Genomic DNA, 98,542 nt, shown 5'->3' with positions numbered 1-98,542 from the left:
GGCGGCCCCCCCCCCCGGGGGGGGGTTTCCCGCCCCGCCGGCGGGGGGGGGGGGGCGGCGCCCCCCCCCCCCCCCCGCGGGGCCCCCCCCCCCCCCCCGGCCCCCCCCCCCACGGGGCCACGTGTCGGCGGCCAATTCGGTCAGCGCACCGGTCTGCCCACGGGCGAAAACGTCGGCCACGGCCCGGTCCAGCAGCGCGGCGGACCAAGCCCAGATCGTGGTGGATTAGGGAGCACCACCTGATCATCGACGCCACCGGCATCCCGCTGGCCGTCAAGCTCACCGGTGGCTCCGGACTGGGCAAGCCCCGTCAGCCGGTCGAACGTACCTGCGCCTGGATCAAGGGCTGCCGACGAATCCGCGTCCGCACCCAACGCCGAGCCGATGCCCACCAGGCGATGCCCAGCCTGGCCTGCCCGATCATCTGCCTGCGGAAACTCATTCCGAACTGATCGCCAATACGGCAACGACAGTTTGTGATGTCCGCGTCTACTGTGATGACTGATCCGGGTGCGGGCTTGCTTTGTTCGCCGCCAGGTCGGCCAGTGCAGGACGTGGTCGGCGGTGTGGGTGACGCGGATGACGAGCCGGTTCCATAATAGGCGGATCTCGTTGACGGACAACGGGACCAGTGAGCGGCCGACACCGGCTGCAGTGTGCTGTCGGCCGAGCCGAAGCAGATGTAATAGGCGATGACGGACGGATCGGAAATGCTCCACCTGGCCAACAGCCGATGGCCCCACCCGGTTTGCGCAGCGGACGGATGTCGACCACGGCCCAGCCCGCCATCCGCGCCCCTTCGAACCCGCGCCGGACGCGAACCGCTCCCACGCCGTATCCGGCAGCTCGGCGATCAATCGACCCGCCCCGGCGACGGTCGTGAAGCTCGTCGAGAACTTCGCGGCCACTTCGGGGTCGAGTTCGTCCTCCGGGTCCTGGGCATCGCCTTCTCCACCTGCCACGGCTGGGTGGCCCACCAGGCCGACCCGTCCCGCCAAGAGCGCGAGGACCGGGCGGTCACCACGGAGATCGCCGACATCCACACCGCCTCGGACGGCACCTACGGCAGCCCGCAGGTGCACCAGCGTCAAAGCATCCGCGTGTCGCGCAAGGCCGCGCCACGACTGACCGGTGCCCGCCTGGGTACTCGACGGGGGTCACCGGGAGGAGTCGTCGTGCGGGTGGTCTGGTCGGGACGGGTGGATGTCGGGGCGCTGGTGCGCGCGCTGCGCGGGCGGGGGCTGAACTACGACCCTGCGGAGGTGCGGCGGCCTGCGTGGACGTTCGACGAGCACCGGCACGGGCTGGGACGGGAGGCCGTCGGGCCGCCGGTCGAGGGCGGGCTGTGGTGGCGGGCGAAGGTCCTGGTGGCCGGGTACGAGTTCAGCCCGCCGGAGATCGTCCGCGCGTTCCACGAGCCCGGCACGGACCTGCTGGGGCGGGACATGCTGCTACAGGCGCGATTGCCCGGATTGCGGTTCCTCATGGGCGTGCGGGTGACCGACGTGCGGGACGAGGCGTCCGACGAGCGGACCGCGTGGGGGTGGGGGTACGAGACGCTGGAGGGCCACCTGGAGCGGGGGCGGGTGGACTACGAGCTGGTCAAGTACCACTCCACCGGTGAGGTGGAGTTCGTCGCGCGCAGCTACTCGCAGTTGCACCCGCGTGCGCCGTGGTGGATGCGGTGGGGCTGGCGGTTGTTCGGGCGGCGCGTGCAGCTGCGGTTCTACCGGCGGGCGGGGCAACGGCTGCGGCGGCTGGCCGCCGACCCGGTCGTGGCGGTGCCGACCGTGGTGGAGCGACCCACCGGTTGGGGGATCAGCGTGCCCGATCCGCTGAGCTGAGGTTGCGGTGGTACGCCCCGGGTAGCCCATGCCGACCGGACCCGGTCGAGCGGATGGGGAGCATGTCGTGAAAGTCGTGATCACGGGGGCATCGGGCAACGTGGGTACGGGCGTGCTGCGCGCCCTGGCCGCCGACAGCCCGGACCACCGGGTCGTGGCCCTGTGCCGCCGCCCGCCGCGCGACGGGGCGTTCGACGGGGTGGTGTGGCAGGCGTGCGACCTGGCCGACGAGGGCGCGCACGAGGTGCTCGACCGGGCCGTGGCCGGCGCGGACGCCGTGGTGCACCTGGCGTGGATGTTCCAACCCACCCGACAGGGTGACCGCCTGCACCGCACCAACTACAAGGGCACCGCGGCCGTGCTGGAGGCGGCGCGGCGGGCGGGCGTGCCGCACGTCGTGCACACGTCGTCCATCGCCGCCTACCAGTCCGCCGACGACCAGCCGGTGCCCGAGACGTGGCCGACCACCGGCATCCCCGGCTCGGTCTACGGTATGGGGAAGGCGGAGGTCGAAGCCGCCGTGGACCGGTTCGCCCAGGAGAACCCGGACACCGCCGTCACCGTGGTGCGCCCGACGCTGGTGGCGCAGAAGTCCGCGTCTGCCAGTTTCCTGGCCCTGTTCTTCGACCCTCTGGTGCCAGAGTGGCTGATCAAGCTCCTCCGCGCCGGCAAGATTCCCCTCCTGCCACTGCCGGCCGCGCTGCGCGTGCAACTGGTGCACGCCGATGACGTGGGCGACGCCATCGTCCGAATCCTCCACCGCCGCGCGACCGGCGCTTTCAACCTGGCCGCAGACACCCTCACGGCCGACGACCTCGCCCGAGTAGTAGGCGCACGAGCCGTGCCGATCCCCGGACAGGTGATGCGAGCAGCCGTGGCCCTCCTCTGGCGCTTGCATGCGATCGGCATGTCCCCCGGCTGGTTCGACGTAGGCACCCGCTCCCCTCTGGTGGACACCACCCGCGCCCGGACCGAGCTGGACTGGACCCCAAGCACCCCCAGCGCCACGTGCGCCGAGGAACAACTCGCTGGCCTGGCCGAAGCCACCCCCGGCCCCACCCCAGCCCTCCACCGCGACCGCCTCCACGACGACAACCGCGCCGACGCCCTGACCTGACCCCGGCACCGGCACCGGCACCGGCACCGGCACCGGCAACATCAGCCCATTCCGCTGCATAACAACGCTTTCGAGTCGTCAACGCTGTCCGCCGCGTCCACGCGGCAGCCGAAACAGGTCGTGCCCGGGTCATCTAACGACCGGAGGTGGACGCGTACGTGAGCCGAATCGGCGAAGCCGCGCGGATAGCAGTCCAGCGCGGCCCTGTGCCGCTCGGAAAGTCATCGCCGCTGGTAGAGCGGTACCAACGCCGCTAGAGAGCATGTCCGGGTAATCGTGTCCCTGCTGTACAAGGCGACCAGGAAGCCGCTGTCCGTGCCGGCGGTGCTGCTGCGCAGCGAGACGGTGAAGAACGCCGAACTTCTCGTCCTTCGGCACGAGAACGCGGTCCTGCGCCGACAGCTCGCGGGTCCGGTCCGCTACGAGCCCACCGACCGGTTCCGGTTCGCCGCCCTGTCCGGGTTGGTGGATCGTCGCCGGTAGCGGGAGGTTTCCCGATCACACCGGGCACCCTGCTCGCCTGGCACCGCGCACTCGTGGCCCGCAAGTAGGACCACTCCGCGCGTCGACGCACCGAGCGTCCACCGACCCGAGCGCCGGTCAAGTCGCTCGTGCTGCGGTTTGCCAGGGAGAACCTGCGGTGGGGTCATCGGCGGATCCAGGGCGAACCGGCCCGCCTCGGCCACCGCATCGCCGCCTCGACGGTCCGGCAGATCCTGCACGACGCAAGCCTCGACCCGGCACCCCGCCATGATGGCCCGACCTGGCGAGAATTCCCCACCACCCAGGCCCACGGCATCATCGCGGCCGACTCCCTCCACCTCGACACCGTGCTCGGTACACGGCTCCACGCCCTGGGGTTCCCCTAACACGGCACCAGGCACCGGCTCGGTGCTGGCGGAAGCGCGGCTGGAAGATCCCGGCGCGCGGTTCCGTCGGGGCGTCGGCGATGCTGTTCGCGTGGAGTACGTGTCCAGAGTGCCGCGGCCCCCGCTGGACGAGCTGATCGACGACCTCTACTACCTGGAGGGTGCGCCGCCGTACGCCCGGTTGACGCTGCCGCCGATGCCGGCGGCGTTGCTCATCGTCAATCTCGGGGCACCGTTCCGCATCCGCGCCGGCACCGACATCGAGACGGCCGAGTACGCCGACGGCTGCGTGGTCACCGTGCCCACCCGCGCGTTGGAGTTCGGCTACCCACTCCGGACCCGGTCCGTCGGCGTGCACTTCAAGCCGTGGGGGCTGGCACCGTTCCTGCCGATGCCCGCTGCCGAGCTGCGTGACCGGCCAGTGACGGTGGAGCAGGTTTGGGGCCGGCCCGCCATTGCTGAGCTGCGAGACCGGCTGGCCACTGCGGACGGACCGCAGGAAATGCTGACGCTGCTTGAGGAGGAACTGATGCGACGGCTGTGCGAAACTGCCGGCCTGGGGCTGGTCCGCCATACGAGCAGCGTCATCGCGGCGACCAGCGGGGCGGTGGCGATCGGCGACCTGAGCGTGACGGCGGGTGTCAGCAGCACTCACCTGGCACAGCGGTTCAAGGAACTCATCGGCGTCACGCCGAAGCGGCTGGCCCGCACCTTCCGCTTCGCCGTCACCGTTTTCGCGATCAATCCCGCCGGACCGATCGACTGGGGCGACCTCGCCGGTGGCGCAGGCTACTTCGACCAGGCCCACTTCGGCCACGAGTTCCGGGCGTTCACCGGGCTCACGCCGACCCGGTACGTCGAAGTCCGGCGGCGGTTCCTGCGCGAACATCCCGGCCACGCGCTGGACGGCTGGCCGCTGCCGGCCGATTGATTTCTTACAAGAGCGACAGCTCACGACACGCTAATTTGGGACACCCGAAGCAGAGGAGAGCCCTGTGGGCAAGGTGGTCATGTACAGCTCGGTGTCGGTGGACGGCTTCGTCGCGGACGAGGACGACCAGCCCGGACCGCTGTTCGACTGGTTGTTCAGCGGTGACGTGCCGTTGGACGAGAGCGGCGAGGTGACGGTGTCGCAGACGTCCTACGACTACACCCGGCCGTACTGGGACCAGATCGGGGTGACAATCGTCGGCCGCCACGTCTTCGACATGACGGACGGCTGGGACGGGAAGCCTCCGGGCGGGATCGACCACGTGGTCGTCGTGACGCACCGGCCGGTGCCCGAGGGCTGGGACCCCGAGGCACCGTTTCACTTCGTCGACGGCATCGAGGCAGCCATGGCCAAGGCGCAGGAACTTGCGGGTGACCGCGTGGTCGAGGTGGCCGCCGGCGACGTCGGGGGCCAGGTGCTTGCCGCGGGCCTGATCGACGAGGTGCGCATGGACGTCGTACCCGTCGTGTTCGGGTCCGGCAAGCGCTACTTCGGCTCGGTTCACGCGCAGCACCTGCTGGAGGATCCTGACGTAGTGATTCAGGGCAACCGGGTGCTTCACCTGTGCTATCGGGTGCGCCGATGACCGATCTGAGTGGGCACACCAGGAAGTGATGTGCTCTGGGTTTTGCGGAGTCGGGTTGCTGGACTTCAGGCTGATCATCCCCCGGAGGGGTCAGCATGCCCAGGAGTTACCCGCCGGAGTTCCGCAGCAAGGTCCTCGACCTGTTCAAAGCCGGCCGTACCGTCGCCCAGGTCGCACTCGACCTACAGATCGGCGACCAGACGATCTGCGCCTGGCGTCGCCAGTCGCTCGTCGACGCCGGACAGGAACCGGGCCTGACCTCGGTGGAAAAGGCTGAACTGGCCTCGGCCCGACGTCGGATCGCCGAACTGGAGACCGAACTGGCGATCCACCAGCGTGCCACCGAACGGCTCAAGGAGGCGGTGCGCCCAAAGCCCGATTCGCCGCGATCGCGGCGATGGCCCAGGACAGGCTCTCGGTCCAGACCGCCTGCCGGATCCTGGGGTATCTGAATCCGGGCTGCACGCCTGGCGCGGTCGGGCCCCGTCGGCCCGTTCGGTGCGACACGCCTGGCTCACTGGCCCCGGCAGGCAGGTCCACACCGCCTCCAACGGGGTCTGCGGCTCCCGGCGGGTGCGCGCCGAACTGATGCTGGGCCGTGGCATCACGGTGAGCCACGGCGTGGTCGAGATGCTCATGAAACGTGCCGGGATCACAGGACTTCCGGGCCGCACACATCGACGGCCCGACCGGATACCGCCACCGCGACCGACCTGGTCGACCGTGGTTTCGTCCGCACCGCGCCGAACCGGCTGTGGATCACCGACATCACCGAGCACCGCACTCGTGAGGGCAAGGTCTACTGCGCGGTGGTGTTGGACGCCTTCTCCCGCAGGGTAATCGGCTGGTCGATCGACAGCCGCCAGGACGCCGCTTTGGTGACCAACGCGCTCGGCATGGCGCTGCACAACCGCGAGGCCGCGGCGGACACGGTGATCCACTCCGACCACGGTGTCCAGGGCGAGTTCAACTGGTCGTCGCAACACTTCGATGGCGGAGGTGTTAGATGGGATGGCCGAGGAAGCAGGTGCCGCGGGTGCCGAGCGGGGCTCGACGTCAGTGGGCTGCGGATAGGGCGACGAGGCCCCCGACGCGCTCGTGCGCAGCGTCGAGGACCGCCGCCCGGCGTTCGTCACGATCCAGGAAGCCTGCCGGGACTGGAACGACCGGCTGGAGAACCGGCTGCCCGGCTACAGCGTCGCGTTCCACCCCGTGCGCGGAGGGGACGGGACCACGGCGCGGTGCAAGCACCCGTCGGACTTCGGCAACGCCGTGCTCGTCCGCGACGACCTCGGTTTCGACGTGTCCCGAGCCGTGCCTCACGACCTGGGCTCGCCCGACGGCTACGAGAAGCGCGAGGTGCTGTGCGTCCGCTCGGAAAGCCGCAGGATCGTCGTGTGCAGCACGTACCTGACGGTCGGCAACGACGACGAGCCGCTTCGCGTGCGACGTCAGGAAGCCGCCAAGGTCAAGGGAATCCTGGCAGACTACGCCGGGGACACCCGCTTCCTCGGCGGCGACTTCAACGACGACCCGTTGTCGGCCGTGGCGGACAACTTCTACCACCCGAATTACGAGTACGGGGCGCACGGCGAGTTCAAAGAGGCCGACAGCCCTTGCGGCAACGAGGTGAAGCGCGGCTTCCGGGTCTGGGTCGCGTGGATCCCGTGCCGGTCCGGCGAGTCCACGCACGACCAGGGCAAGATCGACCTGCTGTTCGTGCCGCCTGCCGTGCACCTGGACCGGGCAGACGCCACTCACGCCACGCACTCCGACCACGATCCGCTGTGGGCAGGTGTCCAGTTCTGAGTCGTGACGAGCAGCACCGGCGCGGCCCGGCCTCGTGGCTTTCCGGTGCCTTGTCGTGGCGGGTGGCCGGGCACGCCATGCCTTGATCTTCCGGAAGCGGCGTTCGACGGTGTCGCGCCGCCTGTGGCGCGTGGAATCGAACGAGACCGGCCGACCAGCCTGCGGGGTTCCAGAACTCTGATCTGAGGCGCTGAGCTTCGGTGATCGCGCATTACGAGCTGTAGGAGCATGATCGTGAGGCGTGGTGCCACGACTGCCGTGCCTGGTCGTCGTCCGGGTCGTCGGCTGGTTGCGGGAACACCGGTTGGTGATACCAGGAACCCTCCTGAGATGGTACCGGCACCTGGTCGCGAAGAAGTGGACCCACCCCAACCACACCGGCCGACCGCCGGTCGACGACACCATCGCGGCGTTGATCGCGCGGATGGCCCGAAAGAACACCGAGTGGGGCCACCGCCGGATCCACGGCGAACTGCTCAAGCTCGGCCACCGGGCAGCCGCTGCAACGGTTCGCCGCGTGCCCAGGCACCTGCGGGTACCGCCCGTTCCGCAGCGCCACACCGACACCTCCTGGCGGCGGTTTCTCCGCGACCGGGCCGCGAGCATGTCGGCCTGCGACTTCTTCCACGTCGACTGCGCGGTCACCCTCAAACACGTCTACGTGTTCTTCGTGCTGGAGATCGCCACCCGCTACGTCCACATCCCCGGCACCACGAATCCGAACGGCCCGTGGACCACCCGACAAGCCCGCAACCCACTCATGGGCCTCGGCAACCGGGCAGACGACTTCCCACTCCTCATCCGCGACCGGACCGGCCAGTCCACCACCCCGTTCGACACCGTCCTCACCGACGCCGACATCCAGGTCGTCAAGATCCTCCACCGTGTCCACAAGCCAACGCCCACGCCGAACGGTCCGTCGGCACCATCAGACGCGAAACCACCAACCGACTGCCCATCCTCAACCAACACCACCTGCGGACAATGCTCGACCGCAAAGCCGGACTACACGTCGACACTCCGTCGACCAGTCCTCGGCGGCCTGATCAACGAATATGAACCCGCAATAACCCAACCGCAGGTCAAACCACGCGGCCGACTTTTGACACCCCACAGGGTATGGGTGGTCCAACACACCCGGGTGAACGTTGGCACCCCCGGCTGACCCGATGGTGGCGTGTGGAGCCCAAGTGTCCGGGTACCCGACGGTTCCACAGCACCGAACGTCAAGGGAGCGGACTCGTGGCCAGCTACACGCACCAAGTCGAGGTGGACCTACCCTCGGGCCGGCTGTTCGACTTCCTCGCAGACCCCCGCACCCTGCCCCAGTACATGCCGAAGTTGACCGAGGTCGAGCCGGTGGGCGGAGACCGGGTGCACGTCGAGGCGGACGTGGGCGGCAAGCACATCACGACCGAGGGGTGGCTGCGCGTGGACCGCGATCGGCACACCTTGTCCTGGGGCACCCCTGGTGAGGACGACTACCACGGCGAGCTGACCGTGTCCGACCACGGCGCAGGGCGGAGCGAGATCGCCATCACCCTGCACACCGAGCGCGCGGGCGGACCGGACGTCCAGCGCGGCCTGGAAGAGGCGGTGGCCGTGCTGACCCACCGTGCGACGGCCGAGACCGACACCCAGGCCGCCGAACGGGGCAACGATTGGTTCTGACACCGGCCCTGTGGGGTGCCAGAACTCTGCATTGAGGTGCCGAACTGCGGCGATCGCGCACCATGGGCTGTAAGAGCATGATCGTGAGGCGTGGCGCTACGACTGCCGTACCTGGTCTTCGTCCGGGTCGTCGGCTGGTTGCTGGAGCGGGTCCATCGAGCTGTGCTCGCCGCGTTGGTGCGCCGACTCCCCCGGATGCTGCGCGAGCACCGTTTAGTGACACCGGGCACCCTCCTGCGAGGACACCGGTGCCTGGTCGCGAAGAAGTGGACCCATCCCCACGCGGGTCGGGTCAGTCGCCCGACGGTTCACCGTGGTCGCAAAGGGAATCGATGGCGTCGAGGACCAGTCGCCCGTACGGAGTCGGTTCCAGCCGTTGGCCCGCAGCGCGTGGCCGGATGCAGAGTCGCTAGCCGAGTTCGCGTTCGATGCGGGAGATCTGGGGGTAGAGGTCCTGTCGGGCGAGGCCGAGTACAGTGGCTGCCTCGGCAATCGTGCGGTGCTTCATCGTCTCCCGGAAGCGGAGAAGTCGTCGCCGGCCGCCGTGGCTTCGAGCAGCGGGGCCGAGGATCGCCGGGTAGGTGTGCCGGTCGGTCGTGTCGCGGGCTTGGGGAGCACGCAGCGGTGTGCCGTACTGCTGCGCGCGACGGCCAACCTGGTAGGCGCGGATGCCGAGTTCCCGGGCGATGTCTTCGAGGCTGCGTTTCCGGGTCAGGTACTGGGTCCGGAGCCAGTGCTTGTCGACGTCGGGTGTGCGGTCGACCCGGAATTGGGTGAGTCCGTGTGTGCGTAGGGACGCGGTCACGGTGACCACGGAGTGGCCGGTCTCGGCGGCGATCCGGCGTATCGGTTTGCGCTGATCCACATGTCGCGTCGGGCGGTCCGGTGGTTCCGGCAGAGCCTCCAGGGGATGCCGGCAGAACGCGAAGCGCAGGTGTTCCAGCGAGATGCCCAGCGTCGAGGCGACGTTCACCGGTGGCGTGTGCCCGGATCATCGTGTGTGCTGCCGCGATGTCGACGCCCGCCAGGTCACGACCTGGCAGTTCCAGGCCGTCGGCGCAGTCGGCGGACGGCTCCCAGACCAGGGGTTCGTCGATTCCCTTGTCGTGGAGGTATCGGGTGGCGTAGTCGTCCAGGGCGTCGGCGAGTGGCCTGGTCAGTCTGAAGGAGACCGCTGCGATGTCGTGGGCCGTGGCCTGTTTCGTGGTCAGCGTCGGGGCCGATGCCTGCCTGGGGTCGTCGCCGGTGAGCCTGTGGTGGTGGTAGCGGCGCATGCGCCGCTCGGTGGCGTCGAGGTTCCCCGGACGGTAGGCAATCGACCGGCAGATGTCCTTCCATACCCGTGCGGGCAGCAGATCGCCGCCGACCAGGGTTCGTAGTCGATCGGTGCGTCGTGCCGGTCGAGGTGGTCCGCGATCGCGCAGAGCGCGGGACGGGCGGCGGCCACTGCCTGACTTGGGCGGCTGAGGTGGAGGGGAAGAACAAGACTGTTTTTCCCCGGCGCTGCCGTCCACGCTCGATGGCACTGATCGTCGACCTGGAGGATCGCGTGGCCGTGACCGGTAGTGGCATCGATCGTGAGATCGACATCGAGCAGGAGTATGCGGCGGCCCTGTACGCCCGTCTGGACGCCCTGCGCGAGGAGGCGGCCGAGCGGCTGGTGGCGGCGCGGCGGGACGGCGGGGATCGGGAAGCGGTGGCCGTCTGGCAGGCGGAGGTGGCACGACTGGACACGGTGGAGCAGGGGTTGTGCTTCGGGCGACTCGACATGCACGACGGCCGGCGCGTCTACATCGGCAGGCTCGGCCTGTTCCGGGACGCGGACGGTGAACCGTTGCTGGTGGACTGGCGCACCCCGGTGGCTCGGGCGTTCTACACCGCGACGGCGACCGCATCGCAGGGGGTGCGGCGACGGCGGCGCATCACCACGCGAGGCCGGACGGTCGTCACGCTGAACGACGAGTTGCTGGACCCTGACAGTGCCGGCGACGCCGGTCTGGTCGGCGAGGCGGCGTTGCTGGCGGCGGTGACCGCGGAGCGGACCGGGCGGATGCACGACGTCGTGACCACTTTGCAGGCAGAGCAGGATCGGATCATCCGGCACGAGTCCAGCGGGGTGCTGGTGGTGCAGGGCGGTCCCGGCACGGGGAAGACGGCCGTCGCGTTGCACCGGGTCGCCTACCTGCTCTACACCCGGCCGCACCTGCGCACCCGCGGTGTCCTGGTGGTGGGTCCCAGCCGGATCTTCCTCGACTACATCGGCCAGGTCCTGCCCGGTCTGGGCGAGAACAACGTGGTGACGGCGACCATCGCCGACCTGAAGCCGAGCATCGAGGTCAGCCGGGTGGACCCGCCCGGGATCGTCCAGCTCAAGGGCGAGGCGGTCATGGCCGAACGGCTGGCGGCGGCGGTGCGGTCACGGGTCCAGACACCGGAGCACCCGGTCGACGTCGAGTTCGAGCAGCAGGTGCTGCGGCTCGACCCGCGCACCTGGGACCGTGTCATGCGGAAGGCCAGGCGGACCGGACTTCCGCACAACCAGGCAAGGCTGGTCTTCCAGCGGGAGGCCGTGGATGTGCTCGCACGGCACCTGATCGAGGGCATGGAGGCGGTCGTGCTGACCGACACCGGCGAGGCGATCGACGGCGGCAGCCCGGACGGCCGGCTGGGTGAGGCCGATTTGCGTGCGCTGGCCGCCGCGGGTGTCGTGATCGACCAGGACGAGCACGACGACGGACCGAGGACCCTGCTGGACCAGACCGACCGGAGCGGTCTGCGGGACTCACTGCTGGCCGACATCGGCGTCCAGGCCGCACTCGACGCGCTATGGCCGCCGCTGACCCCGGAGCACGTGGTGTCGGACCTCCTCGACGAGCGGGCTGGCGGCTGGAGCGCCGCGGACGTCCCGTTGTTGGACGAGGCCGCCGCCCTGATCGGCCAAGGCGACGACAGCGCCACGTTCGGGCACGTGGTCGTCGACGAGGCACAGGAACTGTCCGAGATGGCCTGGCGGATGCTGATGCGCCGGTGCCCCACCAGATCGATGACCATCGTCGGGGACCTCGCCCAGACCGCGAACCCGGCCGGCACCTCCTCGTGGGACCGCGTGCTGCGCCCACACATGCGGGACCGCTGGCAACTCGCCCGGCTCACGGTCAACTACCGCACACCGACGGAGATCATGGACGCCACAGCGGACCTGCTCGCCGCCCACCACCCAGGAACGCCTTTGCCCCGGTCGGTCCGCTCGACCGGCGAACCACCATGGCGTATCGGCACCACCCGCGCCAACCTGATCACGACCGTCGCCGAGCTCGCCACGGCACACACCGACGGCCAACTCGCGATCATCGCCCCGAGTGCCCACATCGAGCCCCTGGCCGCCGCGCTGTCCCTCGCCACCCCACCGGATCTCACCGGCAAGGTGGTGCTGCTCACCCCCGACCAGGCCAAAGGCCTGGAGTTCGACTCGGTCGTGATCGCCGACCCGGCAGGAATCCTCCGCACCGCACCACTGGGCCACAATGACCTGTACGTCGCCATGACCAGGGCCACTCACCGACTGGGCATCGTGCACCTCGGCCGGGCACCGGCCGAACTGGCCGCCATACGGGAAATCCAACCGGACCCGATCACACCAGCCAACGGGCGGTGAACCCGCCTCGCTCCGACGCACAGGTGCAAATCAGCTAGACCCTGCGGTCGTCCACCACGAACGACCAGGCACCACATCTGCGTCCGCGCATGCCGTTGAGGGCGCTTCTCCGGCTCGCAGGCGGATCGGTCCCGGCGTGACTCAATCGCTGGGACCGGTCCGCCTGGCTCCGTTATCGGGCTGTGTCGACGACGGGCATCCCGAGGTCGACCTGGCGGGTGATCCGGATGAGTCGCAGCGCGTCGGCGCGCTTGTCGCGCAGGCGTTGGAGTGTGATCGTTCAAGAAGCCAAGGAGAATCTCCGGTCGGCACTGTGACGCGAACCCACCGGACACATCACCGAGTTGCGCGCCGACACTCCGGTCATGACCACAGCCCGTCACTGCCGCTGTGGCTCACAGAACCACGGCCACGGGCACCGCCACACCGCGGCCGACCGCCTGGACACCGCGCTGGAAACCAGCAGGCGCGGGATCCGCGCCCTCGTCCTGTCCTTCACCGCGCTCTTCGCGACCGCCGTCGTGCAGGCGGCGGTGGTCGTCGCGACCGGTCGGTGGCGCTGTTGGGCGACACGATCCACAACTTCGCCGACGCCCTGACCGCGATGCCGCTGGGTATCGCGCTGGCCGGTTACGAGTCCGTGAGCCGTCTGCTCGACCCGCGCTCCGTCCAGCACCTGTGGGTCGTCGCAGCGGCCGGGGTCGTCGGTTTCGCCGGCAACGAACTCGTGGCTCGCTACCGGATCCGGGTCGGCCGTGACATCGGGTCGGCCGCGCTCGTGGCCGACGGCCTGCACGCCCGCACCGACGGCTTCACCTCCCTCGCCGTCGTCGGCGGCGCACTCGGAGTGGCGCTGGGCTTCCCGCTCACCGACCCACTGGTGGGCCTCGGCTGACGATCGCGATCCTGTTCGTCCCGCGCAACGCCGCCCGCGAGGTGTTCGGCCGGCTCATGGACGCCCTCATGGACGCCGTCGACCCCGCGACCCTCGACACCGCCGAACACACCGCAGCGCTGGTGGAAGGTGTCCGCCGCACCGGATACCTGCGGATGCGCTGGACGGACACGCCCTGCGCGCCGAACTCGCCATCAGCGTGGACCCCGCGCTCAACGTCGGACAGGCCCACCGGATCGCCCATGACGTCGAACGCCGCCTGATCGACACCATCCCCCGACTGACCGCCGTCACCGTTCACACCGAGCCCGGATGGCGGATGAGCCGGCCGCAGCGCCCGTACGACACGACCATGGCCTCCAGCCGGACCTTGTGGGTCACGGACCCCGGTGGTGATGTCGAGAGGCATCACCGGCGACCGGACCGGTGATGCGGTGACGAGCCATCGGAGGGCGCGTGCCGGGCACACGGGCGGGAGAACGGCAGTGGGGCGGGTTGCTGCGACAGCCCGACTTCCGCTCGTTGTGGATCGGTGAGACCGCCGGCAGGCTGGGCAGCGCGGCGACCTCGGTGGTCCTGCCGCTGGTCGCCGTCGCCACGCTCGGCGCGGACTCGTTCGCGGTCGGGGCGCTCAGTGCCGCGTCGGCGCTGCCGTGGCTGCTGATCAGCCTGCCCGCCGGGGTGTGGGTCGACCGGGTGCGGCGGCGGCCCTTGATGGTGGGCTGCGACCTGGTCGCGGCGGGTGCCCTGGTCAGCGTGCCGCTGGCCGGTGCGTTCGGCGTGCTTTCGCTGGCGCACCTGTTCGTCGTCGCGTTCGTCGTCGGGGTCACCACGGTCGTGTTCGTCACCGCCTACCGGGCGTACGTCCCGTTTCTCGTGAGCCCGGCGCACCTGGTCGAGGCGAACGCGAAGTTGCAGGGCAGCGAGCAAGGCTCGCAGATCGCCGGGCGCGGGCTGGGAGGCGTGCTGGCGCAGGTGCTCGGCCCTCCGATCGCGATCGCCGTGGACGTGCTGGGCTACCTCGCCTCGGCGTTGTGCCTGACCCGCATACGCGCCAAAGAAGAAGTACGCGACAGCGGTGCCCGGCGCGCGGGCCTGGTCCGCGAGGTGACCGATGGCCTGCTCTTCATCGCGCGCGACCGGCACCTGCGATTCCTCTGCGCGTTCAGCGCGATCGCCAACCTGGCCTACTCCGCGCTCCAGGCGCTCCAGATCGTCTTCCTGGTCAGGGACGTCGGGCTCGCACCGGGCGTGGTCGGATTCGTCGTCGCGGCGAGCGGCACCGGCGGTGTGGTCGGCGCTCTCGCCGCCTCCCGCGCAGCGGCCCGGTGGGGCACCGCCGGCGCTATCCGACGATGGGCCTTCGTGACCGCCCCCTTCGCTGTCCTGGTGCCCCTGACGACCGGCGGGCCCGGTGTGGTGCTGTTCGCGGTGGGCGCGTTCACGGTCACGGCCGGACTGGTCGCGATCACGGTGGTCGTCGTGGCGTTCCGGCAGGCGTACTGCCCACCGGAGCTGCTGGGACGGGTCAGCGCGAGCGCACAGTTCCTGAACTACGGGGCCATCCCGTTGGGCACGTTGATCGCCGGCACGCTCGCGGATTCCCTCGGCAACCAGACCGCGCTGTGGCACGTCGCCGGGGTCTTCGTGATCTACGGGCTCATGCCGTTCTTCGGAGTCATCGCACGTTCCCGCGACCTGCCGAACACATAGGTCCACCAGCGCCAGGGCAACAGCGCCCGGTCGCCACGGCCGTCGAGAACGCACATGAGATGGCGCTGCTCCCCTACCCCAGCCGAGAACGTTGACCGGGTGGGCCGCCGTCGTCCGGGCGGCGACCCGTCCTCCATCGGAATGGCGATCACGTCGATGCCCCCGCGCCTGATCGGCGCATCCCCCTCACCGCGCTGTCCGGCTTCCTCGACGCGGGCAAAACGACCCTGCTCAACCACGTGCCGGCCAACCGCGAAGGACACCGGGCGGCGGTGGCGGTCAACGGCATGAGCGAGGCCGACATCGACGCCGCCCCGGTCTCCGGGCGCGGCGGTGGGCGGCCGGTGGAGCCGACCAACGGCTGCATCTGCCGCACCCTGCGCGACGACCTGCCGGAGAGCGTCGGCGCATTGGCCCGGGAAAGCCGCTTCGACACCATCCTGACCGAGTCCACCGGCATCTCCGAGCCGATGCCGGTCGCCGCGCCGTTCGAGTGCACCGTCGAGGACGGCACGAGCCTGTCCGACCACCCCCGCCTCGACACCACGGCCACCGTGGTCGACGCCACGAACTTCCTCCCCGAACTCGAACGCGGCGACCGGCTCGACGAACGCGACCTCGCCGCTGCCCAAGGCAGCGAATGGCCACCACCGAGGGCCTGCTGCGCAAGCTCGACCCGAGCGCCCGGCTGATCCGCTCCCGTCGCGGCGTGGTGGACCTGTCCGACGTGCTCGACACCGGCCGCTACGACCCGGTCACCGCAGCCAGGTCACCCGGCTGGGCCGAGGAGCTGACCGGGTCGCACACCCCCGAGACCGAGGAGTACGGCATCCGCTCGGTCACCTACCGCGCCGATCGCCCCTTCCACCCGGCCCGACTCGCCGCCGCGCTGGAGCACTGGCAGGGCGTCGTGCGCAGCAAGGGCTTCTGCCACATCGCCAGCCGCCCGCGCACCCTCGCCGTGTGGTCCCAGGGGGCGCAGGCTCGACCCTGCCCTGCCCTGCCCTGCCCTGCCCTGCCCTGCTCACCGACGCCGAGCTGGCAGCCGGCCCGGCCGCGTGGGGCAACGCTTCGACGACCCCCTGCCCGCGTGGGACGACCTGGAAGCACACGACCACGAGCACCTGGTCCCACTCCCGAGGCACCTGCTCGACCGCTGAATGCCGTGTCTACGCCGCCGATGCCGGTGGAGCCAGACCTTCGGTTTCTGAGCCCGTCACCAGGTGCCCACCGACCGCACAGAGACTCGAACGCCTCTGCGGCCTGTGGGTATCCGTCGACCTGCCCCGACTTCAGCGCCGCTACCACCCGGTATCGGCTCCGATGGCCGGGGCGAGCACGGGGAACGCGTAGAACAGGATTCCCCAGCTCGTGTTCTGGGTCAGGCACGGCACCACCAGTGCCCGGCGCGGCCCGGCACGCCCCTCGATCGTGCCGGGCCGCAGGACTTCAGGACCGCACACCCGGCGTCAGCAGCGTCAGCTCCGAGACCGCCGGGGCACAGCACCCGCCGCCCGAAGGTTCAGCGCCGAACACCTCAGAACCGCCGCGCACGCCCGTTTCCGACAGGGTCAGCTCCGAGACAGCGGGAGCGCAGCACCCGCCACCGGAGGGTTCGGCGTCGAACACGCCGGAACCGCCGCACACCCCGGTTTCCGGCAGGGTCAGCTCGACGCGGCGTGCGGCCTCGTGGTCACCGGCGATCTCGGCGACCACGCTGCGGGCCTGCTCGTAGCCGGTCAGTGCCAGGAACGTCGGCGCGCGCCCGTAGCTTTTCATCCCGACCAGGAAGACGCCCGGCTCGGGGTGGCGGAGTTCGTTCGCGCCGTGCGGGTAGACCGTGCCGCACGAGTGCGCGTTCGGGTCGATCAACGGCGCGAGCGCGGTCGGGGCCTGCAACACCGGGTCCAGGTCCAGCCGGACCTCCGACAGCCAGGACAGATCCGGCCGGAAACCGGTCAGCACCACCACCTCGTCCACCGGGTCCAGGCGGTGCCCGTCCTGCGACTCCAGCACCACCCGGTCACCGTCACGCTCCACCAGCGCGGTGCGGAACCCGGTCACCACCGAGACGTGACCGGCCCTGGCCGCCGCCTGTGCCTTGAGCCCCAACGCGCCACGGGCCGGAAGCTGGTCTGCCTCGCCACCACCGAACACGTTGCCCACCGCACCGCGCCGCAGCAACCAGACGATGTGCGTCCCGGGGTGCCGTTCCGCCAGATCGGCCAACGCCACCAGCGCGGTCAACGCCGAGTGCCCGCTGCCCGCCACCGCGATCCGCTTGCCCGCGTACCGGTCGGCGTCGGTGGCCAGGTTCGGCACCCGGTAGGAGATGCGGTCCGACGCCGCCCGCTCCCCGACCGCCGGCAGCCCGTCGCCGCCCAACGGGTTGGGCACGGCCCACGTCCCGGACGCGTCGACCACCGCACGGGCCGTGATCCGCTCCTCGCCTTCGGCGGTCTGCACGTGCACGGTCAACGGCTCGCTGTCCCGCCCGGCGTCGACCACCCGGTCCCGCCCCCGCCGCGCCACCCCGACCACCCGAGCCCCGAACCGCACCCGGTCACCCAACGCCTCCGCCAGCGGGACCAGGTACTCGGCCGCCCACTGCGCCCCGGTCGGGTAACCGTCGCCATCAGGCGCGACCCACCCGGTGGGCTCCAGCAAACGCCGGGCGGCCGGGGCCACGAGTTCGGACCACCGGGAGAACAGCCGCACGTGGTGCCACTGCGCCACCGCCGCCCCCGCCTGCCCACCGGCTTCCAACACCAACGGCTCCAACCCGCGCCCGACCAGCTCGGCCGCCGCCGCCAACCCGCTCGGCCCCGCACCCACCACGACCACCGGATACCCGCTCACAGCCACCTCTTTCATCGGCAAGCTTCTATCAAGTCCCTTCGCACTCTATAGAGGCTCATCTATGAACACAACCATTGACAGAGGTCTATAGAGTGAGGGTATGACGACGCTGCCCATGGTCGGCCTGCCGGTCCAGGACGCCACCACCTACGCCCAGTGGTTCGCCTGCCTCGCCGACCCCACGCGGATCCGGCTGCTGCACGTCGTCGCCACCCACCCCGGCGAGATCACCGTGGGCGCGCTGTCCGAGGCCATCGGGGTCACCCAGCCGACCTGCTCGCACCACCTGCGCAAACTCGCCGACACCGGCTTCGTCCGCCTCCGCAGGGAGGGCACCGCCACCCTCGTCTCGGTCAACCCCGCCTGCTGCACCGGCCTGCCGCACGCCGCCGACGCCGTCATGGGCACGATCGTGACCCGCCCGTGCTGCCCCACCGACCTGCCCGCAGACGTCATCGTCCGCGCCCTGACCGACCAGGACTGGCCCGACGTCCGCCGCATCCACACCGAGGGCATCGCGACCGGCAACGCCACCTTCGACACCGAGACCCCCACCCGCCGCGCCCTCGACGCCAAGTGGCTGCCCGACCACCGCTGGGTCGCCGAACTCGACGGCCGGGTGGTCGGCTGGACCGCCGCCACGCCCGCCTCCACCCGCGACTGCTACGCCGGGGTCGCCGAGACCTCCGTCTACGTCGCCGCCGACGCACGCGGACGCGGCGTCGGCAAAGCGTTGCTGCACAAGCAGGTCACCGCAGCCGACGCCGCCGGCCTCTGGACCCTCCAGACCGCGATCTTCCCCGAGAACCGCGCCAGCATCGCCCTGCACCACGCCGCCGGCTACCGCACCATCGGCGTCCGCGAACGCATCGCCCAACACCACGGCACCTGGCGCAACACCGTCCTGCTCGAACGCCGCACCGAACCCTCGGCAGCGGACCCGTGCGCCGAACAGTGCTGACAGCCGAGCGGGGCGCGTCCTGAACAACGCCGCCGATGGCACGGCGGCACCGGCTTCTCGCTTTCACCACCTGTTCCGCTGCCCGGCCACGCCATTTGGCCCGAAGTCTGCGGTCTCGCCCGTAACCACAGGGACTCGTGACCGCCAGCCTCTTCGAGTCGTAACTCACCCAGTGCCCGTGGACTGGTCCGTCCAGGTGTACCTGTACAGCGGCTCGTCATCGCAGATATCGGGCGACGTCACCTCGGCACACGATCCGATCGCGACGCCGGGAGCCGGCCACACCATGGCCGTATCCACACCGCCGCACCCCATGACGCTCGTCGGGTGGATCGCCGCCACCGTCGAGCCCGGCATCCCCGCCCTGAACCCAGCGCCGTCCGGGACGTTGCGATTCCTGTTCTACGCCAGGGCCTCCACCACCGAACACCAGGACCCGCAGACCTCGCGAGCCTGGCAATTCGACGTCGCCCGCAGACTCGTCGACGGGCACGGCACGATCGTGGCGGAATACGTCGAGCACGGTTGCTCCCGCCAGGTTCCCTGGCACAAAAGACCCCGGGGCACGGCGCTGCTGCGCTACATCGCGGCCAACGCCCACCAGGTCGACGCGATCGTGGTCGGCGAGTAAGTAATCAGTTCAGAATGAGTTTGCGTAGGCAGATGATCGAGCAGGCCAGGCTGAGCATTGCCTGGTGGATGTCGGCTCGGCGTTCGGTGCGGACGCGGAGTCGGCGGAAGCCCTTGAGCCAGGCGAAGGTCCGTTCGACGGGCCAGCGGACTCTGCCCAGGCCGGAGCCGTGTTCGACGCCTCGTCGGGCGATGACGGGGGCGATGACGGGGGTGATGACGGGGGTGATGACGGGGGTGATGACGGGGGTGATGACGGGGGTGATGCCGTGGGCGCGGACCAGGCGGCGGTACTTGTCGTGGTCGTAGCCGCGATCGGCGTAGAGCCGACGCGGGCGTCGTCTCGGTGTGCCGACCACACCCCGGATCGGCGGGACCGCGTCGATCAACGGGATCAGTTGGGTGACTTCGTTGCGGTGCCCGCCGGTGAGTGTGATCGCCAGGGGGACGCCGGTGGCGTCGGTGATCAGGTGGTGCTTGGAGCCGGGCTTGCGCCGGTCGACCGGGCCCGGCCCCGTGTGGTCCCCCTTGCGAGGGCGCGCAGACGGGTGGAGTCGACCAGCATCGCGGACAGGTCCAGCAGACCGGCGGCGCGCAGCCCGGCGAGCAGCCGCTCGTGCAACCGCCGCCACACCCCGGCCTCGTGCCACTCGGTCGACCGCCGCCAACACGTCGCACCCGAAGCGCCGAACAACGCGATGGGCAGCCGATTCCAGCCGATCCCGGTACGCACCACGTACAGAATCCCCTCCACGGCCGCCCGGTCGTCGGCATGCCTGCGGCCTGGGTGACGGAAGCGCCTCGGGCGCACCGGGATCAGCGGTTCCAGTCGAACCCACAGCTCGTCGGTCAGGACTTCCCCACGCACGCCCCAACCCTGGAAGATCGCGCGCCACAAGCAAAGCCGACACGCCGGGTCATTCTGAACTGATCACTTAAACGACGACCACTGGCCGTCCGAGATCGGCAGAACGAGCTGTCGGCGGCATGTAAGGATGTTGTGGGAGGTCAGATGGAGCCACAAGCGCGGCGCAGGTACGACGTCGTTCACTGCTCGGTGGTCGGCCATGCGCGGTACGGGCTTCTGGTCGAATCCGAGGACGGCGAGCACGGATTCGTGGACAGCTCGTACATCACGGACAAGTCGGGCGAGCCGTGGCCTGCGGTGGGTGGGCGGTTGCGGTGCGTGGTCTTGGGCTATACGAAGGAAGGCAGGCTCCGAGTCGCGGCGACGCCCCTGTACGTCGAGATGGTGGCCGCAGCAGACGACCCTGACACGGCAGTGGATGAGTGGAGTCTGCTGACGGGCAGAGGGCGACGGCACAAGTGAAGTGTCCGCCCCCCGCCCGGCATACCAGTGCGTGTGTGCCGTCAGCTCTGCGGTGATGTGGATGTTGTTCGACCGGCGAGTGAGGTGAAGGCGGGCATGCCGAGCGCGACCGCGCCGGTGGGGCGTTGGAGCGCGGTGTCGATCCGGGCGAGCTTGTCTTTGGCTCCCGTCAGGCTGACTTGTAGTCCTTCGACTTCCCCGAGCCATCCTTCGCGCTTGGCTTCGACAATTCGGGCCTCCAAATTGTCGCGAATCTCCACCAATCGTAGTCGTTGTGCCGGGTCGGGCCGCAGTAGTGAACACCTGATGCAAGCGTGCTCATGGATGCAAGGTGATCCGAATGCTCGTACGCAGGTCCCGACGGATACCTTCCTTTTCTCGAAGTGTGCGAGGAAGGAGTCCCATTCTTGATCGGTCGGGGTCCGGTGTTCTTCGCCGGGTTGGGTCGTCCGTCGGCTGGCGCTGAACGCCTGGTGCGCTTCGATCGCTTCGGCGGGATGAACGGCCTTGTAGCCCGTTGTCGTGTCGATGGATTTGTGTCCGCAGATGACTTGGGCGATGTGGAGCGGCAGGCCACGCATGATGGCATCCGTGACAAAGATTCCTCGAAAATCGTGGGGTGAGAACACGAGCGGGTCGCCGCCGGCGTCGGTGAGGTCGGTGATCGCGAGCGCGTTGATCAGCAGTTTGCGGATCGCGGTGGGGGTGAATGGCCGGTTCTCGCTGCCGATGGAGCGTTGGAACATCAGCGGCATCGGTGGGTTCCAGGCTCTCTCCCGGGTGTCGTAGGACGTCGCGAGCGGTATCGCGCCGTTGGGGGCACGCAGCCCGCTGACCATGGCGCTGAGGACGTCCGTGAGCTCGGGGCTGACGAGTAGAAGTCGCTCCGTGTCGGTCTTCGACAGGGCGATCTGCGGCAACGGCACGAGCTCGCCGGTGGAGGGCGGCCGGTATTCGGTGATGCTGTGGTGGCTCAGCTCCAGCATCTCCTCGCAGCAGATCCCGGTCAGCCGCAGAACTTCGATGGCGGGAAGGACCAGAACGCCTCCTCGTCCTCATAGGACAGATTGCGCCGCTTGCCGGTGGCCGTGTCCTCGGCCCAGACGTGCCGGCCGATGGACGTGGGGGCGATTGCCCTGCGCAGCGCGCCGTCGGTGCCGGGGATCGGTTCTCCGGGCCGGGTGTCCTGGGCCGCCCGCAGCCGTCGCTCGGAGATGAGGCGGCGTTCGTGGGCCGTTCGTACCAGGACGGGCAGGACGGGCAGGACGGGCAGCCGCTCGCGGGTGCGCTGGTCCATGCCGGCCTTGCGGTGCTTGAGCTCCTTGACGCGGCCGATCTCGGCGTCACGGACCGGGCAGGGCACGGCCCACGGTGCCCAGCGGCCTGGGTCGTCGACGGCCCAGTGGGCGATGTCCAGGTAGAAGGCCCGCACCCGGAGCAACTCGTCCTTGGCGTTGATGCGGGGGCTGGAGATCTCGATCTGCTCGCCGGCGGCGTTGGTGGTGATGCGTTTCTTCATGCTCAGGTCCTCCTTCCACGCCCGAATCGTCTCCAGTGGCAGGCGCAGCGTGTCGATGCCCGGCGAGAGGGCCTCGATCCGGGCCCAGAACAGGCCGGCCAGGGTCCGGGAGACCGTATTGATACTGGCGAAGTCCAGAGACGGCTGCCGTTCCCGCAGGTAGTCCACGACCAGGTCACGGACCGGTCGACACCGCAGCGGATAGCGGTCCACCGACTCCTCGATGCTCACCTGGCCCACCGCCAGCCCGAAGGCACGGATCGTGTGGGGTGCGTCCTCGGGAAAGATGCCCAGAGCGCGCAGCCGCAAGTAGAAGTCGACCTTCTTCTGGCCGCCGCGCACGTGCACGAGGCGTTGCGTGTCGGCCAACTCGACGCAGTCGCCGCCGGTGATGTCGGTGACCAGGCCGCCCTTGCAGGCCAGCAGTGTCGCAGCCCTGCTCGCGGCGATCCGCGCGTCCAGGGCGGAACCCGCCGGCCCGGCGTCGGCCAGCCTGCGCAGCCGGGCGAACCCGTCGGGGTCCCTGATCTGCTCCATCGCGGCCGCGAGGTGGCGGTGTCTGCGGGTGAGCATCCAGGGCAGACCGGGACGGATGACGTCGCCGCAGATCAGCATCAACAGCCCCGACGACAGGTCCTCCGGGTCGTAGGAGGCGGACTCGCCGCGCTTACGCAGCCACTCCAGTGGAAGTTCCGTCCAGGTGGCACCGGGACGGTCCTCGGCTTCGCCGGCCAGCCAGCGCTCCTGCCAGGTGTTGCCGGGATGGGCGGACAGCCAGCGCAGCAGCTTGGCGACCCCGCGGCGTCGCCCCGCCCGAGTCGCCTTGATCTCGGGGAGAAACGGCGGGGACGTCAGCCTCCGGAGCGTTTCCTCCGACGTCTGCGCGGTATGAGGCCACTGCTGTTGGGCTGGGCGAGGCGGGAACGTTCCCGTAGCTGCGTGTTCCGCGCCCGCGCCTGGTCCTCGGTGGCGTTGGCCACGGCCAGTGGCTCGCGCGCGGTCTGCTTGGCGGTAATCGTCACAAGGGCCTCCCGAACAGCACGCTCAACGACTGCGGGTCACAGCCCGGTGCCGGAGGCGGCGGAACCGGCTCGGCACGCCGCTCGGCCTGATGGGCGTGATGGGCGTGATGGGCCAACACTCCCGCCACGACTTCCTCCTTGGCGGGAGTCAGATACAGCTCCGTAGTGGTCAGATGCGCGTGGCCCGGGACCCACTGCACGTCGCTCAACGTCAGCAGCGGGTCGCGGGCCATCCGCGTCGCCGCGCTGTGGCGCAGGTCGTGCAGGGTCCAACCGGCACCGAGAACGGCGTTGGCCCGCGCGAACATGCGGTGGGCGGCGTGATAGGCCAGCGGCCGGTGAGGACGGCGCAGGGTCCACCACAGTGGTTGAGTCCGGCCACGCGGCACCCTGCCGCGCAGGTCCTCCGGATACAGCCGAAGCCACACGAACGCGTCCGTCGACGCCGGCACCTGCTGCGCCGCGCGGGATCCCCTGCGCAGCACCGTGATCAGCTGCTGACCTGTGGGGTGCCAGAACTCTGCCCTGGCATGCTGAGCTGCGACGATCATGCACGCTGGACCACCAGGGCATGATCGTGGGGTGTGGCGTGACGACTGTTGTACCTGATCTTCGTCCGACTCGGCGGTTGGCTGGTTCTGCTGGGCCGGTCATCGGCGGCCAAGGACGTGGAGCTGCTGGTGCTGCGGCACGGGTCGCCGTGCCGCGCCGGACCAACCCCCGCCTGCGGCGGGAGAGGGCCGATCGAGCTGTGCTCGCCGCGTTGGTTCGCCGACTCCCCCGACAGCTGCGCGAGCACCGGTTGGTGACACCGGGCACCGTCCTGTGCTGGCATCGGTGCCTGGTCACGAGGAAATGGACCCTGTGCCTGCCGAGAACGTCATCTGTGCAGGTCAGGCGGCATGATGGTATTCGTTGATGATGCCGCCGCGAAGGCCCCGGCACCAGTCAGGCGTGCGTGCCCACCACCGCACTTCGGCCTGACGATGAGCCACGCACCGGACCCCGACGGCCCACGGGAGCGGTCGGGGTCCGGCGGGTTACCGGCTCAGAAGCCCATCCGGCAACCGGACAGCACGATCTCCTGGCCCAGCAGGGTGACCACGCGCACGGCGTACTGCGCGAGCTGGCCGTTCGGCCCGACCACCGTCTGGTTCAGGTGGACCGTCGCCACGCCGGGCACGCCGATCGTCAGGGGCGTCGTGCCGATCGGCTGGCCGTTCAACGTGCCGACGCGCGACGAGCCGGACAGACCCTGTTCGTTCGCCACGCAGTTGGTCTCGATGTCGGACACGGTGATCGCGCCGCCCAGCAGGCTCGCGCTGGACACCTCGGCACCTGCGTCGGTGCGGCCCGACATGGTGTTCAGGTAGCAGTCCGCGTGCAGCGCCTGCACCGAGGCCAGCCCGAGCACGTTGACCGACGCCGTGGTCCTGTCCGACGACGGCGGGCAGGTCGCGTGCGGTGTCTTGGCGACGTTGATCAGGCCCGAGGCGCTGAGCGACCACGCCTCCGCTCGCACGTACGACACGATCGTCACCACGGCCGTGGCCGAACCACCGTCGTCGTCCGTGACCGTCACCAGCACGTTGTGCGAACCGACTCCGGTGTAGGAGTGCGCGGCGGTGCAGGTGCCCGAACCCGCGCCCTGAGCCACGCTGCCGTTCACCACAGGCGTGCCGTCGGCGAAGTCCACGGTGCACGTGTGCGTGTCGTGCGTGGCGATGTCGGTGAACGGCGCGGTGACCGTGACGGGGGTGTTGCGCAGCACCTGGGTGCCGTTCGCCGGCGACGAGATGCTCACCTGCGGTGCGACGTTGGACAGCGTCAGCGTGGTCGTGGCCACCACAGCCGGGTGCAGGCTGTCGTTCGCCGTCAGGACCAACGTCCACATACCGTCGTCGTTGCAGGTGACGGTGGTATTCAACGACGTGGGCGCGGAGAACGCGCACGTGGTGCCGGGGTCGACGCCGGACAGCGGGGTCGCGCTCCACTGCACGGCCAGGGACGGGCCGTCAGGGTCGACGACCGTGCCGGCCAGCGCGACGGGAGTGCCTTCCTGACCTGAGTAAGGTCCGCCGCCGTCGACCACCGGCGGGTCGTTGACGATGACGGTGGTGCACTCGATCACCGAGCCGACCCCACCGCCATCGGTGCCGTGAGCGGTCACGCACAGCTGGTGCGTGCCGGAGGCCAAGGGGGCGGTGGACGTCGTGTAGGTGACGGAGGCCGGGCCGGTCTCCGGCAGGGCGGGGGTGACGTTGGTGATCTGCGTGGGCGCGCCGTTGTTCACGCTCAGAGTCAGGTTGGTCAGCTGCGAGGCGATCACGCCGGGCACGACGTTCGGCAGGCTCGCCGGGTCGGGCACCGCGGTGCAGGTGCCACCGGTGAGGTCGGCGATGGCTTGGAGGCTGGCGTTGTAGTTGCCGCCGTTGCACGCCGAGCCGGGGCCGACGGCGAAGGTGAAGTAGTCGACGTTGGCGGGCACCGCGCCCGCGACGCCGGTGACGTCGCCCGAGGCGAAGCCGTCGGACAGGAACAGCACGACCTTGCGGGCTTGGGTCTGGGCGTTGGTGACCGTGGTCGCCGACTGCACGGCGGGTATGAAGGTGGTGCCGGTGCCGACACCCCTGGCGGTGAACAGGCTCACGCCGCCCTGGACGGCCGAGCCGACGGCCTCTTCCACGTCGCGCGTGCCGTTGCCGTTGGCGTCGCCCTCCGGCGTGGTCAGCAACTGGTCGCCGGCCGCCGGGCCCACGTCCACGGTCGCGGCGGAGGAGCCGAACACGACCGCGCCCACGCTGCCGACCACGGTGTTCGGTGCCGCTGCGACGGCGTTGAGGTTGGCCACCGCGGCGCGCTCGCAGGACAGGATGTCCCCACCGGCGCAAGCGCCCGCGGTACTGCCGGAGACGTCCACGACGTAGGTCAGCGCGGTGTCCTTGACCGCGACTCCGGTGCCGACGGAAGCCGTGCCGGTGACCGTGACCGGCCCCTGCGGCACGACGGTGTTCGGTGCCGGGCTGGTGATGTCAACGGAAATGCTGGTGCCGCCGGGCAGGTTGCCATCGGTGGCCTGGGCTTGGATCTGACTGGTGATCAGGATGGTGACGGCTAACGCCGCCGCCCCGGTCAGGTGCCTCGGTCTCATGTCCTCGTGCCCCTTCACTCGAATAATGGGGAATCGCGACTTCTCGCTGCTCGGTTACTGAGCCATTCCGGCGAGTGACTTTCCGTCACGATTTCGGCTGGACGGGCCCGCACATCACCGCACGCGGCTGGTCTGGGGAGGTGCCAACGCAACTGGCGGGCCAACCCAAGGTGGGTGTCGTCCCGCAAAGTGCCGTTATGGCCACTGCGGGACCCCTGTCGTGGCGGAGGCATCGTCGCGGCATGCGGTCACCGCGTAAGGGCCCTGTGACGTCCCAGAACTCTGCACCTGGACGCTGAGCCGGTGATCGCGCACCATGCGCAGTAGAGGCACGATCGCGCGGCACTGCGACTGCTGTGCCTGTACCTGTGCCTGCCGAGAACCTCATCCATGCAGGTCGCGAGGGGTCGAGGTGCTGAATACCTGCGGCTACCGACACGCGGTGACGTCGCCTGACGCGGCATGATGACCGGCCATGCCGCTCCGACTGGCCCACCTGGGCGTGACCAACGCGTTCGCGTTGCTACGCCTATCACCCATGAGCGATCGGGACAAGAACCTGGAAATCCTGGCGTTACGACACCAGATCACCGTCCTGCAACGCCAACTACAGGGATTGAATCGTCAGGGATTAGGTCGCGGCGTGTCGAGCTGACTGCGGCCGATGGGTGCGGTAGGTGCGCTATCCCGATGGTGGTGGGCTGACGGCCGAGGGGCCGGCCCGGCGTGCGACGAACCTTGCCCGCCAACGATCCACAGTGGACTCGTCGACACCCAGATCGGACGCGACCTGCTTGTTGGCAACGCCTTCCGCGCACCGCAACATGATCTTCGCGAAGCAGTCGTAGCGCCACACCTCACGATCAAGCCCTGTGGCTCACGACGTACGATCACGGCAGCTCAGCGATTCAGCGCAGAGTTCTGACACCCCACAGGTCGCACGCCCCGGATTACTTCGCCCGTCGTGCCGACAGGTCCGCGCTGGTGCTCGATGTCCGCGCGGCGGACCGGATCAAACCACGCGACCGAGTCGCTTCGACGCAACGCGGAAGGCCTGCGAGGCGCTGGGCTGGGACTATGACGTCGTCGGCAGCCCGCCGCGGACGCTGCTGGCGAACGTGCGCTGGTTGGCCGGCTACCGCCATCACCGCCACTGCCTCGATGACGTCGCCGCGGCGCTGCGCGCGGCCTTCACCGCCCCGGCCGGGCTGCTGGACGGGGTCGAGGAGATCGGCGATCCGATCGCGGTGCTGCCGGTGCTGTTCCACCTGCTCTGGCGGCGTGAGCTGCACACCGACCTGGACCAACCGCTGCACCCTGAGGCCGTCGCGACGGCCGAGGCGGTGGGCTGGTGATCTCCGCAGGGGCGGTTCTGAGGGTCGGCGACCGGATCGCGTACGACGGCGACGAGCACTTGGTGGTGGGGCTCGCAGGCTCGACGGTCCGGTTGCGCGCGGACGCAGGCAGGAGCAGGTGGTGCTGGCCGGGCATCTGATGGCGGCCACGGACTTCGCGGTCCTCGACGGTCCTGGGTTGCCCGCGGTCGAGCCGTTCGGGTTGCTGGACGCCCTGTCCGCCAAGATCGTCGCCGAGGCTGAACGTTGGCGTGACCACTTGATCGAAGTGCAGGCCGGTCGGCCGCCAGGAGCTGGGCCCGGTGCGGTCCCGCGACCCGGTTATGACCCTCACAGCACGACACTGGCCGAGCGTCAGCACGTTAAGGCGACCGAGTTGGGCGTCGGGTTCTCTACTGTCCCGGTGTCTCATGACAGCCGAGACGCATAGCCTGAAAGCATGACTGGAGAGTGCCTGATCTGCGCCAAGCATCGTGGGGAAGGCCCGCTGGTCGGTCACCGGGTCTGGGCTGACGAACACGTGATCGTGTCCCACCGACCCGTGGGAAACGACGGAACGACCGTCCTGGGGTATCTGTTCGTGGAAAGCCGTCGCCACGCCCCGTCGTTGGATGCGCTGACCGAAGTCGAGGCTGTGGCCATCGCCAGAGCAGCTTGGAGGGCTGCTCGTGGCCTGCGGGCCGAGCTTGGTCCCGAGTTCGTTTTCTCCGCGATCGTCGGCCGTAGTGTCGCTCACTTCCACCAGCACCTGTTTGCCCGCTACCAGAACACCCCAGAGCAGTGCTCGTGGATGGATAGTGCGGCGTGGCCGGGCTCGAAGCGCGGAGGCCTCGACGAGGTTGCCGATCTGTCCGCACGGCTGGCCCTCCACCTGGGGTGAACATGTTCCTCCGCCGAGTTCTGGGCCGGGCGTAGAGGTACTTGGTGAGACAGCTCTGAACTGCCCCGAGAGCGCCCGAAGAAGCGCCGACACCACCTCAAAGACCGGAACCAGGCCCACTCACGGAATCCGCCAACTAGGTCCGGACACCGCAACCCACCGTCGTCCGGACCCAGTTGGTGGACCGCAGGTCAACGATGCCCCAACCCGCCGACTTCGGCCGGACAGGACAGCCACCGTGTCCGGACCTCTCCGACTCTTCGGATTCCGGACCTGGTTTCGGGCCACGCTTCGGGTGTTCGGCCCTACCGTTCGGGTCGTTGGGGGCGGGTGGAGACCAGCCGGGAGAATGCGCCGTATGCCGGAGTTGGGTGTGCTGCCAGGGGCACCCGGCCGCCGGCCGACCCGACGACCAGCGCCGCACGAGCGCTTGGGCAAGCGCCGTGACCGCGACGTGGTCGAACTGTGCCCCGCCCTCGCCCGGCACGATTCCACCACCTACGGCCCTCGATCGGGTGACGGGCGTGGACGAGCCGCAACAGCCACCCGTCACGTCAGGTCCGAGCCCGCATGAGCTTGCGCTGGACCTGGTGAAGCGGATCGACCGCGCCGCCGAGTACAGCCGGGTGCGCGCGGCCCGGTTCAGGCGCCGGGCGATCATGCTCAAGGTGGGCCTGTTAATGATGTCCGCGACCGCCACGATCATCCTGGGCTGGCAGGACCTGGACTTCTGGACCGGCCTCGCGTTCTCCCTTGTGGCGCTGACCACGGTGTTCGCCGTGCTGGAGCCGTACTTCGCTTGGCGGTCCCTGTGGGTGCTGATGGAGGAGTCGCTGTCCCGGTTCCACCGACTGCGCGACGACGTCAGTCACTACCTCGCGGCCACGCCCGCCGACCGCGTCGACGTCGCCAAGATGAACGAGATGTTCGACCGGTACCAGGCGATCTGGGTCCAGCAGGACACCAGGTGGGGTGAGTTTCGGCGGATCAGCGACCGCTGAACCTCTCCTTCCCCGGCCCAGGCCCCGCCACCCAGACCGCCACTTCACGTGCGAGGCCGTCAGGTTCACCGGCGAACCGTCACCCACGATTCGAAGACTGGGTGTTGCGGGTCATGACGTTGGTGACGGCTGGTAGGGCCTGAGACGAGGGACGGGTCTTTCGGCGGCAGGATGAGAAGTGCGACCAACACATCCGCCGAGCAGAAAGACCCGGCCGTGCTCCACCGTAACGCCCCGCTGTCCGTCGAAGGCCGCCACCGCCTCGTCCAACGCTGCCAGACCCGCCCCGTCGCCCACGTCGCGGCGGAGATGGGCATCTCACGCCAGTGCGCCTCCAAGTGGATCAACCGCCATCGCCGCTTCGGCGAAGCAGGCCTGGCCGACCGCCCCAGCGCGCCGCACCGGCAGCCCACCGCCACCCCCGCCGAGGTCGTGGTCCGAATCGAACGGCTGCGCCGGGCAAACAAGTACTCGGCCCGCCGCATCGCCCTGGAACTCGCCGACGACGGCATCACCGTCTCGGTGCGCACGGTCGGGCGGCACCCGGCCCACCTCGGGCCCGGCCGCCGCCGGTTCCTCGACCCCACCGGGGAGAACAACCGCTTGCCGCAGCGGATCGTGGCCCGCTGGCCCGGCCACATGGTCCACCTGGACGTGAAGAAGGTCGGGGTGATCCCCGACGGCGGCGGCCGGCGCGTCCACGGCCGGGGCAGCGAGCAGGCCAAACAGGTCGAACGCACCAAAAACACCGCCACCGGCAGGCAGCGAAGCTACACCTACCTGCACTCCGCGGTCGACGGGTTCTCCCGCCTGGCCTACACCGAAGCCGAAGCCCTGCCCGACGAAAAAGCCGTCACCGCGATCGGCTTCACCCACCGCGCACGGGCGTTCTTCGCCGCCCACGGCATCACCCGCATCCACCGCGTGGTCACCGACAACGGCTCCTGCCACCGCGCCCACGACTTCGCCACCGTGCTGCGCGGAGCACGCCACCAGCGCATCACCCCCTACACCCCCACGCCACAACGGCAAAGTCGAACGCCACAACCGCATCCTGGGCAAGAAATTCCCCTACGCCCGCATCTGGACCAGCGAACAACACCGCACCGACGCCCTGGCGGTCTGGAACGTGCACTACAACCACCATCGCCCCTACACCACCGCCGGGAAACGCCGCCCTCCAGCGGATACTGCCGTGTTTCGCCGTCCCGCCGCGCAGGGTGTAGCCGATGTGGATCACGAAGTGCCAAGCTCCGGGCAGGATCAGACGCCGTGCTGGCGTTCTCGGCGTTGGGCAGCGACTCCTGGACCGGGTTGCGCACGCCGCCACAGCCCGGTGATCGATCTGGTCGCACCGCGATGCTGCTCTGTCGAATACGTCGCCCACTCGTCGCAGTATTCCGGATGACCACTCAATGTTTTCCGGCCTGGAATGCACCGACATTCTGCACTGCCGCCCGAACAGGACCGTATCTGCTGCGACAGGAGCCGCCCCTTGTTGGCGTACACCGCTGCGCCGGTCATCCGTCCGGCAGCCGAAGGCGTGCAATAACTGTCACGGAGTGTAGTGATCATTTTCCGGCGGCCATCCGCTGCGATTCGGCCGTTTAACCCTTACGGCTGTTTCCGGCATTGATGTCACGTACTACCGTCCGTTGTGTCCCGGTGTGGAACCGTACTGCACGAGACGGATGACCGCTCGAAGGCGGTACGTGCCCGCAATGGAGCCGAAGGGTTCTGCTTGTAATCGATGATGCGCTGATGCCAAGTCGGATGGAGGACGGTCAAGCCGGAAGGAAGATGACCGGATCGGCACGCTTCCGCCTGCTGCGTCGGGAACCCGCGACTGCGGCATCGCTGCAGGTCTGCGGAGGAGGCGATCGACGTTGTAGATCCGGTGGGCGAGCCATGGCACGAGTCGGACGCGGCGTGACCGGTTCCAGGACGGACCACCGGTTCACCGTCGTCGTGCTGTTCGCCCACATCAGTGCACCTGCCGGGTTTCCCGGCACGCCGTCGCCATCGCCGAGAATAACGCCGATCAGGAGCTCGTCGGCACGGAGAGCGGTAGTTCGTTTTGTTCCGGAGAGGAAGGATAACCGTGTCCTCACGGTTGGCGGTTCTGTTTCCAGGCCAGGGTGCCTACCTGCCCGGGGTGCTCGCTGAGCGGGTACGACACTTCCCCAAGGCGGTCGAGATACTCGAAACGATCGACGCGGTGGCTGCCGAGCGCGGCTTCGGGGCCGTGGCACCGTTGGTGCTGGATCGGGACGCGGTTCCGTTGGACGAGCTTCTCACCAAAAACAGCGATCAACTGGATTTGGCGATCTACGCGATCAATGCGGCCGCTTTCGAGGTGTTGTCCGGGCTCGGGTTGCGGGCCGATGTGCTGGTCGGCCACAGCTTCGGCGAGTTCGCCGCGCTGTCGGCCGCGCGAGCGGTCTCGGTCGCCGACGTCGCCCGCATGGCGTGCACCCGGACGGAGGCTTTCCGTCGGGCCGACCCGGCAGAGGGCGGGCTGCTGGCGCTGGACGTGCCCGCGTGGCGCGCCGAGCACTTGGTGGGCTTGCTCGACGATCCAGGGCTTCGCCTGGCGATCGACAACGGGCCGGGGCAGACGGTCGTGTCCGGCCCCTCGGCGTCTCTGCGGGCGGCAGAGGAGGTGGCGACCGGGCTGGGCTTGCGGGCTACCCGGCTGCGGGCCGGATACGCCTTCCACAACCCCGTGCTGCACCTCGCTGCGGACATCTTCCGCGACTCGACGGCGGATCTGCGACCGGCCGAGCCACGTGTGCCGGTGTTCTCCCCGGTCCTGGGCAGGCACGTGCGCACCGTCGCGGATGTGCGGGAGGTGATCGCCCGCAACATGGTGGCACCGGTGCGCTTCTACGACGCGTTGCTCTCGCTGTTCCGGTCGGGCACCACGGCGTTCATCGAGGCCGGTGCGCGACAGGCGCTGACCGGCATCGTCAGGTCCTCGCTGCCCCCGTCCGTGCGCGCGGTCCCACTGCTGCCCAGTCGCGGTGACGTGGCGAGCATCGTTGCCGCCCTCGACGACGCGGGCTTCCCGGTGAGTTGGAACCCCCTCCCCGACCGGCACGGCCCGGACGAGGCCGTTGTGCCCGAAGCGCGGGAGTCCCCCCACGCGGTGGCTCTTTCCGGGCAGGACTCACTGCCCGCCCGCGCCGACGTGCTCTCCGAGCTGGCCCGGATGTACGCGGAGGACTTGGACTTCCCGGTGGAGATGCTGGCCTCCGACATCGACCTCGAGGCGGACCTGGGTGTCGACTCCGCCAAACAACTCGCGCTGTTCCAGCGGGTGCGCGAGCAGTACGGGTTGGCCGAACCGCCGGCCGAGCGGCGGGTCCGCGCGACCACGCTGGAGAAGATCGCCGAACTGGTTGAGGAGCAGCGCCGATGACGGTGCCGGACGAGGCCGATGTGGTCGTCGTGGTGGGTATGGGCATCGCGGCACCGGGTGCGTGCAGCCCCGGCGAGCTGTGGCGGACGGTCAACGGCGGGCGCGACGTCTTCAGCGAACCGGGTGACCGCTTCGAGCTGAGCCGGTTCTGGTCCCAGGACCGGCAGGAGCCGGACCGGACCTACGCCCGCCGCGCCGGCTACCTGCACGACTTCCGTCCCCACCCCGCCCTGCGGGAAGCGGAGGAAGACTCCGGTCCCGGTCGTGACGACGCGGTCCGCTGGTTGCGGCACACGGTCTTGCAGGCGCGGTCCGGTGTGCGGGTCGGACCCGGCTACCGTTGTGGTGCCTACGTCGGCGCGTGGCCCGGAGGCAGCCAGAGCCTCGTGGAGTCGGTGCTGGTGGAACTCCTCGCCCGATCGGCACCGGGCGAGGAGCACGTGGGCAGGGTTCGAGCGGCTCTGCTCGACCACTACCGGCACGCGGTGGCGCTCGACCTGGCCGCCGGCCCCGACGCCGTGGTGCGTGCCGCCTTCGCGGGTCTGGAGGAGAGGGTGGCCGAGGCCCTCGTGGTCGACACCGCGTGCGCTTCCTCGCTCTACGCCGTCGACCTCGGCAGCAAGGCCCTGCTCGCGGGTGAGTGCGAGATCGCCTACTGCGGTGGCGTCAACGTGGTGGATCCGACCATGGCGGTGATGTTCGCCAAGCTGAGCGGGCTCTCCCCTCGCGGACGGGTCCGGGCGTTCACGGGGGCGTCGGACGGAACGCTGTTCAGCGACGGGGCCGGGCTTGTGGCGTTGAAGACGCTGCGGAGGGCGCGCGAGGACGGCGACACCGTCCTCGGTGTGCTCCTCGGTTTCGGCGGTGCTGCGGACGGCCGTGGCAAGTCCATCTCGGCTCCCAACCCCGCCGGTCAGCAACGCGCCATCCAGCGAGCGCGGACGGTCAACGGGGTGGAGGCGGACCGAATCGACTGGGTCGTCGCGCACGGGACCGGCACACCGGCAGGAGACGGCGTCGAGTCCGAGGTCCTGACTGCGCTCGGTGCCGATTCCGGGCAGTGGTGCAGCAGCAACAAACCCGTCTTCGGCCACACTGGGTGGAACGCCGGCGTCCTGTCCCTCGTGCACGCGTTATTGGCCCTGCGCAACGGCTGGATACCCGGGCAGTTCGGCGCGGAGGAGCCGGGGACCGGGACAGGTGCCGCGCAGGTCCGGGTCCCGCGCAGAGCCGTGCGTTTCCCACCCAGGCAGGACCGCTCCCGCACCGTCGGGGTGTCGGCTTTCGGCTTCGGCGGCACCAACGCCCACCTGCTGGTGGCCGACCGCCTCGACGCCGAGGGGCTGCGCTCCGGTCCGCCGGTCCGGCCGGACGACGGACCGCAGGTGTTGGTCGCCTGGTCGGCCCACCTGCCCGGCGAACCGTCCACCACGTCGGTCCGTGACTGGTTGCGCGGCGAGTCACCTCCACCGGAAGCCGTCTTCCCCCGGCCCTACCCGGCACCGGCGCAGACCGACGTCCGCATGGCGGGGCGCACGATCCCGGTCGTCGACCCGTGCCAGTTGATGGCGTTGCAGGTCGCGGCACGTTTCGCCGCAGAACACGGGGAACTCTGGGCCGACGTCCGGGAGACGACGGGAGTGATCGCCGCGCACACGGGGATGCCGCGCGGGCTGGTGGGGACGGCAGTGCGCTGCTACGCCCACGACGCGACCTGGCTGCTCGACCGGCACCACACCGATCCGGCGTTCTCCCACGTGGCGCGGAACTTGGAGGCGATCCGCCGGCGGTTCCCGGAGACAACCGAGGATTCGCAGGCGGGCGTGCTGCCGAACGTGATCGCCTCCCGCATCGCGGCCCGATACGACCTGCACGGTCCGTGCATGGCGGTCGACGCCGGGAGGGACGGCACGCTCGCGGCCCTGCGAGTGGCCCACCGCTACCTCAGGACCGGTGAACTGGACCTGGCCCTGGTGGTGGCTGTCAACGGCAACGGGACGCCCGAGAACGCCGTCCTGACGGGCCTCGGGCCGGTGCCCTCGGGCGAGGGCGCGTTCCTGCTGGCCGTGACGACGAGCCGTACCGCCGAAGCACGTGGACTGCCGGTTCTCGCCCGGTTGTCCTTCGACGCCGCTCCATCGGGACCGCCGACGACGCAGGACCGCAGTTACCTGGCGGCCGATCACGCCCTGGCCCTCCTGCGTGCGGTGGAGCGGAAAGCCCTGCCCGTGCGGTTGCCCGCTGAGCACCAGGACACGGCCCTGCTGGCCGAGCCGGCCGACACGGCGCACGCGGAGCGGGACGACGGAGGACTCGAACGTCTGACCTGTCGCTACCGCAAGCTGCTCGTGGCCGGCGCAGCGCCTCACCGCAGTGCAGCCGACGTCCCCTCGTCACCGTCGCTTCCCCGTCGAGGCGTCGTGCTCCTGGCCTCTCCGGAAGTCGGTGCCACGATGCAGGAAGACCTGTACGGCAGCGACTCACTCGTCGTGGACCTGCCGGACAGCGGCGGCACACCTCTGCCCTCGGCAGCGATGGACGAGGTGCTCGCCGCGGTCGACTCGGCAGCGCCTCACCTGACGGTGCTGGCAGACCTGGCGGCTCTCTCCGTTCCACAGGCCCTCGCCCTGCACGACGCGGTCTTCCTCATCACCCAACGCCTGTGGCCGCGTTGGCGGCCGGAGAGCTCGCTGGCCGTCCTGCTGGGCGGTGCCCCGGGTGACCGGACCGGGCACCCGACGGCCTCGCTGTTCGACGGGTTCGTCAAGAGCCTGCGCTGGGAACGCCCGGACACCATCGCCTTCACGCTCACGACTGACGAGCCCGTGACACCGGGCCTGCTCGGACGCGCGGCACGGGAACGCGCCATCCGCCCGCTCCCTCCCGCCGCCGTCTTCCACCTCCAGGGCAGGCGGTGGACCGAAGCGCTGCACCCGGTGCCCCTCGCGGATTCCGCTCCGACCTCGGGGCTGCCGCTGACCGACGCATCCGTCGGTCTGATCACGGGCGGGGCGGGTGACATCGTCCAAGCCCTGCTCGAAGCCCTCGCCCACCACGCCCGCCCCAGTCTGTGGCTGCTGGGCCGCACCGAGGAGTCCCCGTTCCCGGAGCTCGACGGCATCGGCGACGAACAGCTCGCAGGTACCCGCTCCGACCTCATCCGCCGTCTGCGCGAGATCCTGCCCGATCTGACGCCGAAGTCGGTGACCGCCCGTGCGGACGCCCTGCGCAAGCAGCGCAGGCTGCGCCTCACCCTCCGAGCGCTCAAGGACAGGTTCGGTGAGGAGCGGGTGCACTACCTCGCATGCGACATCCGGGACGAGGACTCGGTCCGGCAGGCGGTCGGGCAGGTGCTGCGGGCCGAGGGGCGGGTCGACTTCGTCGTCCACGCAGCCGGGCAGGTGGCCTCGACCCTGTTGGAGAGCAAACGGCTCGGCGTGTTCAGGGCGGTGCGGGACACCAAGGTGCTCGGCCACCTCAACCTCAGGGCGGCGCTGGGTCCGGGGCAACCATCCCTGTGGTGCAACACCGGGTCGTACTCGGGATCCGCCGGCGCGCCCGGCGACACGGACTACGCCTCGGGCAACGCCTACCTGGAAGCCGCCGCGGAGACGGCCACGGGTACCGAGGAGATCACCGTCGGCTTCACGATGTGGCGCCAGACAGGCATGGGAGCCGGTGATTTGTACCAGGAACACGTCTCCCGCCAGGCGCAGTTCACCCCCGTGTCGACCGCCGAGGGCACCGCGCAGTTCCTCGGTGAGCTCGCGGTCGCGGCACGGGAAGGGGGCACGTCGGTCTACCTGGGGAGCACGGAAAGAGACCGACTCCGGCACCACTTCCCCGGCCTGGTCCACGACGAGCCGCCCCCACTTCCCGCGAGCCGCCTGTGGCCGTCCTGGAGGTCGTTGCCGCGCGATCCGGAGCCTGCCGGGGAATGGACGCACCTCATGTCTCCGGACGGCGAACCCCACCTCCAAGACCACCTGGTCAACGGAAAACCGACGGTGCCCGCGACGTTCATCCTGGACCTCGCCGCGCAGGCTGCGGAAGCGCTGGTTCCCGGCACGTTCACCACAGGCTTCCGGGACGCCCGGTTCGACACCTTCATCCGCCCGTTCAGCCGGCGCAGACCCGCTCCCCTGCGCATCAGGGCGCGGTTGGCCGGGCACCGGTCCGGCGACGGGTCCAGGACAGCGGTGGCAGTCGGCATCCACTCCGACACCCTCGGCCCGGACGGCCGGATGCGCCCGGGAGGACTGCGCCACTTCAGAACAGAGGTGGTGCTGGCCCGGCACCCCCTGCCGGACGCCCCCCTGTGGCACCCGCCCGTCCTCGCCGCGCCTCGGCCCGCCCGCGACCCGTACGCCGTTGCGGATGCCTCGGTGTCGCTGCGCGGCCCGTTCCGCAACCTCTCGAACTGCGTCACGGACGGCTCCTCCGCGCGCGGCGAGTGGACCCCCGAACTGGCGGGGTATCCCGGATTGCGAACGATGACGACACCGGCGCTGCTGATGTGCGCCGCGTTGAGGACCTGCGCCCTGCGTCCCGCCGGTGCACCTGACCGCCCCCTGACCGTGCCCCGCTCGATCTCGCGCGTCGACCTGCACACCCAGGGTGCCAACGACCACGACCTGCTGCGTCGTCACGGGCACGGGCTCGTGGTGTCGGTCGGACCGGACGGCGTCTACCGAGCCGTCACTCCCACCGGCCGACTCCTGCTGGCGGTGTCCGGCGTCGAACTGGTGCGGACAGCGACCTGACGGAGGACCATGGAAGGCAAGTACTGCGTCGTCACCGGCGCGACCTCGGGCATCGGCAAGGAGATCGCCCGGGGACTCGTCACGGCGGGCGCGCACCTGCTGTTCATCTGCCGCGACCGCGCACGGGGCGAGGCGACGCTGGCCGGGCTGCGCCGGGAAAACCCATCCGCCGCGGTCCGGATGCTCGTGGCGGACCTGTCGGTGTTGCGGGACGTGCGCCGGGTGGCCGAGGAGGTGCACGGGCATCTGCCGCGCCTCGACGTCCTGGTCAACAACGCCGGTATCCACGATCTGCGGCCCGCGGTGAGCGCCGACGGGTTCGACAGGATGATCGCCACCAACCACCTGGGCCCGTTCCTGCTCACCAACCTCCTCGCGGACCTGCTGGAGCGGGCGGCACCCTCGCGGATCGTGGTGGTCGCCTCCGAATCGCACCGGAGCGTGCTGCGCCTCGATCCCCGGACCTTCGCCGAGCCGGGCTCGTACGGTCCGATCGGCTCCTTGGGCGTCTACGCCCGCTCGAAGCTGCTCAACGTGCTCGTCACACAGGAGATCGCGCGCAGGTGGACCTCGTGCGGCATCACCGCCAACGCCTTCTGCCCCGGCCTGGTGGCCACCGGGCTCGTCCGGAACATACCGATGGGCGCACGCCTGTTCTCCCTGGCGGAACGGACCCCGCTCGTGCGCAACGCCCGTGAAGGCGCCGAGCACGCCCTGCGGCTCGCCGGTGACCCCCGATTCGCCGGCCGCAGCGGCGGCTTCTACTCCACGACGCCCGGAGCGGCTCTCCTGCCGCCCGCACCGCACCGCTTCCGGACCGGCCTGCAACAGGTCGTGTGGGAGCGGTCCGAAGAACTGGTGGGCCTCCCATGACCAATCCGCCCCAGGAGCACTGCACAGGCGACACCCCCGCCGGAGGAGCGATCATGCACGGAACCCGGGCGGTGGCCGGGTGGTCCTCGCCGGGCCCGATGAACGGCACCGACACGTTCTTCTGGCGCCTGGGGGCCAATCCCATGACCCGTCCGCACGTCACCTGGCTCTGGTACCTCGACAGGACGCCGGACTGGAACACGTTCCTCGGCGGCTGCCAGTGGGTCGTGGCCAAGCTTCCCCGGCTCACCCACCGGGTGGTCGACACACCGGTGGCAGCCGGAACCCCGTCGTGGGTGCCCGATCCGCACTTCCGCCTCACCCGGCACGTCCACCGGATGCGGCTCGCGGAGCCGGCCGGCCCGCGCGATCTCCTCGAACTCGTCGAGTGGCGCAACGGCGCGGACTTCGACCCCCTGCACCCGCCCTGGGAGGCCACGCTCGTCGAGGACTACGAACAGGACCGGGCCGCGATCCTGCTCAAGTGGCATCACAGCATCGGTGACGCGGTCGCCATCGTCTCGGTCATGAGCAGGCTGCTCGCCGATACCGCGCGGACGGCCTTCCGCGGCCAACCGCAGCCTCCCGGCGGGCACGCCGTCCGGCCCACGGCTCCCAGCACACGCCTGCCGTTGTCCTCGGCGGCCCACGGCCTCGGCGGCGGTGCGAGAACGCTCCTGCGGGAAACCGCACGGTGGCTGACCACACCACACGCCGTCCGGGACCGCGTCCGCCTCGCCGGCCGGGTCGCCGCGCAACTGATCCAGCCCGTCACGCCGTCGCCGCTGCTGCACGGGCGCAGCGCCGCGATCCGCAACGGCCTGGTGACCGTTCCCCTGAGCGATCTCAAGGCCGCCGGCAAAGCCGCCGGTGTGTCCGTGACATCCGCCTACATCGCGACGGTGTTGGACGCGTTGCACCGCTACCACGAGTGCCACGGGATCAGTCACAGGAGTGTGCCGACTCTCGTGCCGGTGAACATCCGCAAGCCCTCCGAGACCGGCGCGGGCAACATCGTCGCCTCGGTGCGCATCGCGGGACCGATCGGCGACATGCCGGCCGCGGCGCGCATGGCAGCCGTGCACGACGCGATCACCGAGGCCCGCGACGCTCTGGTCCGCGACGTGCACACCATTGTGGCCGACCTCGGCTCCTGGATCCCGGCCCTGGTCCACCGGTTGGTCATCGCCCCTGTTCTGCGCGGCGCGGTCGACATCGTGGCCACCAGCGTTCCCGGGTTCTCCGGCACCACCTTCGCCGCAGGCGCCCACGTGGTGAACGCGGTGGCCTGGGCTCCCAGAGGCGGTGCCGCGGCCAACATGTCGATGGCCTCGCACGACGGGACGTGTGTGATCGGGACCAACCTCGACCCCGCCGCCGTCACGGACACCGACCTCCTGCACCACTGCTTGGAACAGAGCCTCCACGCACTGGTCACCTGCTGACCCGCCCCACTCGACGGCATCAGGAAACCGTGGCCGCGAACCGGCTGCGAGGCCCGAGACCCCCCAGACCGACGAGCCGACAGAAGGGCGAAGCGGTGGAACTGCCCCTGGAACAGGAATTGCGCGCGGAGCGGCGTCGTCTGATCGTCACGCTGGACCAACTGTCCGACGACGCGTTCGAGTCCGGTCGCACGTTGTGCGCCGAGTGGTCGCCCCGGGACGTCCTGGGACACCTCCTGTCCGTGGACAGGTTCGCGGGCACCTACCTCTCTTGCGGCCCGTTCTTCCACGCGGCCAACCGGAAACAGGTGGAGCGGGCCCGCCGGCTGACGCGGAACGGGTTGATGGCCCGCGCCCGGACGTGGGCGGACCGGCCGTCCCTGTCCAGCCGGATCGGTGCCGTGATCACCCTCGGAGACCTCGCCATCCACCATCAGGACATCGTGCGGGGGCTGGGCTTGCGCAGGGACCTCCCGGCCACCGTGCCCACCTTCATCCTCTGGGACGGAGCGTTGCTGAGCCTGAGCACCAATTTGCGAATCCTGCGCTACCGACTGGTCCCCACGGACGGATACCCCGAGATCGGAACCCGCTCACCGTGCGCACGGGAAGCCCACGGGACCAGAGAGGCCCTGGGGATGTGGCTCGCCGGGCGGGATTCGGTGACGGACGACCTGGCTTTCACCTGACCGCGCCACCGCACCTCGCCTCTGGTCCAGGAGTCCGCGTGGCGGGAGCTCCGAGCCCGTGGCCGTCTCGCACAGCACGAGGAGGAATCACATGAACGACCGGAAGCCGACCAAGCGACGGGTCCTGGTGAGAGGGCTCTCCACCCTCTTCTACGAAGCAGGAGAGGGCCCGGTGATCCTGCTGGTGCCCGGAGTCGGAACCGATCCCCGGGGCTGGTTCCCGGTCATGGACGAACTCGCCCTCACACACCGGGTCATCGCGCTGGCATTGCCCGGCCTGGGCGGTACCAGCCCGCAGCCGGACGTACGCCCCGCTGCGATGGCCTCTTTCGTCGGCGACTTCCTCGACACCGTGGAAGTGGATTCCGTCATCGCGGTGGGCCACTCCTTCGGCGGGCTCGTGGTGGCCGAACTGGCCCTGCAAGACCCACCCAAGGTCAGCAGACTGACGCTGGTCGACGCCTCCGGCCTCGGCCGGGCAGTCAACCCGGCGGCCATCGCACTGGCCCTGCTGCCCGAGCCCGTGGCCGACCTGGCATCCGCCTTCGTCTCCCTCCCCGGCGGTGCCCTCGCGTTCACCCTCTCCAGCAACCTGCTGCTGCGTCAGCCCTGGCGCATCCCCCTTGTGACCTGGGCGGCCCAGTTCCGGCTGGCCCGATCACGACAGGCTTTGCGGACCGCGCTCAAGGTTTTCAGGGAGAACGCCGACATCACCGGCCAACGCGAGAGCGTCAGCGTGGTCGACCGCCTGCATGAAATCGACGTGCCGACCCTCGTCATCTGGGGCGGCTTCGACCGGCTCTTCCCCCTGTGGCAGGGCTGGTCGGCGGCACGCCGACTCCCGGCCGGCCGCTTCACCCTCCTGGCAGGGGCCGGGCACGTCTCCTATCTGGACAGCCACGAAGAGTTCGTGGAAGCACTCGGTTCGTTCGTCCGCGACGACCTGGAACCCACATCGCCGATCGGTTGCGCGAACCCCGCCCAGGGAGGACAACCGTGAACGATGCCGGCCCAGCCACCGAAACGCGGGCGCACGGCACAGCGGACGCACCGGCCACCGGAGTGCGCGGCCGGACCGAAGCGGCGGAAACCGCCCAGAGCGCCGCACCGGCGTACGTCGGTCGTGGGCAGGCCGAAAACAAGGAGCGGCACGGGGTCGTGATCGTCGGGTCGGGTGTGGGCGGAAGCATCGCGGCCTTCCGCCTCGCGGAGGCCGGTGTGCCGAACGTGGTCCTCGAACGGGGCCGGCGCTGGCCGGTCACACCTGCCGGTGACACCTTCCCCGCGTTTCCTTCCCCGGACAGCCGACTGGTGTGGCTCGACGACGACCACACCCCGCTGCCGCCGGCACGCGGTCCGCTGTCGCACCTGCTCCGCCGTACGCTCTCGGCGGTGCTGCCGCGCTCGACCGGGCTGCTGGACGTGGACGCCCAGGACGGTGTCGTGATCGTCAGCGGCGCGGGGGTCGGCGGTGGGACCCTGGTCTACGGAGGTGTGCTCGCCCAGCCCCGTCCCGGCCCGTTCCGGCGGTTGTTCCCCCCCGAACTGGACTACGACGAGCTCGACCGCGTCTACTACCCCCGGGCACGCGAGCGCCTGGTGGCCGGCCCGTTCCCCGACGACCTGCTCGACCGGAAGCCGTATCGTTCGAACCGCCTGTGGGGCCTCGCGGCGCAACGCTCGGGGCTCTCGGCCGAGACCATCGTGGGCAATTTCGACTTCGACACCGTCCGAGGCGAACTCGACGGCACCGAGGTTCCCTCGGCGATCATCGGCCAGTACCACTTCACCGGCTGCGACAGTGGCGCGAAGATGAGCGTGGACCGCACATACCTCGCGCGGGCCGAGGCCACCGGCAAGACCACGGTGCGGGCGCTGCACCGGGTGATCCACGTGTCCCAGGACCGCAGCGGCCTCTACCGCGTGGTCGCGGAGCGCTTGGACGAGAGCGGAACAGCCGTCGAGCGCCCGGTGTTCGTCTGCGACAGGCTGATCCTCGCCGCCGGGGTCCACACACCGCGAATCCTGCTCACTGCCCGCGAGACCGGTGCCCTGCCGAAACTGCACGAATCCGTCGGGAAGGGCTGGGGCTCCAACGGCGATCACATGACCATGATCAGGACATCCTCGATGCCGGTCGGCGCGCCGCAGGGCGGCCCTGCGGCAGTCCTGGTGCGCAACTCCGGCGGCACGGCCGGCGTGATGCACTCACCCATGCCCTTCCCCGTCGGCCCGGGACTGCTCACCTGTCTGGGAATGGGGATCTCCGACCACTTCGGACAGTGGACGATGACAGCGGACGGCAAGACCAGGCTGAACTGGAAGGCCGAATACGACACAACCTCCCGACACGCCGTGAACGACCTCGTCCGCCACGTCGCGCGGTACATGCCCGGCGCACACCCGGTGATACCCGACCGACCAAGCCTTCCGATCGTCGTGCATCCCGTCGGTGGCGTCGTACTGGGCAAGAGCACCGACCCCTACGGCCGGTTGCGCGGCTACAGCGGCCTGTACTGCCTCGACGGTGCCCTCATGCCCGGTTCCACAGCCGCCGTCAACCCGGCGCTGACCATCGCCGCAGTAGTCGAACGATGCCTCGACGAGATCGTCGCCGACTTCACCCGCGCTTGACGACGACACGATCAACGGCTCCGGCGGATCGTCCCGGGCACCAGGCGACATCCCCGACCACCGCTTCGCCCAGTGCCCGGCTTGGCATCGCCGGATGCCGACTGGTCGGCGAAATGAATCTCCGCGGGATGTGGACGCGCTCACCGTCGTCTCGGTGAGACGACGACACCAAGCCAGTCCGTATCCCGATGTCGCGTTGGTCGGCGGCTTGCTGCTGGGTGACGCCCGGTTGCGGATCGGGCCGGCGGCCGGTGAACTGTCCCGCCGCGCCACAAGGCCGAAGAGCACGGTTCAGTCCTACGGCGACGCCGAGTTCGACTGGATCGAGTCGGCCGCCGCGCGAGTGGGAGCGGCGAGCCCCATCCTGGTCACTTGTCGTCGTGTTCCCCAGTGGGACGGCGGGTCCGACCATGAAGATGATCGGACCGTGTCCGCGCCTGGGAGATTTCTCTTGGACGGACCCGCACACCCGGTCAGGTGCACCTCTCGGTGAACTCGGCTATGAGCGCACTGGTGTTTGTGCCGTGCTGGTGAGGAAAGCCGTGCGCTCCGGGGACGTTCACGCACTGACCTCGTCGAGCGGTGTTGCTCAGCCTCGTGGCCCAGGGTTCCGGGCAGAACGGGTCCTGTTCTCCTCGCACGACCAGCACCGGGCACCTCACGTCGGCGATGGTCGCCTCCGGCTGGTCGTGCTGCGCCGACCGCAGTAACCGGAACAACGTCACCGCACCGATCCTCACACACCCCGGCAGGACGGCTCTCCACACGCCGAGCGACTCGTGCGCCACGTTGCGGAAGGTGGCGCGCAGCAGGGCCGGAACCTGCCGCAGGTGGGGCGGGAACGTCGGCGACATCAGGACCAGTGCCCGCACCGCTCCCGGCATCTGGACGGCGGCGTGCAAGGCGGCTTGTGCCCCTGTGGAGTGGCCTGCCAGCACGACGGGTGCGTCCGCCGTCACCTTCAACCACTCCGCCACAGCGGTCGCGAAGGTGGGCAGGTCGACACGACCAGCCGGGCCGAGCACGTCGAGCAGGACCGACCGCGTCCACTTCCCGCATTCGCTCGCGACGTTCATCAAATCCTCTGGGACACCGAGGGCCGGCACGAACACCACCGCCGGTCGTCCCGTCTGCCGGTCGCCTGCGCACAGGGCACGCCCGTGCGTCCCGGCGGATTCGTCACGGCGGAGGCGGCGATGCCCATCCGTTGCCGTCGGGGCGAGCTGCCCACAGCACGCGGACGCGGGACCACAGCGACGGCACTTCTCGCCACGCAGAGGGAGTCCTGCCGCACCTCGCGCACCACCGGAGTTCGTCACCGGAGGTCGACGTCGACCGTTGGACAGCACGTCGGAGCAGCTCTTTCGACCTTCCGGCCCACAGCGCCGAGGCATCGCCATATGCTACATTCTGTTACCACAGAACCACGAAGCGCAACTGTCGACGTGGAGACTCGTTCATGGGCGACTTGAACTCCGCTTCAGAGTCCGAGCAACTTGCCTGCTCCACCTCGCCCGCCTTCCAGCGGTGGCTGGACATCAACGGTTTGACCACGGGCGACGTGGTGCACGACTTGGAATTTCGGGCCGACCTGCACGGCTGGAGCCGGGAGGAACTCGCGTCGTGCCTGGGGTGGTTGCACTTCGGCCAGAATCGCGACCCCATGCCCCCTCGGTTCCTGCAGGCGGTGTCCAGCCACATGGAGGAGACGCTTCAGGAGACCCTCGCCAGGGTCCAATGGATGGCAGACCAGCACCGAGCCGGAGCGGAGTTGGCCGCCACCGCTGTGCGGGCCCGGAGGATCGGACTGGACGTTTCATCGGGAATCCCGGCGCAGCGGCACCCCTCCGGCCGGATCTGCGCGGCAGCGGAACCGGTGCCCAAGCCGGCCAGGAAGCGCGCCGACGACCTCACCCCGCGTGAGCGGCAGGTTCTGCAACTGCTGGGTCTGGGGCAGTCGAACCGCCGGATCTCCCGATGCCTCGGGTTGTCGGAGAAGACGGTGAAGAACTACCTGAGTTCGTTGTTCACCAAGCTGTCCGTCACCGACCGGACGACCGCGGTGCTGGTCGCCCTCCGGCGCGGCTACATCTCCGTGCCCACCACGGCCGGGGACGTCTCGGGCCCGGTTGCGCCATGAGCCGTCGGGTGGCCGTGGTGACCGGTGGTTCACGCGGTATCGGCCGTGCGGTGGTCACCGCTCTGACTCGTGACGGCTACGACGTCGCCTTCTGCTACGAGTCCGACGACGAGTCGGCGACGCGGACGGTCGCCGAGGCGGAACGCTTCGGCACAGCCGTGCTGAGCGCGCGATGCGACGTGACCGACACCGCTTCGGTGCGGCGGTTCGTCGAGCGGGCGCGCGACACCCTGGGGCCCGCCTCCGTTGTGGTCAACAACGCGGGGGTCATGCAGGACGCGTGGCTGACCCGGATGAGCGACGAAGCGTGGCACCGGGTGCTGGAGGTCAACCTCACCGGGGCGTTTCGGGTGACGCGCGAAGTGATGCCCGACCTGATGAGCCGGCGCGGTGGCGCGGTGGTGACGCTGTCGTCGGTGGTGGGCTTGGACGGCAACGCCGGACAGGTCAACTACGCCTCGTCCAAGGCCGCGCTCACCGGCTTCACCCTGTCGTTGGCCAAGGAACTGCGGCGGTTCGGAATCAGGGTGAACGCCGTAGCCCCCGGCTTCATCAGCACCAGCGCCACCCGGCACTACGAGGACAGGTGGAAGCCGCTCATCCCGATGGGTCGGTTCGGCACCCCCGAAGAGGTCGCTGCCGTGGTGGGATTCCTGGTCTCGGATCGGGCGACCGGCATCACCGGCCAAGTGCTGCGGGTAGACGGGGGTCTGCGGTTCTGACCGCGCCGGGGTCACGGGCCGAACACCGCCGATTGCAGGTGGCTGGTCTTGAGGAACATGTACGCCGCTTCCCCGTGGACGCCCCCCGACCGGCCCGTACCGCCGTGGCTGGGCAGCAGGTGCACGAAGTCGAGGTGCACTTGGTTCACCTTGAGCATGGCTCCGTTGCGGACACCGGCCACGAACCGCTCGGCGACACCGGGATCACCGGTCCACAGGGAGTTGCGCAGCCCGTAGCGGTTGCGGTTGAGGAAGCCGATCACGTCCGAGAGCAGACGCTCGTCGTCAGCCTCCGGGTGCGGTACGACCAGCGACAGCAGGGGGAAGAAGGTTTCCTCGCAGACCGCACTCAGGTCCGCTGCGGTACTCAGGCCGTCGACCCGGAGCAGGGTGGGCTCCAGGAAGGGCCCGTCGGAGTGCGGTGTGCCGGCGAGGGTCAACCGCTTGCCACCACACACCAGGACCGCTCCGGCGGCCCGTGCTTCCCTCAGCACGGCGATGTACGCGTCACCGGGAACAGGGGTGAGCAGCGTCGTGCTGTCCTCCGGTCTGCCGGGTTTGATCTCGGCCACCCGCAGGCGCAGCGCCTCGACGAGCTCATCGGCCACCGAGGGGTGGACCACGGCGCGGTTCGGCGCGACGCACATCTGACCGGATCCGTGAAAAGCCGTCACCAGGGACTCGACCGCGTCGGGGATCGAGGCGTCCTTCCACACGACGACGGTGTCGTTGCCCGACAGCTCGAGCACGGCCTTCTTCCCTCGGTCCAGGCACGCGCGCTCAAAGCTCAGACCGCGCTCGCTGTTGCCGTAGTAGACGATGTCGTCGACGCCAGGATCGTCGAGCCACTGCCGGAGCACGGGATCTGGTCCGCTGCAGAAGAAGTTCAGCGTCCCGGGTGGGGCGTGCACGTCCTCCAGACTCGGCACGAGCACGTGGCGCAGCAGGAACGTCGTGCTCGACGGGAAACGCCGGGGTATGCGGACGACGACGGCGTTGCCGGCCATGAGCCCGTGCAGCGCCGCAGTCGCCGCGCTGAAAGCGGGTGCGTTGCCGGGCGGGTTGATCGCGAGCACCCCGTCGGGGTGGTGCTGCAGGACCAACCGCCGGTCGCCGTCGCGCCACTCGTGCCGCACCAGGCGGAGGTACCAGCGGCACGACTCGGCGTCGAACATCCCGAGCATGCTGTCGAGGAGCCAGTCGGCGATGCGCCTCGGGCAGCCCTCGGCCACGAGCAGGGCCGTGAACTCCCCGGCGGCATCCGCCAACCTGCGGCAGAAGACCGGTCCCAGCGTGAACCTGTCCGCCGGTGGCACACCGGCCCACAGCGGTGCCGCCGCCACGGCCGCAGCGGTAGCAGCGCGCACCTCGTCCGGGCCCGCAAGAGCACAACGGCCGAGGATCGGTGACTGTTGGACGAACAGATCCGCCGAGAGGGGGGCCACAGCGGGACGGACGACCTGCTGGAGGACGACGTCACGGCCGGCGATGTAAGCGGTGTACATCCGTCCCGTCGACACTGCGGGGTCGGGCGGGGCCATCAGAGGTCCACCTCGTCGTTCGGGGCGCGGCGCGGGCAGGCCCGCTCGACCACACCCGCCCGGTGCTCTCCGCTGGAGAACTCGTCGTGACGCAGGATCGCGGTGAGCGCCTTGGCGTTGTGGGCGACGCCGTCGCACGTGAACTCATCCAGCGCTTGGATCAACCGGCGGCGGGCCGTGTCCCGGTCGGGCCCCCACGAGACGACCTTGGCCAGGAGCGGATCGTAGTGGGGGGACACGACGGTACCGTGGGTGAGCCAGGTGTCGACGCGAATGCCCGGCCCGCCGGGGACGACGTACCCGGTCACCGTCCCGCAGCCGGGTACCCAGTCGTTCTCAGGGTCTTCGGCGGTGATCCTGGCCTCCAGAGCGTGTCCGCGCGACCTCACCTCGTCCTGAGTGCACGGCACGGGCTCACCCGTCGCCTCGCGGATCATCCATGCCACCAGGTCCTGCCCGGTGACCGACTCGGTCACCGGGTGTTCGACCTGCAGTCTCGGGTTGATCTCGGTGAAGAACACCTCGCCGCGGTCGTCGACGAGGAACTCGACCGTGGCGAGGTTGCGCAGGCCGAGGTGCCGTGCCGCCCGGCCCGCCCAGTCCCCCAGCGCCTCGCGCACCGCCGGCGTGAGTCCGGGCGCGGGAGACTCCTCGATGAGCTTCTGGTTGCGCCGCTGCACCGAGCAGTCCCGCTCCCCGAGGGTGATGACGTCGCCGTGGCGGTCGCCGAGGACTTGGACCTCGACGTGCCGCGCGTTGTCGACCCATTTCTCCACGTAGAGGCGGCTGTCCTGGAACAGCGCTCGTGCGGAGTCCCTTGCCCTGCCGTAGCACTCCGCGAGGTGGCCGGCGTCTCCCACGCGCAGGACGCCACGGCCACCACCACCCGACGCGGACTTGAGCGCGATCGGGTAGCCGATGTCCCGCGCTTGGCGGGTCGCGTCGTGCAAGTCCGTCACATGGGTCCGCGATCCCGGCGGTACGGGTATGCCCGCTCGCACCATCTCGTTGCGCGTGGCGATCTTGTCCCCGAGCAGGGCGATGTGCTCGGGGCTGGGTCCGATCCAGGTGATGCCGCTGTCGCGGCAGGCGGCGGCGAAATCCGAGTTCTCGGCGAGGAACCCGTAGCCGGGGTGCACGGCATCGGCATCGACGCGGACGCAGGCGTAGAGCAGCGCCGGGATGGACAGGTAGCTGTGCCCGGCCTGGGCCGGCCCGAGGCAGACCCGATCGTCCGCCAAGCGGACCGGCAGGGTGTCGCGGTCCGCCATCGAATGGGCCACGACGCTGCGGATGCCGAGCAGCCGACAGGCCCTGACGATCCGCACCGCGACCTCACCGCGGTTGCCGACGAGCAGGGTGTCGATCACGGCGCACCCACCTGGGGCTCCTGTCCGCCGACCGGGTCGGGCACCAGGTCGATCAGGGCCTGTCCGTACTCGACCACATCGGCGTCCTCGACGTGGATGGCGCTGACCACGCCCGCCCGGTCGGCCACGACGGGGGTGAACGACTTCATCGCCTCGATCAGGCCGAGTTCGTGCCCGGCCACGACCCGGTCGCCGACTTGCACCAGCGGAGGTTCTCCCGGCGCGGAACGCCGGTGGAAGACGCCGATCGCGGGCGCGGTGATCCGGATCTCCGCCGAACCCTCGTCGGTGGGGCCGATCCCGGTGGGGCCGATGCCGGTGGGGCGGGAGCCCGCGGGCTTGGGTTCGGCGAGTCTGCCATCGCCGTGGGCACCTGCCGCCTCGGGGTGCAGCGTGACGTCGAGTTCGAACCGGCCGTTGCGCACCCGGACCTGTCCCGCCCGCCCGGCCCCGAGCAGTGCCAACACCTCGTGAACAGCCGCGACCGCCGCCACGGAGTCGTCGTGCGGTGGGCTGGGCCCGTTCGCGAGTCGGTCATCCACGGTCGTCCTCGTCCTGTCCGGGGGCGTGGTCAGTGGCGACACCGGGTCGGCACCAGTCGCCGCCCAGGGCCCGCAGCCGGCGGTTGCGGCGCGCCACGAGCTGCCGGCCGTCCGTCCCCCGCAGTTCGGCCAGGTGCCGGCGCAGGGCGGTGGCCAGCAGGTCGGCCGCGCGCGGCGGGTCGGTGTGCGCGCCGCCGGGCGGTTCTTGCACGATGCCGTCGATCAGCTCGTGCCGGTACAGGTCGGTGGCGCGCAGGTGCAGGGCGCGGGCGGCCTGCGGTGCTTTGGTGCTGTCGGAGAACAGGATCGCCGCGCACCCTTCCGGGCTGATGATGGAGAAGGTCGCGTTGTGCTGCATGAGCAGCCGGTCACCGATGGACAGTGCCAGGGCTCCGCCGCTACCACCTTCGCCGATGACGACGCACAGCACAGGGGTGGGCAGTCGCGAAGCGGTGAGCATGGTCTCGGCGATGGCAGCGGACTGGTTGTCCGCCTCGGCATCGGCCGCGGGGTGCGCGCCGGGCGTGTCGACGAACGTCACCACCGGGATGGACCAACGCGCCGCCAGGAGCATCACCCGCGTCGCTTTGCGGTAGCCGGCCGGGCTCGCCATTCCGCTGTTGCGTCGCGGGCCGTCGGTGATCCTGTTGTGCCCGATGACGACCACGGGATCTCCGTCCAATCGCGCCAGTCCGGTGAAGACCATCGCGTCGTCGTCGCGCCTGCGGTCACCGTGCAGTTCCATCGTGTCGGTGAAGACGGTGGCCAGGTAGTGCGCCAGTCTAGGACGGTGCACGGCCCGTACCGCGACGACCGCGTCCCAAGGATCGGTGTCGTCCTGGAGCATCCGCGGCACCGCGCGGTGCACCGGATCACCGGTGCCGCAGTCCTGTGCGCGCCGTGCCGGTACCGCGTACGCCACCAGGCGTGCCAGGCACTGCGACAGTTCCCGGCGTGGCGCGACGATGTCCACGTGCCCGTGCCGCAGCAGAAAGGCATCGGTCTGGAAGTCGGCGGGCAGGGTGCGTCCGGTGGTCTGCTCGACCACGCGACGGCCGGCGAAGCCCGCCCGCGTGCCCTCCTCCACCACCACGACGTCACCGGCGCTGGCGAAGGACACTTGGACGCCGCCGATCACCGGGTCGGTGAGCACGCTGATGTAGGGGATGCCCGCGTCCCGGAGAGCGCTGATCGCCGCTGCGGTCTTGGCTCCCTGGAACAGGGCGAAAGCACCCTCTTGCATACGCCCGCCGCCCGAGGCCGACACCGTCACCAGCGGCACGCACTCGCGTGATGCGATCTCCGCCGCCTGGGCGAGCTTCTCACCCGCCACCACCCCCATGGACCCACCGAGGAATGCGAAGTCGAACACGACCATGACGACTCGCCGGCCCGCGATGTCGGCGGTGCCGAACACGGCCGACTCCCACAGGCCGGTCCGTGCGCGGACCTGGGCGCACCGCCGGGGGTAGGGGACGCGGTCGTGGAAACCGAGTGGATCGCCTGGTGTCAGCGTCGCCTCGAACTCACGGAAGGTGCCCGGGTCCACGAGAGAGGTGATCCGGTCCGCGGCCGGCATCCGGAACGGAGCCGCGCACCCCGGGCAGGTCCAACCGGGAGGAAGCGCACGTCGCGGCCACCACCGGCGGCACCCGGTGCAGCGGTGCCACCGGTCCGCGGTCGCCGCGACTCTGGTGAGCAGGCTTTCGACCACGCGTTCCGCCTCCCGCCGAGGACACGACCGGTCAGGGCTGGACCCATGGTCGCCGGTCGGCACCCCCGGTGCCTCCGGGCCGAAGGTCCCAGGACGTACGGCACTGGTGGCGTCCGGAGATCGCTCAGACGATGTCCTGACTCGATCGAGTGAGGTCCAGCCATGACGCGTGACAACGACGAGCCGATCGCCGTGGTCGGTGCCGGATGCCGCTTCCCGCGCGTCCGGGGGCCCCTGGCCCTCTGGCGGGCTCTGTGCGACGGGGTCGACGTCGTGGGTCCGATCAGCGCGGACCGGTACGGCCTTCGGCCGCTCGCCGGCATCGACGAGGGCAGCCGGCACCGGCCCGCCGCGCGCATGGGGTCGATCGACGACATCTCGTCGTTCGACGCCGACTTCTTCGGCATCGGCCGACGGCAGGCCGCGCACATGGATCCCCAGCAGCGATTGATGTTGGAGACGACGTGGGAGGCTTTCGAGGACGCCGGTGTCATCCCCGGAGGCACTGAGACGCACCGAACGGGCGTGTTCACGGCGAAGGCCGCGTCGCACTACTGGCACCTGCTGGCGCGTGACGGTCTCCTGGACATGTTCTCGGTGATCGGAGCGGCGGGCAACGCCGGCCTGAGCGGGCAGGTGTCCTTCCAGTTCGACCTGCGCGGCCCGAGCATGACCGTGGACACCAACTGCTCGGGCGGGTTGGCCGCGCTGCACCTGGCCTGTCGAAGCCTGCGCGACGGCGAATGCGGATTGGCGGTGGCGGGAGCGGTCCACCTCATCCTGTCCCCCGAGGAGACCATCGCCTACGGCCGGGCCGGCGTGTTGTCAGCCCGGGGAAGGAGCGCGTTCGCCGACGCCGGGGCGGACGGGTTCGTCCGGGGGGAGGGGTGCGTGGTCGTCGTGTTGAAGCCGCTGTCCGCTGCCCGGCAGGACGGCGACCGGGTGTACGCGGTCGTGCTCGGAAGCGCCGTCACGAACGACGGCCGCGCGAGTTCGACGATGCTCGCCCCGTCCGGCGTGACGCAGGAGGAAACCTTGCGCCTGGCCTACGAGGACGCGGGGGTGGAGCCCGCCCAGGTGTCGTTCGTCGAGACCCACGGTGTCGGGACCCCGGCAGGCGACCCGGTGGAGATCACCGCGCTGGCGTCCGTGCTCGGTCCCGGACGGCCGCCGGGACGCCCGTTCCTGCTGAGCTCCGTACGGGGCAACCTCGGCCACCAGGAGCCCGTCGCCGGACTCAGCGGACTGCTCAAAGCCGCCTTGGCGCTCCACCACCGAGTGCTGCCCGCGACGCTGCACCACACCACGCCGACGCCGGCGCTGCGGTGGGACGAGATGCCCTGCTCGGTGGTGACGGCGTCGACGCCCCTGCCCGAACGGGACCGGCTGGTGGCCGGTGTCAACTCCTTCAGCGTGACCGGCACCAACGTGCACGCCGTGCTGGGATCGATCGACTGCCCGGTGCGGAGCAGCGCACCGGACGGAGACCCTTTCCTGCTGGTGCTCTCGGCACGGCACCCGGACAGCCTCGACGCCGCCGCCACGGCCCACGCCCATTTCCTGGAGACCTCACCGGAGGTGCCGTTGGCCGACGTCTGCCACACTGCGGCGGCCCGTCGGGCGCATCACCCCTACCGACGCGTGTTTCGGGCCGACGACCGTGCGGGCATGGTGGACGCCCTGCGGCGGGAGCCCCGGCCACTGCGTGCCACCCCGGTGGGGAACCCGCCGGGTGTGCTGTTCGCCCTCCGCGATGAGCCAGTCGCCCACGTGGTGGTCGAGGAGTTGTCCCGGCGCAGCACCGCGTTCCGCGACGCCGCCCAGGAGTGCGCGGCATCCCTGCGGCGATCAGCCGGCAGGCTCCACCCCACTGGGCCGGATCTCGCACCGAGGATGCTGTCGGCGGGGCTGATCGCCCTGTGGCACGACTGGGGCGTGCGACTGACGGCCGTGGTGGGCAGCGGCCCTGGAAATGTGGCCGCGCGTCAGTGCGGTGACGGAGTCGACGCGGACCGAGCGGCCGAGCCGCAGCGGGCGCGAGCTCCTGGGGCCGATGCGGCCCCACCCGCCGCGTCAGACCACTTCGTGCTGCACTTCACCTCCGCCGGTGCCTTCCTCGACAGCGCACCCACGGCCGGGAGGGCTGTCTCGGTATGGGAGTCTCTTGTGGACGTTGCGGTCGGTCTTTACGAAGCCGGGCACACCGTTCGGTGGGAACAGATCGTGCCTGCCGGCCGGCAGGTGAGCCTCCCGCCCTACCCCTGGCACGGGCAGCGGTACTGGGCACCGTCTACAGGCGGACCTGCCGAACAGGCTCATCCGCTGCTGTCCGACCACGCCACCGAGGAACGCGTCGTGCGGTGGCGCACTACCGCCGGCCGCCGTGGAGGTGCTCGGGACCGGGACGTCCGCGGTGCTCCGACACCGGGTGAACTGGTGGAGTTGGCGGCCGTGGCCGCCCACCGCCTGTGCGGCTCGGCACAGGCCACCATCGAAGACCTGAGCGTGGTCTGCGACCCGGCGATCCGGCACGGCGCGGCGTTGGAGGCCGCCGGGACGGCCGGCCCACCCGGCCGCTGGCGGTTCCGCATCACCGAAGCGCCCGACACCGGCCGGTCACCGGCCAGGGACTGTCTGGCAGAGGGGATCGTCCGCCTGTCAGGGCGGCGCACGGCCCGCCGGCTCCCCGCGCTGCTGCGCCACCGGATACGGCACCCCGGTGGCGGTGCGGCGCTACCGGGCGGAACAGTCGCGGACCCGCAATCCTCCGGTGTGCGCACTGCGGACCGGCACGGGAACTCCGTGGTGCTGCGGTTGACCAGCCCCGCACCCAGCGAGGTGGACTTCAGCTTCCCCCCGGACCTGCTGGACGGGATGTTGGAGGTGGCGGCCGGGCGGCACGCGGTCGACGCTGTGCTCACGGTCGAGCGGATCACCGTCGTCGGCCGCTGGACTCCGTCCATGTGGGGACTGGTGACCAACACCCCGCAGGGCGGCCCCGCCGACATCCTGGTGTGCGACGATGACGGTGCGGTGCTGGTCGAGCTGGACGGTGTCCGCTTGACCCCCTCACCCCTGAGCGCCCGCATCAGGTAGAGGTTCCGTGGGGCCGAACCGCTCCAGCACCTCCTCCCACTCCCGGTGGAGGAATTCCACGAGTAGTCGAGGGTCACTGATCGCCGCCGGATCCGAGTTGACCCCGATGTGGCAGTTGGTGGCGTAGGAGACCAGTACCGCGTTCACCGCACCGAGCATCACCGGTGCGAACGGGTACACCGCCTCGACCCGGACACCGGCCAGCCAAAGGCGCTCGGAGGTGCCGGGGAAGTTCGACGCGATCAAGTCGTTGCCCCGGAACAGCATCTTCTCCGCTGCTGCGATAACCGGTGCGGGCATCGGCGTGGCGCAACGGGCCAGCACCCCCAACGCCCTCAGCGCCGTGCCGTCGCGCGCCGCCGCGACCGCCGCGCGTACGAGGCGGACACGTTCACCGAAACCCACACCGCACATCGGGCCGGCCAGGCGGTGGCTCGCGAACTGGTTGCCGCCGAGCGCAGACCTCGTGGTGCGGGTGCTGACCGGCATGAGGACCGACAACTCCGCGAGCTCGACGCCGAAGTGCTCGTGGTAACGACTGAACGCGCCGAGCAGGAGCGCGAGGTAGGTGTCGTTCATCGAGCCGCCGACCGCTTTGCCCACAGCGCGCAGGTACGCCGTCGGCAGCGTCATGGTGCCGAAAGACCGGGCTCTGCTCCGCCCACTCAGCAAGGGGGACGGAGCAGCGGCGGGCAGAATGGTGGCCTTGAACACGGTGTGCGCGAAACGCGGCGCTCCGAGAGCCGCGGAGAGTAACTCCGCAGCGCGGTGACCGGTCCTCGTCGACAGCGCCCCGTCGGCGACGGCGGACGGTTCGGGAGGCCGGAGGAGACCGACGGGGCTGTCGGGCGTGGCTGCTTCGTGCAGCACCGCGACCAACTGGGCCGCGCCGATGCCATCGCACAGGCTGTGGTGCAGCTTGAGCACATACGCGGCGCGGTCCCCGTCGAGCCCTTCCACGAGGATCGCTTCCCACAACGGTCGCGTGCGGTCGAACGGCACCAGGGCCGCGGTCCTGGCCAGGTCGAGGAGTTGCCGCGTCGTGCCCGGCAGAGGCAAGCGGACCCGACGCAGGTGGTACTCCAGGTCGAAGAGCGGGTCGTCCCGCCAGTGGGGCCGGCCCAGCCGCAACAGCGGTTCGGCGACCCGTTGGCGCAACCGCGGCACCAGCCGACTGGTCCGCTCGTGTCGACGCACCAAACGCCCCCAGTCCGGTGCGTGGTCGAGCACCTCGACCGCCATGGTGGTGGCCTGGATGTCCGGATCGATCTCACCTCGCCAGAACATGGTCTCCATCTCGCTCATCCGGGGTTCGTCGGCCCAGGAAGGCGGATCGGCGGGAAGCGTCGGCATGGGACCTCGATCCGGGACCCTCGGGAATGTCGACCCGATTGTCGGCAACGCTCCTGCCCACGGCTATCGGCCCTTCGCCCTGGGACCTTCGAGGAACTCTGAACGGAGCAACTCCCGTCAGAGGTCTCCAGGACGTTGAGCACGGTTGCCGAAGACTCGCCCATGTGACGCGATGGACCCGTCGGTGCGGCCGCGCCCACGCTGCGGCCGACAGTGCGGACCGGTACTGCTGACGGCTTGAGGAGCTGTGATGGCGCGCCCGGCAGGCAAGACCTCCGTCCGAGAAGAACACCGCCAGGCGGTCGTCGTGGGAAGCGGGTTCGGCGGAGCAGTCGCCGCCCTACGCCTCGCCGAAGCCGGCGTGCCCACCCTGGTGCTGGAACGCGGACGGCGTTGGCGCAGTGGACCAGCGGGGAACCCGTTCCCCCGACTGTCGCGTCCGGACCGCCGGATGCGATGGCCGGCGCACCTCTCCCCGCCACCCGACGCGCGGCCCGAACTGCTCCCGCGCTACGCCGGCTTGGTGGAGAGAGTCGTCGGGCACGGAATGCGCGTCCTGTGCGGAGCAGGCGTCGGCGGGGGCTCGCTGCACTACGGCGGGGCATCCATCCGCCCCTCCGAGGAGTTGTTCGGCAGGGTCATGCCCTCCGGTGTCGACTTCGAGGAGATGGACCTGACCTACTACCCGCGGGCGGCGGCGGTCCTGCGCCTGTCCCCCATCCCCGACGACGTCCTACGCCACGAGCGGTACACGTCGAGCCGGAGATTCCTGGCCGACGCGCGCACAGCGGGCTTGCGAACCTTCCGAATCCCCCAGCCGATGGACTGGGACGTCGTCCGCAAGGAGCTCTCCGGAGAGCTGCCGCCTTGGTCCACCTGCGGCGAAGTCCACTGCGGGGTGAACAACGACGCGCGGTACTCCGTGGACAAGACCTACCTGGCCGCGGCGGAAGCCACCGGGCTGTGCGAGGTCGCCCCGCTCCACATCGTCCGGGACCTCGCCGGTGGAACCGATCACCGCTATACCCTCACGTGCGATCGCGTCGCCCTCGACGGCACCGTCCTGGAACACGTCAAGGTGTCCACCAACGTGGTGTTCCTGGCCGCCGGCTCAGTAGGCACCTCCCGACTGCTGGTGCGCGCGAGGGGGACGCGGGCACTTCCCGATCTTCCCGACGAGGTCGGCGAACACTGGGGAAACAACGGGGACCGCATCTACCTGCGCGCCTTGCTGCCCTACTCCACCTTGCCCCACCAGGGCGGGCCCGCGTGTGTAGGGGCGCACGACTGGGAATCGTCCACCATGCCGACGACCGTGCAGCACATCCCACTGCCCTTCGGGATCGAGACCAGGACCGCGCTGTTGGGCTGCATGGGCCTGCCCGATGGTCGCGGTGCCTTCCGTTACGAACCCGGAACCGGTGCGGTCGGGTTGACGTGGGCGAGGGCCGCCGATCGCGGTGCCGGACGAGCTGCCCAGGCTGCCGTCGCCAGGCTGACCGACGCCGGCGGCGGGGTCGCCGTCAACCTCACCGCCGGCTACCCGCTCACCGTCCACCCCCTCGGCGGTGCCGTCATCGGGCCGGTCTGCGACCAGGCCGGACGCGTGCACGGACACCCCGGCCTGCACGTTACCGACTCCGCACTGATCCCCGGCTCCACAGGCTGCTGCAACCCCTCTTGGACCATCACCGCCCTGGCGGAGCGGTGCATGCACCGACTCTTGTCGAAAGGAACCGACTTCTGCTGACGCATGTGGAGTTTCAGAACTCTGCACTGAGGCGCTGAGCTGCGATGATCGCGCATTACGAGCTGTAGGAGCATGATCGTGAGGCGTGGGGCTACGACTGCCGTGCCTGGTCTTCGTCCGGGTCGTCGGCTGGTTGGTTCTGCTCGGCCGGTCATCGGCGGCCAAGGACGTGGAGTTGCCGGTGCTGCGGCACGAACTCGCCGTGCTGCACCGAACCAACCCCCGCCCGCAGTGGGACTGGACCGACCGTGCGGTGCTCTCCGAGTTGGTCCCGCGCCTGCCCGGCTGGTTGCGGGAACACCGGATTGGTGACACCGGGAACCCTCCTGAGATGGCACCGGCACCTGGTCGCGAAGAAGTGGACCTGCCCGGACCGTACCGGCCGACCGCCGGTCGACGACACCATCGCGGCGTTGACCGCGCGGATGGCCCGAAAGAACACCGAGTGGGGCCACCGCCGGATCCACGGCGAACTGCTCAAACTCGGCCACCGGGCAGCCGCTGCAACGGTTCGCCGCGTGCCCAGGCACCTGCGGGTACCGCCCGCTCCCCAGCGCGACACCGACACCTCCTGGCGACGGTTCCCGCACGCCCAGGCCGCGAGCACATCGGCCTGCGACTTCTTCCACGTCGACTGCGCGATCACCCTCAAACGCGTCTACGTGTTCCACGTGATCGAGGTCGCCACCGCTACGTCCACAACCCCGGCACCACCACGAATCCGAACGGCCCGTGGACCACCCGACAAGCCCGCAACCTACCGATGGACCTCGACGACCGGGCAGACGACTTCCGATTCCTCATCCGCGACCGGGCCGGCCAGTTCACCACCCCGTTCGACACCGTCCTCACCGACGCCGACATCCAGCTCGTCAAGACCCCCACCGTGTCCACGAGCCAACACCCACGCCGAGCAGTTCGTCGGCACCGCAAGATGCGAAGCCACCGACCGACTGCCCATCCTCAACCAACACCACCTGCGAACGGTGCTCGACCGCTACACGGCCCACCACAACCGGACCACCCGATCACAAAGCCGGACTACACCTCGATACGCCGTCGACCAGTCCTCGGCGGCCTGATCAACGAGTACGAACCCACAGCAGCCCAACCGCAGGTCAGACCACGCGGCCGACTTTCGACACCCCACACCCTTGGGACAACAAGCCCGGAGTCAGGTGGTGTAGCGCTCGGCGAGGCGATCGAAGAAGGTGACGAGTCGTTGGCGGTAGGTGGGGGTGTCGACCAGCTCAGTGTGGCCGAAGGGGTAGACCTCGTAGCCGCGCAGTCGGAACTCGCGCCTACGGCCAGGACCGCAAGTCCCGCGCCTGGCTCGAGAATCGTCGGACGGGCGTAGGCGCGCGGTGTCGGGAGTCCGTCCGGGTTTCAGTCGAGGGACGTCAGCCGGTGGCCAGTTCCGCGCACAGGCGGTCGATGTGCCGCTCGGTGACGTGCGGCATGACCACCAGGGCGGCGTGCGACTCGTCGCGCACGAGGTGCCAGCGGTGGCAGAAGTCCTGCGGCGGTGCGTCGAACAGCACGATGGTCCCGCCGCGCGCCCGGCTCGGGTTGCGCCCCAGTCGCGCGAGTTCCCGCTCGGCGTGGGCGGCGGTGCGGTGGCACTGGAGCGCCCGGTCGGCCAGTCCGCGCCGGCCCAGGCGGCGCAACTCGTACCAGAGCAGTGCGGGGGCCAACGCATCGCGGGAGCCGGTGATCGTGTCGTCGTCCGAGCCCACGGCGACCCCCTCCTCCCGGATGGCCACCACGTCGGACTCCGGCACCAGGACCACGCCGCACGGCACCGGGCAGCCGATCACCTTGTGGCCGCTCATCGCGACGCTGTCCGCGCCCGAGGCCAGGTTCCACGGGATCGGCTCGTCGCAGAACTCGGCCAGCAGCCCGCCGAACGCCGCATCGCAGTGCACCCAGGCCCGGCCCACCCCCGCCGCCGCGAGCGCACGCCGCACACCGGGCAGGTCGTCGACCGCGCCCCGCCCGGTCGTGCCGATGGTGGCGGTGACCACCGCCGCCCGGCCGGGGTGCCGGGCCAACTCGCGGACCAGGGCGGAGGTGTCCATCGTGCCGTCCGCGCGGGTCTTGACCGCGACGTAGGGCATCCGCAGCAACCGGGCCAACTTCGGCAACGAGTAGTGCGCCTCGGCCGAGGCGTACAGCACGGCGTCGGGGTGCTGTTCCCGTGCCACCCACACCGCGAACATGTTGCCCTCGGTACCCCCGCTGGTCAAATAGCCGAACACGCGCCCCGGCTCACCACCGGCCAGGCCGATGAAGAAGTCCAGAACGGACACCTCGAAGGACTTGATGTCGATCCGGTACAGGCTCCGCTCGCGCGGGTTGCCGACGTTGCTGGCCGTGCACGGCCAGCAAGTCGGCCAGGGGTCGGTAGTCGAAGTCGAGGTTCACCGGGAACCCCAGCATCCGGTCGCGTTCCTCGCGCATCCACCGGAGCGCCTCCAACAGCGGCCGGATGTCGGGATCGCCGTCCAGGCCGATGCTCAATCGGGCGGGATCGGGAACGTCCATGATCGCTCACCTCCACGGCGTTGGTGGAACACACGGCCAGTCGCGGCTCGGTTCCCGCCCGACGGGGTGCCGGGGCGAATTCACGACCCACGCGTCGGCGTGATGGCGGGGTGGGTCCGGTCGCGCACGCCGATCTTGAAGCAGATGGCGTTGAGGTCGGTTCTCGACGTGCGCTCCGGGAATGTGCGAGGGCCGCGGCATCCGCAGGTCGGACGTACCGTCCCCGAGCAGCCGTGTCACGGGCTGGCGGCGTTCGGCGAACGGCGACCGGGCACGATCGCCACTTCCGCGACACCTCCCCTGATGGACCGACCGACCCCTCACTCTCCGATCGGCGGGCTGGTCATGGCGGACTCGCCGCAGGCCCGGTCGGGGGTGCACGCGTGCCGGCGGATCCGGCGCGCGGTCTGCGCAGGAACGGTCGGTCGACGCCGATCACGGCGGATTCCTCCCTGCAGGATGAAGTCCACTTGGCCCATCACGGCCATGTCGTCGAGTGGATCGCCGGGAACGGCGACCAGGTCGGCGACCGCGCCGGGCCGCACCCGCCCGAGTTCCGGCCGGTCGAGCAGGTCCGCCGCGACGGACGTGGCGGCCTTGAGCACCCGGTCCGGGGCAATGCCGACCCTGCGCATCGCGGTGAACTCGCGCCACGTCTCCTCGTAGGGGAGCATGCTCGCGTCCGAGCCCAGGGCCAGCAGCACCTCGCTGTCGGCCAGGTGGCGCGCCGAGGCCCGGATCTCGTCGGCGAACTCGCTGAACTTGGCACGCAGGAGACCGGACGTGCCGCGCCAGAACTCCTCGTCGTCCATCCGGTCGATGAAGTGGAACATCGCCTGGAGGGTAGGCACCAGGTAGACGCCGCGCTCGGCGAGCAGCGCGAAGGTGTCCGCACCTGCCAGGTTGGCGTGCTCGACCGAGCGCACACCGGCGCGCACCGCGCGTTGCACCGCTTCGTCTCCGAACGCGTGCGCGGCGCACGGCAGTCCGAGATCGGTCGCGGCCGAGACCAGCGCGTCCATCTCCGCCTGGTCGTAGGTCACCGCGCTCGGGCGGTCCGACGGTGAGGCGAACCCGCCGCTGGCGGCGAACTTGATCCAGTCCGCCCCAACCCTGGCCTGGCTGCGCACCCGCTGGACCACCTCGACCACGCCGTCCGCCACGGTGCCGACCTCCAGGCCGAACCGCGTGGTCAGATCCGGCTCCTTGTCGCCGTGCCCGCCCCGCGCCGAGATGATGTTCGGCGCGACGATCAGGCGCGGCCCGAGCACGACGCCGTCCCGAACCGCCTGCCGCAGGTCGACGGTGATGGGCGAGTCGGCGGTGCCCAGGTCGCGCACGGTCGTGAAACCGTTGTCCAGCAGGGTGCGCAGCGCCGGGAGTGCCCGAAGGGTCTGCTCGCCGTGCGACGCTGTGTGCAGCTGTTCGTCGACCACGTGCACGTGGCAGTCGATCAAGCCGGGCAGCAGCGTGTGCCCTGGCAGTTCGACGACCTCCGCGTCCGGGGGCACGGGTACGTCCGGGCCGACCTGCTCGATCCGGCCTTGTCGCACCAGCACGCGGGCCCCGATGTGCATACGCTCGCCGTCCCACAGGCGGTCCGCGATGACGACCTGCTCGGTGGGCACGTCGCGACGGGGTGTCGCCGCGGAGGGCGAGGGGCCCGCCGGTCGGTCCACCGCCTCGGCGGGCGACAGCGGCCGGAACTCGGCTCGTTGCCAGGCGTCGCCGGGACCCGGGTTGTCCGGCAACGTCCGGCCGCCCAGGCAGCGCAGCACACCCCAGGCGGCGTTGATGCCGGAGGACATCGCGTGGTCGAGCCACCCCGGCGACCACGCGACGTCATCCCCGGCCAGGAACAGCGGGGTGGCCGGTTCGCCGGGGACCGCGGGCGGACCGGCGAAGTCCTTGACGAAGTTGGCGAACAGGTCCCACTGGTAGGTGTACTCGCCCGGCCGGGCGAACCGGCAGAAGCCGCGGAAGTTCCGCTGGTTCTCCCACGAGATCGTGCACGCCTGGGCGTTCTCGGCCTGGGCGCGCAACTCGTCGGCGACCTCCGGGTGGATGTCGGCCAACTCGCGGACCAGGACGGCCACGCGTTCCTCCACAGTGGACGTCGCCAGCTTCATCGAGTCCTCGGCCCAGGTGAAGCTCAGCACCAGCACGCCGCGCCGGCCGCCGGGTTCCGGCGGCTCACCGTAGTCGATCGTGTAGGTCGCCCTGGGCAGCCGGTCGGTGATGGTGACCCCGTCCATTCTGGTGCCCTCCCAGAACGGCGACCGGGTCACCAGGACCGTCTTGGCCGACTGCCAGTAGCTCAGCCTGCGGATCGCCTGCCGCAGGCGCGGCCCCAACGGCTGGACCCCGTTGAGGGGGCGGAGTTCGACCGAGGTCTCCAGGATGTGCAGCTGGGGGGTGAACACGGCGGCCGGGTACCACTGGCTGGTGCCGTCCTCGCAGTGCACGACCACACCCTGCGCGTGGTCCGCCCCGACCTCGAGCGCGGTCACCGCCGGACGGGGCGCGCCGCCGTTGACCTCGGCGAGGCTGGTCGGTTCACCGTCGGGGCCGGTGGTCGTGCGATTCCAGAAGCCGTCCGCGACCGCGCCGATCCCGTCCTGCAGCAGGTGCATCGACGCGCCCTCGGTGGTCAGAACCATGCGCAGCGTCTCCAGGAACGACAGGTCGAAGAAGGAGTCGCACACCGTCGTCGCCACGTTCGTGGTCCCCAGCAGGTGCGCGTCCGCCCGGCTCAGGCCAACTCCGCCGGGATCGCGCAGGAACCGGTGGAAGGTCCACTCCTCGAAGCGGTGCACCAGGTCGCTCCACAGCCGCCTGGCCCGTACCCGGTCCCGGGCGACCAGCGCCTCCTGCAACTCGAACACCCCGATGCGGTGCAGAGCCGCCTCCCACTTGCGGTGGACTTCGCCGAAGCGCGGGTAGAGGGAGTACAGATCCGTGATCTTGCCCACCGAGTAGCTGGTCCCGTCGAGGTCGAGCACCGTTCGGGGCGTGACATCGGCGACGTACTCGTCGCGGAACGGTCTCCAGCGCAACCCGAACTCGTCGGTGTAGTGGCGCAGCAGACGCGCCGACTCGGGGAAGCGCATACAGCCCAACTCGACCACGGCGCTGTCCGACGGTGCCAGCCGCCGGGAGAACATTCGACCGCCGAGCCTGCGACCGCCGGGTCCGTCGGGCGCGGTCTCGGCCTCGTAGACGATCGGCCGGCAGCCGATCCGGAGCAGTTCGTAGGCGGCGGTCAGACCACTGCCACCGGCACCCACCACCGCCACCGGCGAACCCAGCGCGTGAGCGGGCAGCCGACCGATCCGCCGCCCGCCCGACACGTACTCGGCGTAGTCGAACGGAAAGTCGACCTGCAAATCAACGGCACGCGGCCCACTCACGCTGTCGCCCTCCTTGCCCGAAATCCGTGCGAATATTCCGCGTGGTCGCGTCGGCCCAGACCGGCATCGCCCACACATCTCTTCTCTCGTTGGAATGCGTATCGGCCATCCCACCGGCTTCTGACCGGCTTCTACGGGTATTCGGCCCGCAGCGGACACCAACTACGCCATCGGGGTCGGCCTGCGTTCCTCGGAGGCGACAGATCGACGTGCCCGTCCACTGCAACGTAACAGCGGGGCTGCTACCGGGTCCAGCGCCCGGCGGAGGGTCGGCTGAAGACCCCTCTTGTGTCGCAACGCCTGTGCGGCAACAGAGTGATGCAAAAATCCATAGTGGACTGTCGCCGAGGTGGACGACCACCCGGGGGGGCGCGCGACCAATGGGGGTTCTTGGCGACCGGGCGCAGAAGGTGGATTCCTGTGGACGTCACGGGGTTCTAGGCTGAGGTCGGCGGTTCATCCGGCCTGCCTCGCCGATCGCGCCAGCAGGAGGAAGATCATGACGGAAGCCACCGAAATCATCAACAACTACCAGGCACTGCTACCGGTCAAACAACAGATCCGGGCCAACGAGTTGCTCGCCGCCGCGAAACAGGGCCGCGTCCACCCCCAGCACCTCCAGCGACTGGTGATCGGCGAGTTCCTCACCCAACAGGCCGAGATCCCCCGCTACGGAGTGCTGATCGACCGGTTTCGGCACGAGATCCCGGCCGGCTTCTTCGCCTATGTGGCCACGGTGTTCATTGCTCAGCGACGACTCCTGGCCGACGCCGTGGCACCCGCCGTAGGCCTGAACGTCGACGAGTTGCGCCACGCGGACCTGCCGCACGCGGTCACCCAGCTCAACCAGGCCGTGGCCTGGGTGGCAGCCCACGCCGGTCCGGCCGAAGCCGCGATGGAACTGCACACCGACTTCCAGTTGTTCTGCCCTGTGGCCAACGAACTGGTGGGCGCGCTGCGCGAACTCGACAACGTCCCGGAGCCGGCGCTCGACTATCTGGAGAACTACTCCGAGCAGCCCGCCGAGATGAAGCAGCGCCTGCCCGAGGTGGTCGAGTACGGGCTGAACCAAGGCGAACCGGAGCGTTGGGTGACCCGCAGCGCCGCCGAGATCCCGGACCTGCTGTCCGACTACTGGCACTACATCGCCACCGGCTGACCGGTACCCGACAGGAGGCAGCACCAGCGGGCACCCCGGACATTCCAAGCCACCAGGCGACGTCCACGTGCAGACACCCAGTGCACTCGACCACGCGACGGACGCGACGACGCGCCGGCGAACTCCGCACATCCACCCCGGTGGCACCCTGAATCGGACGACACGCGCGCCACCGATATCGCAGAGGAACTCCGTCGGTGACCGCTCACCAGGCGAATCTTCGTCCGCGAAGTCGTCCTCCTGCCGACCCGCGAAAACGATTCCAGCGAACAGTCCGACGTCAAGTGGTCGATGGCGGGAGTGCGCGGTTCGGAGGTGGGTACATAGCCATCGGCTACTCCGGCCCGGACTGCCGACGCGCGGACCGGATGCCGGCTTCGCCGCAGCACAACGCGCTGCGCTGCTATCCGACGCGGTGGTCGCCGCCGAACCACACGGAACCGATCGTGGACTGGTTCCACAAGTACGTGGTGATGCAGGTGGTCGAGGACGACCGGACTGGCGGGTCAGCGCTGCTGCGCACGGCCTACGAGTACCTCGGCGATCCGGCGTGGCACTTCGACGAGAACGACTTCGGCACGGCCGAGCAGCGCACCTGGTCGTCGTGGCGAGGATACGGCACCGTGCGCACCCTGGCCGGCGAGCCGACAGGGGTGCAGAGCATCACCGAAACCCTGTACCTGCGCGGCATGGACGGCGACACCCTGCCGGGCGGTGCGAAGCGCGACGTCCACGTGGCCGACGCGGACGGCGGCAGCATCGAGGACCACGAACGCCTCCAGGGCTTCGTCCGCGAAACGCGCCAGTACCAGGGCGGCACGCTCGTGTCCGCCACGGTGAACGACCCGTGGCTGCACGGTCCCACGGCGGCCAGCGGCGACGACCGCGCGTACCTGCTCAAGACCGGCGTAGTTCGCGGCCGGACCCTGTTGGCGGACAACACGTGGCGACGCACGCAGGTCACCACGACGTTCAACCAGCAGGGCCTCACCGAGCAGGTGGACGACGCGGGCAACACCGCGGTTACGGGTGACGAGACGTGCACGCGGACCACATACGCGCGCAACGAGGGCGCGTGGCTGCTCAACGCGGCGTCCCGGGTCCGCACGATCGCCGTGGCGTGTTCGGCGGGCGAAGGCGCTGCCACCGACGTGGTCACCGACGTTCGTTCGTCCTTCGACGACCAAGCCCACGGCGCGGCACCGACTCGTGGCGACGTGACCACGGCAGAGCGCTGGAACGGCACCGGTTGGCAGGTCGTCGCGAAGACCAAGTACGACGACTACGGCCGTCCGACCGAAGCGTACGACGGTGCGAACAACAAGAGCACCACCGCGTACACCCCGGCGGCGGGCCACCCGGCCCGGACTGTGACCACCACCAACCCGCTGAACCACAGCTCCACCAATATTTTCGAGCCCGCCTTCGGCGCACCCGTGAAGGAGATCGGCCCGAACAGCGAGGCCGTCAACCTCGCCTACGACGCGTTGGGCCGGTTGACCAAGGTGTGGCTGCTCGGACGTGGTACGGACAAGACGCCGAGCACCGAGTACGCCTACGACTACCGCACCGACGCACCGAGCGTGGTGACGACCAAGTCGTTGCTGGAGAACGGAACCTACTCCACGTCGTACAAGCTCTACGACGGGCTGCTGCGGGAGCGGCAGACCCAGGTACCCGCGATCGCGGGCGGTCGGGTACTGACCGACACCTGGTACGACGCCAGGGGGTCGGCGTGGAAGACCAACGCGGCCTACTACAACGAGAGCGCGCCCGCGACCGCGTTGCACGGGGTGCTGGACAACGCCGTGCCGAACCAGACCGTGACCCAGTTCGACCAGCTCGGACGGGCCACCGCGGTCATCTACCGCAAGCTGGACGTCGAGCAGTGGCGCACGACCAACGGCTATGAGGGCGACCGCACGCACACCACCCCGCCGGCGGGCAACACCGCGTTCACGATCATCAAGGACGCGCACGGCAAGGTCGTGGAACGCAGGCAGTACCACGGTGCGACGACATCCGGCACCTTCGACGCCACCACGTACGCGTACACCCCCAAGGGCCAGCCGGACACGGTTACCGACCCCGCCGGCAACCAGTGGCGCTACGAGTACGACCTGCTGGGCCGCAAGGTGAAGGACCACGACCCCGACCGAGGCACGACCACCTACGCCTACAACGAGTTGGACCAGTTGGCGTCGACCACCGACGCACGCGGCAAGACCGTCGCGACGGTCTACGACGCGCTGGGCCGCAAGACCGCCCAGCACGACGGTTCTACGTCGGGTACCAAGCTCGCCGAGTGGAAGTACGACACCCTCAAGAAGGGCCTGCCCACCGAGACCATCCGGTACCTGGGCGGAAAAGCGTACAGCCAGAGGATTGGTTTCTACGACGCCTTGAACCGGCCCACCAGCACAGTCACCACGATCCCGACGGGCGAGGGCGGCCTGACCGGCAGCTACACGTTCCGCACTGGCTACACCCCGGTGACCGGGCTGGTCGCGTCGAGCACGATGCCTGCGGCCGGTGGCCTGGACGGCGAGGCCGTCCTCACGAATTACAACGAGCTCGACCTGCCGGTGAAGACGTATGGCCACCAGATTTACGCGAAGGAGCACCTGTACTCCAAGTACGGCGAGACGCTGCGGTTCACGCTCGGCGACGGCACGAACTCGGCGTGGGTCACGAACAACTTCCAGGAGGGCACCCGCCGCCTGGAGCAGACGATCGTCGACCGCAACACCACCACCGGGTTCCGCCTGGCCGACCGGACGTACTCCTACGACCCGTCGGGCAACATCAAGAAGATCGCGGACCAGCCGACCGGCGGCCCGCAGGACGTCCAGTGCTTCGACTACGACCACCTGCGCCGGATGAACCGGGCATACACGTCGGCGTCCGCCGACTGCGCAGTCCAACCCACCACGGCGAACCTCGGCACGACCGCGCCCTACTGGTACGACTACACCTTCGACAAGACCGGCAACCGCGTCTCGGAGATCAAGCACACCGCACAGGGCGACACGACCCGCACGTCGACCTACCCGGCGGCAGGCACGGCGCGTCCGCACGGGGTGCTCAGCGTGGACCAGGTCGGCCCGTCCGGTACGTCCCGCGACGAGTTCACCTACGACGAAGTCGGCAACACCAAGACCCGCAAGATCGGCGGCTCCACGCAGACCCTGGAGTGGGACGTCGAGGGCAGGCTGACGAAGGCGGTGGAGGCCGACGGCAAGACTTCCGAGTATGTCTACGACGCCTCCGGCGCACGCCTGATGAAGAAGGAGCCGGGCCGCACCACCCTGTACCTGCCCGGCACCGAACTGGTCCTCGACACGACGAACAACACCGTCAAGGGCAAGCGCTACTACGCCCACGGCGGCAATACCGTCGCGGTCCGCACCGCAGGCGCGGGCCTGGACTTCCTGCTCGCCGACCACCAGGGCACCGCGTCCCTGTCGGTGGGCGGCGGGAACCTCGCGGTGACACGTCGCTACACCGACCCGTTCGGCAACCGGCGCGGTACCGTGCCCGGGACGTGGCCGGACGACAAGGGTTTCGTCGGCGGGACGGAGGACCGGACAGGTCTGGTGCACCTGGGCGCCCGCCAGTACGACCCGGCGGCGGGACGGTTCGTCTCGGTCGACCCGATCATGGATGCGACGGACCCGCAGCAGATCAACGGGTACGCGTACGCCAACAACAGCCCGGTCTCGGACTCCGACCCGAACGGCCTGCGCAACTGCGGGCCGGACGGTGTCCTGTGCGGCTACGACCCGCGGATGTTCGACCAGGGCAACGGCTCCCCGAAGGCCAAGGAGGCCGCGCGGCAGCAGTACGACAGGGAGAGGTCCGTCTACACGGCGATCACCCGCTACTACGACCTCCTCAAGAAGAAGAACGCGGACACCGAACGCCAGGCGGCGGCCAAGCACGGGCGAAGTGAAGCGGAGTATCGCGAGGACAAGGCGGTTGCCTCGTCGAACAAGTCCTGGTGGGACGTGGTCACCGAGGAGGCGGGGGACATCGTCCTGGACCTCATCGGCTACAACGACGTCCGGGACTGCTTCACCAAGGGCGACCTGTGGGCCTGCGCCGGCCTGATCCCGTGGGGCAAGTTCCTCAAGGTCATCAAGAGCGCCGCCCGCGTGATCGGTGCCATCGCCTCCGCCAACAGGTGGGCGGACAAGGTCCGCGACGCCCGCTCCCGCATGCGCAAGGTCGATGAAACGGCCGAGGAGATGCGCCGGGCGGAAGGCGCTGCTTGCAACAGTTTCGTTCCGGGCACTCGGGTCCTGATGGCCGACGGCAGCAGCAAACCCATCGAACAGGTGAAGATCGGCGACCGAGTACTGGCCTGGGATCAGGAGACAGGCAAAACCGAGGCGAAACCGGTCACGGCGACAATCCTCGGCCAGGGCCTGAAGCACCTCGTCGAACTCACCATCGACACCCACGACGGAGCCAGGACCGTCACGGCAACCGGCAACCACCCACTGTGGTCACCCGAGACGAAGCAGTGGGTCGACGCGGCCGACCTCAAGGCCGGCGACCGGCTGCTCACCGACAGCGGCGACGTCGCCGCTGTGGCCGGGACCAACCACTGGTTCCAGGGGCAGCAGGTCAACAACCTCACCATCGACCAGGTCCACACGTACTATGTCATCGTCGGTGGAACTCCGATCCTCGTCCATAATGACGACGGCAGCATGACCGGTGCGAATGGCACGCAAATCACGAGTTCTACTGTGTGGGAACGCGGTGCGATGCGTATCGATGTGGAGAACCCCGACCCGGGTGGTCGGCCTGGCCAGATGCACCTACAGGTTCATGTCAAGGGTGTGAAGTCGTCCGACGGTCCCAAGTATCAGTACGACTTTGAGGCCAAGCGGTTTGCCGGATTGCCGAAGGGTCTGCAGAAGGAGCTGGCAAAGACTGACGTCAAGAGGGGAATCGCGAAGGGGCTCGGGTTCCTCGGCGAGGCTTGCCCGTAGAATTTCGGGCGTGACCGATGGGTAGGCGCGAAGGTGGGGATGTCTTGCTGCTCAACTCGATTGGATATGCAAGTGGAGTTCAACGCAATGTTCTCGGATCTGGTTCGGCCAGGGTTCCTGGAGCGGGTGACCAAGGAGGATGTCCCGGAGTTCTTCCAAGCTGCCTTGAATGCTGGGTGGACAGTCGACCCTAGCGGCGCCTGGGTCCTTCGACTCTTTTTCGAGGGCTACCGTGGAGATCGATCGTCGTTCGCAGATTTGACTGGATATGAGGCTGCGGTAAATGGACGATCCGTCCCGGATCTCGACCTGACGGGAGATCGTCAGGTGCGAGTCGAGATGTTGCTCAGGCGCGCTTACTCATTTGCCCATGGTGCACTCTTTGCTCTTCGTGAAATCCCTGATGCTCCACTTGGAAACGCCTACATCTCGATTGGACCCACGTTGTACGATGAGGATGTCATCACAGGGAGTGTGACATTCTGTGTGCGACACCCCGGGGAAAAGCCCTACTTGTCAGATGTTTCCAGATTCACTCTTGCTGGTGTCCTAGTGGTAGATTCCGAAGATTGCGGCAGCCCGTTGGAATAGGTCCATAAGTCTCCTCTTCGGACTGCGGTGCTGTTAGGCGAACTTCCCGGAAGTATGCCTTCGGAGGCAAGTCGAGAAACCCCACCGGGTGAATTCCGGTGGGGTTTCTCGACGTCTTGAGGGCAAGAGGAAGCGGAAATTGACAGGCGAACACCGCGCGCATCGGTGCTGCACAAGGGTGTTTGGTTCGTCTCCGTCGTCCGGCTTCGAGGTCGCGGTCGTGGCACCCCGTGCCCGCCCGCCCTGATCGCCGCCTACCGGGACCGGCACTCCATCGAACTTCTGCACGCCTGGGGGATGGCCGAGACGTCGTCGCTGACGACCACGGCGTTGCCTCCCCGTGGGCTGGACGGCGGGGCGGAGTGGGCCTGCCGCGTCAGCCAAGGCCAGTTCCCGGTCTCGGTCCGGGTGCGACTCGTGGACCATGACGGTGCGGTGGTGCCGAACGACGGCGTGAGCACCGGCGAACTCCAACTCCGGGCCCCTGTGTGATCGGCGCCTTGTGTCTGCCGATAACTCCATCCATGCAGGTGAGAGCGCGGTCGGGACAAGGGCTCGGGATGGCCCATGAGGGCGCCCGTGTTCCACTGGACCGGCGACTGGCGCGGCATGATGACCGGCTGTGCCGCTCCGACTGGCCTACCTCGGTGACCAACGCGTTCGCGTTGCTGCGCCTGCTGCCCATGAGCGACCGCGACAAGGACACGGAAATCCTGGCGCTACGCCACCAGATCACCATCCTGGAACGCCAACTCGGTGACGCCCGTCCACAGTTCTCCCCCGGCGACCGAGCATTCCTCGCGGCCCTGCTACACAGACTCCCGGTGCAAGGCGCTTCGCCGGTTCCGACTACTTGGTATTCCCGGAAACAGTGCTGCGGTGGCACCGGAACTCATCACACGACACCACGCGATCAGATCCCGACCCAAGCAACCGGGCCGGCCACGAACCATCCGCTCGATCCGACTCCTGGCGCTGCGCTTGGCACACGAGAACCCCTGTGGGGCACTAGAACCCTGCATTGGTGCGTTGAGCTGCGACGATCGTGCATCATGGACTGTAGGGGACCCTGTGGGGTGCCAGAACTCTGCCCTGGCATGCCGAGCTGCGACGATCGCGCACGCTGGACCTCCAGGGCATGATCGTGAGGTGTGGCATTACGACTGCTGTACCTGATCTTCGTCCGACTTGGCGACTGGCTGGTCCTGCTCGGCCGGTCCTCCGCGGCTAAGGACGTCGAACTGCTGGCACTGCGGCACGAGATCGCCGTGCTGCGCCGGACCAACCCCCGCCCGCGATGGGAGTGGGCCGATCGAGCTGTACTCGCCGCGCTGGTTCGCCGACTCCCCCGGCTGCTACGTGAGCACAGGTTGGTGACACCGGGAATCATCCTGTGATGGCACCGGCGCCTGGTCGCAAGGAAGTGGACCTACCCCAACCGCACCGGACGCCCACAGATCGACGACACCCTCATGACGTTGATCGAGCGCATGGCGCGGGAGAACACGGGGTGGGGCTACCGCAGGATCCAGGGCGAACTGCTCAAGCTCGGCCACCGGGTAGCCGCCTCAACGGTTTGCCGCGTGCTCAAGCGCCTGCGAATACCGCCCGCACCCCAGCGTGACACCGACATGTCATGGCGACGGTTCCTCCGCGCCCAGGCCACGAGCATGGTGGCCTGCGACTTCTTCCACGTCGACCGCGCCGTCACCCTCAAACGGATCTACGTGCTCTTCGTGATGGAACTCGCCACCCGCTACGTCCACATCCTCGGCACCACCACCAACCCCGACGGGGCATGGACCACCCAACAAGCCCGCAACCTGCTCATGGACCTCGGCGACCGAGCCGACAGCTTCCGGTTCCTCATCCGCGACCGGGCCGGCCAGTTCACCGCCTCGTTCGACGCGGTCTTCTCCGGCACAGGCATCCAGGTCGTGAAGACCCCACCACGGTGTCCGCGAGCCAACGCCCACGCCGAGCGGTTCGTCGGGACCGTCCGACACGAAGTCACTGACCGACTGCTCATCATCAACGAACACCACCTGCGGACGGTGCTGCAGCGCTACGCGAACCACTACAACCACCGCCGACCACACCGAGCACTCCAGCTCGCACCACCACGAACGGACAGGCCAACAGTAGAGCCGAGCTGCACGTCGATACGTCGCCGACCAATCCTCGGCGGCCTGATCAACGAGTACGAACCCACTGCCGCTTAACCGCAGGTCAAACCGTGTGGCCGACTATTGGCACCCCACACCGCTACAAGGCGCGAACGGGCAAAGCCGTAGGGTCGCCGCGCCCCTCTCGCCCCGCGTCGAACATCGCCTGACGCAGCGTCCTGTCGGCGCACTCCGACGTAACCCCGAGGTCCGCGGCGCTGCCGGTACCGGCATAGAGATCGTTATCCACGTCCGCGAGAGTGGCGCACACTATCGTCCGTCGCCATCCGAGCCTCGGCACATCCGACTCCATCTGCACAAGTGAAAATATTCAGTCTACACTGAAGTCATAGTGTTTAATACTATCCGGACCGCTTCTTTCTCGCCCACGTCCTTGTACCTGCCGATAACCCCATCCATGCAGGTGAGAAGCGTGATCAGGAAAGACTCGGATAACCCGTGGGGAGCTCGTATTCCACGAGCTCGTCGACCGACGTGGCCATGCCGCTCCGAATGCCTACTGGCCAGCGGTGGGGTCGGTGGCTTTGACCTTGTCGCCGGTCTTGACTTCGGAGATCGGTTTGGCCGAGCCGTCGGCCATATGGTGTGCCACCGACCATCACCCGAACCGGTCAATACTTTGACCGGTCAAACCGTTGATCGTACCGTCGACGCGTGGACACCCAGATCGCGACACCCCAAGCCGTCCGGGACTTCATCGACGCCCGCAACGCCCTGTTCCGCGCCATCGACTTCGACCACGCACAAGGCATCAGCGCCAACGAGATCGCCCGCGTGGCCACACCCGCCATCAGCAGACCCATCGTGCTGTCCTACCTCACCGCCAAACAACTGCACACCGACGCCCGCAACGCCCTGCGCACCGCCGGACTCGAAGGCCCCTTCGGCATCGGAATCACCGGACAGGTCGGCCGCGGCTCACGCACCGTCCACCTCGTCCTCGCCTACGACCCCCAAGAGATCGACCAACAACCGGACACACTGGTCACCCAGGTCACCGACACGCTACGCACCGCGGACATCGACATCCGGCTCCCCGAGGGGCGGAACTCGATCGCCGACGCGCTCTGGGACGGCGAACCCGTACCACTGCACCGCACATGACCACGTAACCCAACCCCGGTCGGAAGCCACCACCACAGCCCGGACGGCACCCGCCGACCCGGCCGACGTCGCACCGCGCACCGATATGGATTGACCGCGCCCTTCGGAGACGACCACCGTGACCGCCCCGTACCACCTCTGGGGTGCTGCCCTCCTTGAGCGGTTCGGCGGCGCGGCGGTGGGCGGGGTGACCTCGGCCTCGATGTCGGCGATCCGTCGACGCGAGGCGAGGCGGCAGCTCGGCATTGCCAATGCTGGTGGCGTCGGGCAGTCATCGGGAATCGTTCAGGTCTTGATGACGCCGACTGCAGGCCGTCTGGTCACTGATGTTGAGATCTCCCGCGACCTGACGACACGACACCCCGACGCGACCAGGTCGAGCACCTTGCGCCGAAACTCGAGTGGGTACTGCTTGGGCATCGTGGGCTGTTCCTGGACTACTGAGACGAGTGACCATCCAGCAACCCGGCTCCGTACAACCAGGTAAGGATCACTCCGAGCTATCGGGGGAACTCAGGTCGATCGTCCCGACGGAGACAGGGACGACACGAACGCTCCGGCGAACGACTTAAAACCGACACACTTACCGATCACGGCGAGGCGACGCCATCTGTTCAAGAAGCGCCCAACGACGTTCAACAACAAAGTTCACCCGTCGACGCGGCTTGAGGATCTTCATGACTATCCGCATTGCGAAATACCGCCTATCGGGCACCTGCCCCTACCGTACGTAACACCGTCACGTCTTCGCACGATAACCCTTTGCAACGCTCAGTCGTCTCGACGACGCTCGCCCGTTTGGAGAGTTCATCAATGTCAGCGAAAAAATCCAAAAAACAGCAACCCCGCCAGGTAATGGATATCAATGAGCAGCATAAAAAACAAAGCTTTTTCCATCGACATGGCATCGACATAGGCGTAATCGGCGGCTTGGCAGGAGTCGTCAGCGTCGGTATCGCCGCGATCGCCCTCGTGCCATCCTTCCGTTCCACCAGACTGGCCGAGGATGCGAATCACATCGCACAAACAGCCAAACTCTCAATCGTAGGCGTTGACCTGACATCGACAGTTGAGCTAACCGAGAATACTAATTATTCGAACGGACCAGTAGACAAAATAGAGACTCGACAAGTAAACGCCGCCGCAGCAAAGATCATCCTTCGTAATCAAGGCGAGCAAACGGCGCTCATCAAGGAGTTACGGGTCGACATATCGAAGGTCTGGACTCCTAATGGTTGTCACGGCGCGGGCGGTGCCACAACTTCGGTCATCTACGACTTCATCCTCCCTGGTGACATCGACAAGCAGGTTTTTCCACTACAGCTGCCAACCCAAAAGGCTGACTTCGAAGTCGCCGGCCAGTCGAGCGATCGCCTTGCTGTCACAGTAGGCGAGGAGTACATGGGCGAAGCTGGCTGGCCATGGGCCATCTCCGCATCAGCCGAATTGGTCCTTACAGACAACAGTACCCTGAAGACCACCGACTTCACCTTGATGAACTTTACTGGAGTCGACCGCGTCATCGAAGTAGTTGCGGAAGGCCTGGAGTTCGGCCTGGACCGAACTGAGTGCATACAGACGAACATCGGGATGCTCGAAGAGGCGATCCGAAGCCCTGGAGACCACTCGACGTCCATCGATCTTCTACTTTCCCGACTCAAGGAAATCGGATTCACCAAGAACTCCACGCCCAGCACGTCGACTATAAACCTGCCAGGCACAACTCCAGTTGTACCGCCGGGCGCTGGCAAGTGGGTAGCACAGCTCGGCTCTTACTCAGAGTCCGCTGTTACGGAAGAACAGATGATTGAAGTGGTGGCGAAACTCGAACAGAAGATCGACGTCAAGGTTAGAAGAATACGAAGTTCCGATTACAGCTCACTGCGATCCGGCTACTGGTTCGTGTTTTACGACGGCGATAAGTTTCTAAACGGCCATGAAGCGCTGACATTTTGCTCGAAGCATGGAATTCTGGATGAAAATCTGTGCGTGGGCAGATATCTTAGCGCGAACGAAAGCGACAAAAGGCTAATCTGCAAACCTTCGGATCCGCAAGACTCGCCCAAGTGCACGCGCCGGTAGGTGATTCGATCAGGCGCGCCACTATCTTAGGGATGCAATACCTGACGCTCTAGATGGAACTTCAACGTGACATTGAATGCGGCGGTCGTACCGAAATTCTCGACTACAAGCATGATGAACGTTTGCGTATTCGGATGCATCTCACAGTTAACCATTACGAACAGCCTTACGCCTGCCCCAGACGTAGCCTATGGGTCCAGAACTCTGCACTCGCACGGTGAGGTGATCGCGAATCATGGGCGGTAGAGGCATAATCGTGAGGTGTAGCGTCACAACTGCTCTACCTGATCTTTGTTCGGCTCGTCGGATGCCTGGTTCCACTCGGCCGGTCACCCGCGACCAAGGACGTGGAGTTGCTGATGCTCCGGCACGAGGTAACCGTGTTACGCCACACCAACCCTCGCCTACGGCTGGGCTGGGCGGATCGCGCGGTGCTCACCGCGTTGGTGCGACGCCTAACCGCCTGGTTACGGCGTCACCGATTGGTAACGCCGAGCACCGATGCAGACCGGACCATCGGGACTACAGTTTTCAAAACTGCCCCTACCCCAGCGTGGTCGGATCGCTATCTGACCTGCCCGAATAGCGCCGGACCCAGCCTGCGCCGTGACCTGCACCGGCATGGCGAAAAGTTGCAGTATCAACGTCCGAGGCCGTCTAAGGTGTAACAAACGAGCGTTGAACATCGAATTACCCATATGGGCAGACGAAAAAGACGCGAAAAGATCATGCGGCCTCAACATGACCTACCGGCGTCGACCACACCCGTCAAGGCCAGCCGGGTGGCCACGATAGTAAAAAACCCCTGGTTCCTGGCCGCCGGAGCGCTCGTTGCCTTGCTCGGCCTAGTAGCAGCCATCTTCGGCCCGGTACCCGACCGACTGAAGGACGAGACCGAGGTATCGAACTTCCACGCCAAGCCGGTGAACAAACGAGGGGTAACACAATTCGTCCTACCATTGGATGCACCGCTCGCAGATCTACCGTCCGAACCCAGTGGCTACTGCAGTGAGCCCGTAATCGACTGGCTTCGCAAGATCGGCAAAGAGATTCCGCCGTACCAACGGATCGCCATCACGAACACGGCCGAGGAAGGCGCCATGCTGGCAATCTCCAACGTCCGTGCGGTAGATGTGCGCAGATACGAACCACAACCCGTGATGGTCTTCACTTGCCCAGATGGCGGCAATGGAGACAACGCCGTCCTGCACCTGCGACTGGATCACGATCCACAGGCACAACTCTTCAACGCCGACACCGAGAAGACCGGACCGTTCGCCTTCAACCTCCAACCTGGAGAACAGGGGTCGATCGAACTGCACCTGCTCGGCGACGAGGGCAACAGCTACTCCGGCCGCATCGTCGCAGATGTGTCCACAGGCGGAAAAACCACCACTGTCAACCTTCCACTCAACGGACGCGCCGACGGATTCGACCGGATCAGTGCTGGCAAGTACGCGCAACTGTACGTACGACCCGGCGTAAAGCCGGGCACCCTGGCCTGCGGGTGGAATGGTGCGAAATCGGAAGAACGCGACGCGATGAACCTTTCCTCCGACTGTCGGCCTGATCAAATTCGTTCCATGCTGGCCGAGATCAATTAGCACAGATCGGAAAACGATGCACAAAGCAGCATGGGTCGTAGTTGTCATGGTTTTGTTAGCCGCTATCGGAATATTCGCGGCAAGGATCGACTGGCAGGGGGAATCCGGGACTCCGGTGGCTTCGAACGAAGGAGCTCAAGAGAAACCGACCACCACCGACGACCGGCCTCCGTCGCGTGACGCGGCACTTAACGCAGCGACCAAGGTAATCAACGTTGTCGCTGCCCGCGCCGGCGTTCCGATCGACGGCTACACGGCCAGCCAGCCAGCCGAACCGATCGACAGTTGCTCCTCCTCCGCAGCCGGTGTGACCGCCGACATCGTCTCCTGCGGGACCACTGCCCACAACGCGGACGTCTGCTGGCTTGCCCCTGACCGCGTCGGGCTCTTGTGCGGCACCGCCCCCTGGGAGAAGGAACTACTCGCCTACACCACCGCCCAGCCGGTCACTCACGCTCCCGCCACGTCCGCTCCCCGACCGTGGGCCTTGGAACTCACCGACGGGTCACGGTGCCGTATGCGCACCGGCGGCTCCTGGCCTGGACGAGCGGACGGCTACGTGGGCGCGTACCGCTGCACCGGACCGACGGAGTTCGTGCTGAGCAAGTCCGACGCCCAGGTGGACCGCTCCACCGTCACCTGGACGGTCATGACCGGCGGACTGAGCGCGGACAATCGAGCTCTCCCACCCCCGACACCGATCGCCGTCGCCACCGCCTATTTTGCCTCCGCCTGACCCAGCGGCACAGCCTTTTTCTTGTACACCCAAAAGATATTCCACTTGACGGGCGAGGACGACCGGTGGCGGTCGCTCACTCCGTCGCTACTGCTACCTGAACTGCTCGACCCGCTGCGCGGAGTGCCGCTCAACGCCGATGATGACATCGTACCGTCGATCGTGTTCTCCCCGGACAACGCTTTGTGGGGATTGTCGTGGGTGGTGTTGCCATTCAGCCATTTTCATCGTGACGTCGCAGGTCACGGCGCAGGTTGAGCAGTGGCAGTTGAGCAGTGGAGAGCGCGGTGGGCGAGGCTCCCGGTAAGACAGCAGTCGACCAAGATCTGATGCCCCGACCGGGAGCCTCGCCGTGCTGTCTTACCCTGCCTCGATTCCGCTGTCCAACCACACCCTCGTCCGTCTGGCCGATCTCATCCGCGCGGAGCGGGCGCGGCACCGGTCCCGATGGCGACGGCTCGATCCCGGCCGCCAAGCGCTGCTCGTGCTCGCCCACCTGCGCAACGGCGACACCCCCACACCCGTCTCGCCGTCGGTGAACACACCGCCCGACTGGCCTACGCGATCCTGGACGGCACCCTGGTCCCGATCGACCGCGTCGCCGACCAGAAGCCCTACTACTCGGGCAAACACCGGCGCCACGGCGTCAACGTCCAAGTCCTCGCCGACCCGGCGGGCCGGTTGGTATGGGCCTCGGCGGCACTGCCCGGAGCCGTCCACGACCTGACCGCGGCCCGAACCCACGGCCTCGTCGACGTTGTGCCTGCCTATAACTCCATCCATGCAGGTCAGAAGCCAGCTCAGGACACGGACCGGGGATGGCCCGCAAGGATGCTCGCGTTCTACCGGCTCGTCGGGTGACACGGCATGATGACCGGCTGCGCTGCTCCGACTGGCCTACCTGGGCGTCGCAAACGCCTTTGCGCTGCTGCGCCTGTTGCCCATGAGCGACCGGGACAAGGACACGGAGACCCTGGCGCTACGCCACCAGCTCACGATCCTGGAACGCCAACTGGGTAAGGACCGCCCTCGGTTCTCCCCCACCGACCGGGCCTTCCTCGCGGCACTGCTGCACCGACTCCCGGCCGTTACGCTTCACCGACTCCGGCTACTGGTCCGACCGGAGACGGTACTGCGGTGGCACCGCGACCTCCACGCGCGCCGCCACGCAGCCAGATCCAAACCCAATCGGCCCGGCCGACCACGAACCATCCGCTCCACCAGACTCCTGGCACTACGCCTGGCGCGCGAGAACCCTGCCTGGGGCTACCGCCGCATCCACGGCGAACTCCTCGTGCTCGGCATCAAGGTCGCAGCCTCCACCGTCTGGCAAATCCTCCAGGATACCGGCATCGACCCCGCTCCCGAACGCACCACGACGACCTGGACGGCCTTCCTCCGTTCGCAGGCCGACGCTCTCCCGGCCTGCGACTTCTTCGAGACCACCACCCTGAGCGGCACCCACCTGCACGTGCTCGCGGTCATCGAACACGCCAGCCGCCGAGTCAAGGTCCTGGGCACCACCGCACACCCCACCGCATCCTGAGTCACCCAAGCCTCCAGAAACCTCGTCATGGGCCTCGACGACGCCAGCACCGCCCGGTTCCTGATCCGCGACCGCGACGGCAAGTTCCCCGCCCTGTTCGACGACATCCTCGCCGACGCGGACATCCAGGTCGTCCTCACCGGTGTCCGCATCCCGCGGATGAACGCGATCATGGAGCGCTGGATCCGCAGCTGCCGACGCGAACTCCTCGACCGCACCCTCATCTGGAACCAAAGCACCTACTCCACGCCCTACGCGAGTACGAGCACTTCTATAACACCCACCGACCCCACCAAGGCATCACCAACGCCCAACCACTACGCGCTCTGCCCAACCCATCACGAACCAAGCAGCCCTCACCCGCCTCGACATCCGCCAACGACGGCGGTTGGGCGGCATCCTCAACGAGCACCACCACCACGCCGCCTGACCTGCGCGGACGACGTTTTCGGCAGGCACAGCGGATCTCAGGCCACTGATCGCCAGCTTGCGTAGGCGTGGTGCGCAGCCCTACGTGTTGTCCGACGTGGCGCCTCTCGGCGCCAACCTGCTGCACAGCGTGCACGACGCGATCGCCGCTACGGACCGCGTTCTCGTTGTGCTGGGGATCGAGGCGTCGATGAACTCGGTTTTCGAGGCTGGTGTGGCAGTGGGGCTAGGTAAACCGCTGGTCGTCCTCGCTGATCCCCGGATCCCGGTACCCGCCGACCTCGCGGCGCTGTTGACCATTCGAGCCCGGCCTGACGAGCTGGAAGCCATCGACTTCACCCTGGACCAGTTGGAACGAGCCGGAGAACGCTCGCCGGTCGGTCCTCGGCCCGCCCTCGCAACGGGACGGGCCCTCGGCGGCCACGCCGAGGAGTTGCTGGATCGGCTGACCGACGTCTCGTCGCTGACCGAGGCGGAGGCGCTGGGAGTGCTCACCCAGGCACTTGAGATGAGCGGAGCCGTGCCCGCGCGGAACCCGGTGGTCCTCGCCTACCGGGTAGGACTGGTCGTCGCCGAGTGAAGCCCGCGCACTTCGAGCCGGCCGTGAATGTCAGCTCGCACCGATCCGGGCCCGAGCCTGCCGAACTGCGGCCATGCAGGGTGAAGCCGTGCGCAGCATGAAGGGTCGAGGTGCTCGTGGGTACGGCCGCAGGTCCTCAGCGCCGCCGGCGCACACGGCAGCATGACCGGCCATGCTGCTCCGACTGGCCTACCTGAGCGTGACCAACGCGTTCGCGCTGCTCGCCTGCTGCCCCTGAGCCACAGGGGCCAGGACGTGGAAATCCTGGCGCTACGGCACCAGATCCCCCCCGGAACGCCAACCGGAGATCTCCTCGCCCGCCGCCAGGCATCCAGATCTCGTCCCCAGCATCCCGGCAGGCACAGACCATCCGTTCCGTCCGCTCCTGGTGCTGCGCTTGGCACACGAGAACCCCGCGTGGGGCTACCGCCGCATCCACGGTGAACTGCTCGTACTCCGCATCAAGGTCACCGCCTCCACCGTCTGGCCGAACCTCCAGGACGCCGGAATCGACCCGCAGACACCACCGGGGATCAGCCGCGCGCACCAGATCGGCCACGCCCTCGCGGTCCAACTCCAGCGCGTGACGCCACAGCAGCGCTCGCCGCCGGTGCTCGGGAAGGTCGTCCAACTCCACGGCACCGGGTATACCGCACAACGCCCGGCTCCTGAACCATTACGTTGTCCCCGAGCGAGTCGATCATGGCGTGCACTTCGGCCGCTGTGAGGGTGCCCGGCGGGGAGGTGCCCTCCAGTTCAGCTTTCGCCGCAGCGCGGACTGCCTCGTTCATGGCTTCGCAGATGATGCAGCCCGTCATCACCGAGCTGCGCCACACCGAGGTACGAATGGTGGATCGATCAGGAAGGGTTGGTCGTCTCCGGACCGAGAGGTTCTCGGCCGCGAGGACGCGGCGGCCGGTTGGTCTGGGAGCGTGTGTTGACGGTGCGGTGGACGATTCGCCTGACCGACACGGTGACCGAGCCGGATCTGGTGTCCTACCGGATGCGCTGTCACCGCTGGTTGAGGTGCCAGCCGAGTTCGACTGACTGCCGGCAGGTGTCGGGGTCGTCGCCGCAGCTGGTGAACAGGGCGGTGAGCATGGGTGCGCCGTGGTCGAGTGCTTGGCGCGGCAGGGGTCCGGTCGCCACGAGGGACACCAGTCCGTGGCCGATGGTCCAGCTCTGCGTGGCGAGGGCCACGGAGTCGACGTCGGGGCGGAACCGTCCGATGTCCTTGGCCCGTTCGACGGCGCGTACCAGGGAGTGCAGGGTGTCGTCCGCGGCCTCGGGGTCCTCCAGTTCGAAGCCGGCGTCGAACATGACCCGGTAGAGGTCGGGGTTGGCCAGGGCATTGGACAGGTATGCGGCCCCGAGTGCTGCGAGGTCTCGGACCGGGTCCGCGGTCAGCGTGACCGTCTTCAGCTTGGCGGCCAGGCGGGTGAACCCCTCCTGGCGCATCGCCTGCCACAGACCGTCCATCCCACCGAAGTAGGTGTAGACGGCCATGGTCGACAGGCCAGTTCCCGCGACGACCGAGCGCAGGGTGACCGGCTCCCGTGCTCGCAGCATCTGTGCGGCCCGCTCGATCAGCTGGGAGCGGACCGCGGGGTTCTTGGTCCTGACCATGGTGCCACAATACATGGCAATGCTATGTTTAGATCGATCTGTCGATCTTGCGCGAGTGAGGAGTGCTTCATGGCCGTGAAACTGGTCAACCCAGACGGACTGCCGAAACCCGAGGTGTACTGGCAGCTGTCGATCGCCACCGGGTCGAGGCTGGTGTTCCTGGCCGGACAGGTGGCCCGCGACGCGGAGGGAAACCCGGTCGGCGAGGGAGATCTGGCCGCACAGGTCGAACAGGCCTATCTCAACGTCGGCACGGCCATGGCCGGGATCGGCGGATCCTTCGACGACGTGGCCAAGCTGACCGTCTACGTGGTCGACTGGTCCCCCGACAAGATGCCGTTGCTGGGCGAAGGCGTGGCCAGGGCGGCCGCGAAGCTGGGGGTTGACCCGGTCAAGCCGATCACCCTGCTGGGTATCGCCGCGCTGGGCGAGCCCGACCTGCTGGTCGAGGTCGAGGCCACCGCCATCATCGACTGACACCTGCGCCGACGAAGGGCACGCGTCGTCCCTCGGAACAGCAAGCGGCCCACGTACTCACATGCCGCGATGAACGTGTGTCCGGGAAATCTCCGAACCGCCGTTGGCGAACCGACGAGAGCTCGTGCTCATGGCTGCGCGGCGGAACTGCTCGTGACGGTTCATCTTGCTTTCCGTGCTCTCAGCGATCGGGCAGGACCCGGCTGCCGGCGATGGTGAAGCCGATTGTCGCTCCGCCCCCGGCCCGGTTCCTGGCGAAGGTGGTTCCGTCGTGGGCTTCGGCGATGCCGGCCACGATGGCCAGGCCGAGACCGGAGCCGGGTAGTGATCGCGAGGTGTCCGCGCGGTAGAACCGGTCGAAGATCCTGCCGAGGTCGTTGGTGCCGAGACCGGGTCCGCGGTCCGACACGGTGATCGTGTCCCCGCGGACCCCGACGTCGATCGGTCCGGTGCCGGCGGTGTCGAACTTCGCGGCGTTCTCCAGCAAGTTGCCGACGGCGCGTTCCAGGGCGAGGCGCTGTCCGCGCACCCGCGTCCGGTCGGCGGCAATGATGATCTCGCGTTCGGTCCGGCGCTGTGCCCGTTCGGCCGCGTTGCGGACGACTTCGGCGAGTTCGACGTCGGTCTCCTCCTCGTCGGTTCCTCTCGCGAGTGCCAGGGCGATCAGTTCGTTGACGAGGTGGGAGAGCTCTTTGGTCTCTCCCTCGACGTCGGCGAGAAGGCGCGCGCGGGATTCCGGCCGGAGCTCGTGGAGGCGGTGCAGCACACGGGCGTTGGTGCGCAGGCTCGTGAGCGGCGTCCGGAACTCGTGCGCTATGTCCTGGATCAGTCGTTCCTGAGCTTCCCGGGAGTCCGCGAGCCTGCGCAGCATGGTGTTGAACGACGACGACAGCCGGGCCACCTCGTCTCGCCCCTCCACCGGGACCTCACCGGCGCCCAGCCCGGTGGCGCTGACGTCCACGACGATCCCGGTCAGCCGCACCAGCCGCCGGGTGATCCGGCAAGCCAACACCCAGCCGAGGCCCGCGGCGACCGCAGTCACGAGCAGAGTGAGCACGGTGATCTCCTTGGCCATCCCGCTCATCACCTGCCGCGACTGGTTGACGTCGATGCCGACCTGCACCGCACCGGCACCGTTTCCCAGTGAGGTGGTCAGCACCCGGTAGGTGTCGTGCTGCACGATCACCTCCGTGGTGTTGGTGGCGCCACGCGCGGATTCGGTGGCGAGGGCGCGGTCGGCATCGTTGATCGGGAAGACCACGGCCCGTCCGCCGAGCGGCGTGACGCCGCCGCTTGGTTCGATGCGCTGTGCGGTCAGCGGCAGCGGCTGCTCCAGCTCCGCGTCACCGACGACAACGCCAGCCGGGTCGTGCAGTACGCCGTAATGTCCGTCCATGATCGCGGCGGAGGCGGTGTGCAGGCCCCGGTTCACCTCACCGATCACGCGTTCTACCGCGGAATGGAAGGCGAGTACGCCGACCACGCCCGCAGTGAGCGCGACGACGAGGGCGAAGGCGAGTGCGAGCCGGGTTCCCAGGTTCACGGGTGCCGCACCGTGTAGCCGATGCCGCGCACCGTGTGGATCATGGACGAGGCACCCGCCGCTGCCAGCTTGCGGCGCAGGTAGCCGACGTAGACCGCGAGGTTCTTCGAGTCCCTGCCGAAGTCGAAGCCCCAGATCCGCTCGTAGATCAACGAGTGGCCGAGCACGACGCCCTCGTTGCCCATGAGCAGTTCCAGCAGGTCGAACTCGGTCTTGCTGAGGTTCAGCTCGGTCGTGGCCCACCACGCGCGCCGGCTCGCGGGATCGAGCCGCAGCGCCCCGACGGACAGCGCGCGGTCGTCGATGTCCTCCACCGGGACGGCCCTGCGCAGCAAGGCTCGCAGGCGTGCCAGGAGCTCGTCGAGTTCGAAGGGCTTGGGCAGGTAGTCGTCGGCGCCCGCGTCGAGGCCCGCGACCCGGTCGGGGGTTTCGACTCGCGCCGTGAGCATCAGCACCGGCACCCGGTCACCTTCCGCCCGCAGGAGCCGGACGACGCCGAGCCCGTCGAGACCTGGCATCAGCACGTCCAGGATGAGGACGTCGAACTTCTGCCGGCGAATCCGGGTCACCGCCTTCACCCCGTCGTCGACGTCGACGACGGAATAGCCCTCTAGCTCCAGCGCGCGAACGAGCGACTCACGAATCGCTCGGTCGTCATCGGCGATCAACACGGTGCACGTCATCCCGGTTACTTCTCCCCATTCGGCCGCTGCGGATGATTATCGCCGAGCGACCCGCCGTGCCGCACGGGAATTTCCCCTGAAAAAGGTAGGAACCTGGTGGGAATCCGCCGTCAAGAGACCCTTCGCCATTGCCGTCGAGTGAGGACGGTCCTTAGATTCGATCACGAGCGAGCACTTCTCCCGCTGTCTGCGTGTGTCGCATCCCCTCACCCAAGGAGTTTCGTGGATTCCACCATGAGCCCCCACGCCCCGCCGGGAAGGCCACCGCACACGCGGTGGAACCCCCGGCTCGTCGGGCAGATCGCCGCGTTGCTCCTGGCGAACGTCACGGCGGACTCGGTGATCGTCATGCCCCTGTTCGTCCTACCGCAGATGCTCGACCACTTCGGCACCACCCAGGCGGCGTGGCTCGGCTCCACCGCGATGCTCGCGGGGGCGATGTGGGCGCCGCTGTTCGGAAAGAGCGCCGACATCCACGGCAAACGCCGGATGCTGACCGTCGCGTTGCTCGTCGCGTGCGGCGGTGCCGCAGTCTGCCTCATCGCACCCAATCTCTTGATCTTCGTGCTCGGGCGCACGCTACAGGGCGCCGCGGTGGCTGCGGTGTTCTTGACCGGCTCGCTCGTCCGCGATCTGTGCACACCACGACTCGCGATGACTGCGGTGGGTGCGGTGACCACCTGCGCGGGAGTGGTGGGGATCGCCTCGACCTCCAACGTCGAATCGCTGGTGGCGCAATTCGGGTTCCAGGTCGTGTTCGCGGCCTCGGCGCTGTTCGCGACCGTCGCGGTGATCTGCATCCGTGCCTTCGTTCCGGAATCGGAGGTGAGGACGCCGGGGCGAGTCGACGTCGTGGGAACGCTCCAGCTCGGTGGCGGTGTCGTCGCGGTGCTCGGCTACATCAGCCTCGGGCCGGACCTCGGCTGGCTCAGCGCGGGCACGCTCGCGCTGCTCGCCGCCGGCGTCGTGGCGTTGGCCCGGTGGTACCTCGTCTCCAACCGGAATCCCGAGCCGGTGATCGACATCAGGAACCTCGGCAGGCCGATGGTGCTCACACTGCTCGTGGTCGTGCTCGCCACCGGTGCGGGGCAGAGCATGGACCAGCTCCTCAGTCTCATCGCCCAGGTATCGTCGGACCAGGGGCTCGGCTACGGGCTCGACGCCCAGGGCTCGCTCGCACTGCTGTTCGGCCTGCCCGCCGTCGGAATCATGGCGGGCGGACTGCTCTCTGGCTGGCTCGCGGCCCGCACCGACCCCGCTGTGGCCCTCGCCGCAGGCGTCGTGGTGGGCACCGTGGCAGCCTTCGGCATGTTCCTCGGCGCGTCCTCGCTCCCCGTCGCCATCTGCTCCGGCTTCTTCCTGAACCTGGGCATGGGGTCGCTGCTGACTTCCGGGTTCAACATGGCGGCCGTCCTCACAGCACCACACCGCCAGGGCGTGACCGCGAGCATGGTCGCGGTCACGGGGGCGATCGGCTCGGTCGGTGTGAGCTTCGTCGGTGCGGCGGTCCTCGCCGGCACGAGGGTCGCGGTCGACGGGACCACGGTCAACTCCGCCACAGGCGTGCACAGCTACATCGCAATCTCAGCCGGGTTGTTCGTGATCGCCGCTGTGCTCGCATTCCTGCTGCTCGCCCAGCGGCGCGCTGAGCGGCCACAAAGGACTGATTGACGTGCCCGAGACGATGTCGGGCAGGACGGGACTGCCCACCGGGGCGGTTGCTTCTCCGTCGCCGGCGGCGGTGAGCGGCGTGCTGGTGTGGAGGCTGTTCCACGCCGCCGGGTCGGCGAGGTGGCTGATCACCGTGTCGGCGGCGGGACCGACCGCGACGGTTCCCGACCTTGAACTCGATCCGCTGTGCACGTTCGTCACCACCGGACGATCAGTGAACGGTGCGAGGACCGCGCAGGTCTCCGATGTTGAACCAGTTCCGGGATAGCTGTCGATGCTCATGGGACTTGGCTGCAAAAAAGCTGATCCACCGGGTCGACGCGAGAGGAGAATCGGTGTGCAAGACCACCATTTTCATTGCCCGTCAGCACTCGCCAGTTGACAACATATGAGCGTTGAACCACGCTGATCGATATCAACTTGATCTAGTTGAGGAGTTCCGATGACGCACACCGACCCGAGTCAACCGAACGCGAAAATCCTGTCAATCCATCAACGTCTCGCCACGTCGGGCGCCCGCAGCGCACACGTTTTCCGGACTGACCGCGGGTTGCATCTCGTCGTTCCCCAGTTGGCCGAAGACCTGCCGGACCGAGCCCCGGACATGAACGGCGGAGATGCCGACGTCGACGCTCCGCTCTACCGCTGGGAGGGAGCACAATTCGTCGAGGTGGACCGCCTGCCCTGTCCGAGCGGCGAGGACGCGCTGAGCTTCGCCAGTGGCGGGAAGACCTATTTGGCGTTCGCCAACCTCCGTACCGGCAAGGGTCCGTATGAGACGGACGTCAACTCGCTCATCTACCTTGAGGACGAGGACGGGGAGTGGGTCGTCGACGAGACGCTGCCCACCTTCGGGGCCAAGCAGTGGCACCACTTCTCGATCGACGGCCGCGAGTTCCTGGCGCTGGCCCAGGGCCTGACCGTGCCGGGCCTCTCGCCCAAGGGGCATGGACGTTCGGTCATCTTCGAGCGCATCGACGGGCGGTGGAAGGAGTTTCAGGTCCTGGGTGGGCGCTGGGGTTACAATTGGACCTACTTCCGCGTCGACGGCCACCATTTCCTGGCCTATGCCGACCAGGTCACCCCCAGTGTCGTCTACCGCTGGGACGGTCATTCCTTCATTCCCTACCAGACTTTCGCGGAGAAGTTCGGCCGGAGTTTCCTGCACTTCTCGCAGGACGGCGGGGACTGGCTGGCCTTCGCGTGCATCAACGGTGACTCGACGCTCTACCACTGGAACGGTGAGCTCTTCGAGCCGCACCAGTCACTCGGTGGCCTCGGAGGCCGCGAGTTCGCCCTCCACCGACACGGTGACAAGCTGTTCCTCGTCCGCATCTGCTTCATCCAGGGAAGGCCCCCCGTGGCCAGGACCGATCTGATGTCGCAACTGTACAAGTGGGACGACGGCAAGTTCGAAGTGATCGAAGAGTTTCCCACCTTCGGCGGCACCGACGCGAGTTTTTTCGAGGCTGATGGCAAAAACTTCCTGGTCGTCGCCAACAGCCTCACCCCGGACGTGCGGTTCCGCCAGGACAGCATCGTCTACGAGCTCGCACTCGACAACGCCTGATCCGAACAACGCCCAACCCGAACCGGTAAGGACGCAATCGATGCGATACCAGCCCAACCCGCACCTCATGCGGCTGTTCGAGATGTTCACCTCCGGCCCTGGCAGCATCGGCTACAACCTGCGGCGGCGACTGGGCGAAACACACTCCGACTCCCCGCTGCTGCTGGCGACGGGCACCGATCTGGTGCTGTTCCCAGGCGGCGGACGCCCGCCCACCTCGATCGACTTCAGGGAAGGCACCCGAGGGTTCTTCGAGATCACCGCGGTCTCGCACCTCGGCCTCGCGATCCCCTACCTGGCCCGGCTGCGCGAGCTCGCCGACTCCAGTTGCAAGACCGCCGCCAGGGACCTCATCGAGCAGTGCCGCGTCGTCCAGGACTTCAACAGCGTCTCGTACTGGCGTGACGACATCGCGGTCACCGCTTGGCAGGGGCACGAGGAGAAGATCACCGATCTCGTCGACTACACCTGCGCGACCGCCGCGGACTACCTGGAACGCGCGATCGAGGACCCGAAGCTCCTGGACTTCGAGTACATGCGCGCGAACCTGCTCGAAGGCGACGGGCCGGACGCGGTACCCGTGCCGTTCAACGACATGATGGCCGCGACCTTCGCCCTCTCGGCACTGGACTCGGTGCACCGGAGCCTGAAGTGGCTCCACGACCAGTCCATCGACTGGGCCCGGCTGATGGTGATCGTCGCCGGTGGCGCCGGACGCCCGAGCGCCGGCCTGACCTGGCAGAGCAACAACGTGTGCCCGCTGCTCTACGAAGCGTCGGGCCACAAGCTCGACCCGACCCGGCTCATCATCGCCCCTGGCGCCCCGACGATCGAGCCCGAGCAGCTCGCAGACAGCGAAGCCTGCGCTCGGGCCGAGGCGCAGTACCGCAAGTTCTGGTACGGCTGCCTGTCGTCGGTCGAGATGAGCCGTCTCATGTGGCCGGACTACCCGGCTTTCGAGAAGCGGATCGACCAGGCGCCCGTGGTCGATCCCGACACCGCGGTGGTCGACGCCATGCCCCGCGTCCGGTCGGTGCACGACAGACGAGCCATCGTGACCAGGCTCCGCTACGTCATGGAAGACCCCGGCGCACAGATCGCGACCGCCGGGATGCAGTTCGTCCTCGACCAGCTCAGCGCCAACGGGAACCGGCCCGAACTCGTCGAGCTTCCCGGTTTCACCTACACCATCTACCCGGCCAGGCGGCGGAGGTAGCAGCCGCAAGGACCTCCGCCCGTATCCGGGCTGCCGGAACATGAACCGGCGGGGCACGGCGGGCTTGACGACGACCGTCAGTGCCTCCTCGTACTCCATGCCGGTGCGGCGGGTGTAGGTGTGCGCGTCGTCCTTGGACCGTGTCGGCGACGCGTTGCCGCTCGTGCTCATGACGGATGCCTTATCCGGGCAGTTCCTACCTCCCTGCCGCGTCAGGTGTCGTCGTCACGGCTGGGAGTTCGATCGTGCGGATGTCCTGTGATGTCGCGCGTGCCGTGCGCCCCCAGAGCTTCCCCGTCACCGTGCGCGTGGGTCGCAGTCCGGTGCGAGGCGGGGCCGCCACAGTGAGCAGCCCATCCTTCAGGACCGGATGCCGGCGGCACTGTTGCGGTGCGTAGCCGCGTGTCTGTGGACAGGAGGCGGAGGAGGAATCCGACGCCCGACACTCTGCGTGAGCGGCGTGTCGGGCGTCGGATTCGGGTGATCAGGCTGCGGTGACATTCTCCTCGCCCTATCACGCCGCCGGTGCACAGGCCGGAAGGACGTGAGCCCCTGGTAAGGACAGATCTGCCGAAATCATGTTCCGTCAACCAGGGGCTCACAATGCTCACCCATTCTGCCACGCTCGACGTCCCCCTCCACCTGGCGGAGTTCCTCGCTCGCCTGCTCACCGCCCACCGCCGGGCAATCGGCACCCCGTCCGGCAATCGCGCGCGCTGGGGCCGTTCCGCCAGGCGGTGCCGGTCCTGCGCTGGTTCCGCGACCGCGGCCGAATCCATCGCCCGGCCCTCGACACCGAAATCCCGCAGGCTACCGGCTACCGGTATCTGCACGAGGGCATCGACGTCCTCGCCGACCGTGCACCCGACTCGCGCGAAGTGCTCGAACGACAACACGACGAGAGCATGACCCGCGTGATGCCGGACGGCACACTCGTGGCCTGCGAGTGCGTGGCCGGGTGGGGGCCGCGCTGACCGGACGTACCAACCAGCCCCGCGCGTTGACACCTGCCGCCGACGGCTACCTGAGACGACGCATACAAGCCGAGATAGCGATCGCCACGCCGGAAAGTGCCGCCGATGCGATCACGGCGTGGAGAGCGGCCTTGGAAGCGGCAGCGACCGACGACGAAAGAGTGCACGCCCTACGCGGCCTCGCCATGGAGGGAGTTACCGACGAGGACGCTCTGCACGGCCTGCCCCCGACGCGGACGAGCGACTGCGCGCGTTACGCCCACCATGGACGCAACCCGGAAAACCACGGCACTGAGCCGTGACCCGTCGCCCGGACTGAGGATGACGTCAGGTGCACGATGGAGACACCGGTTCGCCGGGTGCAAAGTCCTCCCAGTCCTTCCGGGTGATCGCGCCCGCTTCCTCACACAGCGTCCGGTACGGGTCGGCCCAGCAATCGGTGTGCCACGTCGCCGCCGTGCCGGCGTTCACCACGGTGACCAGTGCGTCGCTGGTCGGGCTGAACACGAGGTCCCACACCTCTCCGTCCTCGGTGGGAAAGATCGGGACACCGAGCTGCCTGCCGGTTCCGGGGTGCCACAGCCGTACCGCGTTGTCCCTGGTGGCAGTGGCCAGGACGGTGCCGCTCGGGCTGAAGGCCACGTGGGCGACACCGCGTCTGAACGGGGACTTCTCCTCCACTACGAGGAGACTGCCGATCTCCTGCTGCGTGGTCGGGCTCCACAGGCGTACTTCGCTGTCGTAGGTGCCGGCCGTGGCCAGCATCGTGCCGTCGGGGTGGAAGGCCAGGTCGTCGACCTCGGAGTGAGGGCCGGGGTGTTCGATGTCCGCACCCAGTTGGCGCTGCGTCGCCTTGTCCCCCAACCGCACCACTCCGTCCCCGCCCACGGTCGCCAGGGTCGTGCCGTTCGGGTGAAATGCCATCGCGCGCACCGCGCTGTAGCGGGGCGTATCGGGGTAGAAGGGGTTTGCGACGATGTGCTTGCCGATCTGGTGTCCGGTGGCCGGGTTCCACAGCCGGACCGTGCCGTCGCCACTCGCCGTAGCCAGGACGGTTCCGCCCTGGTCGAACGCCACGTGCACGGTGCCGTAGAACCCGTCCGGGCCATAGGTCTGCGGCATCGTGATCGAGGGCCCGGTCTCCTCCTGCGTGGCCGGGTCCCACAGCCGCACGGTGCCGTCCTGGCCGGCGGTTGCCAGCCGGGTTCCGTCCGGGTTGAAGGCAAGGTCGTTGAGCCCGTAACCGGTGGTGGTGGCCGGCAGGCGGCCGCCGCGCCGTTGCGTCACCGGGTCCCACAACCGCACCGTGCCTTGGGTGTCGGCGGTGGCCAGGAGCGTGCCGCTCCGGTTGAACGCCGCTCCGGACGCCTGATAGCCGAAGGCCGCGGCGTTGACGGGCTCGCCGATCGGACGCCCGTTGGCCGGGTTGTACAGCCGGACCGTGCCGTCGCCGCAGGCGATGGCAGGATGGTGCCGTCTGGGCGGAACGCGAGTCCGCCTGCCAACCCGCTGTCGTTGATCGGGATGGAGCCGGTGGTCTCGCGTCCGGTGGCGGTGTCCCAGAACCGCACCACCCCGCTGCTCTGGGTGACCAGAGTGGTGCCATCCGGGCTGAACGCCACCGCGTCCACCTTGCTGGACGGGTGCACTGCGAGCGGAGCGCCGACCGGCTGCCCGGTGGACGGGTTCCACAGCCGGACCACGCCATCGCCGTCCCCGGTGGCCAGCGCGGTGCCGGTCGGGCTGAACGCCAGCGCCACGACACCGTAGGACTCGTCCGTAGTGGCCGTGATTGCGTTGCCGATGCCGGTGTGCGTCACCGGGTCCCACAACCGGACGTTGCCGTCGTCGGCCGCCGTGGCGAGGATCGTGCCGCTCGGGTGGAACCAGTCTTGGCCGCGAGTCCACTGGTGCCCGGTCGGTATCGCCACGTTCCTCCCTCTGCACGCCGCCGGGCGCGGTTGCGAGGCAGTCATGGACCGTGTGGTGTCCTGCTACACGTCTACCGCCCGCGCGCTGCTGCACACCCGCACGCCCCGGACCACGGGTACGCCCGGCAGCACACTCATCGTGGCCGTTCCCGACGCCCCTGGCCTGCCGATTCTCTCCGGGGTCGACGTCGAAGCTGCCGCGCTGCGGCGACTGGTACCCACCGCGACCACGGTACCTCCGCCCGGCCTCCGAACCAGTCGCGACGGAGTCCTCACGGCGTTGCCCCACCACGAGATCGCACACTTCGCCTGTCACGGCATCACCGACTGGACCGATCCGGCGACCAGCAGGCTGGTCCTCCACGACCACGTCAGCCGCCCGCTCACCGTCAACGACGTCAGCGCCCTCCACCTCCCTGACGCCCGGCTCGCCTACCTGTCCGCGTGCAGCACCTCCGGCACCAGCCTCCGGTACACCGACGAGGCCACCCACCTCACCTCGGCCTTCCAACTGGCGGGGTACCGCAACGTCATCGGCACGCTGTGGCCGATCAACGACCGCATCGCCTTCGCCATCACCCGGCAGGTCTACGAACACCTCACCGACAACGGTGCTTCACCACCTCGCGCGGAGCGCTCCGCAGTCGCCCTGCACCACGCCGTCCGCCGTCATCGCAACAAATACCCCCAACACCCCACACTCTGGTCCAGCCACGTCCATACAGGCCATGGCTACAGATCTTGAAAGGCCGGCGTTACGGTGGTTGTGGTTCGAGGTCCAGGCCGGTGTGGGTGAAGAAGGCGTCGATCAACTCGGGCCGGTATTGGATCCGCTTGAGTCGGGTCTTCACGGTCGCGGCCAGGTGGTCGATGCCGTGGACGAGGAGATTTCCCAGGCTGCGCTTCAGGTGGGACCAGACGTGCTCGGTCGGGTTGAGCTCGGGGGCGTAGGGCGGTAGCCGGATGACGTGCAGCCAGTCCCGGGTCGCGATCAGGGCACGCATGGCGTGGCTGGTGTGGGTGTTGAGGTTGTCCCAGATCAGCACGATGGGGCCGTCGAGTTGTTGGTGGGCGGCGTCGAGCAGGGCGGCGTAGTCGGTCTCGGCGAAGCTGCGTCGTTCGCCTTTGCGTCCGCGGTGGACCACCGTGCGGTAGATCAACCGGGGCCGGTGGCCGGGCCGGACGCACACCAGTCCGGCGATCGAGATCCGACCCTAGCCCTTGCCCGACACCGCCACGCCGGGAGTCCTCCCGCGTCGGCTCCAGGTGCGGGCTTTCGGCGGGCGCAGTGTCTGCCCGGCCTCGTCCTCGAAGCACAGCCAGGCACCCCGCTCCGCCGCTACCGTTTTCCCGCCGGCCACGTCTCCCGCCGCCAGGTGACGATCGCCCGCTCGTCGCGTTCGATCGCGCGGTGCGCGGGCACCTGCGGGGAGAAGCCCATGCGGTGCAAAAGATACGACACGCCGCGCAGCGTGTAGCGGGTCTGGAACAGGCGGGCGATCAGATCGGAGACCCGGGCCAGGGTTCACCGCTGGTCCCCGCCGAACCCGTGCGCGGCGGGACCGCGCTCCAAGGCTTCGGCGAGCCGGTCCAACCGCCGCGGGTCCAGCCGACACCACGACCCGCCCGGCCCCTTCGACACCAGCCCGGCCCCACCCTCGGCGCGCCATCGACGCCGCCACGTGTAGACCGCGTTGGTCGACACCCGCAGCCGACGGGCGATCTCCGCCACCGGCACGTCCTGGCCGAACAACTCCGCCGCCTGTAACCGGACCTGCTCGCGTTTGGCCCTGCCCCGCTCGGACAGGCCACCACCATCCGCGTACCTCATCACCCCTGCGTAGACCACACGCCCGTCACGACCAAGCAGGACACGCCGAGAACCACACGATCAACCCTGACCTTTCAAGATCTGTATCCGGCGTCGGCGGGAATCCGGACACCGCGGCTGCCGAGCAGCAGGTCGGACAATCCACTATCGCGAGCCTGGGTGAGGTTCCCCCGATAGCTCGGAGGCTTTGATCCTCACCCGGTTGTACGGACTCGGGTTACTGGATGATCACGCGTCTCAGTAGCCCGGAGGACAGCCCACGATGCCGGAGCGGTACCTACCCAAGTTCCGAAGCAAGGTCCTCGCCCTGGTCGCGTCCGACCGCCGTGTCACCCAGGTCGCGGCGGACCCCCCGACATCAGCGACCGGATGCCGCGGGCTGACCGACGATCCAGGCGGCTCGGACTGCTCCGATCGAGCGCATCTCCGTAGTTCTTTGTCATGGCGGCAAGGGCACCTCGTCACCCCGGCGTCCATCCCGTTCCGACGTCGAGGACCGCGCCATGACGGTGTCCGCCCTGCCACGCCCGACCACGCTCGCCGAGTGGATCGCCGCGACCATCCCACCGGGCATCCCGGCCCTGGATGCCGCTCCGGTCGGAAGTCTGCGCTTCATGTTCTACGGTCGCGCTTCCACCCATGAGCACCAGGACCCACGCACCTCGCGGGCCTGGCAACTGGATGTCTCGCGCAGGCTCACCGGTGGGCACGGCGCAATCGTGGGTGAGTACTTCGAGGTCGGGTGTTCCCGTCAGGTGCCGTGGCATCTGCGGCCTCGGGCAGGGGCAATGCTGCGCTACATCGCGACGAACGCCGACCGGGTCGATGCTGTGGTTGTCGGAGAGTACGAGCGCGCCTTCCTCGACACCAGCCAAGTTCGGGAGCTGCGGGCGGTGTTGGAGCGGTACGGGGTGCAGTTGTGGCTGCCAGAGGCTGAGGGGCCGGTGGAGTTCGGCAACCCCGCGCACGAAGCGCTGCTGGCGCTGCTGGCGAAGCGCTCGCTCACGGAGGTGCTGCGTTCCCGGCACCGGGTCGTCACCGCGATGCGCATGCAGATCGTCGAGCAGGGACGTTACCTCGGCGGCAGGCCGCCCTACGGCTACGGTCTCGTCGACGCCGGCCCGCACCCGAATCGGGCGTTGGCGCGACGCGGGGTCCGACAGCAACGGCTCGTGCCGAACCCGGCCACGGCACCCGTGGTGAAGCTGATCTTCTCCTTACGTCTGGCCGGTCACAGTGCCGCGGGTATCGCCCGTCACCTCAACGAGCAGGCCGTGCCCAGCCCGTCGAGCGCGGACGCGGAACGCGACCGGGGTCGGGTCGATGCGGGTTGGTCGCTGCGTACGGTGGTGGAGATTCTGGGGAATCCGCGTTACACCGGTCGTCAGGTGTGGAATCGCACGAGCGCCGACCGCGCCACCCGCTCGCCGAGCGGGCGTCGAACCAGCGTCCGCAACGAGCAGCACGCCTGGGCGATCTCGACCCGCATCGCCCACACCCCGCTGGTGTCCGAACAGGACTTCGTCACCGCCCAGACCATCCAGGCCACCAGGAACAGCATCCGCCAGGCCGACGCTGTTGGCGGCGAGTGCGTCTACCTGTTGGCGGGCAGGCTCCACTGCGGGTTGTGCGGGCGGAAGATGGACTCCCACCGCTCCCACGGCCGTGCCGCCTACCGCTGCCGCCACGGCCACACCAGCGCCCGCACCCGACCGGAAGGCGCGCCGCGCAACCTCTACCTACGCGAAGACCACCTGCTCGCCCACATCGCCGCACACCTCACCACCACAGGCATCGCCGACAACCCCGACCCCGAACAGACCGCACGACTGGTCGACGAACTCGGACTCGTCTTCCGCTGCGACGCCGCCAACGTCGCGCTGCTCGACCCCGGCACCGCAGGGCGAGCGCGCACACCACGCAGACGCCTCGCACCGCAGCCTGTCCACGACCTGCCCGGAAACGAAAACCGTGGAAAGGCAGGCGGACAACTACTGCTGGCCCTGAGCTACGCAACCGCCTCGGAGACCGACCAACCCGACACGCCCGCGGGCCAGGTCGACGCACCGGCCCGCGGAACCCGCCCCGCGCGCCGGCCTCTCCGACCGCCAGCCCGACCCAAGCGCCCTTCAGCGCCACAGCGGCGGCACCGGCAGGCCGGGCTCCGCCCCACTATCGGCGCCACCCGTTCGCGGGACGCATCCCGGGCGGGGCGAGACGAACACCCACCGTCAGGCGAACTCCGCCACGACCGCCGTCGACAGGGCTCGGCCACGAAGTTTCGGACGCCGCCCGCTGCTCCTGCCCTCACGCCGGGAGGCACCCCACGAGCAGCGACCACCAGGTAGGCTCGGGGCTGCGTCGGGAAACACAAAGCTCCATGACGCTCCCAGCTGACATGGAATTACATCGTGGGGCAAATTATGTGTCCGAGTGCTGTAGCCCCATTCGGGACTGCATGGCGAAGAAGGTAGCAGGGTTCCCGAGCCCGAGGCCAGCGTTCCGTGCTCTATTACAGAGGGTCGCGAAGTCGCACCGTCACGCCCCTCTACTACACGCCCCTAGCCACCGCTTCGGGCGAGCGCGCCCGGCATTGGATCAGGAGCCGAGCAGTTTCAGAGGGCAGACCGGTATCGGTCACTCCAAGTTGCAGGCCAAGGTGGACACCGTCGCGGTTGATTACGTGACAGTCGCGGACGCCTTGGGCGTACCGATACCGACGTCCGTCCAAGAACTGTTCGTCATACGGTGCCCGAGCCCGGCGGCGTTCGTGACACCGGAGGAGTTCGACGGCCTGATGGCCGCCGGCTGACACATCACCAACTCGTTGGTCGACCTGATGTCATGCGGCCGGGAATGGGCCACTCCAGATCATTGATGGTCATGCCGTCCTCGTTGCGGCGAGGCGGCATGGCTTCGGACATGTCTTTGAGTTGGTCTTCACTCAGACCGTGGAAGAGTCCGCCTTCGCTGATCAGCGCGCCGCCGATGTTTGCATCGAAGTTGCGGCGATCCGGCTGTGGTAGACGTATTTTATCGCTCAGGAGGTCGTCAGGGTGCATGTAGATGTGACGGCGAGCATGCCATACCAATTCCTGGTTAATCCAATGAGCGTATGTCGTCGAACCGGATTCGTCGAAGTCGGGAACGAAGACACCCTGGATCGGCAGCTTGTGTCGCGGCTGCATCATCAGCGCTGCGTACCGGCTCAGTGGAGCAAGAAAAGCGTCGGCAGTGAAAATTCCAATGCCGTTACGCCCCGAGTCGTCCGGCCTCACTGCCATGACTACTGGGTTGTCGGTCGTCAGCAAGGAGCGACGCTTGAATCGGAGGATCGTCCAGTGGCTGTCTTGCAGATAGCGGCTCATGTCGTCGTGAAGCGACATGAGCAAGAGGAGGTGAGCGTCGGCGTTGGACTTCAGGTCCGGACCGCCCGGCTTCGTGACGTCCTGCCACTCCCAGTCGAGCTCCGCATCCGACAAGGTGCGCTGTTCGGCTCGTTCGATCAGTACGCGCAAAGCCTGCTTGCCGGAAACGCCGACGATCAGCCGAATCGTCAGGGCTTGTTGTTGCTCACTGCTTGCCCTGATGTTTTCGCCGCGAAGATGCTGTAGGGCAAGCCAGGAAGCCAAGCCCCCTCGTACGTCACGCTGAAGTGGCCAAACGCCGCCAATTGCCGCCCTGAGCGCTTCGGAAGCGGCGGCCTCGATCCCCCCGAAGGCGCGCTCGAACATGTCGCTCTCCGAGTCGTCGGGCAAGGTGACCGTGTAGAAATCCTTGACGACTGTTGCGTCCGATATGGCCATGAGATGACTGCGGTCGCCTGGCAGGTAGACCCGCCGCAACTGGCCGGCTTCGTCGGCGAAACCTTTGAGGTAGAACTTCGACACCACGTGCTGTCGGCGGACGCGTTTGACCATTGGATAATACCTGTCTTCATTATTCGTGTTGCACTGGCACTTGAAATAGCAAGTGATCAGGTGGAAGTGGGAGCGAGGCGGACTTGATTGGATTGTTGATGAAAGCTAACGAAACTGTGTCATTGAGCCTTTTTCATCCTGCGGCGGTCTCGTGGTTCTGGAGGACGTGGATGGCTTTGGCCAGGCGTCCGGCGCGGTAGGGGCAGCTGCGTAGTTTG

79 protein-coding genes and 9 pseudogenes are annotated in these 98,542 nt (G+C 68.6%); 58 read left to right on the top strand and 30 right to left on the bottom strand.

The annotated features are described in order from the left end of the window. Positions 1–661: 661 nt before the first annotated feature. Positions 662–857: pseudogene (locus AB0G01_RS32150) on the bottom strand (IS701 family transposase); the annotation flags it as partial. Positions 858–968: 111 nt separating this feature from the next. On the opposite strand from AB0G01_RS32150, the gene AB0G01_RS32145 reads away from it, so the two are divergent. From AB0G01_RS32145 to AB0G01_RS32090, 12 genes and pseudogenes are all read left to right on the top strand, one after another. Continuing rightward, entirely contained in the window at positions 969–1,844 is an 876-nt protein-coding gene (locus tag AB0G01_RS32145; protein ID WP_360953552.1) for a DUF1990 family protein, read from the top strand. A 67-nt stretch (positions 1,845–1,911) separates the two neighbouring features. Beyond that, on the top strand, positions 1,912–2,961 hold the full coding sequence (locus AB0G01_RS32140) for an NAD-dependent epimerase/dehydratase family protein (RefSeq protein ID WP_360953549.1): 1,050 nt from the start codon (positions 1,912–1,914) through the stop codon (positions 2,959–2,961). 276 nt (positions 2,962–3,237) lie between these two features. After that, positions 3,238–3,444: a hypothetical protein gene (locus tag AB0G01_RS32135; protein WP_360953546.1), complete on the top strand. Its 207-nt coding sequence runs from the start codon at positions 3,238–3,240 to the stop codon at positions 3,442–3,444. Between the two features lie 128 nt (positions 3,445–3,572). Beyond that, the gene (locus AB0G01_RS32130) at positions 3,573–3,830 is read left to right on the top strand and encodes a hypothetical protein (protein WP_360953543.1); all 258 of its coding nucleotides are present in this window, start codon (positions 3,573–3,575) and stop codon (positions 3,828–3,830) included. 109 nt (positions 3,831–3,939) lie between these two features. Continuing rightward, complete coding sequence (locus tag AB0G01_RS32125) at positions 3,940–4,761, top strand: helix-turn-helix domain-containing protein (protein ID WP_360953563.1); 822 nt, start codon at positions 3,940–3,942, stop codon at positions 4,759–4,761. Between the two features lie 64 nt (positions 4,762–4,825). Then, positions 4,826–5,407, top strand: coding sequence for a dihydrofolate reductase family protein (locus tag AB0G01_RS32120; protein ID WP_360953540.1), 582 nt, complete (start codon positions 4,826–4,828; stop codon positions 5,405–5,407). 95 nt (positions 5,408–5,502) lie between these two features. Then, on the top strand, positions 5,503–5,859 hold the full coding sequence (locus AB0G01_RS32115; RefSeq protein ID WP_360953537.1) for a transposase: 357 nt from the start codon (positions 5,503–5,505) through the stop codon (positions 5,857–5,859). Next, positions 5,744–6,247, top strand: coding sequence for a transposase (locus AB0G01_RS32110; RefSeq protein WP_360953534.1), 504 nt, complete (start codon positions 5,744–5,746; stop codon positions 6,245–6,247). Before AB0G01_RS32115 ends, AB0G01_RS32110 begins: the two co-directional genes overlap by 116 nt. Then, positions 6,205–6,306 (top strand): annotated as a pseudogene (locus tag AB0G01_RS32105) (hypothetical protein); the annotation flags it as partial. The gene AB0G01_RS32110 and the pseudogene AB0G01_RS32105, both read left to right, overlap by 43 nt. 199 nt (positions 6,307–6,505) lie before the next feature. After that, positions 6,506–7,216 (top strand): endonuclease/exonuclease/phosphatase family protein, encoded by a 711-nt coding sequence (locus AB0G01_RS32100; RefSeq protein WP_360953531.1) that lies wholly within the window; start codon positions 6,506–6,508, stop codon positions 7,214–7,216. A 241-nt stretch (positions 7,217–7,457) separates the two neighbouring features. After that, the gene (locus AB0G01_RS32095) at positions 7,458–8,381 is read left to right on the top strand and encodes a transposase (protein WP_360953528.1); all 924 of its coding nucleotides are present in this window, start codon (positions 7,458–7,460) and stop codon (positions 8,379–8,381) included. Between the two features lie 77 nt (positions 8,382–8,458). Further along, positions 8,459–8,887: an SRPBCC family protein gene (locus tag AB0G01_RS32090; RefSeq protein WP_360953525.1), complete on the top strand. Its 429-nt coding sequence runs from the start codon at positions 8,459–8,461 to the stop codon at positions 8,885–8,887. Between the two features lie 409 nt (positions 8,888–9,296). On the opposite strand, the gene AB0G01_RS32085 is transcribed toward AB0G01_RS32090, so the two are convergent. Then, positions 9,297–9,860, bottom strand: a complete 564-nt coding sequence (locus AB0G01_RS32085; protein WP_360953522.1) for a hypothetical protein — start codon at positions 9,858–9,860, stop codon at positions 9,297–9,299. Between the two features lie 546 nt (positions 9,861–10,406). Here AB0G01_RS32085 and AB0G01_RS32080 point away from each other — a divergent pair. The 5 genes and pseudogenes from AB0G01_RS32080 to AB0G01_RS32060 all read left to right on the top strand — a co-directional run. Continuing rightward, the gene (locus AB0G01_RS32080; protein WP_360953519.1) at positions 10,407–12,542 is read left to right on the top strand and encodes a UvrD-helicase domain-containing protein; all 2,136 of its coding nucleotides are present in this window, start codon (positions 10,407–10,409) and stop codon (positions 12,540–12,542) included. Positions 12,543–12,907: 365 nt separating this feature from the next. Continuing rightward, positions 12,908–13,747, top strand: a pseudogene (locus AB0G01_RS32075) (cation diffusion facilitator family transporter); the annotation flags it as partial. Between the two features lie 146 nt (positions 13,748–13,893). Continuing rightward, positions 13,894–15,150 carry an MFS transporter gene (locus AB0G01_RS32070; protein WP_360953516.1) on the top strand — a complete coding sequence of 419 codons (1,257 nt, stop codon included), beginning with the start codon at positions 13,894–13,896 and terminating at the stop codon, positions 15,148–15,150. Positions 15,151–15,389: 239 nt separating this feature from the next. Then, positions 15,390–15,842 (top strand): GTP-binding protein, encoded by a 453-nt coding sequence (locus AB0G01_RS32065; protein WP_360953513.1) that lies wholly within the window; start codon positions 15,390–15,392, stop codon positions 15,840–15,842. Further along, positions 15,791–16,072, top strand: a pseudogene (locus tag AB0G01_RS32060) (GTP-binding protein); the annotation flags it as partial. The gene AB0G01_RS32065 and the pseudogene AB0G01_RS32060, both read left to right, overlap by 52 nt. 382 nt (positions 16,073–16,454) lie before the next feature. Here the strand turns inward: AB0G01_RS32060 and AB0G01_RS32055 are convergent. After that, positions 16,455–16,580 (bottom strand): annotated as a pseudogene (locus AB0G01_RS32055) (MFS transporter); the annotation flags it as partial. A 19-nt stretch (positions 16,581–16,599) separates the two neighbouring features. Then, complete coding sequence (locus AB0G01_RS32050; RefSeq protein ID WP_360953510.1) at positions 16,600–18,009, bottom strand: NAD(P)-binding domain-containing protein; 1,410 nt, start codon at positions 18,007–18,009, stop codon at positions 16,600–16,602. Positions 18,010–18,109: 100 nt separating this feature from the next. On the opposite strand from AB0G01_RS32050, the gene AB0G01_RS32045 reads away from it, so the two are divergent. After that, complete coding sequence (locus tag AB0G01_RS32045) at positions 18,110–18,970, top strand: metalloregulator ArsR/SmtB family transcription factor (protein WP_360953507.1); 861 nt, start codon at positions 18,110–18,112, stop codon at positions 18,968–18,970. 313 nt (positions 18,971–19,283) lie between these two features. Beyond that, positions 19,284–19,601 (top strand): hypothetical protein, encoded by a 318-nt coding sequence (locus AB0G01_RS32040; protein WP_360953504.1) that lies wholly within the window; start codon positions 19,284–19,286, stop codon positions 19,599–19,601. Positions 19,602–19,605: 4 nt separating this feature from the next. Here the strand turns inward: AB0G01_RS32040 and AB0G01_RS32035 are convergent. Beyond that, positions 19,606–20,468 (bottom strand): IS5 family transposase gene (locus AB0G01_RS32035; protein ID WP_360953501.1). Its coding sequence is split into 2 segments (ribosomal slippage): positions 19,606–20,132 and positions 20,132–20,468, totalling 864 coding nucleotides; the frame shifts between segments, so codons are not numbered across the junction. Positions 20,469–20,612: 144 nt separating this feature from the next. Here AB0G01_RS32035 and AB0G01_RS32030 point away from each other — a divergent pair. Continuing rightward, positions 20,613–20,930, top strand: coding sequence for a hypothetical protein (locus tag AB0G01_RS32030; protein ID WP_360953498.1), 318 nt, complete (start codon positions 20,613–20,615; stop codon positions 20,928–20,930). Between the two features lie 41 nt (positions 20,931–20,971). Here AB0G01_RS32030 and AB0G01_RS32025 read toward each other — a convergent pair whose 3' ends face one another. The 4 genes from AB0G01_RS32025 to AB0G01_RS32010 form a co-directional block, all read right to left on the bottom strand. Then, positions 20,972–21,916, bottom strand: coding sequence for a site-specific integrase (locus AB0G01_RS32025; protein WP_360953495.1), 945 nt, complete (start codon positions 21,914–21,916; stop codon positions 20,972–20,974). A gap of 20 nt (positions 21,917–21,936) precedes the next feature. Then, entirely contained in the window at positions 21,937–23,067 is a 1,131-nt protein-coding gene (locus AB0G01_RS32020; RefSeq protein WP_360953492.1) for a hypothetical protein, read from the bottom strand. A 400-nt stretch (positions 23,068–23,467) separates the two neighbouring features. Next, the gene (locus tag AB0G01_RS32015) at positions 23,468–24,022 is read right to left on the bottom strand and encodes a site-specific integrase (protein WP_360953489.1); all 555 of its coding nucleotides are present in this window, start codon (positions 24,020–24,022) and stop codon (positions 23,468–23,470) included. A gap of 497 nt (positions 24,023–24,519) precedes the next feature. Further along, positions 24,520–26,622: a PKD domain-containing protein gene (locus AB0G01_RS32010; protein ID WP_360953486.1), complete on the bottom strand. Its 2,103-nt coding sequence runs from the start codon at positions 26,620–26,622 to the stop codon at positions 24,520–24,522. Positions 26,623–27,097: 475 nt separating this feature from the next. On the opposite strand from AB0G01_RS32010, the gene AB0G01_RS32005 reads away from it, so the two are divergent. After that, positions 27,098–27,277, top strand: coding sequence for a hypothetical protein (locus tag AB0G01_RS32005; protein WP_360953483.1), 180 nt, complete (start codon positions 27,098–27,100; stop codon positions 27,275–27,277). Positions 27,278–27,304: 27 nt separating this feature from the next. Here the strand turns inward: AB0G01_RS32005 and AB0G01_RS32000 are convergent, their stop codons facing one another. After that, entirely contained in the window at positions 27,305–27,448 is a 144-nt protein-coding gene (locus tag AB0G01_RS32000) for a helix-turn-helix domain-containing protein (RefSeq protein ID WP_360953560.1), read from the bottom strand. A 46-nt stretch (positions 27,449–27,494) separates the two neighbouring features. Here AB0G01_RS32000 and AB0G01_RS31995 point away from each other — a divergent pair, with 46 nt between their 5' ends. The 11 genes and pseudogenes from AB0G01_RS31995 (at position 27,495) to AB0G01_RS31945 (ending at position 43,683) form a co-directional block, all read left to right on the top strand. Then, positions 27,495–27,977, top strand: coding sequence for a TnsA-like heteromeric transposase endonuclease subunit (locus tag AB0G01_RS31995; RefSeq protein WP_360953480.1), 483 nt, complete (start codon positions 27,495–27,497; stop codon positions 27,975–27,977). 439 nt (positions 27,978–28,416) lie between these two features. Continuing rightward, on the top strand, positions 28,417–28,857 hold the full coding sequence (locus tag AB0G01_RS31990) for a histidine triad (HIT) protein (protein ID WP_360953477.1): 441 nt from the start codon (positions 28,417–28,419) through the stop codon (positions 28,855–28,857). Between the two features lie 590 nt (positions 28,858–29,447). Further along, positions 29,448–29,858 (top strand): SLATT domain-containing protein, encoded by a 411-nt coding sequence (locus AB0G01_RS31985; RefSeq protein ID WP_360953474.1) that lies wholly within the window; start codon positions 29,448–29,450, stop codon positions 29,856–29,858. A gap of 216 nt (positions 29,859–30,074) precedes the next feature. Next, positions 30,075–31,044, top strand: a pseudogene (locus AB0G01_RS31980) (IS481 family transposase); the annotation flags it as partial. A 1,032-nt stretch (positions 31,045–32,076) separates the two neighbouring features. Further along, positions 32,077–33,279 carry an acyltransferase domain-containing protein gene (locus AB0G01_RS31975; protein WP_360953471.1) on the top strand — a complete coding sequence of 401 codons (1,203 nt, stop codon included), beginning with the start codon at positions 32,077–32,079 and terminating at the stop codon, positions 33,277–33,279. Then, a complete protein-coding gene (locus AB0G01_RS31970; protein WP_360953468.1) occupies positions 33,276–38,042 on the top strand; it encodes an SDR family oxidoreductase in 4,767 nt (1,588 codons plus the stop codon). Before AB0G01_RS31975 ends, AB0G01_RS31970 begins: the two co-directional genes overlap by 4 nt. Before the next feature lie 9 nt (positions 38,043–38,051). Next, positions 38,052–38,915, top strand: coding sequence for an SDR family NAD(P)-dependent oxidoreductase (locus tag AB0G01_RS31965; protein ID WP_360953465.1), 864 nt, complete (start codon positions 38,052–38,054; stop codon positions 38,913–38,915). 53 nt (positions 38,916–38,968) lie between these two features. Further along, a complete protein-coding gene (locus tag AB0G01_RS31960; RefSeq protein WP_360953462.1) occupies positions 38,969–40,360 on the top strand; it encodes a wax ester/triacylglycerol synthase domain-containing protein in 1,392 nt (463 codons plus the stop codon). A gap of 95 nt (positions 40,361–40,455) precedes the next feature. Beyond that, a complete protein-coding gene (locus AB0G01_RS31955; RefSeq protein ID WP_360953459.1) occupies positions 40,456–41,049 on the top strand; it encodes a maleylpyruvate isomerase family mycothiol-dependent enzyme in 594 nt (197 codons plus the stop codon). A gap of 91 nt (positions 41,050–41,140) precedes the next feature. Beyond that, entirely contained in the window at positions 41,141–42,049 is a 909-nt protein-coding gene (locus AB0G01_RS31950) for an alpha/beta fold hydrolase (protein WP_360953456.1), read from the top strand. Beyond that, positions 42,046–43,683, top strand: a complete 1,638-nt coding sequence (locus tag AB0G01_RS31945; RefSeq protein WP_360953453.1) for a GMC oxidoreductase — start codon at positions 42,046–42,048, stop codon at positions 43,681–43,683. The genes AB0G01_RS31950 and AB0G01_RS31945 overlap by 4 nt, the downstream gene beginning before the upstream one ends. Before the next feature lie 473 nt (positions 43,684–44,156). Here AB0G01_RS31945 and AB0G01_RS31940 read toward each other — a convergent pair whose 3' ends face one another. After that, entirely contained in the window at positions 44,157–45,077 is a 921-nt protein-coding gene (locus AB0G01_RS31940) for an alpha/beta hydrolase (protein WP_360953450.1), read from the bottom strand. A gap of 65 nt (positions 45,078–45,142) precedes the next feature. On the opposite strand from AB0G01_RS31940, the gene AB0G01_RS31935 reads away from it, so the two are divergent. Beyond that, positions 45,143–45,823: a response regulator transcription factor gene (locus AB0G01_RS31935; RefSeq protein WP_360953447.1), complete on the top strand. Its 681-nt coding sequence runs from the start codon at positions 45,143–45,145 to the stop codon at positions 45,821–45,823. Beyond that, positions 45,820–46,545 carry a 3-oxoacyl-ACP reductase FabG gene (gene fabG, locus AB0G01_RS31930; RefSeq protein WP_360953444.1) on the top strand — a complete coding sequence of 242 codons (726 nt, stop codon included), beginning with the start codon at positions 45,820–45,822 and terminating at the stop codon, positions 46,543–46,545. The genes AB0G01_RS31935 and fabG overlap by 4 nt, the downstream gene beginning before the upstream one ends. An 11-nt stretch (positions 46,546–46,556) precedes the next feature. Here fabG and AB0G01_RS31925 read toward each other — a convergent pair whose 3' ends face one another. The 4 genes from AB0G01_RS31925 to AB0G01_RS31910 are packed head-to-tail and all read right to left on the bottom strand — an operon-like array spanning position 46,557 to position 51,577. Then, positions 46,557–48,050, bottom strand: a complete 1,494-nt coding sequence (locus AB0G01_RS31925; RefSeq protein ID WP_360953441.1) for an aldehyde dehydrogenase — start codon at positions 48,048–48,050, stop codon at positions 46,557–46,559. Positions 48,051–48,085: 35 nt separating this feature from the next. After that, positions 48,086–49,456: a biotin carboxylase N-terminal domain-containing protein gene (locus tag AB0G01_RS31920; RefSeq protein WP_360953438.1), complete on the bottom strand. Its 1,371-nt coding sequence runs from the start codon at positions 49,454–49,456 to the stop codon at positions 48,086–48,088. Beyond that, positions 49,453–49,998: a biotin/lipoyl-containing protein gene (locus AB0G01_RS31915; protein ID WP_360953435.1), complete on the bottom strand. Its 546-nt coding sequence runs from the start codon at positions 49,996–49,998 to the stop codon at positions 49,453–49,455. The genes AB0G01_RS31920 and AB0G01_RS31915 overlap by 4 nt, the downstream gene beginning before the upstream one ends. After that, positions 49,991–51,577 (bottom strand): acetyl-CoA carboxylase carboxyltransferase subunit alpha/beta, encoded by a 1,587-nt coding sequence (locus tag AB0G01_RS31910; RefSeq protein WP_360953432.1) that lies wholly within the window; start codon positions 51,575–51,577, stop codon positions 49,991–49,993. Before AB0G01_RS31910 ends, AB0G01_RS31915 begins: the two co-directional genes overlap by 8 nt. Positions 51,578–51,874: 297 nt before the next feature. Here AB0G01_RS31910 and AB0G01_RS31905 point away from each other — a divergent pair, with 297 nt between their 5' ends. After that, positions 51,875–54,808, top strand: a complete 2,934-nt coding sequence (locus AB0G01_RS31905) for a beta-ketoacyl synthase N-terminal-like domain-containing protein (protein ID WP_360953429.1) — start codon at positions 51,875–51,877, stop codon at positions 54,806–54,808. Here the strand turns inward: AB0G01_RS31905 and AB0G01_RS31900 are convergent. Next, positions 54,782–56,113: a wax ester/triacylglycerol synthase domain-containing protein gene (locus AB0G01_RS31900; RefSeq protein WP_360953426.1), complete on the bottom strand. Its 1,332-nt coding sequence runs from the start codon at positions 56,111–56,113 to the stop codon at positions 54,782–54,784. The genes AB0G01_RS31905 and AB0G01_RS31900 overlap by 27 nt on opposite strands. A 298-nt stretch (positions 56,114–56,411) precedes the next feature. Between AB0G01_RS31900 and AB0G01_RS31895 the strand changes: the two genes are divergently transcribed. After that, positions 56,412–57,911 (top strand): GMC oxidoreductase, encoded by a 1,500-nt coding sequence (locus AB0G01_RS31895; protein ID WP_360953423.1) that lies wholly within the window; start codon positions 56,412–56,414, stop codon positions 57,909–57,911. 1,400 nt (positions 57,912–59,311) lie between these two features. Here the strand turns inward: AB0G01_RS31895 and AB0G01_RS31890 are convergent. The 3 genes from AB0G01_RS31890 to AB0G01_RS31880 all read right to left on the bottom strand — a co-directional run bounded on the left by AB0G01_RS31890 (position 59,312) and on the right by AB0G01_RS31880 (position 63,865). Beyond that, positions 59,312–60,220: a pyridoxal-dependent decarboxylase gene (locus tag AB0G01_RS31890; RefSeq protein ID WP_360953421.1), complete on the bottom strand. Its 909-nt coding sequence runs from the start codon at positions 60,218–60,220 to the stop codon at positions 59,312–59,314. Then, complete coding sequence (locus tag AB0G01_RS31885) at positions 60,180–60,455, bottom strand: hypothetical protein (RefSeq protein ID WP_360953419.1); 276 nt, start codon at positions 60,453–60,455, stop codon at positions 60,180–60,182. Before AB0G01_RS31885 ends, AB0G01_RS31890 begins: the two co-directional genes overlap by 41 nt. Positions 60,456–60,775: 320 nt before the next feature. Beyond that, entirely contained in the window at positions 60,776–63,865 is a 3,090-nt protein-coding gene (locus AB0G01_RS31880; protein ID WP_360953417.1) for an amidohydrolase family protein, read from the bottom strand. Between the two features lie 499 nt (positions 63,866–64,364). Between AB0G01_RS31880 and AB0G01_RS31875 the strand changes: the two genes are divergently transcribed. The 14 genes and pseudogenes from AB0G01_RS31875 to AB0G01_RS31810 all read left to right on the top strand — a co-directional run bounded on the left by AB0G01_RS31875 (position 64,365) and on the right by AB0G01_RS31810 (position 80,882). Continuing rightward, positions 64,365–65,024 carry a hypothetical protein gene (locus AB0G01_RS31875; RefSeq protein WP_360953415.1) on the top strand — a complete coding sequence of 220 codons (660 nt, stop codon included), beginning with the start codon at positions 64,365–64,367 and terminating at the stop codon, positions 65,022–65,024. Positions 65,025–65,470: 446 nt separating this feature from the next. Continuing rightward, positions 65,471–70,024: a polymorphic toxin-type HINT domain-containing protein gene (locus AB0G01_RS31870; RefSeq protein WP_360953413.1), complete on the top strand. Its 4,554-nt coding sequence runs from the start codon at positions 65,471–65,473 to the stop codon at positions 70,022–70,024. Positions 70,025–70,780: 756 nt separating this feature from the next. Then, positions 70,781–71,107 carry an AMP-binding protein gene (locus tag AB0G01_RS31865; RefSeq protein WP_360953411.1) on the top strand — a complete coding sequence of 109 codons (327 nt, stop codon included), beginning with the start codon at positions 70,781–70,783 and terminating at the stop codon, positions 71,105–71,107. 659 nt (positions 71,108–71,766) lie between these two features. Then, positions 71,767–72,012, top strand: coding sequence for a hypothetical protein (locus tag AB0G01_RS31860; protein WP_360953408.1), 246 nt, complete (start codon positions 71,767–71,769; stop codon positions 72,010–72,012). Between the two features lie 75 nt (positions 72,013–72,087). Next, positions 72,088–72,837, top strand: coding sequence for an integrase core domain-containing protein (locus AB0G01_RS31855; protein ID WP_360953405.1), 750 nt, complete (start codon positions 72,088–72,090; stop codon positions 72,835–72,837). Positions 72,838–73,455: 618 nt separating this feature from the next. Continuing rightward, positions 73,456–73,905, top strand: coding sequence for a hypothetical protein (locus AB0G01_RS31850; protein ID WP_360953402.1), 450 nt, complete (start codon positions 73,456–73,458; stop codon positions 73,903–73,905). 762 nt (positions 73,906–74,667) lie between these two features. Then, a complete protein-coding gene (locus AB0G01_RS31845) occupies positions 74,668–75,987 on the top strand; it encodes a hypothetical protein (RefSeq protein WP_360953399.1) in 1,320 nt (439 codons plus the stop codon). A 782-nt stretch (positions 75,988–76,769) separates the two neighbouring features. Continuing rightward, positions 76,770–77,591, top strand: a complete 822-nt coding sequence (locus AB0G01_RS31840; protein ID WP_360953396.1) for a hypothetical protein — start codon at positions 76,770–76,772, stop codon at positions 77,589–77,591. A gap of 115 nt (positions 77,592–77,706) precedes the next feature. Beyond that, a complete protein-coding gene (locus AB0G01_RS31835; RefSeq protein WP_360953393.1) occupies positions 77,707–78,327 on the top strand; it encodes a hypothetical protein in 621 nt (206 codons plus the stop codon). A 45-nt stretch (positions 78,328–78,372) separates the two neighbouring features. After that, positions 78,373–78,585 (top strand): hypothetical protein, encoded by a 213-nt coding sequence (locus AB0G01_RS31830; protein ID WP_360953390.1) that lies wholly within the window; start codon positions 78,373–78,375, stop codon positions 78,583–78,585. 94 nt (positions 78,586–78,679) lie between these two features. Then, positions 78,680–79,083 (top strand): annotated as a pseudogene (locus tag AB0G01_RS31825) (transposase family protein); the annotation flags it as partial. A 187-nt stretch (positions 79,084–79,270) separates the two neighbouring features. Next, entirely contained in the window at positions 79,271–79,873 is a 603-nt protein-coding gene (locus AB0G01_RS31820; RefSeq protein ID WP_360953387.1) for a helix-turn-helix domain-containing protein, read from the top strand. A gap of 27 nt (positions 79,874–79,900) precedes the next feature. Continuing rightward, positions 79,901–80,368 (top strand): hypothetical protein, encoded by a 468-nt coding sequence (locus AB0G01_RS31815; RefSeq protein WP_360953384.1) that lies wholly within the window; start codon positions 79,901–79,903, stop codon positions 80,366–80,368. 19 nt (positions 80,369–80,387) lie between these two features. Beyond that, a complete protein-coding gene (locus tag AB0G01_RS31810) occupies positions 80,388–80,882 on the top strand; it encodes a hypothetical protein (RefSeq protein WP_360953381.1) in 495 nt (164 codons plus the stop codon). A 1,011-nt stretch (positions 80,883–81,893) separates the two neighbouring features. Here the strand turns inward: AB0G01_RS31810 and AB0G01_RS31805 are convergent. After that, positions 81,894–82,508 (bottom strand): TetR/AcrR family transcriptional regulator, encoded by a 615-nt coding sequence (locus AB0G01_RS31805; protein WP_360953378.1) that lies wholly within the window; start codon positions 82,506–82,508, stop codon positions 81,894–81,896. 69 nt (positions 82,509–82,577) lie between these two features. Here AB0G01_RS31805 and AB0G01_RS31800 point away from each other — a divergent pair, with 69 nt between their 5' ends. Beyond that, on the top strand, positions 82,578–82,985 hold the full coding sequence (locus AB0G01_RS31800) for a RidA family protein (protein WP_360953375.1): 408 nt from the start codon (positions 82,578–82,580) through the stop codon (positions 82,983–82,985). Positions 82,986–83,166: 181 nt separating this feature from the next. Here AB0G01_RS31800 and AB0G01_RS31795 read toward each other — a convergent pair whose 3' ends face one another. Together AB0G01_RS31795 and AB0G01_RS31790 are read right to left on the bottom strand one after the other, a co-directional pair. Continuing rightward, positions 83,167–84,528 (bottom strand): HAMP domain-containing sensor histidine kinase, encoded by a 1,362-nt coding sequence (locus AB0G01_RS31795; RefSeq protein ID WP_360953372.1) that lies wholly within the window; start codon positions 84,526–84,528, stop codon positions 83,167–83,169. Then, the gene (locus tag AB0G01_RS31790; RefSeq protein WP_360953369.1) at positions 84,525–85,211 is read right to left on the bottom strand and encodes a response regulator transcription factor; all 687 of its coding nucleotides are present in this window, start codon (positions 85,209–85,211) and stop codon (positions 84,525–84,527) included. Before AB0G01_RS31790 ends, AB0G01_RS31795 begins: the two co-directional genes overlap by 4 nt. Before the next feature lie 222 nt (positions 85,212–85,433). Here AB0G01_RS31790 and AB0G01_RS31785 point away from each other — a divergent pair, with 222 nt between their 5' ends. After that, a complete protein-coding gene (locus AB0G01_RS31785) occupies positions 85,434–86,882 on the top strand; it encodes an MFS transporter (RefSeq protein ID WP_360953366.1) in 1,449 nt (482 codons plus the stop codon). On the opposite strand, the gene AB0G01_RS31780 is transcribed toward AB0G01_RS31785, so the two are convergent. Then, complete coding sequence (locus AB0G01_RS31780) at positions 86,796–87,164, bottom strand: hypothetical protein (RefSeq protein ID WP_360953363.1); 369 nt, start codon at positions 87,162–87,164, stop codon at positions 86,796–86,798. The genes AB0G01_RS31785 and AB0G01_RS31780 overlap by 87 nt on opposite strands. 160 nt (positions 87,165–87,324) lie before the next feature. On the opposite strand from AB0G01_RS31780, the gene AB0G01_RS31775 reads away from it, so the two are divergent. From AB0G01_RS31775 to AB0G01_RS31765, 3 genes are all read left to right on the top strand, one after another. Continuing rightward, complete coding sequence (locus AB0G01_RS31775; RefSeq protein ID WP_360953360.1) at positions 87,325–88,452, top strand: hypothetical protein; 1,128 nt, start codon at positions 87,325–87,327, stop codon at positions 88,450–88,452. A gap of 40 nt (positions 88,453–88,492) precedes the next feature. After that, positions 88,493–89,668: a DUF5624 domain-containing protein gene (locus AB0G01_RS31770; protein ID WP_360953357.1), complete on the top strand. Its 1,176-nt coding sequence runs from the start codon at positions 88,493–88,495 to the stop codon at positions 89,666–89,668. Between the two features lie 737 nt (positions 89,669–90,405). After that, positions 90,406–90,642, top strand: a complete 237-nt coding sequence (locus tag AB0G01_RS31765; RefSeq protein ID WP_360953354.1) for a hypothetical protein — start codon at positions 90,406–90,408, stop codon at positions 90,640–90,642. Between the two features lie 327 nt (positions 90,643–90,969). Here the strand turns inward: AB0G01_RS31765 and AB0G01_RS31760 are convergent, their stop codons facing one another. Both AB0G01_RS31760 and AB0G01_RS31755 read right to left on the bottom strand, forming a co-directional pair. Then, complete coding sequence (locus AB0G01_RS31760) at positions 90,970–91,947, bottom strand: hypothetical protein (protein ID WP_360953557.1); 978 nt, start codon at positions 91,945–91,947, stop codon at positions 90,970–90,972. A 263-nt stretch (positions 91,948–92,210) separates the two neighbouring features. Beyond that, positions 92,211–92,618 (bottom strand): annotated as a pseudogene (locus AB0G01_RS31755) (hypothetical protein); the annotation flags it as partial. On the opposite strand from AB0G01_RS31755, the gene AB0G01_RS31750 reads away from it, so the two are divergent. Next, positions 92,500–93,318, top strand: a complete 819-nt coding sequence (locus AB0G01_RS31750; RefSeq protein WP_360953351.1) for a CHAT domain-containing protein — start codon at positions 92,500–92,502, stop codon at positions 93,316–93,318. The pseudogene AB0G01_RS31755 and the gene AB0G01_RS31750 sit on opposite strands and share 119 nt — an antisense overlap. Positions 93,319–93,328: 10 nt before the next feature. Here the strand turns inward: AB0G01_RS31750 and AB0G01_RS31745 are convergent, their stop codons facing one another. The 3 genes from AB0G01_RS31745 to AB0G01_RS31735 all read right to left on the bottom strand — a co-directional run bounded on the left by AB0G01_RS31745 (position 93,329) and on the right by AB0G01_RS31735 (position 94,404). Continuing rightward, positions 93,329–93,718 carry a transposase gene (locus AB0G01_RS31745; protein ID WP_360953348.1) on the bottom strand — a complete coding sequence of 130 codons (390 nt, stop codon included), beginning with the start codon at positions 93,716–93,718 and terminating at the stop codon, positions 93,329–93,331. A 194-nt stretch (positions 93,719–93,912) separates the two neighbouring features. Then, positions 93,913–94,044 carry a winged helix-turn-helix domain-containing protein gene (locus tag AB0G01_RS31740; protein WP_360953555.1) on the bottom strand — a complete coding sequence of 44 codons (132 nt, stop codon included), beginning with the start codon at positions 94,042–94,044 and terminating at the stop codon, positions 93,913–93,915. Between the two features lie 54 nt (positions 94,045–94,098). Continuing rightward, positions 94,099–94,404, bottom strand: a complete 306-nt coding sequence (locus tag AB0G01_RS31735; RefSeq protein ID WP_360953345.1) for a helix-turn-helix domain-containing protein — start codon at positions 94,402–94,404, stop codon at positions 94,099–94,101. A 503-nt stretch (positions 94,405–94,907) separates the two neighbouring features. Here AB0G01_RS31735 and AB0G01_RS31730 point away from each other — a divergent pair. Both AB0G01_RS31730 and AB0G01_RS31725 read left to right on the top strand, forming a co-directional pair. Further along, positions 94,908–96,752, top strand: coding sequence for a recombinase family protein (locus AB0G01_RS31730; RefSeq protein ID WP_360953342.1), 1,845 nt, complete (start codon positions 94,908–94,910; stop codon positions 96,750–96,752). A gap of 311 nt (positions 96,753–97,063) precedes the next feature. Continuing rightward, on the top strand, positions 97,064–97,216 hold the full coding sequence (locus AB0G01_RS31725; RefSeq protein WP_360953339.1) for a hypothetical protein: 153 nt from the start codon (positions 97,064–97,066) through the stop codon (positions 97,214–97,216). A gap of 4 nt (positions 97,217–97,220) precedes the next feature. Here the strand turns inward: AB0G01_RS31725 and AB0G01_RS31720 are convergent, their stop codons facing one another. Then, entirely contained in the window at positions 97,221–98,324 is a 1,104-nt protein-coding gene (locus tag AB0G01_RS31720; protein ID WP_360953336.1) for a DUF4238 domain-containing protein, read from the bottom strand. 133 nt (positions 98,325–98,457) lie between these two features. Then, a pseudogene (locus tag AB0G01_RS31715) lies at positions 98,458–98,542 on the bottom strand (IS5/IS1182 family transposase); the annotation flags it as partial.

The sequence above is a fragment of the Actinosynnema sp. NPDC023587 genome, from assembly GCF_040640215.1.
GTDB lineage: Bacteria > Actinomycetota > Actinomycetes > Mycobacteriales > Pseudonocardiaceae > Actinosynnema.
Note: the sequence above shows the minus strand (reverse complement) of the source record. Positions and strands in the feature narration are given on the sequence as shown.

What these genes read in the sequence shown, in the direction of transcription:
- AB0G01_RS31730 (WP_360953342.1), top strand. Translation starts at nt 94,908, where the DNA reads ATGACGGTGTCCGCCCTGCCACGCCCGACCACGCTCGCCGAGTGGATC.
- AB0G01_RS31970 (WP_360953468.1), top strand. Translation starts at nt 33,276, where the DNA reads ATGACGGTGCCGGACGAGGCCGATGTGGTCGTCGTGGTGGGTATGGGC.
- AB0G01_RS31805 (WP_360953378.1), bottom strand. Translation starts at nt 82,508, where the DNA reads ATGGTCAGGACCAAGAACCCCGCGGTCCGCTCCCAGCTGATCGAGCGG.
- AB0G01_RS32040 (WP_360953504.1), top strand. Translation starts at nt 19,284, where the DNA reads ATGACGCTCGTCGGGTGGATCGCCGCCACCGTCGAGCCCGGCATCCCC.
- AB0G01_RS32015 (WP_360953489.1), bottom strand. Translation starts at nt 24,022, where the DNA reads ATGATCGTCGCAGCTCAGCATGCCAGGGCAGAGTTCTGGCACCCCACA.
- AB0G01_RS31925 (WP_360953441.1), bottom strand. Translation starts at nt 48,050, where the DNA reads ATGTACACCGCTTACATCGCCGGCCGTGACGTCGTCCTCCAGCAGGTC.
- AB0G01_RS31815 (WP_360953384.1), top strand. Translation starts at nt 79,901, where the DNA reads ATGGGCCTCGACGACGCCAGCACCGCCCGGTTCCTGATCCGCGACCGC.
- AB0G01_RS32025 (WP_360953495.1), bottom strand. Translation starts at nt 21,916, where the DNA reads ATGCTGGAGCTGAGCCACCACAGCATCACCGAATACCGGCCGCCCTCC.
- AB0G01_RS32000 (WP_360953560.1), bottom strand. Translation starts at nt 27,448, where the DNA reads ATGTTGCGGTGCGCGGAAGGCGTTGCCAACAAGCAGGTCGCGTCCGAT.
- AB0G01_RS31940 (WP_360953450.1), bottom strand. Translation starts at nt 45,077, where the DNA reads ATGCCTCGGCGCTGTGGGCCGGAAGGTCGAAAGAGCTGCTCCGACGTG.
- AB0G01_RS31990 (WP_360953477.1), top strand. Translation starts at nt 28,417, where the DNA reads ATGACTGGAGAGTGCCTGATCTGCGCCAAGCATCGTGGGGAAGGCCCG.
- AB0G01_RS32115 (WP_360953537.1), top strand. Translation starts at nt 5,503, where the DNA reads ATGCCCAGGAGTTACCCGCCGGAGTTCCGCAGCAAGGTCCTCGACCTG.
- AB0G01_RS32030 (WP_360953498.1), top strand. Translation starts at nt 20,613, where the DNA reads ATGGAGCCACAAGCGCGGCGCAGGTACGACGTCGTTCACTGCTCGGTG.
- fabG (WP_360953444.1), top strand. Translation starts at nt 45,820, where the DNA reads ATGAGCCGTCGGGTGGCCGTGGTGACCGGTGGTTCACGCGGTATCGGC.
- AB0G01_RS31900 (WP_360953426.1), bottom strand. Translation starts at nt 56,113, where the DNA reads ATGAGCGAGATGGAGACCATGTTCTGGCGAGGTGAGATCGATCCGGAC.
- AB0G01_RS31910 (WP_360953432.1), bottom strand. Translation starts at nt 51,577, where the DNA reads ATGCCGGCCGCGGACCGGATCACCTCTCTCGTGGACCCGGGCACCTTC.
- AB0G01_RS32010 (WP_360953486.1), bottom strand. Translation starts at nt 26,622, where the DNA reads ATGAGACCGAGGCACCTGACCGGGGCGGCGGCGTTAGCCGTCACCATC.
- AB0G01_RS31855 (WP_360953405.1), top strand. Translation starts at nt 72,088, where the DNA reads ATGACGTTGATCGAGCGCATGGCGCGGGAGAACACGGGGTGGGGCTAC.
- AB0G01_RS31895 (WP_360953423.1), top strand. Translation starts at nt 56,412, where the DNA reads ATGGCGCGCCCGGCAGGCAAGACCTCCGTCCGAGAAGAACACCGCCAG.
- AB0G01_RS31720 (WP_360953336.1), bottom strand. Translation starts at nt 98,324, where the DNA reads ATGGTCAAACGCGTCCGCCGACAGCACGTGGTGTCGAAGTTCTACCTC.
- AB0G01_RS31875 (WP_360953415.1), top strand. Translation starts at nt 64,365, where the DNA reads ATGACGGAAGCCACCGAAATCATCAACAACTACCAGGCACTGCTACCG.
- AB0G01_RS31960 (WP_360953462.1), top strand. Translation starts at nt 38,969, where the DNA reads ATGCACGGAACCCGGGCGGTGGCCGGGTGGTCCTCGCCGGGCCCGATG.
- AB0G01_RS31885 (WP_360953419.1), bottom strand. Translation starts at nt 60,455, where the DNA reads ATGGACGTTCCCGATCCCGCCCGATTGAGCATCGGCCTGGACGGCGAT.
- AB0G01_RS31905 (WP_360953429.1), top strand. Translation starts at nt 51,875, where the DNA reads ATGACGCGTGACAACGACGAGCCGATCGCCGTGGTCGGTGCCGGATGC.
- AB0G01_RS31950 (WP_360953456.1), top strand. Translation starts at nt 41,141, where the DNA reads ATGAACGACCGGAAGCCGACCAAGCGACGGGTCCTGGTGAGAGGGCTC.
- AB0G01_RS31775 (WP_360953360.1), top strand. Translation starts at nt 87,325, where the DNA reads ATGACGCACACCGACCCGAGTCAACCGAACGCGAAAATCCTGTCAATC.
- AB0G01_RS31935 (WP_360953447.1), top strand. Translation starts at nt 45,143, where the DNA reads ATGGGCGACTTGAACTCCGCTTCAGAGTCCGAGCAACTTGCCTGCTCC.
- AB0G01_RS32080 (WP_360953519.1), top strand. Translation starts at nt 10,407, where the DNA reads ATGGCACTGATCGTCGACCTGGAGGATCGCGTGGCCGTGACCGGTAGT.
- AB0G01_RS32045 (WP_360953507.1), top strand. Translation starts at nt 18,110, where the DNA reads ATGACGACGCTGCCCATGGTCGGCCTGCCGGTCCAGGACGCCACCACC.
- AB0G01_RS32005 (WP_360953483.1), top strand. Translation starts at nt 27,098, where the DNA reads ATGCCGCTCCGACTGGCCCACCTGGGCGTGACCAACGCGTTCGCGTTG.
- AB0G01_RS31770 (WP_360953357.1), top strand. Translation starts at nt 88,493, where the DNA reads ATGCGATACCAGCCCAACCCGCACCTCATGCGGCTGTTCGAGATGTTC.
- AB0G01_RS31790 (WP_360953369.1), bottom strand. Translation starts at nt 85,211, where the DNA reads ATGACGTGCACCGTGTTGATCGCCGATGACGACCGAGCGATTCGTGAG.
- AB0G01_RS31800 (WP_360953375.1), top strand. Translation starts at nt 82,578, where the DNA reads ATGGCCGTGAAACTGGTCAACCCAGACGGACTGCCGAAACCCGAGGTG.
- AB0G01_RS31780 (WP_360953363.1), bottom strand. Translation starts at nt 87,164, where the DNA reads ATGAGCATCGACAGCTATCCCGGAACTGGTTCAACATCGGAGACCTGC.
- AB0G01_RS31735 (WP_360953345.1), bottom strand. Translation starts at nt 94,404, where the DNA reads ATGAGGTACGCGGATGGTGGTGGCCTGTCCGAGCGGGGCAGGGCCAAA.
- AB0G01_RS31820 (WP_360953387.1), top strand. Translation starts at nt 79,271, where the DNA reads ATGAGCGACCGGGACAAGGACACGGAGACCCTGGCGCTACGCCACCAG.
- AB0G01_RS31965 (WP_360953465.1), top strand. Translation starts at nt 38,052, where the DNA reads ATGGAAGGCAAGTACTGCGTCGTCACCGGCGCGACCTCGGGCATCGGC.